Raw genomic sequence first — 115,343 nt, forward strand, 5'->3', positions numbered from 1 at the left:
TTTATCTTTACCAAGTTTCAATGCTTGTTGGGCAAAGTAGATATTATCGGAATAGATGAGGGCCTTTTCCATATCAATTGGCACTCCTGGGTTGGAGACCCGTGTGATGGAATGGTCTTTCCAATTCGATTTGGCCCATTTTGTTCCTTGAATGCTGAGTGCCGCTTTAGGATCGATTCCATTTTTCAATTCAATCGCCGCCGTTAGTGCTTTAATCGTCGATCCCGGTGCAAAGGTTGAACTGAATCGGTTCAGTAGTGGCTTGTCTGGGTCTTCTTCCAATGCCTTTTGTTCCGCATTCGTGATGCCCAGTACATATTTGTTCGGATCAAAAGAAGGACTGGATACGAGTGCCAGCGTCTCGCCAGTATTCGGATCAAGTGCTGCCGCCGATCCCGCTTCGTTATCATATTGCTTGAAGATATCCTTTTGAAGCTCGGCATCGATTGTCAACGTGATCGTTTCGCCTTCTTCAGCCGGTTTCTCGGCGATGATTTTTTCCTCGCCTTCTTCTGTCTTGATGAAGATCTTGCCACCCGGTTTCCCTTTTAGGCGTTCTTCTAGAATTTGCTCGAGGCCACGTTTCCCGATCACGTCATTTGCGGTGTAGCCCTTGCCTTTTAATTTCTCCAGGTCTTCCGCTGACGCCTCCCCCACATAGCCGATTAAATGAGCAGTGGCTTTTTTATAAGGATAGATCCGTTCCTCGGAACTATTGGCAGAGACCCCTGGTATGCTTAACAGCTTATCCAAGGTCGCTGTCTCATCTGAAGAAATTTGCTTGATGGGCACGAAGTAACTAGGTTGCACCCATGATTGGTTCAATTTCTTTTCCACTTCATCCGTTGTCATGTTAAGAATGCCGGCCACCTGTTTGACGGTGGCATTTTTGTCACCCATTTTCTCTGGTACGATTCCGATTTCCGAAACCGTCCCATTCATCGCCAGACCGCGTTCCTTCCGGTCGACAATTTCGCCCCGGATGGCCGGATAGGATTCGACTGATATCTTTTCACCGGCTTTGAGGTCCGGGAAGATATAGCTTTCATCCCATTTAATGTACCAATTATCTTCTTTGTCTCTCTCTTCTTTGACAAGGGTCGCCTTATGGTCTGAACTCACAGCTCCCGCTAGCGTGTTCATATCGACGGTATAAGCCAATTTCACCTTTTCATCATCTTTATGTTCTTTTGCTTCTTCTTCTTTTGGCTGAGTATAGCCCACCTTGACTTGGTCGGCTTCAATTCCTTTATAGATCTTTTTATATCGTTCTGCAAATTCATCTGCACTGACTTGTTTCTTCGTATCAGCCGACAGATAATCATACATCTTCGCAAAATCTTGTTTATTCCATAGTTTCTTATAGGCCGCAAAGCGTTCTTCTGGACTAGGTTCTTCCGAGCACCCCGCCAAAAACAATACACTCATCAACAAACAGCCGAAAACTAATGCTAATCTTTTCATAATCTCCTCCTAGTGAACAGTAAGAATGATATCTATAGTTTATCAAAGGTTGGGAGGAAAAGGGGAAATTTGTAATGACACTTTCCCTCTTTTTACTATTTAAGATCATGAACACAAACAAAAGTCCTGCACATGTGCGCAGGACTTGATTGTTATAGCACTTTCTTTTTCCGGCTCTTTTGTTCTTGAAGCCATTTTTTCAAGAATAAGAAGCCCATGACAAAGGAAATGATCAGGCCGGATGATGTCACCAATACAGCCACCCACTCATACAGTGTGTAATTCATATAATCTTCCAACGTCAATTTCTTTTGCCAATCCTCTATATACAGGTTCATCCCGAATATGCCGGAGATGACTGTATAGATGGTAAGGATTTGCAACAAGTAGTTACTGCTTTTCCCGGATAGCTTATCTTGGTTTTGGTACAAGTAGGAAAGCGTTTCTTTCACTTCTTGATAGAGCGGTTCGATCCTGAATACTTCTTTCGTCATTTTGAAGAGCTCTTTCCCTGTGAAGGTGCTGTTCACTTCAGCGAACAAGTACTTCGCGGAAAACTCAGTGATCATGAAGATTAACAATTCCGTATCCGACTGGTCTTTTTCCACATCGATTTGGGAATGGTCATGAGCCAGTTTCAACAGGACTATTTTATAATAGAAGTAAAGCAGCATGGAATAGAAGTGTTGCCCGTACATTTCACTCGCAAGTTGGTTCTCTAGCTTACCTGTCGCTTTTGTGACACAGGCAAAATGCCCCTCGCTCGTGACATAATACGTTTCCTCCCCCCACCGATCGTACACCCTCTCCTTGTAATACTTATCAATATAGTTCGGGTTCAGGGCGCCGACATAGGGTTCTCCATCATTATCATACCCATTTAACTGACTCGTTCGGTATAAATCCGATTTGGTAATTTCCCGATCCTTCGGTAGGTTCGTATAACTGAGGACAAACATGCGTTCATCCACGAAGAAAGGCAAGCTTCCGAAGTAGGATGTGTGGTCTTCTTCATCATCTATATATTTCTCAGCAGGAGGGATTAACTCCTCGAAGATAAAATCTTTCACGTATCCATACTCATTATTCCTACAGCCGACCTTCATCTCGATTTCGTCTTCCGCAATGGGTTCGAGAATCCGGAACGTATCCGTGAAATAAAGGACATCATCATAAGGAAGGTTCTCAGGCAAGGTAACCCGGATATTAATCATCCCTATATGAAACGGGCAAATGTAGATATCAATGGAGTTGATTATAAAAGCCGTTTTTAAGAATGGCGAACGGAACGTACATCCCAGATCCATTTTCTTCGAGAAACGGCGTATGCCCTCTTTCTGTTTTGAACTGCTCGGAAACAAAATGGGGACAATATTTGGCATAAAGTATTGCTCCAAGTTACGATGGGAAACTTTATGATTGCCATAAAAATCGTCCTGCAGGTCCATATTATCCAGGTCCAAAAAGACAAAGTCATCCTTAAGCAACCGTTTGACAAACCCTTCGATTTTATTTCCTTCTAGCATGAACGGAAAAATAAATTGTTGGAAGGAGCGCTTCGTACGGTCGTTTTTTTCATTACTCATAGCCATATTTTTTTCCTCCGCCTTGACCGGGGTTCTCCGGTTCTCATTCACGTGCTCTTATTCACTTACCCCAGTTCTATCAAATAAAAACGAAGCATAATATGGTAAGAAAACGGACAAGCTTCTATTCCCCTCCACTCCTTATTTAACGGAAGGTAACTTCTGGTTTGAACAACCACAAAACGGGTACAAAACAATAAGAAGAATTTGGTAAGGGGGAGACAACGTGAAATCTGATACGAACAAATACCATTTCGAGTTATTAGAACGGGTAAAACCTACGGAAACAAACGACCGGAAGCGGATGAGCGAATTCATAAAAAAAATGAAAAACAATGCACAGAACTCCCAATTAACAAGCAAAAACTCATGACATATGAGATGTCATGAGTTTCTTTACGTTCTTAATATGCAACTTTTTTCTGATGATCTTGCCCCACGCAATTTTGAATGCCGATTACGTCCAAAAAGTGTTGAATTTTTTTCATAGAGCTCGCCTGGTATTCATCCACGATGGAAAACTCTTTTATATAAGCGATTTTTTCTTGACTACTCGGGTCAAGGAGTTCATCTGTATCTATATCATCCTGGTTGTATTTTTTCTCATTTGATTTCTTGCATGTGTAGACCACAGCTTCCCCAACCTTCTTGGCAGCCCTATCAAAATAGAAAGAAAATACAATGGCACATTCGTCATCATAAAAAGAGGGTTGAACTTTCATATTAATATCAATCATAATCCTTCCACCTCTCTCTGTTTTGTTACTCTTACTATAACAAACTTTCCTCATGCATCCATGTGTTCATATAGCCCCTCACGTTTCTTCCACATCTTCCTATGCCCCCTTATATTGACAAATCATAGCTAAATATAACTAAAGGCATATGCGTGAAAGAATATTTTAGATGAAGGCAAAAAAAAAGACACCCCTACTAAGAGGTGACAGAGAATTATAATCTAACCGTCTATATTATGCTTTCGCATGAACTGATGGTAACTCATGTACGCTTGGTAATTCAGTTACTGATGTTAAGCCACCAACAACTACTACAGCTACTAGAAGAAAGGATACCGCCATCCCTTTAAGACTTTTTTTCATGGGTAATTCCTCCTTATTTTTAAAAAAAATATTGGATTTAATAGAAATAAATTCTATAGTTGTATTTAACCATAGATTTATCAAATACGTTTTCGTTGTGTTGATACACATCATATAAAGAAAATAAATCATTCTTATTTATTCTTCTATTTTTCACTATAAATATAACTCTAGGCATATTTTAAGGAGAGTTAACATGGATTTTTCAGCAGTAGGGAAGAAAATAAAAGAACTCAGAAAACAAATTGGCCTTTCACAAGAGGAACTTGCAGAAGGAATTTGCACGCAAGCCCAGATTAGCAAAATCGAAAAAGGTGTTGTTTATCCGTACGCCACCACTCTATATATGATTTCCAGAAGGTTAGGTGTAGATGTTAATTACTTTTTTGATATAGGAATGACCCCTCGGTTAGACTATGTTCAAGAAGTCGCCCATCAATTGGAATTGACACGAAGGACCTTGAATTACCAAGATATGAGAGACATTGTTAAAACAGAGGAAAATAATCCCTTGTTCACGCAAAACAAGCAAAACCAGCAATTATTATTGTGGCATAAAGGGATATATGAATACATGATGAATAAAAACATGAATAAAGCGATAAAGCACCTAGAGGAGGCCATTGCTTTATCTGATATAACGGATAAGGTGTACTCTGAAAGGGAAATAGAATATCTGCTAAGTATGGGTGTAATATATTTCGAAGAACGACTTTATGAAAAAGCTCTATGTACATATAAATTAGCTCTTACACATATGAATCATCTACCATTTTTAAATGATAAAAAGATAAAGACCAGACTTTTTTATAATTCAGCACGAGTTTCCACCCGTTTAGAGGATTATGAATCTTCCATTATGTATTGTACAAAAGCGATCAAATGGTGTTTGGAAGAGTACCATATGTACCTTTTAGCTGAACTCCATTACCACCTGGGATATAACTACGAATTGCAAAATAACTATAAACAAGCAAAAAAATTTATGGAACGAGCCCGCCTCATATTCGATTTGCAAAAACAAAACCGTTTTGTCACCTTTATCGATGAGAAATTCAAAGTGTGGGAAGCTCTCGTAGAAACAAATTAATACTAAGCCATTCCTAATGCGGGAATGGCTTTTCACATTCCGACTACAAACATATTCCAAAACCTGTATACAACATTTCAAATTCCAAGCCCAAATGAAGTATAATAAAGAGATGACCTCGAAATGGGTGCCGGGAAATGGGGTCTGACCCCTTACCGAATGCTCCATACCCCTTGACTGGCAAAGGTTCTTTGCTTTTTGTTAAGTCTGGGAAATAGGGTCTGACCCCCGCATGACGTAGGTTTCATAGTTCTGTGGGGTTTGGAAGTAATGAAGGATTTGTGTGGGGTTGACGTGTTTGCTTGGTTTTCCTGTTTGGAAGACTTTGTAGCTGCTCCACTTATAATCGGCGGGGTTTTTGACGATATTGGCTTGTACAGGGTTTAAATGGATATAACGGCTCGTGGCAGTGAATTGCTCGATCGATTCGATTAAGACGGAATGGTAACGGCCTTGAAAGAGGTGACCATCATGGTCATGCCGTTTATTAAAGGAGATGGCATAGCGGGAATTCAGCTTATGCATAATATCACTAATCGGGTGTTGTTTCGTTTCGAGGAGAAGATGCACGTGATTCGTCATGAGGCAGTAGCTATGGAGTTCGAAGTAATACCTTTCTTTCGTTTCCTCTAAATAACGCAGGTAACGAAGGCGATCCTTGTCGTCTAAAAAAATATCACTGCGGCGGTTGCCGCGGCTAGTAATATGGTACATCGCACCAGGGTACCATATCCTCGGTCTACGAGGCATGAACATCATCCTTTCCTATGCCGGGAAATAGGGTCTGACCCCCATCCGGTGTTGTTAAAGTACTGATATATCAATGATAATACAAAAATATAATTTTGGGAAATGGGGTCTGACCCCTAAAGGTGACCCCAAAAAGGAGGAGAGTATGGAGCGGGAGTTGTTGTTTGTTGGGGAACGGCTGGCGGAGTTGTTGGAGGCCGGTGACGCGGATGATTTGGCTGTTGTGAATGAGGGTCTTCAGTTATATCGCCAGGGGCTCGTTGATCTGAAAGAGGAAGCGGAAGACTTGATTACCGCGGAGGTGCAGGATGGCACGCGCTTTAAGGCAAGGCTGAATTTGCTTTTCCCTCAGGATGGAAGCTGCACCTGCGATTCCAGGTTTATTTGCCGACACCAAATGGCCGTATTCTTCTCCGGATATTCCGAGCACGCCAGTGTGTCCGATTGGGTTAGCGAATGGAACGCGCCAAAATCCACACCTACCCAGGCTTTGCAGCAGGTAAAGCGGGCAAGTGAAATATTTAAACATACAAAGGAGAAATCCATCATTTTAGAAAAAAGCTATCCATCATGGAAGCAATTCGTGCACGATACCTTCACTGAGCAAGTGGAGCCTTATATAGAGGAACCGCCTTACATGATTGAGAATCATATACAGACTTTCTTTAAACGTCTCAGCTCCAAAACCCCGATGGAACGGGAATGGAAGCTGCTTTATCATTTTGTGACCCATTTTTGTACATTGCAGCTGACTATGAGAATGATCCAGCTACATAAAAGCAACACCCAAGCGGTCCGTGTCTTTTATGCGCTCGCCGCCGATTTGGCCGAAGAGCTTCATGAGACGGTGCAGCCACTGAGCAGACAGGCCCGTCCCTTTGCTTTTGACCCCTTCGTCTTTAGCATTAAGGAAGATGTAGCGAAGCTACTGGACGGCAGCGAAGGGTTGGAGTATGAAAAAATCGACCTCTACCGGGAAATCTGGAGCTACCTGTTCACCACATCTTCGTGGCGTAAAGAGGAGCTGAACCGAGTTCAGGAGGAACTGCCCAAGCAATATGCAGGCACGACGGAGCGCATTTCCTATACCCTGGCTACGATTCACCTATCTCTGATGGAGAATCAGGATCGACAAGCGATCGAGCTTCTCCACGAATTGAAGAAAGAAGCCTGTCCGTATATTTTTTATTGGCTGGAGTTCCTTTCCGATTCAGAGGACCGTACCCGGGCCATTCCTTTCATTGAATTCATCAACGCCCATGTTCAGGAATTCTTGACCGATCTATCCGATTATTATCAGCGGGTCGATTTTGTCCGGACTTTCACGACCCTGATCACCAGCTGTTGCTTTAAGTTGAAGCGGAATGATTTGCTTGAGAAATTCTTCCGGGCTACCCTTCCCCATAGCTATTGGAACTATGCGAACTTTCTTTTTGAACAGGGCCAATATAAAAAATGGGTGGAGATGCATATCTACTCCGAAATCAGCATTGACTTAATAAGCACTGAATCCATCAAGGAAGTGGTCTCGAAAGATCCGGAAGTGATGCTTCCCCTCTATTATCATGCGGTACAGGAAAAAGTGTCCTTGAAAAACAGACCAGCCTATAAACAGGCAGTCCGTTATTTGAAAAAGATGCGTACCATCTATAAAAAGATGAAAAAGGAAGAGGTATTCGAACGGTATATGCACTATGTAGTCGATTCGACGAAACGACTGCGCGCTTTTCAAGAAGAATTAAAAAGGGGAAAGCTAATCGATGTTTAATACAGGAAAATTAAAAATCAAAATAGCGGCTCTCGAAAATGGATCCTACGTCCTTGGTGTCGTCAATGAAGAGAATAGCTTCCTCAATACAAGTTACATTCGAAGACTGCTGTTCAACTGGGATGACGCCAGTTTTTATGGCACAAAAATGACGACAGATACAATAAACGAAAACCCTGTTTTCATTCTTGATGCCTGGGGACTGCTGAACTTTTTCGCGAAGGAAAGCTTTAACTCCTTTATAGAATGGGAATGGTCCGAGCTCTCATCCTTATGCCTATCCGCAGCCCCCGTACTTCATGAATCGATTGAAGCGGGGATTCCTGTGCCTGATTTCACGAATTTACAGTTGGACTCCATCGGCTGGAAACTGCCGGAAGAGGTCGAGGAAGAATTCCTTCCTTCCTTTTGGGAAGAGGAGATTCCTTTGGACCTACCTTCACCTGAAGTGGAAACCAATCGGACCTTTATAGAGAAATGGTATAATGGCGCCGCTAATATGTATTTGAAGACCTACTCGCCGATGCACAATAAATGGAGCGAAGCGGTTGGGGCCTTAAAAGATTCAAGGCTTTCTCCGGAAGAACTGCAGGCCTTTTTCGATCAGGACAGCTGGCAGGAATGGCTCGGTGTTAACCCGGATCCTAAACCCTTCACCATCGGTCTACGCTTAACCGAACCACCTGAAGGAAATGGCCCATGGAAGCTAGACGTCACGCTTCGCTCTAAAAAAGATGAAAGCATCATCGAAACGTATACTGGCAAGAAATTGCCGCGTGGCTGGAATAAGTACGCAAGTGAAGTCGTACGGGCGACGAAACGCTGGCAGCTCGTCGTCCCATGGATTGGGGAAAAGGGCCGGTTAAAAAGCGAGCTATCCGAAATCGATGCCTGGGAGTTTTTGACCGATGCAAGCGAAAAGCTGCTATTTCTCGGTGTCGAAATCCTCCTTCCATCCTGGTGGGTCGCTTTAAAGGAATCCTCCCTCAAAGTGAAGGCAAAAGTGAAAAGCCAATCGAATCGCGGCCCTTCCTACGTTGGGCTGAAAGCATTGATGGACTTCGACTGGAGATTCTCCCTGAACGGTAAGGAGCTCACTGAGTCCGAGTTCGCGGAGCTCGTCGATGAGAAGCGCAGGCTTGTCTATATCCGTGGGCAATGGGTCAAGCTCGACCCCGCTTTCATCAAGCAAATCCAGAACCTGATGGAAACGGCCAATGAAAAAGGCATCCAACTGACCGATTTGCTGCAACAGGAGCTTTTAAATAGTGAAGGGGAAGAAATCGAGGATGACCCGGAAAACGGCGAAATGCTCCGAATTCAATTCGAATTGAATCAGGAGCTTAGAAAAATGGTCGGACGACTGCGGGAAACCAAGAACATTTCGATCATGCCAGTCCCTGGGACATTGCAAGGTGATTTACGTCCCTATCAAAAACTGGGCATGAGCTGGCTTCTGTTCTTAAGGGAATATGGATTTGGCGCGTGTCTCGCCGACGATATGGGACTTGGGAAAACTGTCCAGATGATTGCCTACCTCCTTTATGTCAAGAATGCCGAAGCGACTGACAAGGAGCTACCTACCCATGAAGAAAAGGTGCAAACGAGCGAACCCATCATTGTCGATGAGGAAAGTGAAACGGAAAGCCCCGATGAGGTCGAAGTAATCACAAACCCGCCTGAGCATGTTCCTGTTCAGGCCGCGTTGATTGTCTGCCCTACATCGGTACTCGGCAACTGGCAGAAGGAACTGGAAAAATTCGCTCCATCACTCAAGGTTCACCTTCATTACGGTTCGAGTCGGTCCAAGGGTGATGCGTTCATTAAAAAAGCTTCTACCCACGACATCATCCTGACTTCTTATGGCCTGACCCACCAAGATGTGGAGGAATTGTCCTCCATCCATTGGAGCAGTGTTATCCTTGATGAAGCACAGAACATCAAAAACGCCCAAACGAAGCAATCCAGGGCAGTCCGCAAGCTTGATGGACGTCATCATATCGCCTTAACGGGTACACCGATGGAAAACCGCTTAAGCGAGTTATGGGCCATCTTTGATTTCATTAACAAAGGCTACCTGGGAACGCTTGGTCAATTCCAGGAAAAATACGTGACCACCATCGAACGGGAAGAACAAAAAGATAAAATCAAAGAGCTGCAACGCTTAATTCAGCCCTTCCTGCTCCGTCGGACAAAACGGGATAAAGATGTCGCATTGAACCTGCCTGATAAGCAGGAACAAAAAGAATTCGTGCCGCTCACCACCGAGCAGGCTTCATTATATGAACAGCTAATCAAGGATACCTTTGCAGACATCGAGCAGTTGTCCACCTTTGAACGCAAAGGGATCATTCTGCAGATGCTGAATAAACTGAAACAGCTCTGCAATCACCCTGCCCTTTATCTAAAGGAAACTGAAAAGGAAAACATCATGATGGCAGCTAGCCGATCCGGGAAGCTTGAGAAGCTAACGGAAATCGTGGATGCTGTCCGCGAGCAGGAGGAAAGCTGCCTCATTTTCACCCAATACATCGGTATGGGGAACATGATGAAAAAACTGCTTGAAAAACGCTATGGCTTTGAAGTTCCCTTCCTGAACGGAAGTGCGAACAAGAAACAGCGTGATGATATGATCACCCGCTTCCAAAATGGCGATTTCCCAATCTTCATCCTTTCGTTGAAGGCTGGGGGCACAGGCCTGAATTTAACGGCGGCAAACCATGTCATTCACTATGATCGCTGGTGGAATCCTGCGGTTGAAAATCAAGCCACTGACCGTGCCTACCGCATCGGGCAACAGCGGTTCGTTCACGTTCATAAATTGATATGTACCGGGACGCTTGAAGAAAAAATCGATCAGATGCTCGACAAAAAACAGGCACTGAACGATGAAATCATCAGTAGTGATAACTGGATTACAGAACTTTCCACTGATGAAATCAAGGACCTCGTCTCTCTTCACTAAGTTTTTCTAGTTAGACCACTCAATAGCTTTCCTGATTAATCGGGTTTCAAGCTATGGGTGGTTTTTCTTTTTGTGTTCCAATCTTTCGGATTCACTATAAAAAAAGATTGGTAATTTCCATGACTGATCATGATATGCTCCAATGCCGTTGTAAGCGCTTCACCTTTATTGGGCAAATATCTCTCTGAGCGTTCTTCAATGATGACCTTTTCTCTATGGGGATCATATGTGATCGAAGTCTTAGCCATATCCTTTTCAAAAAGCGAAAGGGTTACATCCGGAATAAGCGGATATTCTTGATAAGATGAATCGTGCCGGGGTTCCTTTTCAAATGGAGAATTAGCAAGTTGAAGTGCATCAAAGAAACTCGTTTTTGCTAGTGACCTATCATACTTTTCATATTTAACTGTAATACCACGACCATATTCCTTCGTAGTCAGACCTTTTTTAAAATCCATTGATTTCCTCCTCTTATTTAGTTCCATATACCTATTTCGGTACCATCTTTTTATTTTCCTTCTCTATTTCAAAAAAAGAATGCTTCTCATGGATTACGTTATAAGCAACGTAATAATCCATAAAACGTGTGAAAGGGTGCATACGCAGCCTCAACATAAAGAAAAGCAGCCCCCTCTGTAAAAAGGGAGCTGCCATTTTATTATCGTTTTGCTTTATAGATGTAGGTCGTTTTCTTCGTCTCATTTCCGGCAATATCCGTGACCTTCCATTCGAATGTATTGTTGCCCACTTCAAGTGGCAGCTCAACATCTTCTATCGTTTCTTTGAAAGAACGCATTTTGTACGGTTCTTTAAATTCATGATAGAATACTTCACTTCCGTTCAAGTAAAGGCGGATTTCATCGAAGTTGTCCTCGACGGTCACATCCACTTTCGGGTTCGGTTTTTTGGCCCCTACCATCAGGGGTGCTCCTTTGACCTTCAAGCTTGGTTTCTTTGTGTCCACCATGAACATCCGTTTGAAGGAAATTGTATTACCGACTATGTCCGTTGCTTTAACCACGAAGCTTTGGACGCCGTCATTGTATTTCTTTTTATACGAGAATTCGTATTGTTTCTTCTCTTCATTATATTTCACTGGGACATTTTTATCGTCTATCTTGAATTCCTTGATGCCAGATGCTTCTTTAATGTACCCCGTAATCGTCACATTCTTCGTATTGGTCACGCCCAACACTTCAGGACTCGTGATATAGACGGATGGGGCCGCTTTATCTTTTTCAACCGGCTCCGTATCCTGAGTCAAGTCCGCTTCCGCCGTCTTTTCATTACCTGCGAAGTCTATGGCAACAACCTGTACTTTTTCACCCTTAACATCCGGCAGAGTATATTCTTTTGTATCCGCAGCAAGCGGTTCTGTTATGATTGATTTCCCGTCTATCTGTACATCGTAATACGCCAAGCCTGATCCGTTGGCATTATCCGATCCTTCAATGGCGACCACCTTGCCACTTTTTGAAATCTTGACCGTAGGTGCCACTGTATCGACTTTGACAGGGATTTCAAACGTCTGCCATTTAGCTCCCGCGTAATCGATCACTGCTTTGACTTCATAGATATATTCACCGTCTGCAACGAGCTTATTATTGATTTTGCCATCCCATTTACGGGCGGGGTCTAACGTATAGGCCGTCCCGCTTCCGCCGTCATAATAGTCCTTCCGCACCTGATTCTCCGTTCGGATTGTCCGGACCGATTTTTTCGCAGCATCCATGATGTTGTATTCTACTTTTTTCGCATTTCTCAAGAATGATAGAATCGGGATAAAATCATCCTGCGCTCCATCACCATTCGGGGAGATCGCGATATATTTCCGGTCAAATATCTTTCCTACCGGCTCATACCCCAGGTAGGTAAAGTCTTCACCTGCAGTTGATACCGCACCAGCCATGCCGTAGTATGATTCTTCATCATATTTTGTTCCGTCCAAGATAGGTGCCTTGTCCCATTCTCCTTTGAACCCTACATATGGAACGTTCAGTTCTGGATTATTGTCTGCCGGGTCTTTCAGTGTCACGAACCCTTCAACAAAGTACCCATTTGGAAAGACCTTATCGATTGCGACTGGCGTCTGGAGGTCGTCCCCAAGCACCTTAGCCTTAGACAGGTCCACCTTCACTTCAATGTTGACCGATTTCTTTGCAGGTATAGTGATTTCTTCTTGTTCACGGTTATTGATTTTTATCGTAGCATCCTGAATTTCCTGTGCTTCTAATTGATTGGCTGCATAACCTAACTGTCCCTGAATCGAATAGTCTGTTTGGATATTCCCCAATACATCATATTTGACCGCTTCGTCACTTATATTTTCAACCTTCAAAGTAAAAGCGAACGTGTTTCCTACCTCTTTCAATGCAACCTTCGCTACATTCGTAAATGCCTCGGTCACGACCACCGGCGTAGCCAACGCGGAATTCAATTGCATGATCCCGGCTCCCTGCCTGCGCGGCGAGTAGGGAATATCCCATCCGAATGCAGCATTGACCATGCCTTGATCGGTTACAGGTCGAGAGGTATTCATCATTAGGTTTTTGGCCAGGTTTGCCCGGTCGAACCCTCTTGCATTCAAGTCTTTATCGACTCTTTCCAATACGAGGGCAGAGCCTCCCGCTACGTGAGGAGCCGCCATCGATGTACCGCTCATCATGCCGTATTCATCATTGTTCAATGTCGAATAGATTTGTCCGCCCGGCGCTGTGATTTCCGGTTTGAAATCAAGGTTCGGTGCGACGCCCCATGAAGTAAAGGCACTCATTTTCCCAGCCTCGGGATTAGCTGATTTCACCTTATCCCCCTTGAAAGTGAGCGTCACTTTTTCACCTTCCGATAAGGCGGCTTGTAGCTTCGCACCATCCGATTTAAGCATGAATAGCTGTGGAATCGTTATGCTAGGCTCTGTTGCCATGGATACGTATCCATCAGCATTGTTATAGATGATGGCACCTGTTGCTCCTGCATTCTGAGCATTTTGCGCTTTTTCGATAAAAGTGATTCCCCCACGCTCGATAAGGGCAAACTTGCCTTTGACATCCACCTTGGCTAGCTCCTCAGGGGTTCCAAGGCCTGCATCGACTAGTTCGTGCGTCTTTTCCTTTAAAGCGTTAGGATGCACACTGGAAGCCGACATGAACGGTGCTTTCCCTTCCTGCCCGTTCAACTGATAGGTAGCAGCATCTAAATCAAGATAGTTATTTTCAATCGATGCCACTTGAAGCGAATCATAGGCAAGTCCCGGAGAACCCGCTATGCCGATGTCTGGATTCGTTGCCCATGGATTCGCGAACCCATTTCCAAAGTGGGCAGAGTTTCCTGCGGAAATCGACATCACGATTCCATTTTCCACGGCCCTTGATACGGCCTGTTGCTCAGGATCTTCCTCTGAGACGAAGCCTGCCGTCGAACCAAGACTCATGTTCAAGACATCTGCCCCAAGAATAATGGCATCATCAATGGCCTTGATGTAAATATCCCCCCAGGTCGTCTTCACAGCAGGGTCATTCCCGAACACCTTCAATGCTAAAAGCTGGGCTTCAGGGGCCACCCCTTTAATGCCGCCATTCTCTTCATCCCCATTAGCCGCTGCGGTCCCGGCAACGTGCATCCCATGCATCGAAGCTCCCTCAGCAAGATCGAGGATTTCTTGATTGTCATCCATATAGTTATATCCGTAAGGGACCTTTTCCGTATAATACTTTCCAAGTAACTGGTTGGCTTGTATCATTTCACTGACTTCCGTTTTCGTCAGTTCCGCCTTTGAAGCATCACTGAGGATCATGTCACGGTGAGATGGGTCAATCCCGGTATCAATGATTCCGACGACCATCCCTTCCCCCGTATAGCCGTACTCCCTCCAAGCTTCCTGGGCTTGGACCAGTTCCTTGCTATATACCATATCCGGTTTTTCAACAGGTCGTTTATATTCATTCGCAATATGTACTTCAGCCACTTCAGGCAAAGCTGCCACTTCTTTGACTTCTCCATATTGTAGCTCTGCACTGAACCCATTCAAAACTGTCGTAAAACTTTCAAATTCCTTTAAAGCTATCTTCTTCTCTTTTACTTTATTTTTCACTTTTTTCTGGCCTGATAGTTTTTTAGACTTTAATTCTTCCCTTTTGCTTTTAGAAAGGTCTTTAAATCGTTTACCTTCCTTAGAGGCATATTCAATGGCCGGGGCTTCCTTCATCTGTACGATAACCCTGACCTTTTCATCGGTTTTGTACTTCTTATCTGTCTCTTCTTTCTTCAACTTCAGGATACTTTCCTGATTTTTCTGTCCCGCATTCTTTCCAATCGAAGGATCAGGAAGATTGGCAGCGGAAACCGTTGCTGTAAATACTAATAGAAAGATTGCTAGAATGGGCAAAATGCGTTTAATCAATGAACGATTCCTCCTATAAAATTAGAATTTTCTATATTTTTCCTTATAGGTATAAAAGTATCACACCCTTTATCATGAATTTAAGAGATAATAGTCACTATTTTCCTAGAAGACTCTAGTATAATATGTTTATTTTTCAATACCTGTCATCATTAAGAGATTATGGAAAATATCAAAGCACAAAAAAGGCGGTGATTATGAAAATCACCGCCTCTTCCTCTTTAGTTTTTCATTCTTGGATCCAATGCATCACGTAGGCCATCGCCCATCAGGTTGAAGCCAAGTACGGTCAACATGATGGCGATCCCTGGGAATAGAACGGTCCAAGGCGCCTGAATGATGAACTGTCTCGAATCAGCAAGCATTTTTCCCCATTCAGGTGAAGGTGGTTGTGCACCCAGCCCAAGGAATCCAAGCGCTGCACACTCAATGATGGCGGTCGCGATCGCTAAAGTCCCTTGAACGATGATGGGCGCAAGGCTATTCGGCAGGACGTGGTGAATCAAAATCCGACCATCCCCCATACCAATCGCCTTAGCGGCCGTTACATACTCCTCTTCTTTTACAGTCAGAACCCGTGATCGCAAAAGTCTACCGAACGTAGGCACATTGACGATTGCAATCGCGATGAGTGCATTGCGCAGGGATGGTCCCAATACGGCAACAACCGCTATGGCTAGCAGGATGCTCGGAAACGCCAGTACAATGTCAAAAAGCCTCGAAATGATCGTATCGATCCACTTGCCATAATACCCGGCTATGATGCCGAGGAAAGATCCGACCACTACAGAACCAGCCACCGATAAAAAGCCGACCCATAGAGATAAGCGAGAGCCATAGATGATTCGGCTCAAGATATCGCGGCCGAATTCATCCGTGCCAAACCAATGCTCTGACGAAGGGGACAAATGTTTATCGCTGAGCTTCTGCCCTTCGTAGGAATAGGGTGCAATAAGCGGGGCGAAAATAGCCAGTATAATGAAAAATAGGACAATGCCGAGGCCAACCAGGGCAACCTTATTTTTCTTGAAGCTTTTCCAACCTTCCTTCCAGGGAGAAATGGCTTTTTCCTCTACCTCTTGAGGGGGAATGATCGGCGGTGTATTCGTAACAATTTCAGCCATGAGATATCCTCCCTATTTATATTTAATCCTAGGATCAATCGCTGCATACAAAAGGTCCACAATCAAGTTAATCATGACGAACAAAAAGGCGATGACGAGAATTCCCGATTGAATGACCGGATAATCCCGGTAAAGGATAGCTTCATAGATATATGTTCCAATACCCGGCCATCCAAAGATGGTTTCCGTTAAAATCGCGCCACCCAATAGTAGACCCGTTTGCAGACCGATAACGGTGACCACTGGAATTAAAGCATTTTTCAGGGAGTGCTTATAAACCACCCAGAACATTTTCATGCCCTTCGCACGAGCCGTCCGGATGAAATCGGACCTCATGATTTCTAGCATGGATGAGCGTGTCATTCTCGCAATGATCGCCATCGGGATGGTTGCAAGTGCAATTCCCGGTAAGATAAGATGTTTCACCACTTCAATAAATTGATCGAATCTACCGGAAACAAGAGTATCTATTAAATAAAAGCCCGTTATCGCTTCCACAGGGTCTCTTATATTGTCCCGTCCAGTTGTTGGAAGCAAGTCCCACTGAATCGCAACAAGATACTGTTCCATAAGGCCAAGCCAGAATATCGGCATCGATACGCCAATTAAGGCAACGATCATGGCCGTATAATCAAACCAGGAATTTTGGAACCATGCCGAGATGATCCCGGCATTTACGCCGATAATGACCGCTATAATCATCGCAATCAGGGCCAATTCCATCGTGGCCGTTAAGTAAGGCCAAATTTCCTCTGAAACAGGGGTATTCGTTTTTAGAGAAACCCCCAGATTGCCTGTTAACAGGCCAATTAAGTAATCCCAGAACTGAATGAACCATGGTTGGTCCAAACCAAGCTCCTTTGTCATGGCAGCGACGGCTTCTTTCGTTGCCTGCTGCCCTAATATTACCTGGGCGGGGTTTCCCGGTATCGCCCGAATCATCATGAATACAATAAACGCCATTCCGAGAAGCACCGGAATGAGAGAACCCAAACGTCTTATGGTATAGGAAAACAAAACACTCACCTGCCTTTTTTACACATGGGCTTTTAATCGCCCTTCATTCTTTAAATCTTTAATTCACATGACAAAACCGGGGAGCATACATTCATACCCCCCGGTCCGTACAATTAATTTTCGATTGACACGTTAATTAGAGACTGAGAACCTGTAGGATGCGGAACGAATCCTTTGATTGTCTTAGTACCAGCTAATTGTGGCAACGAATGTACAAGTGGTACCCAAGGTGCTTCTTCATGTATGATTTCCTGTGCTTTTCCGTATAGCTCATTACGTTTTGCTTCATCTGCAGTAGATTGAGCTTCAATCAATAATTTATGCACTTCTTCGTTTGCATAGCGAGAGTAGTTGTTCGAGCCGATTGTATCTTTATCCAATAATGTATAAAGGAAGTTATCGGCATCTCCATTATCACCAGTCCAGCCAAGCATGAATGAAGGAGCTTCACCGGCTTGTACTTTTTCCAAGTATGCAGCCCACTCATACGTCATGATATTGGCTTCAATATTGACTTGTTTCAGACTTGCTTGAATGGCTTCAGCGACTTTTTGTCCATCAGGCATATATGGACGTGGTACCGGCATGGCCCATAGATCCATTTTGAATCCATCTTCAAGACCAGCCTTTTTCAAAAGTTCTTTTGCCTTTTCTACGTTGTATTCATAGTCTTCAATTTCATCATTGTATCCAGAAACGGATGGTGGCATCGGGTTCTTCGCAGGCTCAGCCGTTCCTTCAAAGAAGTTATCGATGATTTCCTGTTTGTTGATCAAATGGGAAATGGCTTGACGCACTTCCTTTTTATCGAATGGCGCTTTTTCAACGTTAAATCCAAAGTAGCCAACGTTCATGGATGGACGTTCAAAGATTTGAAGGTTTTTGTCCCCTGTCACTTTGCTGATATCACTTGGGTTCAATCCGTCCATTAGGTCGACTTCACCTTTGATTGCTGCATTCAAACGAGCCGAGTTATCTTTGATGACTTTAAACGTGATGCCATCAAGTTTTGGCAATCCTTCTTGCCAATAGTCTTCATTTTTCACGACTTCAATCGTGTCGCCTGGTTTCCATGATTTGAACTTGAAAGGACCCGTTCCAGACGGATTCTTGCCGAAATTGTCTCCATCTTTCTCAACTGCCGTTGGACTTGCAATGGCAAATGGTGACATCGCAACGTTTTTCAAGAATGGTGCTTGTGGGCGTACTAGTGTGAATTCCACTGTGCTATCATCAAGAGCTTTTACTTCTTTAATCACGTGGCCTTCGTCACCTTCAAAGCCACCGAACATGGAAGCATAGTAAGCAAATTTCGCTTCATCCTTACTTGTTGCCCAGCGCTGAAAGTTCTTAACGACCGCTTCCGCGTTGAAATCCGTGCCATCGTGGAACTTAATGCCCGTTTTCAGCTTGAACGTGTAAGTTTTCGCATCTTCGGAAACTTCCCATGACTCTGCAAGGCCCGGTTCGATTTCCGTATTGTCTTCTCCATATTTCACAAGTGTTTCATAGATTTGCTGTGTGACGATATAAGACTCGCCATCCGTTACGATAGCAGGATCAAGTGAAACCGCATCTCCGCCTTTACCGTATATTAAAACCCCGCCGCCCTTTGCCTCGCTTGAGCCGCCTTTTTCATCATCCTTATCTTTCGATGTCGATGATGAACAGCCAGCAAGCGCAAGTGAAATGGCTAAAATACTGGTTAACAATAAAGCTAATGTCTTCTTCATATTCTTCCCCCTTATTTTCTGTAAATTTATGTATACGTCCTATCAATTATATAAATGACAAGAGACGTAGTGACCTGGTTTGTGTTCCTGTAAAATTGGTTTTACAGTCTTGCATTCTGGCATCGCTTTCGGGCACCTTGTATGGAATGTGCATCCGCTAGGCGGGTTGGATGGACTCGGGACATCGCCCTGCAATATGACCCTATCGCCCTTATACTCTACATCCGGAATCGGAACCGCCGATAGTAAGGCTTGTGTATACGGATGTAGCGGATCTTCATAAAGCCCTTCACTTTCCGTCAATTCAACAATATGTCCTAGATACATCACGCCTACCCGATCCGAGATATGCCTAACGACTCCGAGATCATGGGCAATGAAAAGATAAGTGAGGTCAAAATCCCTCTGCAAATCTTGTAGGAGATTTAACACCTGTGCTTGAATGGAAACATCCAAAGCCGAAACAGGCTCATCCGCGATAATCAGCTTTGGATTGACGGCTAGAGCCCTGGCGATGCCAATACGTTGCCTCTGACCACCACTGAACTGATGTGGGTATCGTTTGGCATGGTAACTGCTTAACCCAACAACCTTAAGTAGCTCCTGCACACGCTTTTTCCGTTCTTTCTTATCTTTGACACCATGGACGATGAGTGGTTCTTCCAATATCTTTTCAACCGTGTGCCTAGGATTGAGCGAGGCGAATGGATCTTGAAAGACCATTTGCATTTCGCGGCGCATCTTCCTCATTTCACGGGTGGATAGTGTCGTCAGGTCCTTACCCTCAAAGTAGACATTACCTTCACTTGGCTCGAGTAATCGAAGCAAAAGTCTGCCCGTCGTCGATTTACCGCATCCGCTTTCACCGACAAGGCCAAGCGTCTCCCCTTTGTTTATGGAGAATGACAAGCCATCGACGGCTTTCACCTCGCCGATCGTTTTACCGAGCACTCCCCCTTTGATTGGGAAATGCTTCTTCAGATTTTCTACCTTAACTAATGGTTGAGTCATGCAATGGTGCTCCTTTCGCATCTTCATACAGCCAACAACGCACTTGTTGCCCTTCATCAAAAGCCAGAAGAGACGGGGTTTCATTCAGGCATTGCTCCATCGCATGAGAACAGCGAGGGGCAAACTGGCAGCCAAGTTTGCTCGTTCCCGGTTTTGGCACATTTCCAGGGATTGAATAAAGCCGTTCCTTCTTTACGCGCATATCAGGAATCGATTGCAGGAGGCCAATCGTATACGGATGCTTCGGGTTTTGAAAAACCGTTTGCACTTTTCCTTCCTCGACCACCCTACCGGCATACATGACTATGACACGCTCACACATTTGTGCCACTACACCAAGGTCATGGGTGATCATCATGATTGCTGTATCTGTCTCCTTGTTCAGGTTCTTCATCAATTCTAAAATCTGGGCTTGAATCGTGACATCCAAGGCCGTGGTCGGCTCGTCCGCTATAAGTAGCTTTGGCTCACAAATCATGGCCATGGCAATCATGACACGCTGTCTCATCCCGCCCGAAAGCTGATGAGGGTATTCATCTATCAGTTCTTCGGCTCGTCCAAGCCCAACCAACTTCAACATTTCGACCGCTCTTTGGCGGGCCTGTTTTTTATTCCATTTTCTATGTATCCGAAGTGTCTCCACCAATTGTTCTCCAATTGTAAAGACAGGATTCAAGCTTGTCATTGGTTCCTGGAAGATCATAGCGATTTCATTTCCCCGAATCTTTCGCATTTTAGCTTCAGATGCGTTGGCAATGTTACTTCCCTTAAACAATATTTCCCCTTCTACCTTACCGGTAGGCGAAGGCACAAGCCCCATGATCGACAAAGAGGTTACACTCTTCCCACAGCCCGATTCCCCGACAATTCCTAACACCTCACCAGGATTGATATGAAAATCGATGGAATTCACGACAGGAATCTCTCCATCGTCAGTACGAAAGCTCGTTCGTAACCCGTTGACTTCAATAATTGGAACACTCATTACATCACTTCCCATATATCTCTAGTTTACAATTTTAATATTATTTGGTTTATTATTACATCAAAATTAAAATTTTACAATATATTTTCTCAAAATTCCAACTTAACAGAATTATATTTTTAATTAGTACAATAGTATTAGCCCACAGAAAAGAATGACTGTATGTATACAGTCATTCTAAAAAGAGGAGGAATCATGTCTTTCGATTCCATTTTAGGAGAGGATTCGGAGAAACTTACGGGGGAAAAGCCTGGTCGGCTTTGGGGAAAGAGAAAAATTACAGGACTTGCCCAGTATTATTATGCTTTTTGAAGGGTGCCGCTTTTTATACGTTCACTAATTTGTTCTAAATTTGTAACCCGTTTGTCTAATTTTTCATTATGCTCATATAAATACTTGTTATACGATTCTAATTGGGCTACCTTTAACCTGAGGTGTTTCAACTCATCTTCATTCTCTTTTGTTTGGACATGGGTCTTGGCCACATGCCCAATTAAGTCGCCAATGAGTTGTTCTACTCGTTGCTTATCCTGCATCGAACTGAACAGGAGTCGGTTTCACTGTTGCCCGTTGGAAAGCATTCCATTTTTTTCACTCATGCTTCACCTCCAAGTAAGCTATAGACCAATATGTTCGAATTCCTTTGCCTTGCCATCATTCTGCTGCTTAGTCCCTATGAATTGAACCAGCTCGGCAATCACTTCGGTGACATATACTTTTTTACCCTCTTGGTTGTCATATCTTCTCGTTTGAATTCTGCCAGTTATCCCGACAATCGAACCTTTTTTACAATATTGTGCTGTATTTTTGGCTGTTCTTTTCCAAAGGGTACAGTGTACGAAGTCAGCCTCGTAATCCCCTGCATGATTACGAAAATTACGGTTCACAGCTACTGTAATATTGGAGACCGCCTTGCCATCTGGCGTATACCTTAATTCGGGATCCTTCGTCAATCTTCCGACAAGGGTTACTTGATTGATCATCTTTTTCCTCCTTTCCTTTCATGATCTAATCATAAGATTTTCTTTTAAAAAGGGGAAATCGACAAAATGGACGAATGCCACTCATTTTGGCTTTAAAAAACGTTATATTACACCCATAACTCTTTTTTGCAGAAAACTTGTTTACTAAAAAGCTTAAACCTATCAATTTGGACTTTTTTTTACTTTTAGCGTATTTTTAGGTTTATCATTTTAAAAAATCAAAATATTCTAGTATGATATAATTACCTTTAAAAGGAATTAACAGGGATAAATGGGCATTTGACTGTCTTCTTCATAAAGGCAAGGAATGGAGGTATTTAATGAAATCTTTCAAATTAATCTATCTACAGATTGTTACAGAGGATTCACGATTAATTGATATACCCTTAGCCGATGGACTCATCATTAATAAAGAAAATGATATCAGCTCGTGGCTCCTAGAGGCCTTTGTGGCAGAAAAACATTTTCATGAGTTTGCATCCTCACTTCCTGATATTGATGGAAAAGTGACCATTCAGGCTGTTATAACGAAAAAAGACAATGAACCCGCTTTATTCGATACCGTCCTGCGCACCATTAAAAAAGTCGATGGTCACTATAGCCTTTTATTTGTCGGCCATATCAAAAAAAACCACACAAAATATGCAGAACTTCTTCTTGAGGATTTAGTCTATAAAGGCTTGGAGGGCGAGGATTTAATCAGGGAATTCAAGAAAAAAATTAAATCCAGACCTAAACTGTCCACCTATAAATCGTCCATAAAATAAAAAACTGGCTTAGCTGAAGGGAATAACACCCGCCATTGCTAAGCCAGTCCTCTTTATATGCCTTTTATTTGTTATCTTCGCCTTTTTTCTCAGCATCTTCCATTAAATCGTCAGAATCATTGTTGTTGTTCGTTGTATTGTTATTGTCGTCGCCATTCATCGTATCATCATTTTCGATCATACCGTCGTTATCCGTATCAAGATTGTTATTATCGTTTCCAGTGCCTCCATTATCATCGACACCATCATTTTGATTTTCTTCGATCATGTTGTCATTCTCGGGTGCAGGATTGTTGTCATCATCATTTCCACATCCAGCAAGGAACATGGCAGACATCAAAGATCCCCCGATTAGCGCATAAAGTCTTTTCTTCATCATGAGTAGGTAACCTCCCTTCATTCTTTATCATTTAGTATTTTGCCCGAATGTAAAAATAACTTGCGCCTTATTTTTAATTAGTAAAATATGCTTGAACTTCTGCATATAAAAGATGCCGGACATAAATGTCCGGCATCAAAGGGAGAAAAAATGGTTGTAAACAACTAACTGCAATCATTGTAGCTATCATCTGCATCGTATATGTATTATGTACACCTAATTCGTTCTTCTTAAACATTCTTGCTCAAAATGGCCATGTTTAGCCCTTTTAAGCTTATTTATCTCCAAAAGCGAACATGATTTCCGTTTCACAGGCAACTTCGCCATCTACTGTCGCGACCGCTTTTCCTTTACCAACCGATCCCCTTAACCGAATAATTTCTACTTCGAGGCGGAGTTGATCTCCCGGTTTTACCTGGCGCTTGAAACGACAGTTATCGATTCCTGCAAAAAAGGCCAGCCGCCCTTTAAATTCTTCTTGTTTCAATACAGCTACAGCACCTACTTGCGCTAACGCCTCCACAATCAATACACCCGGCATAACAGGGTAATCCGGAAAGTGGCCATTGAAAAATTCTTCATTGGCTGATACATTTTTTAATCCTACAGCTCTTTTCCCATCTTCCACTTCAATAATCCGGTCAACTAATAAAAAAGGGTAACGATGGGGAATGATGTCCTTTATCTGCGTAATATCTAACATGGCTTTTCCTCCTAATAATGATATTGCCTACTTTTAACGAAAACTCGCCCCTCCCTTACATAGGGAAGAGGCATGTTGTTGCCAATTGAAATTTTCTAAAACGGTGGCAACTGCGTCGACAGACTATTTCTATGCATCTTCATTTACAATATCGATAATATGGGTCCATGTGGATTTCTTGAAAACATCCGTTGCCTGCCCTCCGCCAATCACACTATAGCCTATTAGTGAACCGGCAAGTAAAGCGATGAATATCAATCCGATGATCATAAGTAAACGCAGCCAGATCGGCAACAGCCGGACCTTGATTCTTCGGTTCGGTTGCGTTGTTTTTGCTTCCTTGACCTCTTCACTCACTTCTTGTCTCATTACACTTTTTTGTTCCATACCCATACAAAAGCTCCTTTTTTCAGAAAACTCGCCGAATAAAAGCGTCTTGGCTTATACATAAATAGAAGCATCAAATCACATGCCATGTCAAAATGAATGAGCGTCAACGGTCCTCTTTGCTAAAGTATAATGAAAAACGCTTCAATATGAAACCTAAAGTCATGATTTTATACCCTATCGCGCTTACCGAATCCCATTAATCAGTCCACCCATTTGATCGGCCATCGTTATCGCCCGGGATTGAAATTGATATTGACGTTGGGCATTGATCAAATCCGTCATCTCTTTTGATAGATCGACGTTTGATGATTCAAGTGAACCTTTTTTCACTGCGATCTCTGTACGGTCATCCCCCGTCAATAGCGTCATGATGTCGTCTTCCGTTACACCCATTTCACCGAGGTTGCCCGGGAGCCCCAACAGATTCCCCCCCAATTGTTCCAGGAATTGCGGTTTTTTTACAGAAACGATACCAAGACCGAAGCTTCGCTCTCCATATTCTTCTGTATCCACATTCAATAAACCTTCTTCCGAAACCTTAATATCTTTGATGCTGCCATCAATTAGAATCGGATTCCCATATTCATCAAGGACTTGATGTCCGGCTGAGGTAACGAGCATCATTTGATCTGGGTTCGCCTCGTTAGGAGAAAGATAAAAAGCGCCATCTCTCGTTAAACGAGTGTTGGTCCCTCCGTCATCCTGTACGTTTACCGTGAAAAATAGATCTTCCTTCGTCAATGCCACATCCAGGTTGCGATCGGTATTCTTTAGCGAACCTTGTGTCAGCACGATTTGGGATGGATTTAATTTGGCACCCGTTCCCTGACGAATGCCCGGTGTGGTCAGCCTTCCGATTTCCTTCGTCTCACTCGGCTGATTATTAAAACTTTGGGTTAACATATCACTAAAGCTGGTTTGCGTCTTTTTATAAGCCGTGGTATCCACATTAGCAATATTATTGCTGATCTGATCAATTTGACTTTGAATTTGGTTGAGTGTATTCGTCGCGGATAACATCGTTCGATTCATAGACATTCCCCTTACTGTTCAAATTTCCTAAAGATTCCTTCTACAAATCCATAATTAGAGTTTCCCCACTTCATTAACCGCTTTATCGAGACTCTTATCATAAGCTTGAAGGACTTTTTGATTCGCTTCAAAAGATCGGTACGCCGACATCATTTCCGTCATCGTCCTCGATTGATCGACATTAGATCCCTCAAGGAAACCCTGTTTCGTTGAGAAGGTCAATCCTTCTGCTGCATACGCATTGGGCAATTCATTATCGACAGCCCTATATAACCCTTCGCCATCTTTCACGAGCTGTTTAGTGGGGTCGTCTGCATAACCGATGCCAAGGCGGGCCGCTTGATTATTGCCTTCAAAGATCATTCCCTTTTCGGTCACGGTGAAGCGATCATTCTCAAGCTGTATCCGTTCATTGTTCTCATCCAATACATAATAGCCTTTAGAATTCGTCAAATAGCCTTGACCATCCAGAGTGAAACTGCCGTCCCTTGTATAACGCACTTGCCCGTCTTTATCTTGGACGGTATAAAGGACCGACCCGGCCTTCCCCGTTTCCTCATTGATGGGAAGATTTTCATCTGCTAAGGCAATATCGGTACTAAGCTCCGTTTCTTCAAGGGTCCCTTGCGTGAACAATGGACTCGCTTCTTGTACATAAACGCCTGTACTAAGACTGCCCACTTGCGATAACTTGGGCACGCTTAAATTGTTTTCGGTAGGTATTGCATTACGCTGCATATTGCCAAGTAACATTTCCGGAAAAGACCGTACACTGGTTTGATCGGCTTTAAACCCGGTTGTATTCGCATTGGAGATATTATTCGTTAGCATTTCTGTGCGTCTTTGCTGTGTAAGCATTCCAGAAGCGGCTGTATAAAAACCTCTTAACATTTTATTTCACTCCTCATTCCACAAAAGTATTCCGTTCATTTCCTATATGTATCTTATCGGATATAATCGTCTGTATTTAAGGGGAAAATAAATGCTTGGTCCAGAATCATTCATTTCTTGTTTTAGGATAGGTCAAATTTAAAGGAATAGTGTTAAAGTTCCAAACTAAAAGAATAGGGTCTATTGCTCATCAGTACTAGAACTGCACGGACTTTCACTATGCTTCATGTGTGTCTGAACCTTAGACCCTTATCTTATAATGCAGCTTTTTACGGCCGCTTTTTTTTAATTGAATTTGCGCCTTGGCAATTTATCCATATTATCTAACATGATTCCCGTTCCAATCGCTACGCAATCCATTGGATGCTCTGCAACGAGTACAGGGACTTTAAGTTCTTCTGCTAAAAGCAGGTCGATGCCATGAAGCAAAGCTCCACCACCTGTTAATATCACGCCACGGTCAATAATATCAGCAGAAAGTTCTGGTGGTGTCCGTTCAAGCACAGCTTTGGCAGCTTGTACGATAACGGAGACTTGTTCACGCAGCGCCTCCTCGATTTCTTCCGAGTTAACGGAGATGGTCCTAGGTAAGCCTGAAACCATATCACGTCCGCGTATATCAATTTCTTCGTTGCGTGAACCTGGGAATACCGTCGCAACCTGCATTTTGATATTTTCAGCTGTACGTTCACCGATTAGGAGCTTATACTTACGTTTAACGTAGTGTAAGATTTCATTATCGAATTTATCACCGGCCATTTTGATCGAAGAAGACGTAACGATATCCCCCATTGAAAGAACCGCGATATCCGTTGTACCACCGCCAATATCCACGACCATGTTACCGCTTGGTTGGAAAATATCCATGCCAGCACCGATTGCAGCCACTTTAGGTTCTTCTTCAAGGAATACTTTTTTCCCGCCACTTTTTTCAGCAGCCTCTTTGATTGCCTTTTGTTCAACACTCGTGATGTTTGTTGGACAGCAAATCAAAATCCGTGGCTTAGAAAGAAAGCCTTTCACATTTAACTTATTTATAAAATGCTTAAGCATCATTTCCGTTACATCGAAGTCAGCAATGACACCGTCTTTTAGAGGGCGAATTGCAACAATGTTTCCTGGTGTCCGGCCTACCATTTTACGAGCCTCATCACCAACAGCAAGAACACGGTTCGTATTCTTATCAATGGCTACTACCGAAGGCTCATTTAACACTATTCCTTTACCTTTGACATGTATTAGAACATTGGCTGTTCCAAGATCTATCCCAATATCTCTAGCAAACATTTCTTAAATCCTCCTTGAATATCCTCACATAAAACCTAATTCTGTCCTAATTGTTTATTTTACCATATCGCCTTGTCAAGAAGAAGTATGAAATACAAATAAAAACGAAACCTGTCCCGTATTATCCTATTTAACATAGATATATAAAGGATTTCCATATTGACAAAATTAATCCATAAAAAAATTCCGGGTTGGAGGTTCCTGACTTAGGTGTAGAAAAGGACATGTTTATATGCCATCCTTTGTCTTTACCCTAATCCCTTGGAATCATTTCCAATTTCCGGAATGGATTTGTGATTTACTTAGCGATTTCTTCTTCTTTTTCTGACCGTTTATATTTGAGCTTGGTCGCTTCTCCACCCCGAAGGTGACGAATGGATTTATGGTAATCCAATATATCCTTCACTTCGTTAGCCAATTCAGGATTAATTTCCGGAAGCCTCTCCGTTAAATCTTTATGGACTGTACTTTTAGAGACACCGAATTCTTTTGCAATGACGCGGACCGTCTTTCTAGTTTCCACGATATACTTGCCTATCTTGATAGTTCTTTCTTTGATGTAATCGTGCACACCACTCGACCTCCCCAAATTGGATGTGAGAAGTGTGAAATGAGATTCGTATTTTTCGAATCGAATACCCCTGTCTTATAAACAATGAAAGATAGAATGATCAACTATTAGATTATTTGTAATAAACGACCCCTCACCTCAAACACTCTCTTTGCATGGTTTATAACATCTTATTAGCTTGGTTAAGAATATATGCCTAATGGACAGGGCGTTTCGTTTTATTTATCAACATTCTGCCGTTCCTTTTCCAGTAACTGCATTATTTCCCGAGAAATATGTCAGATAATCAGACCTTTTCTCATATATTCCACTATTTCCCCGAAATTAAAAAAGGGAGCCGTTCAAATTGAACGGCCCCCTTTTTACCAAATTTTCAGTTGTTGTACTTCTTAACGCTCATGGTTTATGTTTTGATTGTATTTGAATTTTTTATTGTGATTAATTTGCTTCCTTTAATGAATCTTCCAAAGAATCGCTTTTCTCGGTAGAATCTTCAGCTGGGGTGGAGTTATCATCTTCAGTGCCACTTTCTAGCTCAGTGCCTGCGTCAGATTCGCCCGTTGCTGGTGATTCCTCTGTCCCTTTTTCAGAACCCTCGGCAGCAGGTGCTTCTTCTTTGCCTGCTGAATCATCCTTGTTACCTTCTGTTTCTTCAGTTGCTGTTTGTATAGCGGATGCTTGCTTTTCAATAAAGTCAACTGGATTCAACGCGATGTCGTCTTTTCTGATTTCGAAGTGAACGTGAACGCCTGCCTCTTCATTGATTTGGCTTTTGCCTGAAGTTGCGATAGCTTGTCCTTGTTTCACTTTGTCCCCAACGGCAACCTTGATATCCTTAACAGATTGATAACGAGTAACGACGCCATCTTCATGCTCAACTTCAATCAAATTGCCAAGTAGAGCGTCTTCCTGTACTTTCGATACATTACCGCTCAATGATGCTTTCACATCGAAAGATTTTCCATCTTCCATTGCAATGTCGATCCCTTTATTCTGCTCATATCTATTGTTGTAGAAGACCAACGCATCTTCTTGTGACTTCTCATCTGCATTCACGTCATAGAATTGTTTTTTGATGACCGTTTTATCGGCATTGGCTACAGGCATCTTAACGGTTTCCAGATCACTATTCACTTCGACTGAAGGCTGATCATAGTTTTTTCCTGTTTCAGCTGAATCCTTTTTCTCGTCCTTAGCTGAATCATCAAAACTATTTTGTAATAAAAAGGCCGCGGCTAAGATTAAGGCTGCACTTGCGATATAGATTGCTGATAATGCCCAACGCTTTTTGAGTATTCGTTGGATTTTGGAAGTTGGTCTTTTTTCTTCCTCTCTCATATTAATCACCTCAGCAACCATTCTGAACATTTTGCCAAGATTATATACATCCGAGTGAAAAAAATTTTAGATTTATTTTATGAAAAAGAATCCGATTTTATTCGTAGAATGGTAAAATGTTTGGTATCTTGCTATTGAAGGATGTTTAATTGATGAAAAAGACCATTAAAATCTTAGTAACGATTCTACCTTTTCTTTACATGATTGCTATTTGGATAATGTCGAGTAAACCTGACGACATCATTCTTGACCTCCCGTCCTCAACAGTGGATCGATTCATTAAAGAGGCGCTCCATTTAGTCGAATTTGCGATTTTGTACATATTATTCGTTTCTGCACTTGCTGTTAATCATAAGTTGAAGCCTGGATTTAGTTTGGTAGCCGCATTCGTTGCCGGTCTATACGGTATCATTGATGAATATCACCAGTCATTCATCCCATACCGCTCTGCATCTTTGATTGATGTGGCGAAGGACATCATTGGCGTGCTTGCTGTCTATTTTCATGTGCAGTATCACTATTTCAAGCATAAACGAGGCTTTCTGACCCTAATAGAAAAATTCGGCGCAAAAAAATGAGAGCTGGGAAAACCCCTTCTCTCATTTTTTTGCTGTCATGGTATTGATCCACTTACTTGAGGACTGCACTTTGACGCCTTTGTAATAGTACTTCACGATGTCTTCATAGTTTTTCCCTTCCCTAGCCATCCCATTGGCACCATACTGACTCATTCCGACTCCATGACCATATCCTTTTGTCGTAATGACGATTTGATTCCCTTGACGCTCCCAGTCAAAGTCGGAGGAATTCAATGCGAGTTTTTCCCGGATTTGCTTACCCGTCAATTTCTTTCCTCCAATTTCAACGACACCCACTCGATTTCCGGATGTCCTTTGAACGACTGTACCGATTGTTGTCCCTGATGATAAACTCACACCTAACTTCCTCTCAAAATCCCCCGCATCGACCACCATTTTATTATAGAATTTCGGCGATTCTTTATCCCATGGGCTAGACACACTTTTCAAGTAGGGAAACTCTGCTTGCCAATATTCCTCGGAATTCTCCGTATACCCATTGCTTGTCGAAAAGAAGGTAGCGGTAATCGGTTTTCCATCATAGGTCAATATCTTGCCTTCCGTTGCCTTAATGGCTTTATCTATCTTTTTCATTTTCCATTTATAATCAGAGCCCCATTGTTTCTTCAGCTCGTTATTATTCTTATACACTTGGTGCATTACCGTATCCCCTACATCAGCTCCTTTTGGCAACCCCCGGCGATTATTGCTCATCAACTGATTCACGATGTAGGTCCTTGCCGTCAATGCTTGCGCCTTCAACGCTTCTTCCTCAAAATCCGCGGGCATCTCTGCTGCCACAACACCAGATAGATATGTTTCAAGTGGAAGCTTTTGAATCTTTTGGGTAGCCGTCCGGTACACGGCCACATCAATGGAACTCATTTTATTTGCAGCCACTTCTTTTCCTTCTTCCTTCTCTTTTTTCTCTAATTGTTCGGCTAACTTCCCACTTGTTACATCATTGGAAAACGGAAGCACAAGCACTGCTGGAATCATGATAATGACGAATGCTACAGCTATGGATAGTACAATCACAGGTTTCATTGCTTTCAAATTCCTGGGCCTCCCTACACTTGTTCTCTGCTTTTTTACAAATTAAATCCAGCAGGTTTCTCTACATGATAAATGTATGTCGAAGGACAAGCTTTTATGAATAGAAAAGTGTCAGGTGCCCAGGTTAGCTTTCCTTATCCCAGCACACAACAAAAAACCCATTCGGGCTTCAATGAATGAAGCCCGAATGGGTTCTAATAAGTAATCTTAAGCGTTTAAATCCGCTATCGTTTTTGTTTCTGCTGGAACCTCTTCATTAACACGTTCCACATCAGCACCCAATGATGCTAATTTGCCATGGAAATTCACGTATCCTCTGTCAAGATGCTTTAATTCTGTAACACGGGTAATGCCCTCTGCAACCAATCCAGTCAGGATAAGCGCAGCAGCAGCACGCAAGTCAGTGGCAGAAACTTCTGCACCTTGAAGGTTGGTTGGCCCGTTAACAATAACAGAACGACCTTCTATTTTAACATTGGCATTCATGCGACGGAATTCTTCAACATGCATGAAACGGTTCTCGAAGACGGTCTCCGTGATCATACTTGTTCCTTCAGCACGCAATAATAATGCCATCATCTGTGATTGCATATCAGTCGGGAAACCAGGATGGGGCATTGTTTTAATATCAATGGCCTTCAAGGTTTTAGGACCGATTACACGCAATCCATCTTGTTCTTCGATGATCGTAACACCCATCTCTTCCATTTTGGCAATGAGGGACGTAAGATGTTCAGGAACGGCACCTTGAACAAGAACGTTACCACCAGTAAGTGCAGCAGCAGTCATAAATGTTCCAGCCTCGATGCGGTCAGGTATAATTGAATGTTCAGCACCATATAATTTATGGACACCTTCGATTTTCAATGTACCTGTACCAGCGCCTTTAACTTTGGCACCCATTTTATTAAGGAAATTAGCTAGATCCACGATTTCAGGCTCTTTTGCCACGTTTTCCAGAATAGTCGTACCTTCAGCAAGTGTCGCTGCCATCATGATATTTTCAGTGGCACCTACGCTTGGGAAATCAAGATACACTCTTGCTCCCTTAAGTCTGCCATCTACCTCAGCGTCAATGAAACCATTGCCGACCTTCACTTTTGCTCCCATCGCTTCAAAGCCTTTTAAATGCTGATCGATAGGACGGGAACCGATGGCACAACCACCCGGTAAAGCAACGCGGGCCCGGCCATTCCTTGCTAATAATGATCCCATTACTAAAACGGAAGCTCTCATTTTACGTACATATTCAAATGGTGCTTCGTCTAATAACTCTCTTGATGCATCTACAGTTACTTGATTATCTTGAAAGGCAACATCTGTGTTTAAGTTGCGCAATACTTCGTTGATTGTATATACATCGGAGAGCGTAGGAACGTCTTTAATGATACTTTTCCCATCACTTGCTAATAATGTTGCAGCGATAACTGGCAAAACGGCGTTTTTAGCACCTTCTACTTTAACTGTCCCGCTAAGCCTGTTGCCGCCGCGGACGATGATTTTTTCCAAAAGTATTCCCCTCCGCGTCCATTTTCTCTATATTAATATTCAAACGTTATGATTGGTGTGCCAATTACAAAGTTCGTCCGGTCACCCAATCCTTCTGTCCGTAGCCCAAACTGCAAATTTAATTTTTCTTTAGTCAAAGGTTGTTTAAACAAAGTTGAATGTGCAGATATAGATGTAAAGTTTGTTTCATGCACACTCTCAATTTCCCTCGCTTGGAACTTATCTAACAGGCTTTCGGTTTTAGAGTTTAAAATCGAATCCATATTATCATTGATAGACCCCGTAATACAAGAAAAAATTGAAGGAGTTCCCTTAAATATGTCATTCACTCTATTTTGGTACGTACTGGTAAAGTAAGCAGGGTAGCCTTCCTTCCATTCTTGTCCCTTGACTTCGTAAATGACATAGGTAACTTTATCAGATTCATCCTCGGTTGTCATCAATTTAATAGACTCCGTCAAGCCCGAATCGGCATGGTAAAGTAACGCCTCAGCCTTCTGTGCGGAAGCGCCGTCTTCCCGGTTCCAATCAAATTGAGGATATTTTCGTTTTAATGCGATCACTTCTCTTTCAAACTCTTGTTTAGTTGTGATCTCTTTATTTATCTCGCGCGCGTACACAGACCAATCTCCTATGTTTACCGCTTTATCTTGTTGCAGTAGCTCCACCAATTTAACTATATCGGCTTTACCTTTTGCCACAATTGTACTATTCCCAATTAAAAACACCGTCAAACCAAGAATTACTATGTATAATAACATTTTTTTACTCTCTGCAAACATGTTAAATCCCTCCCCTTTAAAGCATTATTTCCAAAAAAGGAGAGTTCATACTTTTTATTTCCTGACATTTGATGATGCTTTCTGCTAATGCTATAAAAATCAGTAGAATAATGGCGAATACAAGAAGAATCATATTTTGCTATACATGAAATCTTATAGCTTATTTAATCATCGCTAAACATATATGGAAGTTGGTTAGCAAGTCCTAGGTAGTCAAGGAAGAAATCACTCACAACAGAACCAATGGCCACCGTCAATAAAATATAAAGTACCCTAGCCTTAATGACCGAATTGGATCTTAATATCTTATCAAAATGTAGAGCCTGCAGAGCCCACCATGTAACTGCGATGAAGAACAAGTGGGAAATGATACCTAGCAAGGCCTGCTGTCCCATTGTTGAAAACATGTACATACCTCCTAAAAGACACCCGTCTTTCATTCTATCACAAATCCCCTTTAAATTTGGAATTTAAAAGGAAAAATCGTGAAAAATCTTTCAGAATTGAAAGACAGAGACTGTATCCATTGGAACCAGCCTCTGATAAAGGCATTATATCACTCACTTGAAATAAAGTCTTTAAAATCCCCAAAATGGTTATGCAGGAAATCAAAGGCAAGATTAGGAGCTAATCCAAATAGGATCGTGCCGCCTATACAAACCATTATAACGATGGACAAACCCGAACGCACCTTTATTAACTTACCGGAATGGTCCGGCCGGAAAAAGACTTGGACCAATAATCCAAAGTAATAGACATAGGACACGATTGTTGCCGCAATCATGATCCCTGCAAGGACATAATGTCCCGGTTCCGTAATGAAGGCGCCGAGAAAGATATTCAGTTTGCCAATAAAGCCTGCCGTTCCCGGGATGCCTGCCAATGAGAGGATAAACACGGTAAAGGCTATGGACAGATATGGTGACTTCTTCCCTAGCCCCGCAAGGATACTGATGTCCTCTGAACCGCTACGGATCGAGAGCACTTGAATAATTGCAAAAGCACCAATGTTCATCAGTGTATAAGCAAGTAAGTAAAACCAGACTGTATCCATCAAGAAGTACCCACCGCCCAATGTGGTTACGGCTACAAGAAGGTATCCTGCATGGGCGATACTCGAATAAGCGAATAACCGTTTTAAATTTTGCTGTCTTAATGCAATCACATTCCCTACGATCATCGTCACCGCTGACACTAAAGCGATATATCCACTGTTTTTCTCGAAAAAGTCGAATGCCCCGAGAGTATCCCCAGGTGCAGCCAAGAATAAGGAGAGAAAAATACGCAGAAGGATTACAAATCCAGCTGTTTTCGAGATGACGCTTAAAAAGGCGGTGACGGGCGTAGGTGCCCCTTCGTAAACATCCGGAGCCCACATGTGAAAGGGGGTAGCGGCAATTTTAAAAGATAAACCGATGAAAACCATGAAGAACGCGAGCCCCGTAATGTAGAGCAGTTGACCATCTGTCATGCCTGCCATCGTTCTGCTCATTTCCCCCAGATTCACCGATCCCGTCACACCATACAAATAACTCATGCCAAACAGAGTGATGGCTGTAGAGATCCCTCCATTAATTACATATTTCATGGCCGCTTCATTGGACTTCGTATTTTGTTTACGTATGCCCGATAATATATAGGAAGAAAGTGATAGCAACTCCAGGCCAACAAATAACGTGATCAAGTCCCCACTTGATGTCATGATCATTGCTCCAAGCAACGCCGCCAGGAACAGATAATAAAATTCCCCGCGATGCTCCTTCAACCCTTCCTTGGGCTCATAGCTCTCTGCAAGCAGGATGATTAACCCCGCTCCTAACAGTAAGATTAGCTTAAACGCTTTTGCAAAAGAATCTAACCGAAAAGTATCGGATAAGATACTTACCGTTTCAAAAGAAAACAAACTTATCAAGGAGAAAAAGGCCAGTATGATACCGGTAAGGGCCAACCAGGCCAGCTTTCTCCGATTAAAATGCTTCGGCCAGAATAAGTCCAATATGGAAAGGGCCATCGCCGTTCCAAGGATGACGAATTCCGGCATCATCGCTCCCCAATGATATGAAAGCATCGTATTCCAATCCATCTTCATCGCCCCCCTACGGCTAGCATGATTGCGTCAATCGTTCCTTGAAGAGGCCTGCCGAGTAGATTCGGATATATACCGATCGCTATAATTAAGCCGAGAAGCACTGCCGTCGGTACCATTTCCTTACCCTTAAGATCATATATCTCTTTCTCTATTAAGCTATTATCCTTGCCGAATGTCATCGTCAGGACAGCCCTCAAGACGTAGATAGCTGTTAAGATGAGACCGATGGCGCCAATTGCAGCAAGCACCGGCTGGCTCTTAAATAAGCCAAGGAAGACCATGAATTCACTGATGAACCCTGACATGCCCGGCAAACCAAGAGAAGCCATCCCCCCGGCCAGCAGAAATCCGGAAAAGAGCGGCATCGACTTGGCTAGGCCTCCAAGCCGGTTAAGCACCGTCGTACCTGTCCGTTCATACAACACAGCAACCAAAAAGAATAGGAAAGCGGCAATCAACCCGTGTGATACCACTTGAAAAATAGCCCCCTGCAAACCCGCTTCATTCAAGGCACCAAGCCCCATCATCACGATTCCCATATGTGAAACGGACGAATAGGCTAAAACAAGCTTGAAATCTGTCTGCACTAACGCTAAGAAGGCACCATACAACAAGCTGATGACCCCAAAGAGAACAATGATGGAGGCAAGCGTTTGATATTGGTCTGGAAAGATTCCCATTCCAAACCGGATGATTCCGTAAGCGCCTATCTTCAAGAGAATCCCTGCATGGATCATGACAATCGACGGTGGCGCCTCGGCATGAACCCGCACCATCCAAGTATGGAAGGGAAACATGGGCAGTTTAATGGCAAAAGCAATCAGAAGGGCCAAGCATAGTCCATATTTCATCGAGCCGGAAACCGGTGCAAATAGAGATACACCACCCATTGTCATCATCTGTGTCAAAGCCGCGATATTCGTCGTACCTGTCCGGGCGAACAATATCAGAATCACCACCAATAAAATGGCCGATCCTATTCCGTTATAGATCAAAAACTGATAAGAAGCTTTTTCTTTCTCAAGATATCCCCACTTGCCAATCAAGAAGAACGTCGGGACCAAGGTCATTTCAAAGAAGATGAAAAACAAGATGAGGTTTTCCGCCGTAAAGACGCCAAGCATCCCAATCTCTAAAAGCAAAAATAATAGGTAATACCCTTTCCACTCCCTCTTTATGTAAAAGGATGCCAGGGCCGCCAAAGAGGAAATAATTGTCGTCAATAATAGAAAGACGAGGTTTAAACCATCCAGACCCAATTCAAAATTCACCGCGAATAAATTTGGGTCATACATCGAAAGATTCCCAAATCGAATCCAGTTCACCTTGATGTCAAAAGAAGAGAGTGCTATCCCCGAATAGTACTGTACAAGTAAAAATAACGTCAGTATAAGGGGTGGCAGTGTCCCAAAGAAACCAAATTGCTTAATGGTCCTTTCCTCGGTTCTAGGCATGAGGGCCACCATCACCATACCAAGCAGCGGGGAAGCCACCAACAATGTGAGTAAGTATACGTTCATCTTAAATACCCCCCAGTGAACGCAAAGATGACCATCAGAACCGCAAGTCCGAGAAAGGCTATAACGCCATATTGCTGTACCTGTCCCGTTTGAAGTTTAGCCCCCATTTTCCCTAAACCTTCTATGGAGTTACTCACTGTGGACACCAATCCTCCGATAATGAACTTTTCCATATAAGATAGAAACAAGCTAAAGCCTCTGGTAAGATAGCCTACGGTGAAGTAGTACATCACATCTATGAAGTACTTATTATCTAAAACTCTATATATCATGGAGTCCTCTCCCACCAGCCAACTCCGTGATAGCGCCCTTTTTACGTAGATGAGATACGCCAGGAATATACCAGCAAGTGAAACGAGAATGGCCAACAACATGATCCAAACCGGTCCCTCATGATGACTGACGCCTAACAGCGATTCATTTCCATCGATGAGCCAGTCTCCAAGAAAGGCCCCAAACCATGGCGTTTGTATATATCCGCTGAGCACGGCAAGCACCGCAAGGACCATCATTGGAACCAACATGAAAGAAGAAGGATCTTCGACTTGATTGGCAGGACCACTTGATTCTCCGGCGAAAATCATGAAAAACAAACGGAACATATAAAAGGCCGTCAAAAAGGAGGTAATCAAAGCGAGCGTGAATAGAAAGTAGCTCCCATTCCCCCAGGCCGACATCAAGATTTCATCCTTACTGAAAAATCCTGATAAAAGGGGAAATCCCGATATCGAGAGCGTACCAATTAGGAACAACGGACCCGTTACCTTCAACTTCTTCCAAATTCCACCCATTTTTTCTGCATCCTGTGTATGTAAAGCATGAATAACACTACCTGCTGCCAAGAACAGCAAAGCTTTAAAGAAAGCATGGGTCATCAAATGAAACACCCCTGCGACATACCCCGCCGTGCCCAACGCCAGCATCATGAATCCAAGCTGGCTGATGGTTGAGTAGGCCAGCACTCGCTTCACGTCTTTTTGGACGAGAGCAATGCTAGCGGCGAAGATCGCGGTAAAGCCACCCGTCACGGCTACGACCTGCATAGCTGCCGAACTTGCAAGAAACAGAGGAAACATCGTGGCTACCAAGTAAACGCCTGCCGCCACCATAGTTGCCGCATGGATCAAAGCGGAGACCGGTGTGGGCCCTTCCATCGCGTCAGGAAGCCATGTGTGAAGTGGAAACTGTCCGGATTTCCCGACAGCCCCGATAAAAATCAGAATGGCGATTAGCGTCAACCTTCCCATCGAGATTTCCCCCGTTTGAACAGCTGAGAAAATATCCCCATATTCGAAGCTTCCAGTTTCCCAGAATAATAGAATAATTCCAATAAGAAGCCCCACATCGCCAATCCTGGTCATGATAAATGCTTTTTTTGCAGCGAGCTTTGCTTCCTGTTTATGAAAATAAAATCCGATTAATAGGAATGAGCCAACTCCAACAAGCTCCCAGAAGATATATAGCTGCAGTAAATTAGGTGCTATGACAAGCCCAAGCATGGAAAAGGTAAAGAAACCAAGGTAAGCATAGAAAGTGGAAAACCGCTCTTCCCCTTTCATGTATTCCACCGAATAAATTTGAACAAGCAGACTCACCAGAGATACGACCACAAGCATCAAGGCATTCAGCTGATTGATTTCAAATCCTGCCGTGAGTTGCGTCCCACTGATAGAAAGCCAATCCATCGCCATCTTATAAGTAGGTCCCTGCAGCCGTTCCACCAAAACGATTACAGATAAAATGAACGATGTGAGTGTGAACAGTATTCCAATATAGGCGCCTTTTTCCCGCCACCGTCTACCGTATAAAAGCAGTAACACGAAAGAGACGAGTGGAAGGATCGGTATGACCCAAGCATTCTCCATCATCGTATCAAATCCCCTTCTTCATACCTTCATTTGTATGAACCGTCAATGCTTCATCGTATCCATTTCATCCACATTGACTGTTTTTCGATTTCGGTACAGAGCCATTAAAATGGCTAGCCCCACAGCCGCCTCGGCTGCAGCGATTGTAATCGTAAATAATGAAAACACCTGACCCGTAATAGACGGAGTTACCCCAAATTTACTGAAGGCAACCAGATTGACATTCGCGGCATTCAGCATCAGTTCAATCGATATCAAAACAATAACTGCATTTCTTTTCGTCAAGGCACCGTATAGCCCGATGCAAAATAAAACGAGTGCCAAGACGAGGTAAGCAGACAAGGGAACACCTGTCATAACTTGCCTCCCTCCTCTTCCTCATCATCTTTTTTTGCCAAGACTATGGCACCGACCAAAGCGACGAGCAGGAGCACGGAAAGCACTTCAAATGGAATCACATACTTTGAGAACAGCTCGATTCCGATTTGTTTCGTATTTTCCTCATGCAGAGTCGATGGCTGAACCGGTATATCCAGGTTGTAAATGCCTAGATAAACCACTAAGGCAAAGCCGGCAATCCCTAAGATCAAAAAGAACTTTCGCCAACCGTCCTTTGCCGGTTCCTCCTTTTCATGATGGCGCGTCAGCATGATTCCAAACAGCATCACGATCGTAATCGCCCCGGAATAGATGAGGATTTGTACGACAGCGACAAATTCCGCCGATAAAAGCAAGTAAATGCCTGCAATGCTTAGGAATGTAAAGACCAGTGCAACCACCATGTGCACCACTTTCGTTAACGTAATCAGCAGTACCCCGCCCACTATCGCGACGGTTGCCAAGCCGATAAAAGCAAGTAATTCACCAGACACACTCATACCTTATTCACCTTCCGAATATTCTCATCATTCTCATCCAACCACTCCAGATTTTTAAATAACTGATCCCGGCTATACTCAGCCAGTTCAAATTCGTTCGTCATCACGATTGCTTCGGTGGGACAAACCTCCGTGCATAAATCGCATAAAATGCATATTTCAAAATTGATGTCATAGGTATCGATGATTTTTCCTTTTTTCGTAGGATCTGGATGTCTTTTTCCCGTTAACTGAATGCAATCCGTCGGACAAATCGTCACGCACTGATTACAAACAATACACTTTTCAGGATAGAATTTTTGAATTCCCCGGAACCGATCAGGGAGTGGCAGTGGCTCATTCGGATAGTCATACGTCACCTTTTTCCGGGTCAGGTTCTTCAGCGTGTACGTTAGACCTTTTGCTAACCCCAGCATATGGATCCCCCACTTTCTGAAAATCTTTAACGTCTAAAATAGTTTGAATAGTTCTTTGAAAAGCGCAGTCAAAAATATATTGGCTAACGCTACGGGCAACAAGACCTTCCAACCAAACTCCATCAATTGGTCCACTCTTATACGTGGAAACGTAACGCGAATCCAAACCAATACGTAAAAGACTAAACTAAACTTCAAGCCAAACCAGATGGCTCCCGGAATAAAATCCAGAAACGGTATAGAATTCCATCCACCTAAAAATAATACAGTGGTTAACGTAGCCATTGCAAACATATAGACATATTCCGATAACATAAAGAAGGCCCAACGAAAGCCGGAATACTCGACATGGTAGCCTGAAACGAGCTCTGATTCCGCTTCTGGAAGATCAAAAGGCACCCGATTCAACTCGGCCACCGAAGCTATAAAGAATACGAAGAATGCAATGGGCTGAAGGAAAATGAACCAAACTTTATCCTGAGCGGCAACTATTTCGTTCAGGTTCAGGCTCCCCGTCAAAAGGACGATTCCCACTACTGACATGACAAGCGGGATTTCATATGAAATCATTTGTGCCGCCGCGCGCATCCCGCCAATCAAAGAATACTTATTGTTGGATGCCCAACCAGCGGTCACGATGCCAATCGTCGTTATGCCCGATACCGCCACATAATAAAGGAGGCCGACACCTATATCCGCAAATTGAAAAGCTTCTGTGAAAGGCAAGGTGGCCAGGACCATGAAAGCCGGAGCAAAGGCGATCACGGGAGCTAATATATACAGCGGTTTATCCGCTTTTTTCGGTATGGTGTCTTCCTTGATCAAAAGCTTTAAAACATCGGCAACGGTCTGTAAAAGCCCCCATTTACCCCCAAGTTGATTCGGACCAACCCGCATCTGCATGAACCCCATGATTTTCCGTTCCGAGAGGATGCCATAGGTGACAAACCCTAACACTACGAATAGGAGCAGGACCGCCAAGCCAAAGAAGATGCCAAAGTTGAGAAGGCTAGGAGCTGATTGTAGTAGATTGTGGATCATCTAGCCATCCACCTCCCCTAAAACGATGTCAATCGCCCCAAGTATCGTTATCAGATTCGCCATATTTTCCCCTTCGAGCAATTTGGGCAGGATTTGCAGATTATAAAAGGATGGTCGCCGGAATTTCAAACGGTACGGCTCCTTTTTCCCTTCACTCGCAATATAGCAACCTATTTCCCCTCTTGGCGATTCGATTCGGACGAACGCCTCCCCTTTCGGGACCTTGATGATTTTCGGGACCTTGGCAAGGATCGGTCCCTCAGCAGGAAATTGCTTCACGGCCTGTTCCAGGATTTTCAAGGACTCTTCTATTTCTTCCATTCTGCAATGATAACGGGAAAAGGCATCACCTTCTTCACGGGTGGGTACATCGAATTGGAACCGGTCATAAATGGAATAAGGCTCATCTTTTCTTAAATCAAATTTCACACCCGTACACCTTAAATTAGCGCCGCTCAATGAATAGGAAAGTGCATCTTCCTTTGAATAAACGCCCACACCCCTGACCCGGTTCATAAAAATCTCATTGCCTGTAACCAGTTGGTGGTACCCAGCCAGTTGCTCCCTCATGTAGGGGACAAACTCTGCCACCTTTTCTATCCAATCCTCCGGAGCGTCCCACTTCACGCCGCCAACCCTCATGTAATTAAACGTCAGCCGTGCCCCCGACAATTCGGTCAATAAATTGATGATCATTTCCCGTTCACGAAAGGCGTATAAAAAGGGACTTGTCGCTCCAATATCAAGTAAGTATGTTCCCCACCACACAAGGTGGCTGGCCACACGGCCCAACTCCATCGCGATAACACGCAAATATTCCGCGCGGTCAGGTACCTCCACCCCCATCATGGTTTCAACTGCATGGCAAAGTACATAATTATTAGTCATTGCCGCTAAGTAATCCAACCGATCGGTATAGGGAATGATCTGTGTATATTGCAGATTTTCTGCCAGCTTTTCCGTTCCCCGATGAAGGTACCCAATGACTGGGGTGGCCTCTTTAATGATTTCACCGTCGATTTTGATGATAAGCCGGAACACGCCATGCGTACTGGGATGCTGTGGTCCGACATTAAGCAACATCTCTTCCGTCCGTAACATTGAGCTACACCTCCACGTCATAGGGCTGATAATCTTTACGAAGCGGATATCCAATCCAATCTTCTCCAAGCAAGATCCGCTTTAAATCCGGATGCCCTTGGAATACGATGCCGAGTAAGTCGTATGCCTCACACTCCGGCCAATTTGCTCCCGGCCATAAGGGCACCAACGACGGGACAGAAGGAGTATTCCTATCAAGTTTCACCTTCAGTGCAACTGAATGATTTATTAGAAAGGAGTACAGCTGTACATACATTTCCATATGGGTCTCAAAGTCGGTGCCATGCAACTCTGATAAGTACTGAAAACTTAACGTTTTATCATGGCGTAGAAAGTCTGCAATTTGGAAATATGTATCAGGTTTAGCTACCAAGGTGGGAATATCTTTTGAAAGGGTATTAATATAGTAATCTACTAGGACATCTTCTCCCAAATGCCGTTCAATGGCCTGAATAAGTGAATCGAGGATAGGTTGGTTGGGTGAAGGTGCTTCTGGGGTCGCTTCGGGACTTTCTTTTACAGTATTCTTTGCCTTTGCGGCCGCCGCTGCCTTTGCTTTTGCAGCAGCGATGGCGTTAGCCTTCGCCTTTTCGGGATCTTCTTCTTTATTGGTCGCTCCTTTCTTTTTGGCTAGTGCAGCAGCCTTGGCCTTCGCTACGGCGGCTGCCTTCTGCTTCGCTATATCTAAGTTGTCTCCTCCCCCTTCGGTTCCGCTCTCTTTTGCCTGTTTTCGTGCCAGGGCTGCTGCTTTCGCTTTTGCTGCTGCGGCTGCCTTCTGCTTCGCTATATCTAGGTTGTCCTCTTCTCCTCCTTCTGTTCCGCTCTCTTTTGCCTGTTTTCGTGCCAGGGCTGCTGCTTTCGCTTTTGCCGCGGCGGCTGCCTTCTGCTTCGCTATATCTAGGTTGTCTTCTTCTCTTCCTTCTGTTCCGCTCTCTTTTGCCTGTTTTCGTGCCAGGGCTGCTGCTCTCGCTTTTGCCGCGGCGGCTGCCTTCTGCTTCGCTATATCTAGGTTGTCTTCTTCTCCTCCTTCTGTTCCGCTCTCTTTTGCCTGTTTTCGGGCCAGGGCTGCTGCTTTCGCTTTTGCTGCTGCGGCTGCCTTCTGCTTCGCTATATCTAGGTTGTCCCCTTCTGCTTCTGATTTACTCTCTTTTGCCTGCTTTCGGGCCAGGGCGGCTGCTTTTGCTTTTGCAGCGGCCTCCTTTTTCTGCTGAGCTAAGTCTTGCTCATCACTCATTTAAATCACCCGCTTTCCGGTTTTGGCTTCATATCTGATTTTTTCTTTCAATTTATTGATTCCGTAAATAAGTGCTGCCGGATTAGGAGGGCACCCAGGAATATAAACATCAACGGGCACAATCTGGTCTACCCCTTTAACAACTGAATAGGAATGGACATACGGGCCTCCAGCCGTTGCACAGGATCCCATTGCAATCACCCATTTCGGCTCTGGCATTTGGTCATATAGGCGCCTTAAAATAGGGGCCATTTTTTTCGTCACTGTGCCAGAAACGATCATGACATCCGATTGTCTCGGTGAAGTACGAAAAAAGGAACCAAATCGATCCAAATCATAATGGGAGGATCCCACCCCCATCATTTCAATGGCACAACATGCGAGCCCGAAAGTCATTGGCCATAATGAATTGCTTCTAGCCCACGCCTTTACTTGCTCAAGCGTGGATAAAAAGACACTTTGACGCATTTCTTCCATTTCTTCACGGGTAAGGTTATCTAATTTCAATTCCACTTTAACACCTTCTTTTTCCAAGCATAAATTAGGCCTAACAATAGGATAAGGACAAAAAATAGCATCTCAATCAGAGCAAACAATCCCAATTCATCATATGCAACCGCCCAAGGATAAAGAAAAACGGTTTCTACATCAAAGATGACGAACATCAATCCAAATAAATAATACCTGACATTGAACTGAACCCTGGAGTCCTGAAAAGGTTCCACTCCACTTTCGTAGGTCGTATATTTCATCTCATTCGGTTTATTTGGTCTAAGAAGCTTTCCAAGAAATAGTGCCACTAGTGGAAGTAAGATTCCTAAGCTGAGAAAAACGAATACAATTAAATAATTATTTTGGTAAATATGCAGCTGTCCCATGTCCATCACCCTTTATAGAAGAATCATGTTTAAATGGTACACTTGTCTTCATTTTAGGTAAGTAACCCCGTTTTAAAAAAGTATGCGGGTACACCTTTTTTTAGAAGCAATCTGATATTCCGAGACTACATCCAATAAATGTAAGCGTATACATTATAACATTCCGTAAAACGCAGTGTCATGGCTCAGCGAATCAAATAGGGAAATACTTTTCCTCCAAATCCGATAATTTTTTATACTTGTCAACATCATACTACATGATGTGACAACCGATTAATTCAATGTGGCCTTTTGCTAAAACATAAAAAAGCACCCCACTTTCCAAGTGGAAAGTGGGGTGCTTTTTCTTTGAAATTTATCGCATTTCTGCAATTTGAATCCGGTTTACAGCCCGTTTAAGTGCTAAATTAGCTCTTTTCGAGTCATTAGATCCATCATTGTTCTGCAATCTTTGTTCTGCACGTGTTTTTGCTGCTTGAGCACGTGCAAGATCGATAGTTTCAGCTCTTTCAGCAGATTGAGCTAAAATGGTTACCACATCAGGGCGAACTTCTAGGAAGCCACCATTTACAGCTACATAGTCTGTGTTGTTTCCATTTTTAAGACGAACAGCACCGATAGTAAGGGGAGCTACGGTTGGAACGTGTCCAGCCATAATTCCCAGCTCACCACTTTTAGCTTTCGTGCTTACCATTTCAACTTCTGCTTCATATACTGGGCCATCGGGAGTAACAACATTGACTTTAATGGTCTTCATTTCATTACCTCCTAGTTCCCTTAATTAAGCCATTTCTTTTGCTTTAGCAATAACTTCTTCGATACGGCCAACTAAACGGAATGCATCTTCAGGAAGCTCGTCATATTTTCCAGCTAGGATATCTTTGAATCCTTGAACTGTTTCTTTTACTGGTACGTAAGAACCTTTTTGACCAGTAAATTGTTCAGCCACGTGGAAGTTTTGTGACAAGAAGTTTTGGATTCTACGAGCACGAGCAACGATTACTTTCTCGTCTTCGCTTAATTCATCCATACCCAAGATTGCGATGATATCTTGAAGTTCTTTATATTTCTGTAATGTTGATTGTACTTGACGAGCAACATTATAGTGCTCTGCTCCAACAACCTCTGGGCTAAGCGCACGAGAAGAAGAAGCCAATGGATCAACCGCAGGGTAGATACCCATTTCAGAAAGTTTACGTTCAAGGTTAGTCGTTGCATCTAAGTGAGCGAAAGTTGTAGCTGGAGCCGGATCCGTATAGTCATCGGCAGGTACATAAATTGCTTGGATAGATGTAACAGAACCTTTATTAGTTGAAGTGATACGCTCTTGTAATTGACCCATTTCTGTAGCAAGGGTAGGTTGGTAACCAACCGCTGAAGGCATACGTCCTAGTAGGGCAGAAACCTCAGAACCTGCTTGAGTGAAACGGAAGATGTTATCGATGAAGAAAAGAACGTCTTGTCCTTGTTCGTCACGGAAATATTCAGCCATTGTCAAACCACTAAGAGCTACACGCATACGTGCACCTGGTGGCTCGTTCATTTGTCCGAATACCATCGCTGTTTTCTTAATAACACCAGAGTCAGTCATCTCGTAGAAAAGGTCATTCCCTTCACGAGTACGCTCACCTACACCAGCGAATACGGAAATACCACCGTGTTCTTGGGCGATGTTGTTAATAAGTTCTTGGATAAGTACAGTTTTACCAACACCGGCTCCACCGAAGAGACCGATTTTACCACCTTTGATGTAAGGTGCAAGTAAATCTACTACTTTGATACCAGTTTCAAGGATTTCAACTTGTGTTGAAAGTTCCTCAAAAGTTGGTGCTTGTCTGTGAATTGGATCACGACGTACATCTGCTGTAAGTGGATCAAATAGATCGATATTTTCCCCTAATACGTTGAAAACGCGACCTAGAGTTACATCACCTACAGGAACGGAAATCGGTGCTCCTGTATCAAGTGCTTCTGCACCACGAGTTAAACCGTCCGTGGAAGACATTGCAACAGTACGAACTGTATTATCACCTAGTTGAAGGGCTACTTCGAGAGTTAGTCCTGTACCAGACGCTTTATTTTCGATTCTTAACGCGTTATAGATCTTAGGAAGTTGTCCGTCTTCGAATTTCACGTCAACAACCGGACCCATAACTTGAGTAACGCGTCCTATATTCATCGTTTTCCCTCCTTACGTTGCTTATAACGACTATCATATTTATGGAACGGCCAAGCATCGTCCGCCGGACCGCCCCCATCATTACATCTATTCTAAAGCAGCTGCGCCACCGACAATTTCGGTAATTTCTTGAGTGATTGCGGCTTGACGTGCACGGTTATATTGCAATGAAAGTGAATCGATCAATTCTTTCGCATTGTCGGTTGCATTTTTCATTGCTGTCATACGTGCAGAGTGCTCACTTGCTTTACCATCTAACAATGCACCATAAATTAAACTTTCAGCGTACTGAGGAAGTAAAACCTCAAGAATTTCTTCCGCATTCGGTTCAAATTCATAGGATGTCAATTGAGCATTGGAAGTATCAAAGTCCGATAACGGAAGGACTTGCTTTTCCGTTACGTCCTGTTGGATTGGGCTGACATAATGGTTATAGTACATATAAAGCTCATCACACAGTTCATTTAGATACAAATTCACTGTCGATTTAGCAAGTGTGTTGATGTCAGCGAAAGACGGCTGATCAGGAACACCGATTACTTCAAGCTCTACATGCATGCCACGGCTGACAAAGAAATCACGGCCAACCCTTCCGATTGCGATAATGACAAACTCATCATTGGATTTATGGCGTTCAAGAATTGTTTTATGAACTTGACGAAGGACGCTACTGTTGTATGCCCCTGCCAAACCACGGTCCGATGTGATCACCAGGTAACCGGTTTTCTTCACTGGACGCTTGGCAAGCATTGGATGAGATGCATCCGCGCTTCCGTTCGCAATACTAGATACTACTTCTTGAATTTTTTCCATATATGGAACATATGCTTTAGCATTAGCTTCCGCACGGTTCATTTTTGAAGCGGATACCATTTGCATCGCTTTTGTAATTTGACTCGTCTTTTTCGTTGAAGTTATCCGAGACTTAATATCGCGTAAAGAGGCCATTCATTCTCACCACCCTTTAAAAATTATTTAGACCTTATTATTCAGAAATAACGAAGTTCTTTTTGAATTCGTTAATAGCAGCAACCATAGCAGCGTCTTCAGGAAGACCTTTTGTTGTGCGAATGTGATCTAATAATTCTGGATGAGAACGATCTAGGAACACATAGTATTCTTCTTCGAAACGAAGGATATCCGAAACCGGAATATCATCTAGGAAGCCTTTTGTTAATGCGTAGAAAATCATAACTTGTTTTTCTACTTTAATTGGTTTATTCAAATCTTGTTTAAGAACTTCAACTGTACGAGCACCACGGTTAAGTTTAGCTTGAGTAGCAGCATCAAGGTCAGATCCGAATTGAGAGAATGCTTCTAATTCGCGATAAGAAGCCAAGTCAAGACGTAATGTACCGGCAACTTTTTTCATCGCTTTAATTTGCGCAGATCCACCAACACGTGATACGGAAAGACCAGCGTTAATCGCAGGACGTACACCTGAGAAGAACAAATCAGATTGTAAGAAGATTTGTCCATCAGTGATGGAAATAACGTTTGTTGGAATGTATGCAGAAATGTCGCCTGCTTGTGTTTCAACAAATGGTAGTGCAGTGATTGAACCAGCACCTAAAGTGTCGTTCAATTTAGCAGCACGCTCAAGTAAACGTGAATGCAAGTAGAATACATCCCCTGGGAATGCTTCACGACCTGGAGGACGGCGAAGCAGCAAGGAAAGTTCGCGGTATGCAGATGCTTGTTTAGAAAGATCATCGTAAACCACTAGAACGTGCTTGCCTGAGAACATGAATTCTTCAGCCATAGTTACACCAGCATAAGGAGCTAGGTATAATAGTGGAGCTGGTTGAGAAGCTGATGCAGATACAACGATTGTGTAATCTAGAGCACCATTCTTACGTAGTGTTTCAACTGTTCCACGAACTGTTGATTCTTTTTGACCGATAGCTACGTAGATACAGATCATATCTTGGTCAGCTTGGTTCAAGATTGTATCGATTGCAACTGATGTTTTACCAGTTTGACGGTCACCGATGATTAACTCACGTTGTCCACGTCCGATTGGAACAAGAGCATCGATTGCTTTAATACCTGTTTGTAGTGGTTCATGAACGGATTTACGGTCCATAACACCTGTAGCAGGACTTTCGATTGGGCGAGTTTTTGTAGTAGCGATTGGACCAAGACCATCAATAGGTTGTCCAAGCGGGTTTACAACACGTCCGATTAATTCTTCTCCAACTGGTACTTCCATGATTCTGCCCGTACGGCGTACTTCACTGCCTTCTTGAATATCTCTGAAAGGTCCAAGAATAACAACACCTACGTTATTTTGCTCAAGGTTTTGTGCTAATCCCATTGAACCATTAGAAAATTCTAAGAGCTCCCCAGCCATTGCATTATCTAAACCATGAACGCGAGCGATACCATCACCAACAGTGATAACTGTACCTACATCGCTTACTTTAATTTCCGACTGATAGTTTTCAATCTGCTTTTTAATCAGCGCACTGATTTCTTCAGCTTTGATGCTCATGAATTTCACCCCTATCTGTGAATATTAACCTAATAGTTGTTTGCTTAGGCGATCAAGCTTACCGCTAATCGTTCCGTCGTAAATACGGTTACCGATTTGAAGTTTGATGCCGCCAAGAATATTGCTATCCGTAACATTAGTGATGCGTAAATGTTTTTTGCCGATTTTTGCAGCAAAAGATGAAGACACAGCTTCCATTTCGTTTTCAGTTAATGGACGTACTGTATAGACTGTAGCGTCTGCCACTGAATTTTCTTCATTCGCAAGTTCTATAAACTCTTGTGCCATGGCAGGTACTTCATCTGTACGATGACGTTCTACCATTAACAGTACAGTGTTTAGAATGGAAGGAGAAATGCTTGTAAAAGCATTGATAAGTACAGTACGCTTAGCATCTTTAGTCATTTTAGGATGAGCTAAAAAGCTTAATAGCTCATTATCGTTTGTAAAAACTTCATTCACTACGCGAAGTTCAGCTTCAAGTTGGTTAATGAGATTTTGCTCTTTCGCAATTTGGAAAAGGGCAACGGCATAACGTTTTGCTACTGTTATATCGCTCATTTACCTTCTCCTGCCTCTTGAATGTATTCATTAATCAATTGCTCTTGATCAGCTTCAGATAGTTCTTTTTCAATTACTTTAGAAGCAATAAGAACGGATAAAGATGCCACTTGCTCGCGTAATGCATTGATGGCTTTTTCTTTTTCCTGTACGATTTCACGCTTCGCTGATTCTTTCACACGATCAGCCTCAAGACGTGCTTGTTTCACGATATCTTCACGCTGCGCTTCACCTTGAAGTTTTGCATTTTCGATAAGTTGTCCAGCTTCAGTGCGAGATTGCTTAACGATCTCACGTTGTTCTTCTAAATATTTAAGTGCTTCTTGTCTGCTAGCTTCAGCTGCTTGAATTTCATTTGCAACGTGTTCTTCACGTTGAGTCATGATGCCCATTAGAGGACCCCATGCAAATTTCTTCAGCAACGCTAACAAAATAATAAACATAACTAATTGGAAAATCATATCTCCGCCATTGAAGCCGGCAGTTGATGACCCAAGTACAAAGCTGCTTGTTAACACGCTTGGTTCACTCCCTTCACGAGTTTCACTTCTTAAGCGTTCATTTATAAATGAACTTTTAGAAAACTGTGCTCTTAAAATGTATTAAAACAGGATTGTGGACATAAAGGAAAGGCGAAGGTTCACATGGAACGAACTTCGCCATTTTTGAACTTTTTAAAGGTTCTATTAACTACCGTATACCATGAATGCGATAACTACTGCGATGATAGGCATCGCCTCAACTAAACCTACCCCGATGAACATTGTAGTTTGAAGCATACCGCGAGCTTCTGGTTGACGAGCGATACCTTCTACTGTTCTTGAAACGATAAGACCATTACCAATACCAGCACCTAGTGCTGCTAAACCAATTGCGATTGCTGCTGCAAGAAGACCTACTGAACCTGTCATTATAAATATCCTCCTTAAAATTGTATCAAAATTTTATTATTTCAGTTCAAAATGAACTTATAATTAATGGTCGTCACTGACTTTATGAGACAGATAAACCATTGTTAACGTAACAAAGATAAATGCTTGGATACTGCCGACGAAAATACTATAGCCTTGCCATACTAAAGTAGGAACGATCGCTCCGACAAAACCTAGAGCTCCACTCATAGCTAAAGAACCAGCTAATAGACTTAATAAAACCTCACCAGCATAAATATTACCATACAGACGCAGACCAAGTGTCAAGGAATTGGTAAATTCCTCTACGAAAGTCATTGGGTTTTTATAAGCTTTGAAATAACCCTTCGCGCCTTTCATTTTTATAGCATAATAATGCGTTAAACCTAGGACCATGACTGCAAGAGTCAATGTGATAACTGGGTCGGCTGTTGGTGATTTCCACCAAAGGACACCATCGTAACTAATTGCAAATGGAAGACCGAGCATATTGGACACAAAAATGTACATCAGCAAAGTCATACCAAGCAGTTGAAACTGACCACCTGTTCTCCAGTCCATGTTACTATTGATAATACCCTTAACGAAATCCATAATCCATTCCATGAAATTCTGCATGCCAGTTGGCTTCATCGCAAGTTTGCGTGTGCTAATTACTGCAAGGATAAATACAACCAGGCTTGCTATCGTTATCATTAGGACATTACTTAAGTTAAAGGTTAGACCCATAAATTCATGTAAGGGTGCTTCATGATTCAACTATATTCACCTCTCTTCCCCGCTATCGACGTATTAATTGGATGAAAAAATCTATAAAAATGACAATATAAGCTGTCATTAATCCCCATACAACACTAATCAGATGAAAATGCTCCGGATATTCCAATGCAACGAGTACCGCAAAACCTGCGGATGCCATTCGTGTCAATGTACCAAGAGATTTGACTTTTTTGCCCTCATCAAGCGCTCGACTGAATTTCTTGATTTTTTGATTGATCAGCCATAAATTATATAAACTCAAAATCGTACCCAGTATAAGCCCCGCAAACACGGCTTGGTAACTCGTAAGTCCCCATCCAACAACATAAACCGCCAGAAGATAAACTATATATTTACTCTGCCTGTTGAACATGATTTTTATTTCTGGCATTTTACATTTAATCTCCTGAGAAATATTTTCGTACTGAATGGAGCATTGCTTGTAAACTAACTGACGCAAGTTCACAAAGAAGGCCAATTATTATAATTGCAGCGGTTCGAATCATAGTTCGTCCATTCATTTCCCTTAGAAGGTGAAATGGATTGACAAAAGATCCGACTAGTTGAGAAAGAATCGCTGACATCAAAACAACAGCCCCTGCCATAAAGGAAGGCAATTCTTTTGATGCAAAGTTGCATCCTCGCGGTTGAATTTGGTGGAGGATAGAAAAAAAATTCATGCTGTAAAATTCTGCATGTCGGGCATTTGAAAACCCTCTCATTTTACATCCTTAGTTAGCATACAATAGGCTAGAATCAATGTCAATGTGTCGTTAGTGAAATTTGTCACAGGTTTGTAAATATTACTGAATTGTTCACAGAATATCTTTTTTTGACTATTGACATCAGTTTTATTTTACACATCTGTCATGTTCACTCAATAAGTAACGTCTTTTCTATCCGATCTTCCCTTCCTCCCCTCCTCGCAAAGATAATCGCTTTATACACTCCATTGGGTGGTAAATCCTTTTTGAAAATGGTTTTTTTCGTCATACCGGATGAAGCTGGTCTGGACCAATCCATGAACCCCGCAAATCTCAGACTATCTGCCTCATAGAGTGCAATCCCGAATTCCTCTGCTCCACGAGGGAGATACATTTCATAACGGTACGTGCTGGCTTGATCTCCTTTTCCGAATTCAAATCCCATCACCCTTGGGTAATCGGGCTCTTCTTTTACATATAAATAAGGGAGCGATATTTTCTTATTACCTTCCATTATGAAGAGATAGCCATCATACACACCCTTACTAAGTTTCTCTGGACTTACTTGAAGCCCCAATTGCACTTCCTTCTTTTCCCCAGGGTTTAAAGTAAGGGATTGTGGCAAATCCCAATTCAGCCCTTTTTCTTGTAAAGGAACGATCATCGTGTACCGTTTTTTATTCTTTCCTGTATTTTCAAGAATCAATGCTTGTTGGTGCTCCTCGATACCATCCCTTTTAGTGTACATTCCAAATGATAAGGAACTCGGGTATAAGAGTGTATCCGCTTTTATCGCTTCATCAATTTGGATTCGCCCTGCCCCTTGCTCATAGGTATGATACAAATGCTGAACGGATTTACTTAATGGCTTGGACGTGCTCATCAATGCAGACTTCACTTGTTCGGGTGTCCAGTTCGGGTGCTTTTGCAAGATAAGTGCACATGCTCCGGCTACATGCGGAGCGGACATGCTCGTTCCCGCTAGAGCCATGTACCCTTTTGGAATTGTGCTCGTGATTTCCACTCCTGGGGCAAGCACATCTGGCTTAATATCCCATGACACCGTCACAGGACCTCTTGAGCTAAAATCAGCCAGCCTATCTTGTTCCTTCTTGTTTACAAAGTGAACTTTTCCATGTGCTTGACCTTCCAATTCCTTTTTAAGGCGTAACCCATCTTTTCTTTTAATAGAAGCAACTGGTATTCTCATCTCTTTCTCTAGGCTACCGGTGAACATACCATTTGTATTATTAAAGATGATGACGCCCTTGGCCCCAGCCTTCTCAGCATTGGTCGCTTTTTCTTGAAAAGTGAGTACTCCGCGCTCCATTAAAACAATCTTATCCTTCACCCTCTTTAGGTCACTTTCCTCCCCAATACCTCCATACATGATATCTTCCGAAAAGGTCAGATTCCATTTTTTTGACCCTTGCAACAAGGTTAAATCTGATTGATAGTGGTTTGAACCAAGCCCGTATTCCATAACAGGCACTTTCAAAGGAGGAGTCGAGGCCCCGACGGATATCGCTTTCTCCGCCGTTCCGGGTGATCCGACCGTCCATACGGCCGGACCTGAATTACCATTGGATGTGACAGCAACAATTCCTGATTCCACCGCCTTATTTAGTGCAAGTGAAATCGGTAAATCAGGTCCGTTGATGTCATTCCCAAGAGAAAGATTCAAAACATCGACTTTATCCTTGATGGCCGACTCGACGGCCGCCAAAACTTGCTCAGTATCTCCTGCCCCGCCAGGTCCTAATGCACGGTAAGCATAGATTTCAGCTTCCGGGGCCACTCCCCTCATCTTGCCATTTGCGGCAATGATGCCAGCCACATGAGTTCCATGAATCGTGTTCATTTCCCCCTGATTCATTGTCTCCATCGGGTCAGAATCGTCATCCACTAAGTCCTTTCCGCCTCTGTACGCATGCTGTAAATCCGGATGGGTATAATCCATTCCCGTATCGATAATACCGACCTTCACTCCTTTTCCAGTTATGCGACGATGTTTCTGATCGAAGAAGCTCCTTACCCGATCGCCGCCAATATATGGGACACTTTCATCAAGCGCCGGATGATATTTCGACACTTCCGAAACAGCTTGAATATGATCTTCCTTCCAAAGCCGCTTAACCTCCTCCCTGTTCCCTTGTACGGAAAATCCGTCAAGGGCGACCGTAAAAACATTGCGCAGATTCAATGATGGATATTTAGAAAGTACCTTTATAATCTCCCTATTGCTTAGCGGTCGATCCGTCGTGACAACAGCCCTAACTTTTTGGGATTCAGCCGTTTTGGGTAGTGGGGGCAGTATGACAGACGCCACTCCCCTTTCAATCGGAAGGGGGAATGTGGATAAAAAAATAAATATAAATATACCTATAATGATTGCTCTCATTTTAATGCACCCTCCTTCCCCATTATCTTCTTCTCAACGATTGAGGAGTATACAATAAAAAAAGGAAAAGCCCTTGGATATTGGCTTTTCCTTTTTTATTATTCAAATCTTGTTGGTGGTTCACTTATTTGCTTGAAATAGTATCGGACCGCTTCAGCAATCCGGGCTGATGCGTTTCCGTCACCATATGGATTTGAGGCCTTTGACATTCTTTCGTGCTCTTCGGGATCGTTCAGCAATTCATGCGCCATTTGTACAATTGTCCGCTCGTCCGTTCCTGCCAGCTTCAAGGTACCCGCGTTGATTCCTTCAGGACGTTCAGTCGTATCCCGCAATACAAGGACAGGGACCCCTAGTGAAGGGGCCTCTTCTTGAATCCCCCCGGAATCCGTCAAAATCAAATACGCTCTGGAAGCAAAGTTATGAAAATCCAAAACATCCAGCGGTTCAATTAAATGGACACGGGGATGATCGCCGAGAATCTCATTGGCAAGTTCTTGTACAGCAGGATTCAAGTGTACTGGATAAACCACTTGAACATCTTCATGGTCCGCCACGATTCTTTTAACGGCCCTGAAGATATTGCGCATCGGTTCTCCTAGATTTTCCCTACGATGAGCCGTCAGTAAAACAAGCCTGTCTTTGCCCAACCCAGTTAAAACCGGATGGGAATACGTGGAGCGAACCGTCGTTTTCAAAGCATCCGTTGCCGTATTACCGGTCACGAAGATATTGCCTCTCTTGTTTTCATTCAACAAGTTCTCTTCCGCTTTGGCAGTCGGTGCGAAATGAAGGTCAGCCATCGTGCCCGTTAATTGGCGGTTCATCTCTTCAGGGTAAGGGGAATATTTATTCCACGTACGCAACCCCGCTTCCACATGTCCAATGACGATTTGATTATAAAAGGCGGCTAAGCTCGCAACAAAAGTTGTGGTGGTATCACCGTGTACCAGAACAATATCGGGTTTGGCTTCTTTCATTACGGAATCAAGCCCACTTAAAGCCCTGGTTGTAATATCCGCTAACGTTTGCCTTTCCTTCATTATATTCAAGTCATAATCGGGAACGATGGAAAACAAGTCCAAAACTTGATCTAGCATTTGTCGATGCTGTGCCGTTACAGCAACTATAGGTTCGAAAAATTCTGGGTGCTTTTGAAATTCGAGTACTAAGGGAGCCATTTTGACAGCTTCCGGCCTCGTTCCGAAAATCGTCATGACCTTGATCGGTTGTTTCATTCGTGACACCTCAGTTTCTTTCTATTTTGTGCCGAATAAACGATCTCCTGCGTCACCTAGACCTGGAACGATATATCCGTGTTCATCCAACTTCTCATCAAGTCCTGCAATGTAAATATCAACATCCGGATGTGCTTCTTTTAATGCTTCCACTCCCTCTGGAGCCGCAATGAGACACATGAACTTGATATTGATTGCCCCACGGTTCTTAATCGAATTGATCGCTTCAATAGCAGAACCGCCCGTAGCTAACATTGGGTCAACAACAATACATTCTCTTTCAGCCAAATCGCTTGGCATTTTCACATAGTATTCAACAGGCTTTAATGTTTCAGGGTCACGGTACAGACCCACATGTCCTACTTTTGCAGCTGGGATCAACTTAATGATTCCGTCAACCATCCCTATTCCCGCACGTAGGATCGGAACGATGCCCACTTTCTTACCAGCAAGCATTTTCACCTTCGCCTTGCTTACAGGTGTTTGGATTTCAACTTCTTCAAGTTGCATGTCTCTAGTGATTTCAAATGCCATCAATGATGCCACTTCATCCACTAGTTCACGGAATTCCTTTGTTCCTGTATTTATATCGCGTATATAAGCTAATTTGTGTTGAATTAACGGGTGGTCAAAAACAAAAACTTTTCCCATTTTTCATCTCTCCCATTCCAGTGCCTGATTTTGTTTATATTTCATACTTGCCATAGTCATCTAAAGTCTTTTTATGCCCTTTAAATTTCACTTCTACTCATTTTACAGAAAAAAGATTCAATCTTCAATAAGCCTTTAGATGTCAGACCTATTTTTAGTATTTAGATTTTTCGGAACACGATGACTTATATATCTTTTTTCCATCACGTGCACTACGTAAAAAAACCACTTCCCCAGAAAGGAAGCGGCTCTACATATTAGAATGAAGGATACAAATCGAATTTACTTGTCAAAGCTTCAACGCGTTGTTTCGCTTCTTCAAGTTTCGCTTCATCTTCATTATTTTTCAAAACAAGACCAATGAGTGACGCAATTTCATCCATGTCTTCTAACCCGAAGCCACGAGAAGTCACGGCCGCCGTTCCGATACGGATACCACTTGTAACGAATGGTTTTTCCGGATCATAAGGAATTGCGTTTTTATTGACGGTGATTCCGATTTCATCCAATGCTTTTTCTGCAATCTTTCCTGTAAGTCCTGTTGAACGAACATCAAGTAAGATTAAATGATTATCCGTACCGTCAGATACAAGCGTGAATCCTTCTTTCTTAAGACCTTCACCCAAGCGTTTAGCATTATCGATGATTTGTTGAGCATATCCTTTAAAATCATCTTGAAGCGCTTCACCGAATGCCACTGCCTTAGCCGCAATAACATGCATTAACGGGCCGCCTTGAATACCAGGGAAGATAGATTTATCGATTTTCTTGCCGAACTCTTCTTTACAAATAATCATTCCGCCACGTGGTCCGCGAAGTGTTTTATGGGTTGTTGTCGTTACGAAATCAGCATATGGAACTGGGCTTGGATGCAAACCTGCAGCCACTAAACCGGCGATATGTGCCATGTCCACCATTAAATATGCTCCAACTTCATCGGCAATTTCACGGAAGCGTTTAAAGTCAATTTCACGTGGATATGCGCTAGCACCCGCTACGATCAATTTCGGTTTATGCTGACGGGCTTTTTCCAATACATCATTATAATCGATACGGTGATCTTTTTCGTCCACACCATATTCAACGAAGTTATAGTTCACTCCACTGAAGTTAACAGGACTGCCGTGCGTTAAGTGGCCACCATGGGAAAGGTTCATCCCAAGCACTGTGTCACCTGTTTGAAGAACAGTAAAGTAAACGGCCATATTCGCTTGGGCACCAGAGTGAGGTTGTACATTTACATACTCGCCACCAAATATTTCCTTTGCGCGATCGCGTGCCAAGTCTTCTACGATGTCGACATATTCACATCCACCATAGTAACGTTTTCCAGGATACCCTTCAGCATATTTATTCGTTAGAACAGATCCTTGAGCCTCCATGACAGCTTCACTAACGAAGTTCTCAGATGCAATAAGCTCAATCTTGCTTCTTTGTCGCCCTAATTCCAGTTGGATTGCGTTAAATACTTGTTCATCTTGTTTTGCCAAACGATTCATTCCGTAACTCCTCCTCAAATTGTGCGGGATTATTCGCTTTTTCCATTATGTACAACATGCCCTCAAAAGGACATGAAAAAGCCTCAGCTATAATTGTTTGAAAATTCTACTCTATTTTAACATGTCTATTTTAGAAGTGGTAGTTTATTTTTATCGAATATTCCTTCTATAATATTAAAATATTGTTCGTATTTTATAGAGTTTTCCCGAAAAAACCCTTAGTATCCTTAGATTTAATCAGCAAAAAAACATTTTCCATACAATCAATTTGCGATTATTTAAGATTGTTCCTCTGTTATTTGAAAACAGCATCCCCTCATTAAAGGAATGCTGTTCGCCTTTTTAATTATCATGTACAACTCTTATTTACAGAAGCAGCTTGATAAACGGCCCGTTCCCCACCAATTAGTTTAGGACGGGTTCTAGCCATTGTCACATGGGCATGGCCTATTTCCTTAATGGATGTTCTAACTGGAACAGCTACATGTTTCAAATGCATGCCGATAAACGTATCGCCAATATCAATCCCTGCATCCGCCTTGATGTGCTCGACAACTACAGCATCATCCCATTGCTGATAAGCGTGGGTGGCCATTGACCCTCCAGCTGTGCGTACGGGTACAACCGCAACTTCTTCATAGCCTCGTGAATCCGCCGACTCCCTTGGGAGGACGAGCGCCCTATTCAAGTGTTCACAACACTGATAGGCAACCTGCACTCCGGTTTCTTCTTGAAATTCCTTCACTACAGAAAAAAGCATGCCCGCCACATCAACCGATCCTTCGGTACCAATCCGTTTCCCAGCCACTTCACTTGTAGAGCAACCAATTACAAGTAGCTGGCGCTTCCCTAAAGCGGCGGTTTCCTGGAACTCCTGTAACAGTTTTTGAAACTGGTTTTTCCATATCTCAAGCTCTTCTGATAATAAAGCATCACTTGTCATGAAAAACGCATCCTTTCATTGTGGATACCTCGCATTAGCATTACGGATGATGAATGACTTAGTTACTTTTGTCCTCATACTCTGCAATCTTGCCAATCCGATTTTGGTGACGACCGCCCTCAAATTCATAAGTCAACCATGTTTGGGCTATCTCCCTTGCAAGACCAGGCCCAATGACACGTTCCCCCATCGCTAACACATTGCTGTCATTATGCTGACGGGTTAATTTTGCACTATACACATCATGAACCAGCGCACAACGTATCCCTTTGACTTTATTGGCAGCAATGCTCATTCCGATGCCTGTACCACAGATTAGGATGCCTCGATCAAATTCGCCTTTCGCCACTTTTTCAGCAACCGGCAGGGCAAAGTCGGGATAATCCACGGATGTACTGCATTCACAGCCGAAATCCTCATATGGAATATTCAACTCATTCATCAAGTTCTTTATTTCTTCACGGATTTGAATTCCTCCATGGTCTGAAGCAATTGCAACTTTCATAATAAAGTCCTCCTAGATGTTCTCATTTATTTTTATTGTGTCACAAAGTTATGAAAAGATAAAGGGAAGCAGGTCCCCTCTATACAAAAGCAGGAAATCAGCGACTGATTTCCTGCAAGGAAGCGGTTTACGTATGAAAACGGGTGATGGTCTGCTTAAGTTTGTCGGCTTGATCCTTAAGTTCCATGGCCAACTTATCTACATTTTCCATAACGGAAGCCTGTTCATGGGTTGCAGCCGTGACTTCTTCTGCACCAGCGGATGTCTCTTCAGCAATGGCAGCGACTTCCTGTGACTGCCTGGATGTTTCCTCCACACTTTCCATCTGACGATCAACAAGCTCGGTAATATCCTTGACCGCTACGACAACGTTATGTACCGTTTTTGTCATGCCTTCGATCGCTATGTCTGTATCGGTCCCTTTTTGCGCTTCTTTATTCGCCGATACCACCTGCTCACTGATTTGTTTGACGACCGCCTGAACTTCAACTTGAATGTTTTGGATAAGACTTGAAATGCCCTGAACAGCTTTCGCGCTCTCATCCGCCAAGAGACGGACTTCCTCCGCTACAACGGCAAATCCTTTACCGTGTTCTCCGGCTCGGGCTGCTTCAATCGAGGCATTCAAGGCCAAAAGGTTGGTCTGAGCTGCGATATCACCGACGAGTTCAATGATTTGTTCTACCTTTTTCGCATTTTCCTCCAAGCGCTTCACCGTTTTGAGTGACTCTTGGTTTTCTTGAGCCAATTGTTTAATACCGGAAACCAAAGAATTGACGACTTCCTTACTCTGAAACAGTTCTTCCGCCATTTCACTTGACAGTCCAACCGATGCCTTCGCCTTGCTTTGAACCTGCTGCGCAATCATGATGACATCATCGATGGATTCAGCCGTATTCATGATGGAGACTGCCGAGTTGTCGGCACCTTTGGATATTTCTTCAATGGTCCTTGCGATGTTCTCAGCCTGGTCCGAAGCTCTCGAAGACTCTTGGGAGATATGAATGACTTTATTATTGGTCTCTTGAAAGTTCTCTTCAATGCTCTGTACCATTTCCCGGAGGTTAAACAGCATCAAGTTAAAAGCCATGCCGAGTGAACGTATCTCATCATCCGCCTTCGATAGGACCACTTCTTCGTTAATGCTTCCTTGTGCTGCACTTAGAGCAACTTTTTCTAACCTTTGTAGTGGTTTAGTAATGACACCGGCTGCAAAAAAGGCGAGAAGGCCCGACCACATTATGCCTAGTAACAACGTAGCAATGCTAAAACTTATCGAACTGATATTTTCAAAAAACATTGGGTGTACAACGAAAATGAAAAATGCCGAGGTTGAATACGTGATTAAAGCAAGGACTGTAATGAAGACAACCAATTTCTTTCGTAAACCAAACTTATAATGTGCTCTTTCTGCCATTCTCTTTCCCCCTGTAGACTTACTCTTTGAGCCTTTTAACCAATTCTACAATTAAACCATGAAGCTCCTTGAACGTTTCCCGATACAGGTTTTCCGAACCGCCAAACGGATCTAGTATGTCTTTATCATATTTATCGTCCTGAATGAATTCTTTTAAAGTGAAAGTTTTGTGATCTATGGTTGGGAATGTATTCAGAATGACCGATTTATGTCCTTCCGTCATCGTAAAAATATGTGTGGCCCAGTCTAAATCCTGCTGGGATAATAGTGTGGAGCGATGGTGATTCCACATATCATTTTCGTCCAATACTCTTTTGGCATATTCTGATGCGTCCTGACCAGGTGTAGCATATACGCCTGCGGACCTCACTTCGATGCCCGATATGTTCTTACTTTTTAAAATTGCTTCTGCCATGGGGCTCCTGCACGTGTTACCGGTGCATACAAACAATACTCGGATCATATGTAACGCCTCCTTTTTTATTCATTATAAGGCATAGATCCAATTTGAATAGTCCGTCTAAAAGCCTACTCTTAATTAAAATAACATAAAAAACATCGATAATTTTAATAAAATAAGGCGATTTTATAAACCTTTTTACCTAGTCCTGATAAAAATAAAAACCGCTCCGGCATTCGGAACAGTTTGATGATGAAAAGATAGGATATGAATATGTCTAAAAAGAGAATAATAGCTTTAAGCCGAATGCACATAGAATACTTCCACCAAGGATCTCACTGTATACTCCCAAGAGTCCCTGCATCTTTCTCCCAAGCAGAAGTCCCGCCCACGTTAAAAGAGTGGCGGCAAGGCCAAAGCATAAAATGGTCACGAGCGTTTTCGCCCCATAGATTCCGAGAGTCAAACCCACTGAAAAACTATCCAGGCTCACCCCAAGCGCAAATATGAGCAACCCTTTTCCCACCGGGGCAAGTAGTTTTTGATCTCTGCTCCCTGATTCATTCACCTTCCCGGGTAGGAACATCTGGATGCCAAGAAAAATCAACAAGAGGCCGCCCGCATATGTAGCAAAAGTTCCGAATTTATCAGAGATAAAACGCCCCGCCCCCATTCCAAGCAACGGCATCCATACATGAAAAAAACCGACTGTCAGCCCGATGAAGAAAATCTGCCTCAGCCTTAGCTTGAACATGCCCATTCCCAATCCCACAGAAAAGGCGTCCATGCCTAACGCAAAAGCCATGATCAATAAGGTGATGATTTCCCCAGAAACCGTATTCATTCCAACCCCCCTCGGACGTGCCTACTACATGTTATGCATGTCCGAAAAGAAATAGAAGGAAAAATCCTGTGTTTTAGCTTTGATTATCTATCCCTCGATAGTTTGGTGACCGGCAGCTTTAACGAGCCTGTTCATGATGGCAACGCCAATCCCGGACTCCGGAAACATTTCGCTAAAGATGATATCCGTATCAAGGGCATCAAATTGTCTTAACGTATCGTACAACCCGGCTGCAACCGTATGCAAGTCTGCCAATGATCCAGGCGCTATGACATAATCCGCTTTATATTCAGGTTGATGCTCAGTAGAACATATGACGCCAACTTTCAGCCCATCTTTTCTTTTTTCATCCACAAGTCTTTGAAGAAAAGCTTGATTGCCCTTCACTAAAAAAAGTGGCGCTTTCGGTGCATAATGTGTATATTTCATTCCCGGTGCTTTTGGGGCCGCATCTTTACTTTTCAAAGCGACATCATGCCTTACCGTACCGATGACCGCTTCGATTTGTTCGAGTGTAATCCCACCGGGTCTTAATATAACCGGGGTTTCTACGGTACAATCAAGCACCGTGGACTCAACGCCTACCCCTGTTGCCCCGCCGTCGACGATACCTGCAATTCGACCTACCAAATCATCTTCGACATGCTTAGCGGTAGTCGGGCTCGGTTTCCCCGAAGTATTTGCACTCGGTGCCGCTATCGGCAAGCCACTCTCCTTAATAAGGGCCAAGGCAATCGGATGATTCGGCATCCTGATTGCAACGGACTCCAAGCCAGCTGTCACTATGTCCGACAACTTTCCAGGTTTTCGTTTCATAATGAGAGTCAATGGCCCCGGCCAAAACTCATCCATCAGTTTCCTTGCTTGTTCTGGGACCTCTTCAACTATCTCGTTTAATTGCTTCTCAGAAGCGATGTGGACAATCAATGGATTGTCACTTGGTCGCCCCTTTGCTTCGAACACCTTTTTTACCGCTTCATCACTTTTTGCATTAGCTCCCAAGCCGTAAACGGTTTCAGTAGGAAAGGCTACCACCTGATTGGCCTCTAATAATTCGGCCGATTGTATGATCTGGGGATAACTTTGTAAATTATCCACATCTTTATCCACTAACCAGACTTTCGTTTCCATTATTAACACCTTCACTTTTTTACTTATCTTATTTTTGATAATTGCTTATATATGAACGGTTTTTCAGCCGTTTTAGATGGTTTTTGCTTAAAAGATACTTTGAAAGTATAAAAGAAGTATACACAATATTCAAGTGTTATCCACAAATTGTGGGTAACTACAAGTAAACTGTGGATAATATTGTGGATATTGGCCATTAAAGACTGACTTTTTCGATATTTTGTTAATATGCCTGTGGATATGTACGGTTTTCCCTTTCTAAACCTGAAAATTGGGGACAGTTGCCCCCATTTCAAAAAATCTCATGGAAAATTTCCGCAAAAAGTGACTTCACTTCAACTTCGGATTCATCTTCTCCGTCGTACACTTGTTGTCCCTTATCGGCAGAGGCCGTATATTCGGCATTCTCTACTTCTTCATCCTCTTCTCTCCCCTCCTCCTTCGCCCCTTCTACTATCTTATCCTTCGTTTTTGCTTTCGTGTCCTTTACAGCCGCGGACACTTTTGCCTTTTCCACCGTCACCGTTTCCTTTTCTTCATCCTCTACAATAGGACTTTGGCTTACTGCCGTACCGTTTGAAAAATCAAGGAAGCATAATGGAGGAAACAACACACACCACCAGTTAGCCCCTTCCCCTTCACCAAGCGTAATGATCACCGCTTCGTACTCACCTGCAGGGTATAAATACTGGCCATAAAGCTTTGTGGGAAACTCCGCTTGTCCAAAATCCACGGAAACGGACTGCTCCAAACCATTCTCCTTTACCACTTCTCTGGCCGTGGCCTCAATATCACCCAAATGGGATTGAATTACTTTTCTCGCTTCATCTAATGAGGTAAGATCTTTTACCCACTCGGTAATATCGGCATTCACTTCGTCACGGATCAGGCGTTTAACGGATTGGTCCGCTTCCTTATCGCTGTTAGCCAAAATCCTAAGACGAATCGCCTCATCCGGTATGACCATGGTCGCCTCGGTTCCGACCGCTTCCGCTTTCGGCATGTATATACTTATAATCGTTCCTATTGTTAAGATTAATAGATAAATAATGGCTAAATGTTTAGTTTTCATTACTCTCGCCCCCCTCATACAAACTAGTCTCGCCAATACCCGGCTATCTTAAACTAGTAAATATGATTTAAGGTTCACGATTTTCCAAAAGGAAAAAATCCGTCCCCAACGGAGACGAATCAACTCAATATAGCAAAGACCATCCGATCTTTCCCATTAATATCATGTTCAACGGAAACATCCGCGTGCACAAACGTTTCTTTCAGTAATCCAGCCACAGCTTTCCCTTGTCCTGCCCCCACTTCAAAACCGATGAAACCAGGCACTTGCATGACTTGCGGCAATTGTTCCATAAACCGGCGGTAAAAATCGAGTCCATCGACACCTGCAAATAAAGCACGATGGGGCTCATGATCCGTTACGACCGTAGACATCGTCTTTTCATCTTCATCCGGGATATATGGAGGATTCGATAAAAGGATGTCCACCTTCTTATTTTGCTGGATGAAGGGCTGAAGTAAATCACCTTGGATAAATTGCACATCCGCATCCAGTAATCCAGCATTCCTTCGCGCCACCTCAAGTGAAGGTGCTGCGATATCCGTGGCCGTCACGTGCAGTCTTGGTTCCTCCAGTTTCATCGTTATGGCAATTGCTCCACTACCCGTCCCGATATCTGCCATATTCAGCTTCTGGGCCCCTTTAAAAATGCCGGGAAGTTTTCGAAGCGTATAGTATATCAATTCTTCCGTTTCCGGTCTGGGAATCAATACTTCTTCATTCACAAGGAAGGTACGGCCATAAAACTCCTCGCTTCCGATTATATACTGGACCGGTTCTCCTTTTACGTGTTGCGCCACTCCCGACTTGAATTGTTCAAGCTGTTCTGGACTGAGTTCTGTGTGCAGATTGGCCAAAAGTTGCGATCTCGTCTGTTTTAAATAATGTTGCAGCAAAATCTCTCCCGCATTGGCATCGCGACCATTCTCCATTAAAAAAGAAGAAGCCCACTTCAGGGCTTCATATACTTTCACAACCGGATTATTCATCTGCATTTTCCAGCCTTGATGATTGATCTTCCATGATCAAGGCATCCACGACATCATCCAGCTTTCCTTCCATGATTTGATCCAGCTTTTGAATCGTTAAGCCAATCCGATGGTCGGTAACACGGTTTTGCGGGAAATTATACGTGCGGATTCGTTCTGAACGGTCCCCTGTACCAACCGCAAGCTTCCGGTTCTGGTCATATTCTGCCTGTACTTCGCGATTGATTTTGTCATATACCCGAGCCCGTAATACTTTCATCGCTTTGTCTTTATTTTTGATTTGTGATTTTTCGTCCTGACAAGACACTACCGTATTCGTTGGTATATGTGTTAAACGTACGGCAGACATGGTCGTGTTAACACTTTGCCCTCCAGGTCCGCTGGATGCAAAAGTATCTACACGTACATCCTTATCATGGATTTGTATTTCCACTTCTTCCGCTTCTGGTAAAACGGCGACCGTTGCCGTTGATGTATGAATTCGTCCACCCGACTCCGTTTCAGGGACACGTTGAACACGATGGGCTCCATTTTCAAACTTCAACTTGGAATAAGCACCATTCCCATTGATCATGAAAATGATTTCCTTATAACCGCCAAGCCCGGTAGGACTCGCTTCAATGACCTCAGTCTTCCAACCTTGCACCTCAGCAAAACGGCTGTACATGCGGTAAAGACTTCCTGCAAATAGAGCCGCTTCATCTCCGCCTGCCGCTCCACGTATTTCCATGATAACGTTTTTGTCATCATTAGGATCTTTCGGAATCAGCAAGATCTTCAGCTTTTCCTCGAGTCGTTGTATCGTGGATTCGAGTTCACTGATTTCTTCCTTAACCATATCGCGCATATCCGCATCCAATTTATCCTCAAGCATTGCTTTAGCTTCCTTGTGTTGATCCCGGACCTCTTTGTATTCCTTATAAGTGGAAGCCGTTTCCTGAATACTAGCTTGTTCCTTCGAATATTCCCTTAGCTTATTCGTATCATTGATGATTTCAGGGTCACTCAATAGTTCATTCAATCTCTCATATCTATCTTCTACTGCTTGCAGTCGATCAAACAAGTTATTCACCTCTTAAGTTATCCAACACCTACTTGGCATGATGTTGAAAGGATCTTTTTATTTCTACATATAATTAATTCAGTGCCCCATTCGAGTTCACTTCTAAGGTTAATTATAGTATAGGTGAATAATCAACGTCAAAGCTGATTCAAATATGTGGTTATTTCTTTACTTTCACATCTATATTATATTGGGGAACGGCCCGTAAGATAAGATCCTCGATCCGTCTCTTTTCCTTTTCTCTTTCCTGATCCGTCTTTATTTTGCCTTTGGCAAGGACGGTCACATGAATCGTATTGCCATTATGCCACACCATCCCAGTATCATAATCGGTTTCCGATTTAATGACCGCCCGGATTTTATCTACTTCTTGTCCCATTGAGGGTGAATTATTACTTGTATGATGAGGTGTATTCAGCAGCTGATCAGACGGGCGTTCCGTTTCATTGTCCCAATCAGGAGTGACATTTTTCATATGATTACCAACAAATTCTTGACCATTTCTAGTTTGATCTCCGTATTCTGAATCATTATCAATTGCATTGTCATTTTGACCGCAAGCTGTCAATATACTAAGAAAAACAGCCGCCAAAAAAGGCAAAGTGATTTTCATGTTTTTACCTCCATTAGGTTATGTCTTATTAGAGTGCTTCCTCTTCAGCATTCCCAAAATGAAGGTAAAAGTTTCTTTAATTCTCTTCCATGTATTGGGATGACCTTTCTTCTATATGTTCCCTTTACCTAATAAAAAATGCCCTAGGATCGGAATCCTAGGACATCGTTTTACATTCATATTTGTTCTTTTACTTCCACCGCTTGTTTACCTGGAACTTCGTGATGATGACGGCAACGGGGCTCATATGACTCCGATGCACCAACAAGAATGATGGGTTCATCATAGGAAGCAGGCGAACCATCAATCAAACGCTGAGTCCTACTGGCAGGTGACCCACATACTTCACATACAGCTTGCAGCTTCGTAACGGATTCAGCAAGTGATAATAAAGTAGGCATGGGGCCGAATGGTTCACCTCTGAAATCTTGGTCCAGTCCAGCCATAATCACTCGATAACCGCTGTCCGCAAGATGCTGGGCAACCCCGATAATTTCAGGATCAAAGAATTGAACTTCATCTATCGCAATAATATCCAAGGGCTGATCCAGATACTTAAATATATCTGTTGAATGGGCAATCGGCTTTGCCATCACGGAGGAACCGTTGTGTGATACGACAGCCTCTTCCGCATAGCGGTTATCTATAGCTGGTTTAAAAACCGCTATACTCTCTTTTGCAAATTGAGCACGGCTGACCCGTTTTATCAATTCCTCAGATTTACCTGAAAACATGCTTCCGCAAATAACCTCGATCCAGCCTGTTTGTTTCATTACATACATGGAAACAGCTACTCCTTCCACCTGTCGATCCCTTGGCCATAATTTTTTTGGACCCGGTTTTATATAAAATCTCATTAATTTTCAGAAAAGAAAAAAACAGGCAAGAAGAATACTTGCCTGTTTTTTGAAAGTCCGGCTTATTTAATACCGTATTTTTTGTTGAAGCGATCAACACGTCCGCCAGCTTCAGCGAATTTTTGACGACCAGTGTAGAATGGATGGCATTCTGAACAAGTCTCAACTTTGATTTCTTCTTTAACTGAACCAGTTTCAAAAGTATTCCCGCAAGAGCAAATTACTTTTGATAGTTTATAATTTGGATGAATTCCAGTTTTCATTCTTTTCAGCTCCTTCTGCCCTGAATCATTCGAAACAGAGTTATATACTTCAAGATGAGGAAAATGCATCCTCACATTTATTGTAAAAACACATGACCTCATTATAGCAATTTAAAACTCGTTGTGCAACATTTTGTTTTCAACCTGTTTAAGAGCGCTTTAAACTCGATGATCCTTTTTTCATTTCAAGCATCTCTTCGTCCAACTTACTGAAAAATTCCTCATTGCTTTTTGTCTGTTTTAGACGGCGAAGGAATTTCTCTGCAAAATCTGGGGAATCGGACATCGTTTTACGAATGGCCCAAAGCTTATCCAAACGGTCTTTCGGAATTAATAATTCTTCTTTACGGGTACCTGAACGGCGAATGTCAATCGCAGGGAAAATGCGTCTTTCAGCAAGGGAGCGGTCTAAGTGAAGCTCCATATTCCCCGTACCTTTAAATTCTTCATAAATAACATCATCCATACGTGATCCAGTATCTACCAAAGCTGTAGCAAGAATCGTTAAGCTACCGCCTTCTTCGATGTTCCTGGCTGCTCCAAAGAAGCGTTTCGGCCGATGGAATGCAGCTGGATCAATCCCACCCGATAACGTTCTACCGCTTGGGGGAATCACTAGGTTATAAGCACGTGCCAAACGAGTAATACTATCCATTAGAATGATGACATCGCGTTTATGCTCAACTAGGCGCATTGCCCGTTCCAATACCAGCTCAGCCACTTTGATATGGTTCTCCGGCACTTCATCGAATGTCGAACTAACGACGTCACCAGCCACTGAACGTTCAATATCCGTTACTTCTTCGGGGCGTTCGTCAATGAGTAAGACAATTAACTCCGCCTCGGGATGATTCGTTGTAATGGCATTGGCCATTTCTTTAATCAACATCGTTTTACCCGCCTTAGGGGGAGCCACGATTAACCCACGTTGGCCAAACCCGACAGGAGCAAGGACATCCATAATTCTTGTTGATAAATTCTTCGTCGTTGTTTCTAATGTAATCTGTCTATTTGGATACAACGGAGTCAACCCAGGGAAATGGACACGTTCCTTAGCAGACTCAGGATTGTCGCCATTAACGGCTTCTACATGTAATAATCCATAATAGCGTTCGTTTTCTTTCGGCGGCCTAACCTTTCCGGATACCTTATCACCATTACGCAAATCAAACCTGCGGATTTGGGAAGCTGAAATATAGATATCCTCCGAGCTTGGAGAGTAATTAATCGGACGCAGGAAACCAAATCCCTCTGAAGGGATAATCTCTAAAACACCTTCCATGAATAGAAGGCCATCTTGTTCGGCTTGAGCTTTTAGGATCGCAAATATAAGTTCTTTTTTCGACAGCTTGCTGTAATAAGAAACTTTATATTCCCGTGCATGCTCATAGAGATCTTTTAATTTCATGTTTTCTAAATTGGAAATCGTTAAATTCATCATGACACCACACTTTTATTAATTAAACGTTTTCACCCATACTGAAAAAGGATTGGTTTGTTAAATGGAAGAGAATCCACAATCCATGTACCTGACCAGAGTTTTCGTAGAAAGGATGATACATTTTACATGTAAAGAAGAAAATTATTTGAAGGCTTCTTGAAGTTTGGAGTGAAAGGGCAGAATTAAATCAATTAGTAGAACAAGCTTTATTTTACTTTTTTTAATTAAATTATTCAACTTAATTTTTTAAAAGAGAAAGCGTGCATGAAACACGCGCGCTTTCCCTCATAACTATTCAAGAGTAAATGGTCTTATCTAATCAAGCCGTTTGGCTTCATTTTCAGAATATGGCGTCCATCGATGAAACGGACCGTTCCTGATTTGGCACGCATGACCACGGATTGTGTCTCGCCATGATGAGCCTTAAATTGTACGCCACGAAGAAGTTCACCATCCGTAACGCCAGTCGCAGCAAAAATCGCGTCATCACCACGGACAAGGTCTTCCATTCTCAAGACTTTACCAAGATCAAGTCCCATTTTCCCACAGCGTTTCACTTCTTCTTCATTTTGAGGAAGAAGCTTACCTTGGATTTCTCCTCCAAGACATTTTAATGCTACAGCTGAAATGACTCCCTCAGGAGCTCCACCAGATCCGAATAGAATATCAACACCTGTATGATCGAAAGCCGTATTAATGGCACCGGCTACATCTCCATCGTTGATCAACTTGATACGGGCACCCGCATCGCGAAGTTCTTCGATGATTTTAGAATGGCGTTTACGGTTCAAGACCGTAGCTACCACGTCTTGAATATCCTTATTTTTCGCTTTGGCAACTGCCTTAAGGTTATCTAATACGGATGCATTGATATCGATCAGGCCTACCGCTTCAGGACCGACGGCAATTTTATCCATATACATATCAGGAGCATGCAGCAAGTTCCCTTGATCGGCAACAGCCAAAACTGCTAGTGCATTCCATCCGCCTGATGCAACGATATTCGTTCCTTCTAAAGGATCGACTGCAACATCCACTAGTGGTCCAAGGCCTGTACCAAGTTTCTCACCGATATAAAGCATGGGTGCTTCGTCCATTTCCCCTTCACCGATAACGACCGTACCTTGCATGGGTATGCTATTAAAAACATCCCTCATCGCCGTTGTTGCCGCATCATCTGCTTCTTCTTTCTTTCCTCTACCCATCCAACGCGCAGATGCAAGAGCAGCCGCTTCCGTTACACGGACAAGCTCCATCGACAAACTTCTTTCCATTTTTCGTTCCCCCTCAATGTGCAAACATGTTTTATTTATATAATAGTATAGCACATTAAAGCATATAACGTAACACAATAAGGCAATAAGAAAGGGATCAGCTTTTCAGCTGCTCCACTTCTTCTTCTGTCATTTTTTCACGCCAGATCGTTGCACCTAAGCCAGAAAGTTTCTCTACAAGATGACTATATCCACGGTCTATATGTTCAAGACCCGTCACTTCCGTTATTCCTTCTGCCATTAAACCTGCAATTACCAAAGCTGCTCCTGCACGCAAATCGCTCGCTTTTACCTTTGCCCCATGAAGTTGGACCGGGCCGCTAATGATACCCGTCCTGCCTTCTGCTTTAATCTTTGCATTCATGCGGCGTAATTCGTCTATATGCTTAAAGCGTGCTCCGTAAATCGTGTCAGTCACCATGCTTGAACCGCTCGCTTTTGTTAATAACGACGTAAAAGGCTGCTGTAAGTCAGTCGGGAACCCTGGATAAACCAAGGTCTTTATATCAACAGATTTCAGGACCTGACCAGGAGCCACAAATACTTGATCGTCCCCAGCTTCGATACCGACGCCCATTTCCCGCATTTTGGACGTGAGTGACTCTAAATGTTGGGGAATGACATTATCGATCAATATGCCCTCACCAACAGCAGCAGCTAGAATCATGAAAGTTCCCGCTTCTATCCGATCGGGGATAATCGTATGTTTGCACCCATGAAGGCTATCCACACCATCAATCCGAATGATATCCGTTCCGGCTCCCTTGATTTTCGCTCCCATATTGGTCAACAAGGTAGCAACATCAATAATTTCTGGCTCTTTTGCTGCATTTTCAATTACGGTCCGCCCTTTAGCCAAGACAGCAGCCAACATGATATTGATCGTTGCCCCGACACTGACTACATCCAAATAGATACGGGCACCACGTAACTCTTCCGCCCTTAAATAAATGGCGCCTTGTTCATTCGTCACTTGTGCTCCTAGTGCTTCGAACCCTTTAATATGCTGATCGATTGGACGAGGTCCTAAATGACATCCTCCAGGCAGTCCAATTACAGCTTTTTTAAATTTCCCTAGCATCGCACCCATCAAATAATAAGAGGCACGCAATTTTTTCACCTTTCCGTTAGGTAGAGGCATAGAAATCATTTTGCTGGGATCGACAGTCATTTCACCATCGTTAAAAACAACAGTACCGCCAATTTCCTCCATTAATTCTTTTAGCATCTGTACATCAGAGATATCCGGCAGGCCTTCTATCGTGACTGGGGAATCTGCCAAAATCGTTGCAGGAATTAAAGCGACAGCACTGTTTTTCGCACCACTGACCCGAATGGTCCCCTTAAGAGGATAACCACCGGCAATTTTAAGTTTTTCCATAATGAACTCCCTTCCACGCTAAGCACTCAAGAAGCTGTATTTTAAATAAAAGTAATATTTTACCACAAGAAAATTGCGTAATCCGACATCATTCACTATCTAGTTTCTTAGTTTACACAAAAATAGAAAAGTCATGTAGAAAAATGAGAAAAATTTCTAATTTTTTTCTTTTTCATCCAATACTCAGCATTCTTTTGCAACTTAGCGGTAGGATTCATTATGCTTCTGTACGAGAGTTCCAGTCTTTCAAGAATGCTTCGATCCCTTTATCCGTTAAAGGATGGTGGAATAATTGCATTAACACTTTATAAGGAATTGTTGCGATATGAGCTCCGTTTAACGCAGCTTGTGTGATATGCATCGGATGGCGAATTGAAGCCGCGATGATTTCTGATTGGATGCCATGGATTGTAAAGATGTCTGCGATATCGGAGATTAAGTCCAATCCATTTTGACCGATATCATCTAAACGTCCTAAGAATGGAGACACATATGTCGCTCCTGCCCTAGCAGCAAGTAACGCTTGGTTGGCACTGAAAATAAGGGTAACATTCGTTTTAACCCCTTGTTTTGTTAAAGCTGCAACAGCCTTCAAGCCATCCGGTGTCATTGGTACTTTGATTGTGATATTTGGTGCAATGGCAACTAGTTCTTTTGCCTCTGCCATCATTCCTTCAAAATCAAGGGAGATAACTTCTGCAGAGACAGATTCCTTTACAAGGCTTGTAATCTCTTTTAGACGATCATGAAAAGAAACGCCTTTTTCTCTTGCTACAAGAGATGGGTTAGTCGTAACCCCTCCTAAGACACCAAGTTCGTAAGCTTGTTTAATTTCTTCCATATTAGCTGTATCAATAAAGAATTTCATGAAAAGTTCCTCCATATGTAAATGAATTTTACGTGCTTGTACACTGCATTTTAATGGTTTGATGAACGAAGGGCAATACCGCCTTGTTCCTATGTCGCCATCAGAGAACAAAAAAATCTCTGATGGACAAACTTCCTTTTAAAAAAAATTAAGCTTTGTTATTGGAACCGAATTCGCGAATTTTGCCAATGACCGTTTGTTTGATTGCTTCCCGACCAGGTCCTAAGAATTTGCGTGGATCATATACATCCGCATTACTATTTAAGACTTCTCGAACAGCTTTAGTGAAAACGATTTGGTTTTCCGTATTCACATTTATTTTTGATGTTCCCAGTGAAATGGCTTTTTGGATATCTTTTGTCGGAATACCAGTGCCACCATGAAGCACAAGCGGTTTTTTAGTTAGATCACGAACCTCTTCCATTTCCTTATACCCAAGGTTCGGTTCTCCTTTATATGGACCATGGACAGAACCCAATGCCGGAGCAAAGCAGTCTACATCCGTTTCCTTAACAAGAAGTTCACATTCCTTAGGATCTGCATAAACGACACCATCTGCGATGACGTCATCTTCTTGTCCACCTACTGTTCCTACTTCAGCCTCAACGGACACATTGCGGGCGTGAGCGAATTCCACAACCTTCTTAGTCGTTTCAATGTTCTCTTCAATCGGGTGATGGGAAGCATCGATCATTACTGAAGTGAAACCAGCCTCGATAGCTTCTTTACACTTATCAAAGCTAGAACCATGGTCAAGATGAATGGCCACAGGTACGGTGATTTTCATATCTTCCATTAAACCTTGAACCATCATCACAGTTGTTTTGAATCCACCCATGTGACGGGCAGCCCCTTCAGAAACACCAAGAATGACCGGCGATTTTTCTTCTTCTGAAGCAGCCAGAATAGCTTGCGTCCACTCCAGGTTATTAATGTTAAATTGACCTACTGCATACTTTTCATCAAGAGCTTTATTCAGCATATCTTTCATGGAAACTAAAGGCATTTGATTTCCTCCTAATAATGAATGTATTGTTGAAAGTTGTTTCTATCTAGATATTCCCGAAAACTAAAGCATCATACACATAATAACCAGAATATCTCTACTCGTTTAGCATATCAATACATGAAAAAAACAGCAACAAATTGACCATATCACTTAAGCTTCACACTAAAAAAACACGGCTATCTTAAAGAAGATGCCGTGACGCTTCTTTATTGAGAAAAGATCCATAAACCTAGTTAACTAGATTGGATGGGTAAATATTCACGGACAGCATTTCTAATATCATCGATGTCAAAAGGCTTTGCAAAATGAGTCATCGCCCCTAAGTCCTTTGCTTCTTGTATCATGTCAAGTTCTCCATACGCCGTCATGATGATGACCCGAATATCGGGATCGACCGCTTTCATCCGCTTCAAGATTTCTATCCCATCCATACCGGGTATCTTCATATCCAACAATACAAGATCAGGTGAATCATTGTTAAGAACTTCTAAAGCCTGAATGCCATTCGCAGCTTGAAACGTTTCATACCCTGCTTTATGTAAGACCTCGTTCAATAAAATTCGAATCCCAAACTGGTCATCGACAATTAATATTTTCCCTGACATTTAGCCACCTCTGTTCTCTATTTGTAATGTGAAAATGAATCAGATAATAGATCCCCCTTATGGGTAATTAATTTGGCTTGCTGCAAAACTTCTTTGGAGTTCTATGTCTCTATGTTCATATTCAATAATTGTAACAAAATTCCTGCTATAAGAGTAAATTGATTTTAATTTTTCGGATGACCTTTCTGACAGATAATGACTCGAATGACTGGAAATCTGTTAAAGAAACAAAAAGTCCTTTATAATAGGGGTACTATTTTTTAAAGGAGTTCCTAAATATGTTGAAGATATTTTCTACACAGTTAAGTGGTGTATTTAAGAAGATCATGGAAAAGGATTCTTTCGAAATGGAGGATGCCGGACGCCTATTAGCTCAGGCCGTGGTCGGAGATGGGTCCGTTTTCATTCATGGATTCGGGGAAATGCAAGGAGTTGTTGCGGAAAGCCTTGAGGGGGAGGAACCTTTTCCAAAAGCTAAAAGATACACAGATGATAGTAGGATTTCCCACGAGGATCGGCTTCTGTTATTCAGTCGTCACTCAGATGATCCAGAAGCCATCAAATTTGCTGAACGACTTCATCAGGAAGGCATACCTTTCGTTGCCGTTTCAACCGTGGTTCCATCCGAAGGAACCACACTGGTGGAGCTTGCGGATGTCCACATTGATTTACGCATCCAACGTGGATTAATCCCGGATGAAACGGGAAATCGTTACGGTTACCCGACTCTCATCGCTGCCCTTTTTGCTTATCATGGGATTAAGTTTACGGTCGAGGAAATCATACAAGAATATGAAGATGAATCCGAAGGTTGACCCGACTTCTAGACCAAAACAAAAAAAACAGCCAAACGGCTGTTTTTTGTTTTTATTATTTTTCGTTATGTTTCAAAGACATACCCACAAAGTCACGGAATAGTGGTTGTGGACGGTTTGGACGTGATATGAATTCCGGATGGAATTGTGATGCCACGAACCAAGGGTGATCTTGCAATTCTACGATTTCCACTAAACGGCCATCTGGGCTTGTACCAGAGAAGACGAATCCTGCCTCTTCCATGGCTTGGCGATAATGGTTGTTGAATTCATAGCGATGGCGGTGACGTTCATATACGACTTCATCGTTATATGCCTCATATGCTTTTGTACCTTCGATAAGCTTACATGGATATAGACCAAGACGTAACGTACCACCCAAGTCTTCCACATCTTTCTGTTCTGGTAGAAGGTCAATGATTGGGTCTGGTGTATCTGCATTGATTTCTGCTGAATGCGCTTCAGACAAACCTAGAACATTGCGTGCAAATTCGATGGATGCCAATTGCATACCCAAGCAAATACCGAAGAACGGCGTTTTCGTTGTACGTGCATATTCGATTGCTGCGATTTTTCCTTCGATTCCACGATCTCCAAATCCACCAGGGACAAGGATTCCATCTGCATCTTTAAGCAATTCAGCAACATTTTCTTTCGATACATCTTCGGAATTGATCCAATCCACTTCAACGTCCGCATCAAATGCGTATCCTGCATGTTTAAGTGCTTCGACAACAGAAAGGTATGCATCTTGCAATTCAACATATTTACCAACAAGGGCAATTTTCGTTTTCTTCGTCAAAGAAGTAACTTTTTTAACAAGTTCTTTCCAATCTTCCATTTCTGCCACTCCACAATCTAGTTGTAGGTGGTCGCACACAATCTGATCCATATTTTGCGCTTGAAGGGCAAGCGGGATTGAATAAAGTGTATCCGCATCAAGACACTCGATTACTGAATCTTTATCGATATCGCAGAATAAAGCGATCTTATCCTTCATATCTTGTGATATCGGTCTTTCAGTACGTGCTACGATGATATTCGGTTGAATACCAAGACTGCGTAATTCCTTAACACTATGCTGTGTTGGTTTTGTTTTCATTTCACCGGCAGCTTTAATGTAAGGAACAAGAGTACAGTGAATATACATGACGTTATTGATTCCAATGTCACTTTTGATTTGACGAATGGCTTCAAGGAATGGAAGAGATTCGATATCGCCGACTGTTCCACCGATTTCAGTGATTACGATATCCGCATTCGTTTCGTTTCCTGAACGGAAAACCCGTTCTTTGATTTCATTGGTAATATGAGGGATAACTTGAACAGTTCCGCCTAAGTAGTCTCCGCGACGTTCTTTTCGTAAAACGGTTGAATAAATTTTACCTGTTGTCACATTGCTGTGTTTACCAAGATTGATATCGATAAAACGCTCATAGTGACCTAAGTCCAAATCCGTTTCGGCGCCATCATCCGTTACGAACACTTCACCATGTTGGTATGGGCTCATTGTTCCTGGATCCAAGTTGATATATGGGTCGAATTTTTGAATTGTTACATTTAACCCTCTATTTTTTAAAAGCCTTCCTAGAGAAGCTGCTGTTATCCCTTTTCCCAAAGAGGAAACTACTCCACCCGTTACAAAAATATATTTAGTCATCTCATATCCTCCTATGAATGTTTTCATCAACTGCCGTTCTCTTGATTCCATTGAACCTTCTGCCTTTGTTTATTCCGGCAGATATAGACGAACAAACCAGGTCTTACAATCTTATCTCTTAGAAGTAACCAAGAATTCGGACGGTAAGATGGGGTATGCCTGGCATGCCAATTAGATAAGTTCCCTGTGTTTAACATGAACTTTTTACTGATATCTATAGTTTTTACCACTTTACGCGTATTCATTGTAAAAATAAAAAAATGATGTCATTTTAACATTCCATCATCAAAAACAAAAACGCTCCTCTTACAAAAAAGTAAGGGAGCGATATAATTTTAAGATTGTGTCCTTTTTTAAGGAGCCCAAAAATGATTCTACAAATTTCGCCTTAAAAAGTCAAGGGGCGATTATTTATTTCTCTTTTTCGTCGTCTTCTTCATCTTCGTCTTCATCTTCGTCGATTTCGAAAACTTCATCTTCAATAATTTCCTCTTCTAAATCGTCGTCATCATCCACGTCGTCTTCTAAAAGTACTTCGTCGATAACTGCGCCGCCTAAGATTTCATCATCGTCGTCATCGTCATCATCTTCATCCAAGTCATCAATATCTTCCTCGAAATCAAGATCTTCGTCTTCAATATCATCGAAGTCTTCAACGACCACTGCAGCTTTCTTCGCTTTCTTTTTCTTCTTCACTTTTACAACGTGCACAACTTCTTCTTCAATTTGGTCAACCGGGTACCAAGTTTTCAATCCCCAACGGTTTTCCCCAAGTGAAGTAAATCGGCCATCTACATTCAAATCCGTATAGAACTGGGCAATTCTCTTTGCCACTTCCGCTTTTGATAAATGCTGAAGTGAAGCTATTTCACTCATTAAGTCTTTAAATAGAATGGGTTCGTTTTTTTCAACCAACACTTCATATGCGATTTCTATCAAGGACATTTCCATAATTTGCTCTTTCGAGTATTTTTTCAAACTCAAGTTCCGCACTTCCCTTCTCTATTCGAACACGACTAGTCATGTTTTTTCACATAAAAAAATAATCTAAAACAGTATTTCGGTAAAATAACGACAATTCCTGCTAGACATATTATCCATTATAAACAATCTAAATGGGTTTATGCTAGTTCTATCTGATACTTTCACAGATTTTCCCTACTGGCTTATAAAAACTAAATCTATTTCAAGGAAGGTATAAGGGAAAAAGCACCCACAAATAACGTTAAAAAAGATTTGAGATTGATGTGCGAATTAATCCTTATTTTTTAACATCAGTATCTTCGAGTTGATTCTACCAATCACAGATAGGGGTGAATCATCATCTTTGCCCCTTTTCAAGGAATTTATAAGGTAAATGTTTCATTTTCCGAAAAATGATGAAAATTGGTTCTGAAAAAGGAGCATCCCTTAAGGATACCCCTTCCCTTTTACATATTTCTTCTGTATTGTCCGCCAACCTCATATAATGCACTTGTTATCTGACCCAAGCTCGCGACTTGCACGCACGCCATCAGTTCGGCAAAAATATTTCCCCCGTTCATTGCCGTGTCCTTTAATCGGTTCAAGGCTTCCTCAACACTTTCCTTGTTTTCTTCCTGGAATGCACGAAGATTCGCGATTTGCCCTTCTTTTTCCTCTTTTGTAGCTCGGGCAACTTCCATGCTGTTCACAGCTTCTTCTGTTGGGGGATTCGGATTCAAATACGTATTCACCCCAATGATTGGGAGTTCCCCTGTATGTTTTTTCATTTCATAATGCATGGATTCATCCTGAATCTTCCCTCGTTGATACTGGGTTTCCATGGCGCCCAACACACCGCCTCTATCATTAATGCTATCGAACTCCCTCAAGACGGCTTCCTCGACTAGTTCAGTCAACTCTTCAATAATGAAGGCACCTTGCATCGGATTTTCATTCTTGGATAGTCCATGTTCTTTCGTGATGATCATCTGAATGGCCATGGCACGGCGTACAGACTCTTCTGTAGGCGTAGTGATGGCTTCGTCGTATGCATTGGTATGAAGCGAGTTGCAATTATCTTGCAGGGCCATTAAGGCCTGTAGAGTTGTCCGTATATCATTGAAGTCGATTTCCTGTGCATGCAGGGAACGTCCCGATGTCTGGATGTGGTATTTTAGCTTCTGGCTGCGTTCATTGGCACCATATTTATCACGCATGACTGTCGCCCATATTCGTCTCGCGACCCTTCCGATAACAGTGTATTCCGGGTCAAGGCCGTTGGAAAAGAAAAATGACAGATTTGGAGCAAAGTCATTGATATCCATGCCGCGGCTTAAGTAATATTCGACATACGTAAAGCCATTCGCCAAAGTGAAGGCCAATTGGGAAATAGGATTGGCTCCCGCTTCTGCGATATGATAGCCGGAAATCGAAACCGAGTAATAATTCCGGACCTTTTTATCTATGAAATATGCTTGGATGTCCCCCATCAGCCTTAAGGCAAATTCAGTAGAGAAGATGCAGGTATTTTGCCCTTGATCTTCTTTGAGAATATCAGCCTGAACTGTCCCACGGACCGTTTGAAGCGTATAATCCTGAACTTGTTCATATTCTTCCTTTGTGAGCGAACGGCCTAATTCCCCTTCTTTCAGGCGAACTTGCTGTTCGATTGCCGTGTTCATGTACATGGCCAAGATAATGGGCGCAGGGCCATTGATCGTCATGGACACCGAGGTGGATGGGGCGCATAAATCAAAGCCGGCATACAATTTCCTCATATCATCCAACGTGCAGATGTTGACGCCACTTTCTCCTACCTTCCCGTAAATATCCGGCCGGTAATCAGGGTCTTCCCCATATAACGTAACCGAATCAAAGGCGGTGCTAAGGCGTTTTGCATCATCATCTTTAGATAGGTAATGAAAACGGCGGTTCGTTCTATCCGGTGACCCTTCGCCGGCAAACTGGCGCTTGGGATCCTCCCCCTCGCGTTTGAATGGGAAAACTCCGGCCGTATACGGGAAATGGCCAGGTACATTTTCTCGATAGACCCACCCTAGTATCTCCCCATAGTCTTCGTATTTAGGAAGGGAAACCCTTGGGATCATTAACCCGGACAAACTTTTCGTCTTTAGATTTGTGACGATTTCCTTATCCCTGATTTTCGTGACAAGCTGTGTGGCCGAATATTTCTCTTTTAACTCGTTCCAGCCAGTCAGGATGGCTTTCGATTCGGCCGATAACTTGGAAACGGTTTCTTTTTTCGATGCCTCAAGTGACTCCATGACAGCTTCCTCACACCCATTTTCCTTGACCGCCACTATCGCCCCTTCCAGCTGGAACAATCTTCTTGCCAGTTTGACTTGTTCACGGGCCTTCTTATGATAATTCCGGACCGTCTCACTGATTTCACGTAAGTAGTACCGCCGGTCAGTTGGAATGATGACATTCTGCTTGTAGACATCCGCTTCTTTTGAAAAAGTCGTGCTCCAATTCGTCCCGGCCTTTTCATTTAACTTTTCGATAAGAACGGCGAATAAAGCATTCGTGCCTGGGTCATTGAATTGCGAAGCGATGGTGCCATATACAGGCATTTCAGAAGTGTCTCGATCAAATAAAGTGTGGCTTCTTTGATACTGTTTCTGAACCTGATTTTTAGCATCTTCAGACCCTTTACGCTCATATTTATTGATGACGATCAAATCGGCATAATCGATCATGTCAATTTTCTCAAGCTGTGAAGGGGCTCCGAATTCACTTGTCATGACATACATGGACACATCGCAAATCTCGGTAATGCCCGCATCTCCCTGGCCGATTCCACTCGTTTCTACGACGATTAAATCAAAGCCTGCCGCCTTGACCACTGAAATGGCATCTTGAATGGCGAGTGAGAGCTCACTTTTTGAATGGCGAGTCGCCAAGCTTCGCATATAGACTCGATTGGAAAAAATGGCGTTCATTCGGATCCGGTCACCAAGCAACGCCCCGCCAGTTTTTTGTTTTGTCGGATCGACAGAAAGGATCGCCACATTCTTCTCCGGAATTTCATTGAGGAAACGTCGGATCAACTCATCAGTCAGTGAGCTTTTCCCAGCTCCTCCCGTTCCTGTAATGCCGAGCACCGGCACCTGTTTTTCTGATGTCTTGACCTGTTCAAGGAGACTTTCTACTGTTGCGGCTGATTCCTGGGCGGCGTCGAGCCTATTTTCTGCACAGGTGATATATTGGGCAACCGCACTCGTTTCTCCTGCAATCAGTTCATCAAAACGGTCCTGCAAGGATGGCTTTACTGTCGAGAAGTCACACTCTGCCATCAAAACGTTGATCATTCCCTGTAGCCCATACTCGCGGCCCTCATCAGGAGAGAAGATACGGGCAATCCCATATTCATGGAGTTCCTGAATCTCCCTTGGTAAGATGACACCGCCGCCACCAGCGAATATTCGAATGTGTTCGGCTCCCTTTTCTTTCAATAAGTCATACATATATTTAAAGTATTCCACGTGCCCACCTTGGTAGGATGACATCGCGATACCCTGGACATCCTCTTGAATCGCTGCATTCACGATTTCCTCGACCGAGCGGTTATGGCCTAGATGAATGACTTCCGCCCCGCTTGCCTGAAGAATCCTTCTCATAATGTTAATGGATGCATCATGGCCATCGAATAAACTCGAAGCCGTCACGAACCGAATATGGTTTTTAGGTTGATACACTTCAATTGTACTCATTTGACTCCTCCTTATTGAAATGAATTGATATCAGCATGTTTCTGAATCGATACACTATGGGTCAATAATTCTGTTTGGATTTCAACATACTCTTGAAGCGTGAATTTTTTGTGTAAAGCCCATCTTCTAAAACTCCACATCTGTCCCTGAACGAAAATGTTATGGGAGACGAGGCTGATCTGTTGCTTCGTCAAGTGAAGCTCCCCGTTCTTGACACAATTGGTGATGACCTTTTCGAACATGCCCACCATTTCGATTTCCTTGTTTAAAACGTATGGTAAGGCATCCTTGGTCAAGGCTTTCACCTCTTGATACATGACCAATACTTCATCCTGCATCTCATCCATTACCTGATAAAAATAGGCGATCGTCAGTTTCAGGCTATCTAGCGTCCCATCACTCTGTTCGATTTCCCTCTGAAGTTTCTCCCGGACCTCATCATAAATAAAGTCACAGACGAGATATAAAATGTCTTCCTTCGTCCGGATATACTCGTATAACGTACCTATACTAAAACCGGATGCTTTAGCAATCTCCCTTGTTGTCGTCCGGTGAAACCCCTTCTCTTTAAATAGGTTAACGGCACCTTTAATCATCTGCTTACGCCTTTTCTCGATCAGCCTCTCATCCTTGACAGATGCTTGAACTTCTCTTTTTTCCATTTCTTAAACCCCTTTTAGAAAGCTCACCCTTCACCTTCAGGGAGCCTTTCAGAAAAATGAAAAGGGTATTCCGGGAGGCGGAAGGGCCTCTCCGGAAAACCTGGTTTCGACTCTATTTAGTTATCATCCTTGAGATGACCAGTTTTTGAATTTCCTGTGTTCCCTCATAAATTTGGGTGATCTTTGCATCACGCATAAAGCGTTCAACCGGGTAATCTTTTGTATATCCATACCCGCCAAACACTTGAACAGCCTCCGTTGTTACTTTCATGGCTGTGTCCCCGGCAAAAAGTTTCGACATGGCGGATTCCTTTCCATAAGGGAGGCCCACTGACTCCAGCCAAGCCGCTTGATACGTTAAGAGTCGCGAAGCCTCGACACCTGTCGCCATATCCGCCAATTTAAAACCGATTCCCTGCTGTGCGGAAATAGGTTTTCCAAACTGGACGCGTTCTTTTGCATAACCAACCGCCGCATCCAAGGCTCCTTGGGCAATACCGACTGCCTGAGCGGCAATTCCGTTACGTCCGCCATCAAGAGTCATCATCGCGATTTTGAACCCTTCGCCTTCTTTTCCCAAAAGATTTTCTTTTGGTACACGGCATTCATCAAAAATGATTTCAGTTGTCGGTGAAGAACGAATTCCGAGTTTTTTCTCTTTTTTACCTACACTGAAGCCTGGGAAATCCTTCTCGACAATAAAGGCACTTGTTCCTTTTTGTTTAGACTCCGGATCTGTCAATGCAAATACTACATACGTATCGGCGATACCACCGTTCGTGATGAATATCTTCGAACCATTGATGACGTATTCATCTCCTACAAGCTTGGCAGTTGTTCTCATGCCACCGGCATCAGACCCTGAGCTTGGTTCCGTCAAACCATATGCACCGATTTTTTCACCTTGAGCCATCGGGCGAAGGTATTTTTGTTTCTGTTCTTCCGAACCAAATTTATAGATCGGCCAACCAGCAAGGGATGTATGGGCCGAAAGTGTAACCCCTGTAGAGGCACATACACGGGATAGTTCTTCGATTGCGATACAATACGCAAGATAATCGCTTCCGATGCCACCGTATTCTTCTGGCCATGGAATTCCGGTCAGTCCAAGTTCAGCCATTTTATCAAAAATCTCACGGTCAAACCGTTCTTCTTCATCTCTTTCGGCTGCTGTTGGAGCCACTTCATTTTCAGCGAAATCACGCACCATTTTCCTGATCATTTCATGTTCTTCCGTTAATTTAAATTGCATATCCATGTCCCCCATCTTCTTGGTTTTAGAGATGTTTATTAATGACGATCCTTTGTATCTCACTGGTTCCTTCATAAATTTCCGTCACCTTGGCATCCCGGAAGTAACGTTCGACCGGGTATTCCGTTGTATACCCGTACCCTCCGTATACCTGAATGGCCTCAGTTGTCACTTCTACAGCCGTCTTCGATGAAAACAACTTTGCCATCGATGCCTCCTTGCCACAAGGTAACCCAAGCGACTGAAGATAGGTCGCTTGATAGACTAATAACCTGGAAGCCTCGATGTTCGTGGCCATTTCGGCCAATTTGAAACCGATGCCTTGCTGCATGGCAATCGGTCTGCCGAATTGCACCCTGCTCTTTGCATACTCGACAGCATGTTTCATGGCGCCTTCTGCAATACCGAGGGCTTGAGAAGCAATGCCTATTCTTCCAACGTTCAGGTTGGCCATTGCAATTTTGAACCCTTCACCCTCGTTACCAAGGAGATTCTCAGCTGGTATTCTCATATCTTCAAAGGTTACCTGTACCGTACTGGAACCATGAAGTCCCATTTTCCGCTCATTTTTCCCGAAAATAAGGCCAGGTGTTCCTCTTTCTACGATAAAGGCAGAAATGCCCTTGCTTTTCTTACTCGGATCACTGGAAGCGAATACAATGTAAACATCTGCCTCCGCTCCATTTGTGATGAATACCTTTGAACCGTTCAGCCGGTAGGTGTCGCCTTCCTTTACGGCTTTTGTTTTCAAACTCGCAGCATCGGATCCTGAACTTTGTTCCGTCAAACAGAAGGCACCTAAGTATTCACCTGCAGCAAGCTTCGGGACAAACCTCTCTTTCTGTTCTTCCGTTCCGAAGTAAACGATTGGATTCGTGCCAACGGAAGTATGGACCGAAAGTATGACACCCAGAGTCGGGCTCACTTTAGAAATTTCATTGATGGCAATGATATAAGACATGAAATCCATCCCTGCTCCACCATATTGCTCTGGGATCGGGATACCCATCAGTCCAAGTTCACCCATTTTACGGAGGATCTTTTTGGGAAACTCCCCTCTTTCCATCGATTCTATATGGGGCTCTATCTCCTTTTCGGCAAAATCACGGACCATCTTGCGCATCATTTCCTGCTCTTCTGTGAATTGGAAATCCATCCCTACATTCCTCCCCTGATGCCCTTGCTCTACCTGAAGACTAACTGTATTCATAAAAACCACGTCCTGACTTCTTACCAAGCCAACCTGCTTTTACATATTTCCTCAATAACGGACATGGACGGTATTTGTCGTCCCCTAACCCATCATGGAGGGTTTCCATTATGTATAAACATGTATCCAGGCCAATGAAGTCCGCGAGTGTAAGTGGTCCCATGGGATGATTCATGCCTAACTTCATGACGTCATCGATCGCCTCTTTGGTTGCTACACCCTCGTATAGGGTATAAACCGCCTCATTGATCATTGGCATCAGTATCCGGTTCGCAACGAATCCAGGAAAATCATTCACTTCGACCGGGACCTTACTTAAGGACTTTGCCATTTCCTCAATTTCTTCATATACGTCGTCTGCTGTAGCAAGACCACGGATGATCTCGACCAGCTTCATGACCGGAACCGGATTCATGAAATGCATGCCGATCACCTTCTCCGGCCTTTTTGTCGCAGCAGCTATTTCCGTAATGGGAAGCGATGACGTATTGGTCGCCAGTATGACATGCTTCGGGGCGATTTCATCCAATTGGGCAAAAAGCTTCGTTTTGATTTCCATATTTTCAATGGCTGCTTCAATGACCAAATCCACATCTTTCGCTTGATTCAAATCCGTTGATGCTGTCAACCGGGATAACGTTGCCTCTTTATCTTCAGCAGGCAGTTTTCCTTTTTCTACTTGTCGGGAAAGGTTCTTGGTAATCGTACCTAATCCCTTTTCTACATATTCTTCTTTCAAGTCATGCAATAGAACATCATAGCCGCTCATTGCGCATACCTGGGCAATACCAGAACCCATTTGCCCTGCACCAATGACCATAACCTTTTGAATGCCCATCCAAAATCCCTCCTTAGTTATCTAGCAATCTATTTTCCCTGCGTTGGCACTTCTATTAAAATGGCATCTCCCTGACCGCCGCCACTGCAAATGGCTGCAATGCCCAATCCGCCGCCGCGACGTTTCAATTCATGCATAAGCGTGATGATGATGCGGGCTCCACTAGCCCCAATCGGATGTCCCAATGCTACGGCACCACCGTTTACATTTACTTTTTCAGGATTGACATTCGCAATCTTCCCACTGGCTAGGGCGACAGCGGCAAAGGCTTCATTGATTTCAAATAAATCTATGTCCTCGATGGATTTACCGGACTTTTTCAAGAGTTCATTGATGACCAAACCAGGTGTTTTGGGAAAGTCTTTGGCTTCCACAGCCACTTCTGCATGGCTCAAAATATAGGCAAAAGGCGTTACCCCTTCTTTTTCTGCACGTTCTTCACTCATTAAGACAAGGGCTCCCGCTCCGTCATTGACCCCTGGGGCATTTCCAGCCGTGATGGTCCCTTCGTTATTAAAGGCCGGACCTAATTTGGCCAGCTTCTCGGCTGATGTATCTTTTCTTGGGCCTTCATCATGCTCAATCGTCATAGGCGTTCCTTTTCTTACCGGAACCTCTACGGCAATGATCTCTTCAGCCAAAATTCCGGCATCGATTGCCTTAATGGCCTTTTGGTGACTTTCATAAGCCCAGCTATCCTGCTGCTCACGCGTAAGCTCCAGTTCTGCAGCTGTACTGTTTCCATACGTCCCCATATGTACGCCTGTAAAGCTACAGCTAAGGCCATCCGAGATCATCGTATCCTTCAGCTGACCATCGCCCATCCGTAGTCCCCATCTCGCTTTCGGGAGAATGTATGGTGCGTTGCTCATCGATTCCATTCCACCAGCAACGATGATTTCTTCCTCCCCTAAGCGAATAATCTGATCTGCCAATGTCACGCTTCGAAGACCTGAGGCGCAAACTTTGTTTATCGTTTCCGTTTTCACTTCCCAAGGTAACCCTGCATTACGTGCTGCTTGCCGAGAAGGGATCTGCCCTTGCCCCGCTTGGAGCACATTCCCCATAATGACCTCGCCTACCTTGCTTCCATCAATCCCTGCCCGTTCAACCGCTTCTTTGATTGCTATTCCACCAAGCTGTGAGGCTGTCAAACTGCTGAGGCCCCCGCCGAACTTACCAAAAGGTGTTCTCACACCGCTAATGATCACTGTTTTCGTCATTATTCATTTCCTCCTCAGGTAAATTGATTGAACGCTCGCTCGATGTCCGTATAAAAAAAATTTGAAAGCGCTTAATTCCATTTTACATATTTTTTACAAAAATTAAAATATTTAGTTTATATAAAAGAGAAATTGCCTGCTTCTAGTGAATGTATTCATTTAAAAGAAGCAGGCAATTCTATTTAACTTAAGACGCTACTGGCTTACTATCTCCCAGGATTGCCTTTTCGAGTAATTCGGCAACATCATACGTTTTCACATTCTCTTCAACTTCTTTTGCCTTCGTCCCGTCCGACAACATCGTCAAACAGTATGGGCAACCTGAGCTAATAACAGTTGGGTTTACTGCAAGAGCTTGTTCGGTACGGGAAACGTTAATTCGGTTACCCGTTTCCTCTTCCATCCACATCAAGCCGCCCCCAGCTCCACAGCACATTCCTTTCTCACGGTTACGTTCCATCTCGACAAGTTTGACGCCTTCAATGGATTGCAAGATTTCACGTGGTGGGCTGTATACATCGTTATATCTTCCCAAGTAACAGGAGTCATGGAAGGTAATCGTTTCATTGACCGGGAATTGCGGTACCAGTCTTCCTTCCTTAACAAGCTGAGCAAGTAATTCCGTGTGATGGTACACTTCCGCTTCCAGTCCAAAGTCCGGATATTCATTCTTGAAGATATTATATGCATGCGGATCGATGGTCACGATTTTTTGGATATCGTTTTTCTGGAATTCTTCGATATTTTTCATGGCCAGTTCTTGGAAAACAAACTCATTTCCTAGACGGCGAGGAGTATCGCCCGAATTTTTCTCCTTATTTCCTAAGATGGCAAATTTGACGCCAGCTTCATTCATTAATTTAGCAAAAGAAAGGGCGATTTTTTGGCTTCGGTTATCATACGACCCCATCGAGCCTACCCAGAATAAATATTCAAATTCCTCATCCGCTTTTTTCATTTCCTTGACGGTTGGGATGACAACGTCGTCACGTAAACCTATCCAGTCTTCTCTTTCTTTACGGTTCAATCCCCAAGGATTCCCTTGGCGTTCGATGTTTGTCATCGCACGTTGGGCATCGGGATCCAAACGACCTTCCGTCAGCACCAAGTAACGGCGCATATCAATGATTTTATCAACATGTTCATTCATGACCGGACATTGATCTTCACAGTTCCGGCACGTTGTACATGCCCATAGTTCCTCTTCCGTGATGACTTCCCCAATAAGGCTAGCGCTATAGGCCTCGGTTGCTGCTGCAGACTCCTGCGCCCCCTGCCCCGCACTCGCTAAAGCGATTTGGTTGCCCTTTGTATTTCCAAATACGAAAGACGGAACCCAAGGTTGCTTAGTCGTAACGGCTGCCCCTGTATTCGTTAAGTGATCACGCATTTTGATAATGATATCCATCGGCGATAGCATTTTTCCCGTACCTGTGGCCGGACACATATTCGTACAGCGACCACACTCTACGCAGGCATATAGGTCAATCATTTGATATTGCGTTAAGTCTTCGATATATTTGGCACCATAATATTGATTTCCTTCTTTATCCAAAATCTCTTCCTCTAAATCCACCGGCTTCAGCTTACCCGGGTTATCCAAACGATTCAGGAATACATTAACGGGTCCAGCAATTAAATGAGCGTGCTTGGACTGCGGGATATAGACAAGGAACGATAATATGATGATCAAATGCAACCACCAAGCTACGTAAAACACGACAGTCGCTGCGGTCGGTCCCATCCAGTTGAATAAAAACGCAATGCTGGATGCTACGGGTTCTGACCACGTTGCATCATGACCGTGCCAGATCATTCCCATTCCATTACCTGTTAATACGGTAACCATGATTCCGGTAATGAAAATGACGACCAACCCTGCTTTAAAATCTCTTTTCAATCGAACAAGCTTCTCTACATAACGGCGGTATGCTGCCCATAAGATTGCAACAAGAACCGTGAGCGTCACGACTTCCTGAAAGAAAGTGAACGCCGGGTATACCGGACCAAATGGTAAATGCCATCCTGGCTTTAATCCTTTAATAAAAAAGTCAATGGCTCCAAATTGTACTAAGATGAAACCATAAAATAACATGGAGTGTATGATTCCACTCTTCTTGTCTTTAAAGAGCTTCTTTTGTCCGAATACATAAACCCCAATTTTAACCAGCCGTTCTTTGACGCGATTATCGAATTCCACCTTTTTGCCAAGCTTTATATAGGCCATTCGAGTCCTGATTAAATAGACAAATAATCCAGCAGCGTAAGCGGTTACAAGTAAAAATGCAATTAAGTTAATCCACAGCAGGCCATTCATTTCCATTGCATGCGTTCCCCCTTTTATATATTCGTGAATCGTGTAAAAATGCCAGATCACCACTTTAAAATTATAGAAAAAATGGCATTTTCCTGAAATTTGATTATCTCCATTATATAATGAATGAGCATTCAGTCAACTTTTTTCTTTGTAAATATTGTTATTTTTCTACACCCACTAGTAAAGTTCGACAATTCCGTCAATTACCCTTCTTATTTTTTAAAAAAATCCACTTTCTCTTGTACTTAATTAATGGTTACAAATAGGTTGTTTGAGTCAAACTAACTTAAACCATTAAGGGGGGATCGTGTTGAAGGTGTTCGTTACGTTTTTTTCTATATTAATGTTGATCCTCACTTGGTGCTGGGTTGATTTCAAATTAGGCTATAAGCAGCAGGTAAAGCGGGCAACGAACATCACTTTCCCGCCCCGTAAAAGTGAAATGACCGTCTTTACATCAGGGAAAATCCTATTCGAAGATTTCCTGAAAGAAATTGAACGGGCCCAGGAGTCCATACATATTCTTTTTTATATCGTGAAAGAGGATCAATTTAGCAATGACTTTTTGAAGTTGCTTCAAAAAAAGGCAGAATCGGGTGTGGAGGTGAGGCTGTTGGTAGATAGGGTCGGAGGTAAAAAAATGTCCCGGCAGTCCATTCAAGAATTAAAGAAAAGCAATGTTCACTTTTCATATAGCTTTAAACCGAAGACCCCTTTCCTTTTCTATTCCACGCAAAGAAGAAATCACCGGAAAATCACCGTAATTGACGGAAGGATTGGGTATCTGGGCGGTTTTAATATTGGGAAGGAATATATTAATCAAGGAGAAAAGCTAAACCCTTGGCGTGATTACCACCTGAAAATCACGGGGGAAGGAGTGAAGGATTTACAGGAAGTTTTCCTTTCTGATTGGTTTTATGATACAAAAGAAGATTTCAGGGGGACTCCCGCCTATTTTCCTGAATTAGTTCCTGGCTCACAAGCTCAACAGTTCATCGTGACTAATGGAAGCGACCTTGAACAAACTCTGATAAACCTGATTCAAAAAGCTGATACGGAAATTATTATTGGGACACCCTACTTCATCCCAAGCCATAAATTGTTTGAAGCATTAAGGGAAGCCCTTTCCAGAAAGGTAGCGGTCACCGTCATCGTTCCGGACGTTTCGGACCATGCCCTAGTTAAAGAGGCATCATTCCGCTACTTTAGAATTTTATTAAGAGAAGGCGCCTCCATCATGCAATTTCAGAGAGGGTTCTACCATTCTAAAGTGATCTTGATCGATGATATTATGTGTGATATCGGTACGGCAAACTTTGATAAACGGAGTTTATTCCTGAATAGCGAAATCAATTGTTTAATATATGACCGCCGCTGCATAGAAGATGTGAAGGATGAATTGGCGATCGACATTGCTGAATCTAACCCAATAGCGGAAAAGACACTCTCCTCCCCTAATATCTTACGTTCAGCAAAAGAATCACTAGCTGCCATCCTTTCCCCTTTTCTTTAAAAATCGGGTAATGGGAGAGAAGAAAATGAAAATACGATTCGGATTTGTTTCCAATGCAACCTGTCTTTGGGAGGCCTCCCCTGCAAAGACCCTGACCTTCAAACGATATAACGAGCTTGGTCAGGAAGAAGGAAGGCAAAAGCTATTGGAGGTGACCAAACAAAATATCGAGAACACATTGCGGGTCCTTCAGTATAATACGGCCCATCAGGTCGAGCTTTACCGACTTTCCAGTTCCATCGTGCCCTTGGCGACTCACCCGGACGTAAAATGGGATTTTGTCACCCCTTTTGCAAAAGAATGGGAAAAACTTGGGGATTGGGTATTGGCGAACAACATGCGGGTCAGCTTTCATCCGAACCAATTTACGCTTTTCACTAGCCCGAAACCAAGCATTACTGAAAATGCCGTGAAGGATATGGAATTTCACTATAAAATGCTTCAAGCGATGGGCATTGCAGACCAATCCTTCATCAATATCCATATTGGCGGCGCCTACGGTGATAAAGATTCAGCAATCATTCGCTTTCATGACAACCTCAGGTCGCTCCCTGAACATGTAAAAGCAAGGATGACCCTGGAGAATGATGATAAAACCTATACAGCTTCCGAAACGTTACGTGTATGTAAGCGGGAAGGCATTCCTTTCGTCTTTGATTATCATCACCATCTTGCCAATCTATCCGTGGAGCCGCTTAACGAGCTACTCACCGATGTCTACACTACATGGGAAGACAGCAATTCGGTCCCTACAATCCATATTTCTTCCCCAAAGTCAGCCAGTGCGTTTCGTTCACATGCCGATTATATTGATATAGCCTTCATTATGCCCCTCCTAAAAGCACTCACGGAGTTGGGGAAGGATGTTGATTTCATGATTGAAGCAAAAATGAAGGATCAGGCGATGCTGAAATTGATTGAAGAGATGTCTAGAATCCGTGGAGTGAAAAGAGTAAGCGGGGGATCTGTTTTCATTAAATAAAAAAGCGGCCGTTTCACGGGAAACGACCGCTTTTTCTTATTACATTTTTTCCGGTGCAGAAACGCCGATTAGTGCCAGTGCGTTTCTCAACGTAATTTGAACCGATTTCACTAGAGCAAGACGAGCTTTACTTCTATCCATTTTCTCACTATCCAATACTTTATCCGCATTGTAGAAGCTGTGGAATGTAGAAGCCAGGTCGAAAATATAATTCGTCATGCGGTGCGGCATCCGTTTTTCGGCTGCTTCCGCGATTGCCTGTGGGAATTCCCCTAATTTCTTCAATAGCTCGAATTCCTTCTCCGTAGAAAGAGCAGTAAAATCAGTGATGCCTTCATAGCTAATCCCTTGTTCCACACCTTGACGCAAGATGCTTGAAATACGGGCATGAGCATATTGTGAATAATAGACCGGGTTATCATTGGATTGTGATACAGCTAGATCAAGGTCAAAGTCCATATGTGTGTCCGCACTTCTCATGGCAAAGAAATACCGTGTGGCATCCAGACCGACCATTTCAATCAAGTCGCGCATCGTTACCGCTTTACCGGTACGCTTGCTCATTTTCATTTTCTCGCCATCTTTGAATAGATGAACAAGCTGAATGATCTCCACTTCAAGCTGCTCACGATTATAGCCTAACGCTTCGATTGCCGCTTTCATACGTGGAATATAACCATGGTGATCCGCTCCCCAAATATTGATGAGGGTGTCGAATCCACGCTCCAATTTATTGCGGTGGTACGCAATATCCGGTGTCAGGTATGTGTAGGAGCCATCCTTTTTGATAAGAACGCGGTCCTTATCATCGCCAAGTTCTGTTGAACGGAACCAAGTTGCCCCGTCTTCTTCATAAACATGGCCTCTCTCCTTCAGAACGCTTAGTGCTTCGTCGATTTTCCCATTTTGATAAAGGGACGTTTCCGAGAACCACACATCAAAACCGACACGGAAATTTTCCAAGTCCGTTTTCAACTTAGCCATTTCACATTTCAATCCGTACTCACGGAAAAAGTCATAACGTTCTTTTTCATCGACGTTAACATACTTATCTCCATATTCCTTCGCAAGCGTTTTACCAATCCCGATAATATCTTCGCCGCGGTAACCGTCTTCAGGCATTTCTTTATCAAGGCCAAGTGCTTGGAAGTACCGTGCTTCGATTGAAATTGCCAAGTTATTGATTTGGTTACCTGCATCATTTATATAGTATTCGCGCGAAACGTCGTATCCCGCTTTTGATAGAACATTACATAACGTGTCACCAACAGCAGCACCACGCGCATGACCAAGGTGCAGGTCACCAGTCGGGTTTGCAGAAACGAACTCAACCTGGATTTTTTCGCCTTTACCATAATCGCTTTCCCCATAGGCTTCATCTGCTTTCAGAATCACTGGAACCAACTCTGTCAGATAAGAGTTATCCATGTAAAAGTTTATGAATCCCGGGCCTGCGATTTCAATTTTTTCAATGGATGCCTTGGACTGATCAAAGTTCTCGATGATTGCTTCTGCAATCATTTTCGGTGCTTTTTTTGCGATTTTCGTTAATTGCATCGCCATATTCGTGGAGTAGTCTCCGTGTGTCTTATCTTTTGGAAGTTCTAACACTACTTGGGGGACCTGTTCTTCCGTTGCCAAACCAGCTTTAATAACCGCATCTTTAATTTCCTGTTTCAGTTTTTCCTGTACCTCATTTACTATATTCATGTTCTAAGCTTCCTCCTTGTAGGAAATCGTCATTTCATATTGCCCGGGTTCGCTTCCCTGCATATGTAGTGCATAGCGAAGGATCAGTTTCCCTTCCTTTTTCTTTTCATCCCATTGATGCTGAATTTTCTTTGTGGTCGTCGATAGCCCCAACCTGCCATATATACTTTCATAATGTCCATTTGTCGCTTCCTGCAAGCGGAAAAGCTGTCTCATTTTAACGGCACCGTTCCTAAGCAGAATCGTTTCGTTCGTTTTATGCTTAATGGTTGTCTGCGTTTTGCCGGCTTCATTTTCCTCTGCATATTGCAAATACAAATCGGACCCTTTATACATCCTTGTACCAAAAGTGACGAGCTCATACGTTTCCGTTTCAGAGCCATGCCTGATTTTTGTCTGCAATGTCACTTTAACATTCTGCTTATCTATATCATGAAGAGTCAAAGCTACACTTCCTTCATCATCTCGTTCTTAACTTTATAAGTATAAATATTCTTCAATGAAGTTTCAACTTGGAGCGGAAAATAAAGTTTCATATCTTGTCTTAGTATGCAATTCATTTGAATGTAACGCAAGACAAGCTCTTAATTACGAAGGGAAAGCGATGATATTTCCCGAATACATACAAAAAAAGGCCATTCCCGCTAAAATGCAGGAACAGCCTCCCCTATCATATTTAACCCTTTTGAACCCAACCAAGAATCATTTCACGAATCAGCTTGCTTGCCGTATTCGCCGTTTGTTCAGATGGATCATAAATCGGGGCCACTTCTACTAAATCACAGCCAACCACATTCACTTCTGAACGGGCTATCTCGTGGATCGAAGCTAAAAGCTCTTTGGACGTAATGCCACCGCAGTCGACGGTCCCTGTACCCGGCGCATGCGCAGGGTCAAGCACGTCGATGTCTATCGTCACATAAACCGGACGACCCGCTAATTGCGGCAATACTTCCTTCAGGGGCTCAAGCACTTCAAACTTAGAGATGTGCATGCCATTTTCCCTTGCCCATTGAAATTCTTCCTTTAGCCCGGAACGGATTCCAAATGAATAAACATTACTTGGCCCGATAAGCTCTGCTGATTTTCGGATGATGGAAGCATGGGAAAGTGGCTCTCCTTCATAATCCTCCCGCAAATCTGTATGGGCGTCCATATGGATAATGGCCATATCGGGGTACTTTTTAAACATGGCTTTTATGACAGGCCATGTAACAAGGTGTTCTCCCCCCATGCCCAATGGGAATTTACCGGCATCAAGCACACCGTCTACAAATTCTTCAATCATATCGATACTGCGTTGAGGATTACCGAAAGGCAATGGGATATCCCCAGCATCATAGAATTTCACTTCTTCCAATTCACGGTCTAAGTATGGGCTGTATTCTTCCAAGCCGATTGAAACTTCTCGAATCCTTGTTGGGCCAAAACGGGAACCCGGACGGAAGCTGACTGTCCAGTCCATCGGCATACCATAAAGCACCGCTTCGGATTCCTCGAAGTCCGGATGGCTTTTAATGAATACATTGCCTGAGTACGCTTCATCGAATCGCATGTTCATGCCCCCTTATTTCACTAAATCTTGAACGAATTTAGGCAGGACGAAAGCTGCTTTATGAAGTTCTTTTGTATAGTATTTTGTTTCTATATCGTGGAAACGCTCGTCTGAAACGTCAAGCGGATTATATTTTTTAGAACCGATCGTGAATGCCCACAGCCCACTTGGATACGTCGGGATATTGGCTAAATAAAGGCTTGTGATCGGGAATATTTCTTTCACGTCGCGCTGTACATCACGGATTAAGTCTGATTTAAACCAAGGGTTGTCCGATTGGGCAACGAAGATTCCGTCTTCTTTCAAAGCCTTGGAGATGCCGGCATAAAAGCCTTTGGTAAATAGATTTACGGCAGGACCCACTGGTTCGGTGGAGTCCACAAGAATCACATCGAATTCATTTTCACTCTTCGCGATGTGCATAAAGCCATCCCCTACTTGCACATCGACACGTGGATCTTCTAGCATGCCTGCAATTTCAGGTAAATACTTCTTGGAGTATTCGATGACCTTTCCATCAATATCAACCAGTGTAGCTTTTTTTACGCTTGGATGCTTAAGGACTTCACGGATAACTCCGCCGTCTCCTCCTCCTACGACCAAAACATTTTCTGGATTAGGATGTGTAAATAAAGGAACATGGGCTACCATCTCGTGGTAAACGAACTCATCGCGTTGGGATGTCATCACCATGTCATCCAACAAAAGCATATTTCCCCATTCTTCAGTTTCAATCATATCCAACTTTTGAAACTCCGTTTGTTCCGTATGTAAAGTACGATTCACTTTCATCGTAATACCAAAATTCTCTGTTTGTTTCTCAGTAAACCAAATGCTCATTTATTAACGCTTCCTTTCCAAAATCTTATAGTCTTTCAACTAATTGGCCGATATTCGGTATACCCATTAGCTAGAAAAAGTATAGACGAATCTACCAGAAATGCAAGATAAATATTACAATTCCACTTCTTATGTTTAAAAATATCTTTTTTTTCCATAATAGTAATAGATTCTTTTTTTAAAAATAAGAGAGGTGAAAGCAATGGAGCTCATTCCAAGCGAACGTTTTAAAAGGACAACTAAATATGTGCGGGCTTTCATCATTTTTGCCACAATAGGTCTCATCATTCTCTTTGTCTTGCTTCTCTCTTTACTGATGTATGCAAAAATACTAGGTCCGCCGCCTTTGGCTGTACCTCAATCTACCCTATATTATAGCCATGACGGAAATGTGATTGGAGAATCCGATAATGGTCAAAAACGCTACTGGGTCGGGCTGGAATCGATTTCACCCGAACTAGTCAAGGCAACAGTCGCAGTAGAAGATCGACAATTTTACACCCATAAGGGCTTTGATATAAAACGGATCGGTGGCGCCATTCTTGCTGATGTCCGTGCCATGTCCAAGGTTCAAGGGGCAAGTACGATCACCCAGCAATATGCCCGGAATCTCTTTCTTGACCATGATAAGACGTGGTCGCGTAAGCTCAATGAAGCGTTCTATACAATACGCCTGGAAATGAATTACTCAAAAAAAGACATTCTAGAAGGCTATTTAAATACGATTTACTATGGCCATGGCGCCTATGGGGCACAAGCTGCAAGCCAATATTACTTCGGTAAGGATGCCAAGGATTTGACGCTTCCGGAGGCAAGCATGCTAGCCGGAATCCCAAAGGGGCCATCCAACTATTCGCCTTTGGACAACCTGGATAAGGCCAAATCAAGGCAAAAGGTCGTCCTGCATGCCATGCAAACCAAAGACTATATTTCAAAAGCTGATACGGATGAAGCCCTCCAGGCATCCCTTTCTTTAAATGGCGAACATGGTACTGTAACCAAGAAAATGGCTCCTTACTTCCAGGATGCCGTCAAACAGGCCCTAAAAACGCAACTTCATTTAGATGACCGGACAATCGAGCTCGGGGGCTTAAAGGTTTATACCACATTGGATGAAAATCAACAGCGCATCGCAGAGGAGTCCCTCTCCACTGTCATACCCGAACAGGCTAGCATCCAAGCATCACTGGTGGCCATGGATCCCAGGACCGGGGAAGTCCGCGCACTCGTCGGGGGCACTGACTACACAGCTTCACCATTCAACCGTGTCACACAGGCCCTACGCCAGCCAGGATCGACAATAAAGCCGCTTCTATACTATTCAGCACTAGAAAACGGGTTTACACCGTCAACCACTTTAAAAAGTGAGGCCACAACCTTTACCTTTGATGATGGCCATACTTCATATAAGCCGCATAACTATAACTATCAGTATGCGAATGATGAGATAACGATGGCACAGGCCATTGCTTTATCCGATAACATTTATGCCGTGAAGACCCATCTATTTCTCGGCGAACAGGCATTGGTTGATGCGGCTCGTCGTTTTGGCATCACTTCCAAAATGGATGCGGTCCCTTCCCTTGCACTTGGCACATCCAATGTGAGGCCCATTGAAATGGTCAATGCGTACGGAATCCTGGCTAATGGCGGCAAAAAAGTAGAGCCTACATTCATCACCAAGGTGGAAGACCGAAAAGGTGAAGTCATCTTCGAACGATCCCAGAAAGGTGAACAGATTCTGGATAAGGATAAGGCATTTGTCATGACTGAAATGCTTACCGGGGTTTTTGACGAAACGCTAAACGGCTACACGAAGGTGACAGGGAGCACGATCAGTTCCCAATTGACGCACCGCGTCGCAGGGAAGTCGGGTTCCACTTCCACCGACAGCTGGATGGTCGGTTATACGCCTCAACTGGTTGCAGGTGTATGGACTGGCTACGATCAAGGGAAAAAGATAGAAATCCCCGCCGAAAAAAGTTATGCGAAAAAAATATGGGCATCCTATATGGAGAAGGGTTTGAAAGGGCAACCTTCCAAACCCTTTAAGGAAACGGGTAATGTAATCGGTGTACATGTCAATCCAGCAAGCGGCAAACTTGCAACAGATGCCTGCCCCGTCTCCAGATTAACTTACTATGTAAAAGGAACCGAACCCGTGGAATACTGTGAAGAGCACTTCAAGCAAAAGAACACCAAAAGTGCTCCGAAGGACGGGAAACATAAAAACCCCTGGTATAAAAAAATCTTAAAACCTTGGGGATAACGAAAAACCCCGAAGCCGGTAGCGGCTTCGGGGTTTTTCTGTCCTAGTTCCACAGTGTCTAAACTGCTGTCTCTAAGTTTACTGATTTTATTCGCTTCGTACAAGTGATTTTTTTACTAAACTTCACATTTCATACAATAATACACATTTAAACCATCAAAGACCGTTTAAGCTCATCGGATGAACGCTCCCACATTCCTGCATCGTGGTTTTTCAGGAACTCGGCAAGGATGCTTTTTGATTTATCGTCCATATCCTCGACGATGATATGACGTTTCAAGGATTTATCCATCCGGTTAACATGTTCCGGCAAGGATTTGTACCCACGTCTGATTGAGCGGTCCACCGTCATCTCACAAGCGGTCACCCCGGCATAGTACGGACCAGTTTGCAGGGCTTCAATCGTTACCCAAACAAGCCAGTAGGGTTTCCCATTTGGCACTTCCTCTTTTGTCTTTAGAAACTTGATTCCTTTTTCCACAGCACTTCTTGCATGCATCGCGCCGATGTCGACTTCCGCTTCACCAGCATCCACATCAATGATGACCGGTGAAATATTGTCGAGAGTTAAAACACCAGCGCCATATCCGCCATGGCCTTTCATCGGATCATTTTTAATAATATTGAAGCCTATCTTTTTCTTTGGTTGTTCTTCCATGTTAATAACCCCCTTCAGTTTCGTCATTTACTATATTAAAAAAACAAAAGACTTAAAGTGTGTCCGAGATTGTCACGAACGAATGGTACAAGTTCATTCATAATCGGACTGATTGTATATTTACCCAACGGTGTGATGACTAAAATCAGGAAAATCAAGGATCCGTATTGCTCATACTGAGTCATTTTCGCACGCATTTCCACCGAAACCAGATCTTCTACGATCCGATACCCATCAAGAGGTGGTAGTGGTATCAAATTGAATACGAATAGTACGATATTTAAGTGAATCAACATCGTAAAGAAAGGTTCCACGAAGAATGGCATGTCGTAAGGTCCCAACCCTGAAGCGAGTAACCCGTACCAGATTAAATAGCCTATCGTCGCCACAAGAAGATTGCTGAGCGGACCTGCAAAGGAAACCAGTATGCCAGCCAGTCTTGGATTCTTAAAATGAAACCGATTGACAGGGACAGGCCTTGCCCAACCAAATCCTACAATCAAAATCAGGAGCGTACCGATTGGATCCAAATGCTGTATGGGATTCAAGGTGACCCTTCCTTGATTCTTAGCTGTCGGATCCCCAAATTTATAGGCCACATAGGCATGGGAAAATTCATGAACCGTAAACGCGATCAAAAGAACGACAATCACGTAAGGAAGCCTATCCAAACTATAAGCCAAAAACTGTCCTAATTGATCCAATAGCTTCTCCCCCAATGTTTATTACCGTTAGTATACATGAAAATTTCAAGATGTGAAAAAACTCTGATTTCAGTATCTTGCAAATATTTCCCTAATGTGAAACACTACATCTATTAAAAAGAATGGGGGAATATGAAAATGCCATATGTAACAGTCAAGATGCTTGAAGGCCGTACCGAGGAGCAAAAAAAAGCATTGGTTGAAAAAGTAACAGCAGCTGTTTCAGAAACAACCGGTGCACCAGCCGAAGCTGTAACGATTTTCATCGAAGAAATGGCTAAAAACCACTTAGCCGTTGCCGGCGTTCGTAAAAGCGACCAATAAAAGGGTTCATAATCGTAAAAGCTAAGCCATCAATTCGGCTTAGCTTTTCCTTGTAGCTTCTCTATATATTCATATGCATCATCTATTTCTTCAAGCGTATATTTTTGCTTGCTTTTAAGCGTGAAGATTTTTTCAATGACCTCTTCCTTTTCCAACGTATCAAAGTAAAGGACCGTTGAAACAAGTTCCAAAAACCGGGCATTTTGTTCATTCATATCCAATAAGCATGTATCAAGAGAAGGCATATCAACTTCCTGTATCGACAAGAAGTCTTTTCCCGCCTCCGTAATGGAATAGCAGTATTGATAATAGCCCGCCTTTTTCTCCTTCACTTCATTCAGGTACCCCATTGCGCAAAGTTCCTCTATTCGTAAAGTCAATTCCTCCGAGTACGGTCCGTAAAAGTGAAATTGAAATTTTTCATGAAAAGGAAAGGATAACTTCTTCGCTATATAAACAATTTTTTGCAGCTTTTTTCGACCTGAAATTTCACCTGCAGTTGAAATGGCATTGATAATGTTTGCATGATCCTTAAACAAGGCTCGTCACTCCTCACCCAAAATGTACCGCTTTAAATCGACAGCTCCAATAGCTGACGGATTTGTTTTTTTATATCTTTATTCGTTGATTCATCGCGTAGTAAATCTGCCGGGAAGTACAACTTATGATCCGTTCGTCTTTTTCCTGAAATGGCATCCACTATTTCGGATTCACGCGACAATTCCCGAAGTTCGCCATTCGTTTGCAGCAAATGGATTGGCAACCGCTCTTCCTCTTCGCCTGGACGATAAAAATCATAGGGCAGGTCCGAGGAGGAATCGACGACTAAATAATAATCAGGATTGATTCCCGCCTCAATGAATAGCGCCCTTAATTCCATTAGTTTATTCATTTGACTATTCGAAGGATGAAACTCAACATATTTAAAGAGTTTTCGATTCACGAAACGGATACATAAATCCCTTAAGATTGGATCCTCTTCTTCTTCCCAAGCCTCGAAATAGTAGAGCATCACGGATTCATCCATTTTCAAGTAATCTTCTAACGTGACATTGCCCTTGAACATTGAATAAAAGTGACGGGGTTCTTGGGCAAATTGGTAGTTGGTTTCGAATAAATACTTTGCCCTATGCAAAATTTTCGTTAGGATGACCTCGGCACTCCGTGTAACCGGGTGGAAGTAGACCTGCCAATACATTTGGTATCGACTCATAATATAGTCTTCCACCGCGTGCATCCCACTTTGCTTAATGACAGCATGCTCCTCACGCGGCCGCATCACCCGTAATAGCCGCTCCATATCAAAATGGCCGTAGCTTACTCCAGTGAAATAAGCGTCCCGTTGCAGATAATCCATCCTATCGGCATCAATTTGACTAGAAATCAAGCTGACTACTAATTTGCCTTTATACGTTTTGGCAATGACCTCCGCTACTTTTTTAGGAAAATCGGGTCCTACTTTGAGAAGGATCTCATTCACTTCTGTATGACCGATAATGATCTGTTGAGTGAACTGTTCATGGTCCAAATCAAAAACCTTTTCAAAAGAGTGAGAGAATGGGCCATGTCCTAAATCATGTAGCAAGGCCGCACACAACGAAAGCAACCTTTCCTCCGGTTTCCATTCCGGTCTCCCTTCGAAGACATCATCGACAATTCTTCGGACAATCTCATATACCCCAAGCGAATGGCTAAACCTACTATGTTCTGCACCATGAAAGGTAAGATAGGTCGTTCCTAGTTGCTTGATTCTGCGAAGACGCTGGAATTCTTTCGTGCCGATCAAATCCCAAATAACCCGGTCCCGAACGTGTATATACCGGTGTACTGGGTCTTTAAATACTTTTTCTTCTTGTAATTTTTCGCCAGAATATTCCATGGACTACCCTCATTTTCATAATCTCATTGCTTTTATTATAGCTTGTCTTTATAGAATATCCTAACTCGACCCATGATAGAAAGCCTGTTGATTTTATATGAAATCAGGAGTTTTTATGGATTTTGATAGAGAAAATAACGGAATTAAAAAATCACCACAGTTTATTGAATCTGGGTGACGAGTCGCATGTTTCACATTTCAAAACTGCTGAATTATTTATACATAAAGCTACTTTAGCTTCTTATCTATTTTCTCTAGTAACTCGTCTTCTGTCGGGGCCGCAACTGGGCGGTTATTGACAAAAGCGAAGGATTTTTTCCTGCCCGGACCACAATAGGATTGGCAGCCAATTTCAATTTTTGCGTCAGGATCAAGCTTTTCCAGCCGTGGAATTAATGTTTTGACGTTTACTGCCAGGCAGTCATCACACACTCTGAATTCATTGGACATCCTCGGTAAGCATCCTTTCTATAACAAATGATTTTCGTTCTATTTACGTGACTAAAAGGTATTTTACCGTTTCTATCTATGAATATCAAGAGACGGAATGGAAGGAGAAAAGATGCTTTGTCATAAGTGGATGCCCCAAATAGGGGAAGTACCAAGTCAATTCAACTTATTCTTCCTTCCCTCACAAAAAACTAGTATCCTTTTAACCTTTTTGTATAAAAAATCCATATCTTGTCCAAAATACTAGTAGAACACCTAATCAATCATTGTTACAAGATATTCATATAATGATCATTTTAAAAAGTTACCAGAAAGGGAGTATGTAGAAATGAAGGTTCGTCAAGATGCCTGGACAGAAGAGGATGATTTACTGTTAGCAGAAACGGTATTACGGCATGTACGTGAAGGCAGCACGCAACTGAACGCATTCGAAGAGGTCGGTGACAAATTGAACCGCACATCCGCAGCTTGTGGATTTCGCTGGAATGCAGTTGTCCGCCATAATTATGATAAGGCGCTGTCTCTAGCAAAAAAACAAAGAAAACAGAGACAACGGATTCTCGGAAAAGATCAGGGAGGAAAAAAACGTCTGCTCTATACACCGCCATCCCCAATGATTTCTGATATCATGGCTCCTCTCCTGCAAGAAGAGGACGTGGAATCAGAGACTGATACGGCAGTAATAGAATCTACTAATTATGAAACCGCAGAGGAATTTTCTGATGAAGCGTTCGTTCCGACACAACAAAGGAACACAAACATGCCTACCAGCACGCCGGCAATGGGCCTGGATATGGTTATCGCTTATTTGGAGTCCATGAATGGGCGATTGCTACAATCCGAAACATTACAAACTGAAAATGAACGCTTGAAGTTAGAAATAAAAGAGTTAAAAGGACGGAATGAAGAACTTCAAAATAAAGTATCCCACCTTGAACAAAATAGCGGCTTGATGCAGGAAGATTACGAAACATTGATGAATATCATGAATCGTGCCAGGAAGCTAGTCCTATTAGAGGAGGAAGAGCGCCCGGCCACAAAATTCAAGATGGACCGAAATGGAAATCTGGAGAAAATGGCTGAATAAAGATAATGCGGGGGCCTTTTATCAGGTCAACCACATGACAAATAGCCATTCCCTATACATTTTCCGAAAAATGAGTCTGGAAAGGGCTCTTTTTTCATGTATTAGCCTGGTATCTTCTTACTAAAAGTTTCTTTTTCAGTTTCAGTGAATACTATACTCGGAAGCAACACCGAAAAAGCTGTCCCTTCCTTCAGGAACAGCTTTTTACCATTTATTCCTCTTCCAATGCATCGAAGACTTTGTTATTACGTTCTACCACTCTTGTTAAGTACCCTTCATATAAAGGCCACTCTTGTGCCGAAAGGGAATCGGAAAATATCTTCCCACTATGCTCCTTCAATACGTTCAGGAATCTGAGCATAACATCTTGGACAGTTAACTTAACCCCCAATAACTCAGTAAGCGAGGCCATTACGGAAGGAGTGATATCCGGATAAGTGAATTTCGTTTCGACCTGCTTTTTGGCGGTCTGATAGAAACCTTTCACAAGTTCGGCCCTTTGTGCACCACTTCCATTGACGCATATGTATATTTGTACAGCCACACCATTGCGGATCCGGCGTTGCGATATACCGGCAAATTTCCTGCCATCGATACTTAAGTCATAGCTCCCTGGACAATAGGAGCCCACGATTTCTTTTGCTTCGATGCTAACCGGGAAATCGCTGAACATACGTCTAATCAGTTCCCACATGGCATCATATCCACGGTTTATTTCGATTTTCCGTTCGCTTTCAGGGAAAACGAGTGATACATTCAGGACTCCTTCATCTAACACGACGGCCAACCCTCCTGAGTTCCGTACAATCGCCTTGAAATCGTGCTTATCCAAATAATTAATTCCCTCTTTAAGAAAAGGAAGTTTCGTATCCTGAATACCAAGTACGATGGTTTGATGATGCACCCAAGCCCTGGCTACGGCCGTCGAGCGGCCGGAACCTACGGAGGCACATAATGTATCATCCATCGCGAAGGATTCTAGGGCTGGAAACTGGGGACCAACCGATGACTGGTCAATTATCCGCCATTCTTGCTGCCTTAATAATGAATCTGTTTCACTCATAGAAATCTCCCTCTATCAATATCATTCACGTCATTACTGGTATTGCGCAACGAATCCTTGTGCGGCTGTGATGAGTGCCAATTTATATACATCCTCTTCGCTGCAGCCACGGGAAAGATCATTCACTGGACGGTTAAGTCCTTGTAGGATTGGACCCACCGCTTCGAAACCACCCAGACGCTGAACCATCTTATAACTAATATTACCGGCTTCAAGACTCGGAAATATAAAGACATTGGCATCTCCTTGAATGAGAGAATCCGGTGCCTTTTGCCTAGCAACCGAAGGAACGAACGCCGCATCGAATTGAAATTCTCCATCCAGGAGAAGGTGTGGATCCATTTCTTTTGCCAAGGCGACGGCTTGAACGACCTTTTCCGTTTCTGGTGAATGGGCCGATCCCTTCGTAGAAAAACTCAGCATCGCGACTCTTGGTTCGATATCGAATGTCAGGGCCGTCTTGGCACTTTCCAATGCGATTTCAGCCAAATCACGGGAATCCGGGTTAATATTGATGGCACAATCCGCGAATACGTACTTTTCCTCTTCACGGACCATGATAAAGACTCCCGAGGTTTTTTGAACACCTGGCTTTGTTTTAATGATTTGTAATGCCGGTCGGACTGTATCAGCCGTTGAATGGGCTGCCCCACTCACCATGCCATGTGCCTGTTTCATATGAACGAGCATCGTTCCAAAGTAATTCTCATCCAAGAGGATTTCACGGGCTTGCTCAACGGAGGCTTTTCCGTTCCTAACCTCAACAAAAGCTTCAACCATCTCATCCATCATGATGTAGTTTTTCGGATCGTAAATTTCAATGGCATCCAGAGAAATTTTGAGGTCTTTGGCTTTCTCTTGAATTTTGCCGATATCGCCAATTAATACAGGTGTTAATAATTTCGCTTTAGCAAGCCTTCCCGCTGCTCCCAAAACGCGTCCATCCAGCCCTTCTGGAAAAACGATTTTTAGATTATTCCCTGTTATCTTCGATTCTAAAATTTCAAATAAATCGCTCACAAGCTCATCCTCCTTGAATGTATGTACCTTCTATTCATTCCTATATTACCCACTTCGTAAACTTCATGCTCTTCTTCTAAGAATACTCTAGCCGCTATTTAAATTCCAGAATCATTGGTCTTCTTCGTAAAATCGTACATATGAACATTCCTTGAACAAAGAAGAATGACTGCAGACATTTGCGGCCTGATATAAATTTCCTTATACTGAAACTATGTTATATTAAAGTTATATTAAGACATAGGAGTGATCGTAATGAGTGAAGCAGCACAAACTCTTGATGGATGGTATTGTCTACATGATTTCCGCCTGATTGATTGGGCCTCTTGGAAAACGTTGTCAAGTGACGAACGTCAATTAGCCATCTCGGAATTCCAAGGTTTATTGGATAAATGGAATACGACCCAAAGTAACAATGAAGGCAGTCATGCCCTTTATTCCATCGTAGGACAAAAAGCCGACTTCATGCTTATGTTTGCCCGTCCGACAATGGAAGAATTGAATGCCATTGAAAATGAATTCAATAAAACGAAACTTGCCGAATATACGATTCCAGCTTATTCTTACGTTTCTGTAGTGGAATTAAGCAATTATCTAGCAGGTGGAGACGGTGAGGACCCATATCAAAATCCTCATGTACGTTCAAGACTTTATCCAATCCTTCCTCAGGCGAAGCATGTATGTTTCTATCCGATGGACAAGCGCCGTGAAGGAGAAGACAACTGGTATATGCTTTCCATGGAAGAACGTAAAAACTTGATGCGTTCGCATGGCTTGATCGGCCGCAGCTATGCCGGTAAAGTGAAACAAATCATTTCCGGTTCTGTCGGTTTTGACGATTACGAATGGGGCGTTACCCTATTTGCGGACGATGTTCTTCAATTCAAAAAGTTGATTTATGAAATGCGTTTCGATGAAGTCAGCGCCCGTTATGCTGCATTTGGTTCATTCTTCGTCGGCAACATACTTCCAGAAGATAACATACCAACTTTCTTATATGTATAAGACAAAGGCTTCCGGCATCCCGGGAGCTTTTCTTTTTCATCCCCTTTTTATTTCCACTACCATGACATAAAATCCAGAATCGTCCCATACATTTTCTTTAGTGATGCTAATTTTTTTCACAGTCTCATTCAGCTTCAGACTGCCATACATGCAGTAGTTCAATGGCATGTGTAACATTCATTGTGGTTTTTTGGGCCGTGTCCGGGTCTGCCCTAGATTATCCATGTAAACCGTCCCACTCCGGCTGCTATAAATCGCACTGTTTCTTCCAGCCAAGACACTCGGATGTTCAGCTGTTCAAGAACCGAAATAACCTAGAATTTCAGGAGGGAATGCAATGTCACAAAATAATCCTTATGGCAATTATCCTTATGGAGGAAACTCTTATAACCCATATGAAAGTGACCCATCCCAAAGACAGCAGCAGGGTCAATACCAGCAGCAACAAGGCTACCAGCAGCCTGCTTATCAACCACAGATGCCCACTACAGGCGGTACCCAGCAGCAAATCCCTACGCCGATGAACGCTCCCACCACCGGTCCACAAGTACCGGGCATGCTTCCAGTCGAACAATCTTATATAGAGAACATATTACGCTTGAATAAAGGGAAACTGGCCACCGTTTATACCACATTTGAAAACAATAAAGAATGGAATGCAAAAATCTTCAAGGGAATCATCGAAGCGGCAGGACGAGATCATCTGATCATCAGTGACCCACAGACTGGAAAACGTTATTTGATACCAATGGTATATTTAGATTACATTACCTTTGATGAAGAAATTGAGTATGACTATCCATTCGGGGGAGCTGGACTTACCACATACTCTCCTAGATAGAAAGTGACTATGTGAAAACGAACAGCCTCAGAAGTCTTGAGGCTGTTCGTTTTACCCATGCAAAAAACAAAAGCTGACCCTAAATGCGGCCAGCTGAATTTTTCATAAATACTTATAGGCAGCAATGATCATCAGAATCCAAGCTGCTAAAAACGAAACGCCACCGATTGGTGTGATGGCACCTAACACCTTGATTTGAGTGACACTCAGAACGAAAAGGCTACCAGAAAATATGATAATGCCGATGAACATCATCCAACCCGACCAATTGATGAGTGGGCTCGTAATTTTCCCCGCCAACAAACCGATAACCAACAAGCCTGCCGCATGGAACATTTGATAATCTACAGCCGTATTCCAGGTTGCTAAATACTTATCAGGTATTTTCCCTTCTAGTCCATGTGCGCCAAATGCTCCTAGTGCCACGGCTATGAATGCATTCAACGCTCCTAAGATGATAAATAATTTCATGATTGCTCCGCCTCTCTTACTTTTTATTTAAAAATCAAATAAGGAATCCCCATTGGCTTCATCCATTTTAACCGGTTCTGCATTCGGTATGTTCGACATAACAGGTTGTGTGAATGTAACGGGCTTCATGATTTTGTTATTTTCCGATTTTTCATCCACCATCACTTCACAAAGTGCCTGAATGGCAACTACATACCCTTGCAACTTAGTCTCTGAATTCGCCAGTTTAGCTTTCGTCACAAGCTCTTCCATTTTATCCAGCATCTGTTTGGATGAGATATCCACATTTACCACCTCGTCTGCATACATTTCTTAACTTCCCTACCTAGCATAGCAAACATTAAGGGGGAAGAAAACTTACTTTTCAATTGGCTTTGGATTCGAACTTCAAACAAGGCTCACCCGAGGAGCGATACACATCAAGGGAAGGCAGATTGGATGTTTTAAATTGAAAGGCGCGGCAACCTTTGGGGAATTTAGGATCCCACGTCACATAAAAATGCTTGCAGGCCATGCAATTTACTCGTTTCAATTTATCATGCCCCCTTTGCGGTTCGATATTTGCCAGTTGATAGGAGCCAATCCCATTTCCATAAGAAGTTCATTGGTTTTGGAGAATGGCTTACTGCCAAAGAAACCACGGCTAGCAGACAGCGGACTCGGGTGGACGGAAGTAATGATTGGGTGGCGCTTTTCATCTATCCAACGCAGTTTTGTTTGAGCTGGCTTTCCCCAAAGGATGAAAATCACCGGTGTCTCCCTCTCATTCAACAGCTGGATGATTTGATTCGTGAAGGTCTCCCACCCTTTGCCCCTGTGGGAATGTGCCTCCCCTTCACGTACAGTTAGAACGGTATTGAGGAGAAGCACACCTTGTTCCGCCCATTCGCCTAGGTAACCATTGTCAGGGACCTCACAGCCCAGATCACTTTTCAGTTCTTTAAAGATATTTCGTAAAGAAGGCGGGATGCGGACGTCAGGCTTTACCGAGAAGCTAAGACCATGGGCCTGACCCTGTCCATGATAAGGGTCCTGGCCAAGAATGACGACCTTTACCTTTTCATACGGTGTACAGTGAAGCGCATTAAAAATATCTTCCGGACTCGGATGTATGGCATGCTGATTGTATTCTCGTGTGATGAATTCTTTTAAATCCTTATAATATGGCTTTTTAAATTCCTCTTTCAATAGAGGCCACCAGTCATTCGTTAAAATCGGCTTTGTCATCTTTACTAGCCCCTTTCTCGCTTTTCCAATTATTATATCAAACTCATTTTCTGATTCATGTTTCTATATACCCCTAAAAAGGGGAAATAGATAGTTAGCAAGCAATTTAAGTAAGATGGAGGATTTTCTATGAAAAAATGGTATAAACGCAAACGATTTTATTTGCTTGTTAGTATGCTCCTTGTTGTCATCGCCGTCATTGTCTATAACAGCTATAAACCCCTGCCCAAAGGAATATCCTACGAGGGGGAGATACATCATGTCGAGGATATCGATTTCATTTATGACCTCTCTTATCATGATGAACAAGGAAAGGTACAGCATGAACAGCGAATCTTCCAGACCATCTATGATGCAATTGAAGAGGCCGATTCTTTTATCGTAATTGATATGTTCTTGTTTAATAGTTTCTATGATGAGAAAGTAGACTTCCCTAAATTAAGCAAGACTTTAACAGATAAACTGATAGCCCAAAAGAAGAAGAAACCTGAACTTGAGGTTATGTTCATTACCGATGAAGTGAACACCTCCTATAATGCATACGAATTAGACGAGTTAGAAAAGCTGAAACAAAATGACATCGAAGTGATCGTAACCAACTTGGACCGACTCCGGGATCCCAATCCACTCTATTCCGGACTATATCGAACATTTTTCCAATGGTTTGGGGAAAGCGGGAAAGGCTGGATTGTCAATCCCATGGCTAATAATGCCCCAAAGGTCACGGCACGGTCTTATCTTCGATTAATGAATATCAAAGCCAATCACAGAAAAGTGGTAGCTACTGAAAAGACAGCCATCATCTCATCCGCAAATCCTCATGATGCAAGTGGGTTCCATTCCAATATTGCTTTCCAGATGGATGGCAACATCATCAGTGATTTCGTCAAAGCGGAAGAAGCCGCATCGAGGTTCTCTGACGGTCCGAAGGCATTTCCTGAAGTTAAAGGAACAGAGGAAGAAAATGGCCCCATTTCCGTTCAATTATTGACGGAAGGAAAAATCAACAAACATGTCCTAAAAGCCATTAGGGAAACAAAGAAAGGCGATCGAATCCAGCTCGCCATGTTCTATATCGCTGACCGACACGTCGTCGAGGCATTGACCGATGCGGCCAGGAGAGGTGTCCGGATCCACATGATATTGGACCCGAATCAAAATGCATTTGGCAGTCAAAAAATGGGGCTTCCCAATCTGCCGGTTGCAGCCGAATTCGAAAAGCTAGATGAAGGGAATATCAACATACGTTGGTACAAAACCGATAAAGAACAGTTCCATACGAAACTGATGACGATTCAAAAAGAAGAGGAAACCGTCATAATTGGAGGATCAGCCAATTACACAGCCCGAAACCTAGACGATTATAATCTAGAAGCCAATGTTGAAATCCATGCCCCTAAAGACACCGAAGTCGCACAGGAAGTGGATGACTATTTCCAGCGGCTTTGGAAAAATGAAAAGGGCGAATATACTTCAGACTATAGCGAATACCAGGATAAATTACCGTTCTTAAAATATGTTACCTATCGATTGCAAAAGCTGTTCCGTTTCACCACCTATTAATAATTAATAAGGTAAATGTTTAGCAATGGCTAAATAAGGTTATATACTACTATAGCTAATAACAAGCTGAGATATGCAAGATTCCATTTACCCAATTTAAGAAAGTCTTACACTAAAATTGAAGGAGGAGTTTATATGTATCAAGTACATGTTGTAGAAAACGGTTTACAAGCTAAGGAAAAAATCGATGAGTTAGTTACAACCGGCTATACGAAGGATGATGTATATTTATTTGCTCACGATAAGGATCGCTCTAAGCACCTTACCGAAAATACAAATACTGAAGATGTCGGCATGAAGGAACAAGGTTTCCTCGATACAGTTGGAAACCTCTTCAAATCACGTGGGGACGAACTACGTAACCGAATGAGCAATCTTGGACTTACCAAAACAGAAGCGGAACGTTATGAAGAAGTGTTAGATGAAGGAAAAGTCGTCATCATTGCATCCAAACAAGACAACAAAGACGGAGTTACTCATTAATTCCCGTTAACCCATTACCCATTTACCCTATATCACATCCTATATAAAATGAGGCCCCATTCGGGAGCCTCATTTTTTGTGTTATCCAAGAATTCTTTGATACAACGCCTTTGCATGGACCATATCCTTCGTGCCATGAATTAACGCTCGGCCATCCTGAAAAATGACCATACGCTCCCCGTCTTTTTCACAAGAAAGAAGGAAAGGATTAACCTTGACTAAATAGTCACTTCCCTTTAAATCTTTGGCCAGCTTCTCTAGTTGGAGTTTCAATGGCTTTGATGGCCTGACCTGTACCGTATCCCTTCCACAAAGGACAGCGGTTTTGGTCATATTATCCGCATTTAAAAACGGATACGTCCGTTGCTCCCCACATGAAAGACAGTCCGTTCTCTTTGCTTTCGTTAATTTAATCGTTTGATATTGGTTTCGCCATAAATCGAATGTAACAAGCGTTGGTCGAACTGCTTCCCAATCTTCGACTAAAATCTTCAAGGCTTCAGCCGTTTGATGAGCCACTACCATGGTTACGGCTGGAGAGATGATTCCACCGGTATCACAGGTCATCCCTTGTACCGGAATGGTTTTCATCAGGCAGTTCATACACGGTGTTTTATCTGGAAGAATCGTCATGGTCATGCCAACACTGCCTACGCATGCCCCATATATCCAAGGTATTTGAAGCTTTTGTGATAAATCATTGATTATCATCCGAGTCTCGAAGTTATCTGTAGCATCTATTATCAAATCCACATGACCCAATAATGGTTCAAGCGTGCGTGCAGTGGCATCCATGATGACCGCCGCTACATCTACTTCGTGATTAATAGCATGCAAGTGCCGCTTTGCCGCTTCGGCCTTTGGCAGTTTATCCTCGACATCCTGTTCCGTATATAACTGTTGACGTTGTAAATTACTGGACTCGACGTAATCCCGGTCCACAATGGTCAACTTTCCCACACCTGCACGAGTCAAGGCTTCTGCATTAGCGGAACCAAGCGCTCCAGCTCCCAGAAGCAAGACATGCTTTTGACGAATGTGGGCCTGTCCTCCTTCACCGATCGGAGAAAACAAGGTTTGTCTTGAATATCGCTCATTCACTATGATTCCCCCCTATCTAATTAGCCTCCGCTGACAGGTGGTATGAAGGCGATGGTATCTCCATCAGCCACTATCACTTCGTCTCCGGCAAACTCTTCATTGACCGCTGTCATTACCGTATCCAGACCTTCCAAATGGAACTCGGCCCTAATCTTTTCCTTTAGCTGAGCCACGCTCAACCCATTTCCTTCTATAGAAATAGTCTCTTTTCCCATTTCATCTTTTAGTTGAGCAAACAAAAGTACTTTAATCATCGAGATCCCCCTCTTCTGGCTTTCCATTAGGATAAGGTACGGTTTCTAGTTGATTGCCAACCCATGTCTCCCCATCTTCCCAATGTTCCTTTTTCCAAATCGGAACGATTTCCTTTATTCTTTCTATGGCATATCGATTAGCTTCATACGCGTCGTTACGATGTGGTGTACTTACAGCGATGACCACTGCAATATCTGTAATTTCCAATTGACCGACCCGGTGAGTGATCGCCGTTTCTGCGTCAGGCCAGCGCTCCTTAATCTCCATCCCGATTTGTTCTAACTTCTTGACCGCCATCGGTTCATAAGCCTCATAGATTAAGAATAGAGTCTTCTTCCCCTTCGTCATTTCCCTAACTGTACCAATGAAGGTCGTGACTGCACCTGCATCCCGCTTAACTACTTTATCTACCACTTCTTGAATGACGATCGGTTCCTTCGAAATTTCAAAATTCATGGGGTACCTTCCTTTCTGACAATTTCAGTTTGGTATATATGTTTTGCTTCTTCATAATCTTCCATTGTATTCATATTAAAAAAGAGAAGACGGAAACGCTCAGGGTCTTCATGATATAACGAAAAGTCGGTTTCCTTGATGACTTTCACCCTGATCTTTTCTAGAAAAAGCTTCATTTTCAATTCCTTCTTCTCCAGACATTCCGTTAACAAGGGTAGGCACCTTTTGTGATAGACCGCAAAGAGCGGCTGAAGTCTTCCATTGATTTCCGGAATGATGGCATCAAAATCCGATTCATAACATGAAAGCATTTCATTGACCGCCTGATCATTTACAAAAGGCATATCACAGGCACTAAGGACCTGCAGCTCTGTTTCGGAAGAGGACATTCCAGCATGGAGTCCTCCAAGCGGACCTTGACCTATATATATATCAGGAATGAAAGGTAATTCAAGAAAGTGATATTCTTCAGGTGAATTCGTAACAACCAGGATGTTTTCCGTAACCTTTTTAAAGACGTTCGCCACTCTTTGGATGTTCACCGCCTCGCCTATTTTCAGCAAGGCTTTATTCATACCCATTCGGCTTGATTGGCCACCGGCTAAAAGCAAGATCGTACAATTCAACTGAAACACCTCCTATTATTTGATTGAACCCTTTACCATTTGGAAACGTTATAATGAATAAGTCCTTTTTAAACGAATTCGGTCGTACCTCAATAGTTTAAATCAACTTTTAAAATATTAACACTTTCACACCCTTATCAAAAGATTGAATATAGCATATTTCTCCGGTGTTTTACATTTTCAAATGGATTTTACGCATTATATCCCTTTTTCATTGAATAATTCACCATTTCAATACAAAATTTGGCTGTACTCCCATAAAAATCACCAGATGAGATTTGTTCATTCTATGTCATGTCCCGCCCCATTTTAAAGCCTGTATTTCCAGATATCTTCTTAGTTTTACATAATATAAATTTTGGTATATTCTAAAAATAAGATATTACGGTACACTGATAATATCCATATCATTCAATACTCCTGAGGAGGTCACATAATGACCATGAATAGAGCTATGACTGTTGCTGGTTCAGATTCCAGCGGCGGTGCAGGTCTTCAAGCTGATTTAAAGACATTTCAAGAATTCGGGATTTACGGAATGTCCGCTTTAACGACAATTGTCACCATGGATCCTAAAAACGGTTGGTCTCACAATGTTTTCCCTACACCGGTCGAAATTTTAGAAGCCCAATTAGAAACGATTCTTTCTATCGGGATAGATGCCATGAAAACAGGCATGCTTGGTTCTGTTGAAATCATTGAGCTTGTTGCTCGTAAAATAGACGAATTGAAACTGGATAAGGTCGTAATCGACCCGGTTATGGTATGTAAAGGGGAAGATGAAGTTTTACATCCGGAAACTGCTGTCGCACTTCGTGAGTTGCTTGTTCCACGTGCAACAGTCGTTACTCCAAACCTTTTCGAGGCTGCACAATTGGCTGGGACTGCCCCGATCAAAACGATTGATGATATGAAAAAGGCTGCCGAGAAAATCCATGCCCTTGGTGCCAAATATGTTCTGATCAAAGGTGGTAATAAGCTGGATCATGACAAAGCCATCGACCTTTTATACGATGGAAAAGAGTTTGAAATCCTGGAATCCGAAAAAATCGAAACGACCAATACACACGGGGCCGGCTGCTCATCTTCAGCTGCAATTACGGCACAGTTAGCTGAAGGAAAGAGCCCTCGTGAAGCCATTTATGTCGCAAAAGACTTCATTACCGAAGCCGTCCGTCATTCTTGGAAAATGAATGATTATGTAGGTCCGGTCAATCATGGTGCATACCATAAATATGGGACGCCTAAAAAATAAAAAATACTATTAATTAAGAGGGTTGCTCAAATACTCGAGCGGCCCTCTTCGCTTTTTCCGCTTAACTTTAGTAAAATAGAAAGATGGAAAATGCTTATAGTTACCCAGTAAAGGAGGAATTGTCGAATGAAACCTATAGACCGTTCAGAGGTGCAGAAAGCCATCGATTCATTTGCAGGAAAAGATGTATACCTTCACCTTGAAACGACTAACGGTGCCTATGCCACCCATGTGGATGAAGCTTTTTTTTCTGCAGGCGCTTATATTCGTAATGCACAAATTCAATATGAACACGGTAAGATTATTGGGGACGGACCTTTTCGCGTCGGCTTAAAACTCATGATTGGCTGGGTATATGCTGAAGGCGTAAACCACTTCGAGATCGATGATCAAGGAAGATTATTGTTGGCAGGACTTGATTTCACGGGAAAACTTGCCGTTTCCCTTCAGATCAGTTCTACTCCCTTTGAATAACCAAAAGATATTTACACCATTTCTATTCATCCCGCACGTACGTTTCTCTTCGGCGGAACTCTTTTATAATTATTGTAAGTAGAACGAAAGGAGACGAGTATTATGGAAAAAGAACAGCATATTTTAGTGATTTTCCCGCACCCCGATGATGAAGCCTTTTCTGTTTCAGGGATGCTTGCCTTACATAGTGAAGCCGGCACACCGATTACCTACCTCTGCTTGACTCTAGGGGAAATGGGTAGAAATTTAGGAAATCCTCCTTTCGCAACTAGAGAGTCCCTTCCTAAAATTCGCAAAAGAGAATTAATCGATGCAGCGAATGCCATTGGTATCCAAGACTTGCGCATGCTTGGTTTACGAGATAAAACGATTGAGTTTGAAGATGATGAAAAATTGACCTCCCTGTTCACAGAGGCCATCAATGAACTTAATCCTTCATTGGTCATAACGTTTTATCCAGGATACAGTGTCCACCCCGACCATGAAGCGACAGCACGTGCCGT

The 115,343-nt window shown here is 42.9% G+C and carries 114 protein-coding genes (2 of these 114 running past the window's edge); 19 read left to right on the forward strand and 95 right to left on the reverse strand.

Translation table 11 applies throughout. The features are described from left to right. Together ACIQXR_RS05410 and ACIQXR_RS05415 are read right to left on the reverse strand one after the other, a co-directional pair. A protein-coding gene (locus ACIQXR_RS05410) for a penicillin-binding transpeptidase domain-containing protein (protein WP_403079681.1) crosses the window boundary here: on the reverse strand, nucleotides 1-1,464 show its 5' portion. It extends 549 nt beyond the left edge of the window; 1,464 of the gene's 2,013 nt are visible here — the first part of the coding sequence; the start codon lies at nucleotides 1,462-1,464; the stop codon falls past the left edge of the window. A 152-nt stretch (nucleotides 1,465-1,616) separates the two neighbouring features. Beyond that, on the reverse strand, nucleotides 1,617-3,056 hold the full coding sequence (locus ACIQXR_RS05415; protein ID WP_403079682.1) for a magnesium transporter CorA family protein: 1,440 nt from the start codon (nucleotides 3,054-3,056) through the stop codon (nucleotides 1,617-1,619). A gap of 220 nt (nucleotides 3,057-3,276) precedes the next feature. Here ACIQXR_RS05415 and ACIQXR_RS05420 point away from each other — a divergent pair, with 220 nt between their 5' ends. Then, entirely contained in the window at nucleotides 3,277-3,423 is a 147-nt protein-coding gene (locus tag ACIQXR_RS05420) for a hypothetical protein (protein WP_402870450.1), read from the forward strand. A 31-nt stretch (nucleotides 3,424-3,454) separates the two neighbouring features. Here the strand turns inward: ACIQXR_RS05420 and ACIQXR_RS05425 are convergent, their stop codons facing one another. Continuing rightward, the gene (locus tag ACIQXR_RS05425; RefSeq protein WP_402870447.1) at nucleotides 3,455-3,787 is read right to left on the reverse strand and encodes a hypothetical protein; all 333 of its coding nucleotides are present in this window, start codon (nucleotides 3,785-3,787) and stop codon (nucleotides 3,455-3,457) included. A gap of 234 nt (nucleotides 3,788-4,021) precedes the next feature. Next, nucleotides 4,022-4,150 carry a hypothetical protein gene (locus ACIQXR_RS05430; RefSeq protein ID WP_402990422.1) on the reverse strand — a complete coding sequence of 43 codons (129 nt, stop codon included), beginning with the start codon at nucleotides 4,148-4,150 and terminating at the stop codon, nucleotides 4,022-4,024. Between the two features lie 196 nt (nucleotides 4,151-4,346). On the opposite strand from ACIQXR_RS05430, the gene ACIQXR_RS05435 reads away from it, so the two are divergent. Next, on the forward strand, nucleotides 4,347-5,240 hold the full coding sequence (locus ACIQXR_RS05435) for a helix-turn-helix domain-containing protein (RefSeq protein ID WP_403079684.1): 894 nt from the start codon (nucleotides 4,347-4,349) through the stop codon (nucleotides 5,238-5,240). 201 nt (nucleotides 5,241-5,441) lie between these two features. Here the strand turns inward: ACIQXR_RS05435 and ACIQXR_RS05440 are convergent, their stop codons facing one another. Further along, complete coding sequence (locus ACIQXR_RS05440) at nucleotides 5,442-5,990, reverse strand: REP-associated tyrosine transposase (protein ID WP_402954803.1); 549 nt, start codon at nucleotides 5,988-5,990, stop codon at nucleotides 5,442-5,444. Nucleotides 5,991-6,135: 145 nt separating this feature from the next. Here ACIQXR_RS05440 and ACIQXR_RS05445 point away from each other — a divergent pair, with 145 nt between their 5' ends. Then, nucleotides 6,136-7,758 (forward strand): hypothetical protein, encoded by a 1,623-nt coding sequence (locus tag ACIQXR_RS05445; protein WP_403079686.1) that lies wholly within the window; start codon nucleotides 6,136-6,138, stop codon nucleotides 7,756-7,758. After that, complete coding sequence (locus tag ACIQXR_RS05450; protein WP_403079688.1) at nucleotides 7,751-10,723, forward strand: DEAD/DEAH box helicase; 2,973 nt, start codon at nucleotides 7,751-7,753, stop codon at nucleotides 10,721-10,723. The genes ACIQXR_RS05445 and ACIQXR_RS05450 overlap by 8 nt, the downstream gene beginning before the upstream one ends. A 35-nt stretch (nucleotides 10,724-10,758) precedes the next feature. Here ACIQXR_RS05450 and ACIQXR_RS05455 read toward each other — a convergent pair whose 3' ends face one another. The 9 genes from ACIQXR_RS05455 to ssb form a co-directional block, all read right to left on the reverse strand. After that, on the reverse strand, nucleotides 10,759-11,181 hold the full coding sequence (locus ACIQXR_RS05455) for a hypothetical protein (RefSeq protein ID WP_403079690.1): 423 nt from the start codon (nucleotides 11,179-11,181) through the stop codon (nucleotides 10,759-10,761). Between the two features lie 200 nt (nucleotides 11,182-11,381). Continuing rightward, nucleotides 11,382-15,122: a S8 family serine peptidase gene (locus tag ACIQXR_RS05460; protein ID WP_403079691.1), complete on the reverse strand. Its 3,741-nt coding sequence runs from the start codon at nucleotides 15,120-15,122 to the stop codon at nucleotides 11,382-11,384. Nucleotides 15,123-15,343: 221 nt separating this feature from the next. After that, complete coding sequence (locus ACIQXR_RS05465) at nucleotides 15,344-16,246, reverse strand: ABC transporter permease (RefSeq protein WP_402870427.1); 903 nt, start codon at nucleotides 16,244-16,246, stop codon at nucleotides 15,344-15,346. A 12-nt stretch (nucleotides 16,247-16,258) separates the two neighbouring features. Then, nucleotides 16,259-17,263, reverse strand: a complete 1,005-nt coding sequence (locus tag ACIQXR_RS05470) for an ABC transporter permease (RefSeq protein WP_402871314.1) — start codon at nucleotides 17,261-17,263, stop codon at nucleotides 16,259-16,261. 113 nt (nucleotides 17,264-17,376) lie between these two features. Continuing rightward, nucleotides 17,377-18,996 (reverse strand): ABC transporter substrate-binding protein, encoded by a 1,620-nt coding sequence (locus tag ACIQXR_RS05475; RefSeq protein WP_403079692.1) that lies wholly within the window; start codon nucleotides 18,994-18,996, stop codon nucleotides 17,377-17,379. 42 nt (nucleotides 18,997-19,038) lie between these two features. Then, entirely contained in the window at nucleotides 19,039-20,007 is a 969-nt protein-coding gene (locus tag ACIQXR_RS05480; protein ID WP_402954822.1) for an ABC transporter ATP-binding protein, read from the reverse strand. Then, a complete protein-coding gene (locus tag ACIQXR_RS05485; RefSeq protein ID WP_402870419.1) occupies nucleotides 19,988-20,992 on the reverse strand; it encodes an ABC transporter ATP-binding protein in 1,005 nt (334 codons plus the stop codon). Before ACIQXR_RS05485 ends, ACIQXR_RS05480 begins: the two co-directional genes overlap by 20 nt. A gap of 299 nt (nucleotides 20,993-21,291) precedes the next feature. Then, nucleotides 21,292-21,528, reverse strand: a complete 237-nt coding sequence (locus ACIQXR_RS05490; RefSeq protein ID WP_403079693.1) for a hypothetical protein — start codon at nucleotides 21,526-21,528, stop codon at nucleotides 21,292-21,294. 81 nt (nucleotides 21,529-21,609) lie between these two features. Next, on the reverse strand, nucleotides 21,610-21,975 hold the full coding sequence (gene ssb / locus ACIQXR_RS05495) for a single-stranded DNA-binding protein (protein ID WP_403079695.1): 366 nt from the start codon (nucleotides 21,973-21,975) through the stop codon (nucleotides 21,610-21,612). A gap of 320 nt (nucleotides 21,976-22,295) precedes the next feature. Here ssb and ACIQXR_RS05500 point away from each other — a divergent pair, with 320 nt between their 5' ends. Continuing rightward, nucleotides 22,296-22,742: a YwpF family protein gene (locus ACIQXR_RS05500; RefSeq protein WP_403079696.1), complete on the forward strand. Its 447-nt coding sequence runs from the start codon at nucleotides 22,296-22,298 to the stop codon at nucleotides 22,740-22,742. 64 nt (nucleotides 22,743-22,806) lie between these two features. Here the strand turns inward: ACIQXR_RS05500 and ACIQXR_RS05505 are convergent, their stop codons facing one another. The 8 genes from ACIQXR_RS05505 to spoIIQ form a co-directional block, all read right to left on the reverse strand. Beyond that, a complete protein-coding gene (locus ACIQXR_RS05505) occupies nucleotides 22,807-23,121 on the reverse strand; it encodes a hypothetical protein (RefSeq protein WP_403079697.1) in 315 nt (104 codons plus the stop codon). Between the two features lie 274 nt (nucleotides 23,122-23,395). Further along, a complete protein-coding gene (fabZ, locus tag ACIQXR_RS05510; protein WP_402870407.1) occupies nucleotides 23,396-23,824 on the reverse strand; it encodes a 3-hydroxyacyl-ACP dehydratase FabZ in 429 nt (142 codons plus the stop codon). 129 nt (nucleotides 23,825-23,953) lie between these two features. After that, nucleotides 23,954-24,217: a DNA-directed RNA polymerase subunit beta gene (locus tag ACIQXR_RS05515; RefSeq protein WP_402870404.1), complete on the reverse strand. Its 264-nt coding sequence runs from the start codon at nucleotides 24,215-24,217 to the stop codon at nucleotides 23,954-23,956. Between the two features lie 180 nt (nucleotides 24,218-24,397). Then, nucleotides 24,398-25,246: a flagellar hook-basal body protein gene (locus ACIQXR_RS05520; protein WP_403079699.1), complete on the reverse strand. Its 849-nt coding sequence runs from the start codon at nucleotides 25,244-25,246 to the stop codon at nucleotides 24,398-24,400. 54 nt (nucleotides 25,247-25,300) lie between these two features. Further along, nucleotides 25,301-26,137 carry a flagellar hook-basal body protein gene (locus tag ACIQXR_RS05525; RefSeq protein WP_402870400.1) on the reverse strand — a complete coding sequence of 279 codons (837 nt, stop codon included), beginning with the start codon at nucleotides 26,135-26,137 and terminating at the stop codon, nucleotides 25,301-25,303. A gap of 285 nt (nucleotides 26,138-26,422) precedes the next feature. Next, a complete protein-coding gene (gene mreB, locus ACIQXR_RS05530) occupies nucleotides 26,423-27,424 on the reverse strand; it encodes a rod shape-determining protein (protein WP_402870397.1) in 1,002 nt (333 codons plus the stop codon). A 298-nt stretch (nucleotides 27,425-27,722) separates the two neighbouring features. Continuing rightward, on the reverse strand, nucleotides 27,723-27,995 hold the full coding sequence (gene spoIIID, locus ACIQXR_RS05535) for a sporulation transcriptional regulator SpoIIID (protein ID WP_402870395.1): 273 nt from the start codon (nucleotides 27,993-27,995) through the stop codon (nucleotides 27,723-27,725). A gap of 438 nt (nucleotides 27,996-28,433) precedes the next feature. After that, nucleotides 28,434-29,333, reverse strand: coding sequence for a stage II sporulation protein SpoIIQ (gene spoIIQ / locus ACIQXR_RS05540; RefSeq protein ID WP_403079701.1), 900 nt, complete (start codon nucleotides 29,331-29,333; stop codon nucleotides 28,434-28,436). Nucleotides 29,334-29,485: 152 nt separating this feature from the next. On the opposite strand from spoIIQ, the gene ACIQXR_RS05545 reads away from it, so the two are divergent. Continuing rightward, nucleotides 29,486-29,911, forward strand: coding sequence for a VanZ family protein (locus ACIQXR_RS05545; RefSeq protein ID WP_403079703.1), 426 nt, complete (start codon nucleotides 29,486-29,488; stop codon nucleotides 29,909-29,911). A 21-nt stretch (nucleotides 29,912-29,932) separates the two neighbouring features. Here the strand turns inward: ACIQXR_RS05545 and spoIID are convergent, their stop codons facing one another. The 46 genes from spoIID to ACIQXR_RS05775 all read right to left on the reverse strand — a co-directional run bounded on the left by spoIID (nucleotide 29,933) and on the right by ACIQXR_RS05775 (nucleotide 74,355). Continuing rightward, nucleotides 29,933-30,967 (reverse strand): stage II sporulation protein D, encoded by a 1,035-nt coding sequence (spoIID, locus tag ACIQXR_RS05550; protein WP_403079704.1) that lies wholly within the window; start codon nucleotides 30,965-30,967, stop codon nucleotides 29,933-29,935. 207 nt (nucleotides 30,968-31,174) lie between these two features. Next, a complete protein-coding gene (gene murA / locus ACIQXR_RS05555) occupies nucleotides 31,175-32,476 on the reverse strand; it encodes a UDP-N-acetylglucosamine 1-carboxyvinyltransferase (RefSeq protein ID WP_402870384.1) in 1,302 nt (433 codons plus the stop codon). Nucleotides 32,477-32,508: 32 nt separating this feature from the next. Beyond that, on the reverse strand, nucleotides 32,509-33,258 hold the full coding sequence (locus ACIQXR_RS05560; RefSeq protein ID WP_402870381.1) for a YwmB family TATA-box binding protein: 750 nt from the start codon (nucleotides 33,256-33,258) through the stop codon (nucleotides 32,509-32,511). Nucleotides 33,259-33,422: 164 nt separating this feature from the next. Continuing rightward, complete coding sequence (locus ACIQXR_RS05565; RefSeq protein ID WP_403079706.1) at nucleotides 33,423-33,665, reverse strand: DUF1146 family protein; 243 nt, start codon at nucleotides 33,663-33,665, stop codon at nucleotides 33,423-33,425. A 149-nt stretch (nucleotides 33,666-33,814) separates the two neighbouring features. Continuing rightward, nucleotides 33,815-35,341, reverse strand: coding sequence for an NADH-quinone oxidoreductase subunit NuoN (gene nuoN / locus ACIQXR_RS05570; protein WP_403079708.1), 1,527 nt, complete (start codon nucleotides 35,339-35,341; stop codon nucleotides 33,815-33,817). Between the two features lie 2 nt (nucleotides 35,342-35,343). Next, complete coding sequence (locus tag ACIQXR_RS05575; protein WP_403079709.1) at nucleotides 35,344-36,867, reverse strand: NADH-quinone oxidoreductase subunit M; 1,524 nt, start codon at nucleotides 36,865-36,867, stop codon at nucleotides 35,344-35,346. Then, a complete protein-coding gene (gene nuoL / locus ACIQXR_RS05580; protein WP_403079711.1) occupies nucleotides 36,864-38,735 on the reverse strand; it encodes an NADH-quinone oxidoreductase subunit L in 1,872 nt (623 codons plus the stop codon). The genes ACIQXR_RS05575 and nuoL overlap by 4 nt, the downstream gene beginning before the upstream one ends. Nucleotides 38,736-38,777: 42 nt before the next feature. Beyond that, nucleotides 38,778-39,092, reverse strand: a complete 315-nt coding sequence (gene nuoK / locus ACIQXR_RS05585) for an NADH-quinone oxidoreductase subunit NuoK (RefSeq protein ID WP_402870369.1) — start codon at nucleotides 39,090-39,092, stop codon at nucleotides 38,778-38,780. Then, on the reverse strand, nucleotides 39,089-39,613 hold the full coding sequence (locus ACIQXR_RS05590; protein ID WP_402870366.1) for an NADH-quinone oxidoreductase subunit J: 525 nt from the start codon (nucleotides 39,611-39,613) through the stop codon (nucleotides 39,089-39,091). Before ACIQXR_RS05590 ends, nuoK begins: the two co-directional genes overlap by 4 nt. Further along, entirely contained in the window at nucleotides 39,610-40,029 is a 420-nt protein-coding gene (nuoI, locus tag ACIQXR_RS05595; protein WP_402870364.1) for an NADH-quinone oxidoreductase subunit NuoI, read from the reverse strand. The genes ACIQXR_RS05590 and nuoI overlap by 4 nt, the downstream gene beginning before the upstream one ends. Nucleotides 40,030-40,062: 33 nt before the next feature. Next, a complete protein-coding gene (gene nuoH / locus ACIQXR_RS05600) occupies nucleotides 40,063-41,070 on the reverse strand; it encodes an NADH-quinone oxidoreductase subunit NuoH (RefSeq protein ID WP_402870360.1) in 1,008 nt (335 codons plus the stop codon). Beyond that, nucleotides 41,071-42,171 carry an NADH-quinone oxidoreductase subunit D gene (locus ACIQXR_RS05605; RefSeq protein WP_402870357.1) on the reverse strand — a complete coding sequence of 367 codons (1,101 nt, stop codon included), beginning with the start codon at nucleotides 42,169-42,171 and terminating at the stop codon, nucleotides 41,071-41,073. Nucleotides 42,172-42,175: 4 nt separating this feature from the next. Continuing rightward, nucleotides 42,176-43,405, reverse strand: coding sequence for an NADH-quinone oxidoreductase subunit C (locus tag ACIQXR_RS05610; RefSeq protein WP_403079713.1), 1,230 nt, complete (start codon nucleotides 43,403-43,405; stop codon nucleotides 42,176-42,178). After that, nucleotides 43,406-43,882, reverse strand: coding sequence for a NuoB/complex I 20 kDa subunit family protein (locus ACIQXR_RS05615; RefSeq protein WP_402871312.1), 477 nt, complete (start codon nucleotides 43,880-43,882; stop codon nucleotides 43,406-43,408). It abuts the gene before it with no gap. A 26-nt stretch (nucleotides 43,883-43,908) separates the two neighbouring features. Further along, a complete protein-coding gene (locus ACIQXR_RS05620; protein ID WP_402870349.1) occupies nucleotides 43,909-44,283 on the reverse strand; it encodes an NADH-quinone oxidoreductase subunit A in 375 nt (124 codons plus the stop codon). Between the two features lie 355 nt (nucleotides 44,284-44,638). Beyond that, nucleotides 44,639-45,040, reverse strand: coding sequence for a F0F1 ATP synthase subunit epsilon (locus ACIQXR_RS05625; protein WP_402870346.1), 402 nt, complete (start codon nucleotides 45,038-45,040; stop codon nucleotides 44,639-44,641). A 24-nt stretch (nucleotides 45,041-45,064) separates the two neighbouring features. Then, nucleotides 45,065-46,462, reverse strand: a complete 1,398-nt coding sequence (gene atpD, locus ACIQXR_RS05630) for a F0F1 ATP synthase subunit beta (protein WP_402870343.1) — start codon at nucleotides 46,460-46,462, stop codon at nucleotides 45,065-45,067. 87 nt (nucleotides 46,463-46,549) lie between these two features. Next, on the reverse strand, nucleotides 46,550-47,410 hold the full coding sequence (locus ACIQXR_RS05635; protein ID WP_402870340.1) for a F0F1 ATP synthase subunit gamma: 861 nt from the start codon (nucleotides 47,408-47,410) through the stop codon (nucleotides 46,550-46,552). A 37-nt stretch (nucleotides 47,411-47,447) separates the two neighbouring features. Beyond that, the gene (atpA, locus tag ACIQXR_RS05640) at nucleotides 47,448-48,956 is read right to left on the reverse strand and encodes a F0F1 ATP synthase subunit alpha (RefSeq protein ID WP_402870337.1); all 1,509 of its coding nucleotides are present in this window, start codon (nucleotides 48,954-48,956) and stop codon (nucleotides 47,448-47,450) included. Nucleotides 48,957-48,980: 24 nt separating this feature from the next. Next, nucleotides 48,981-49,517, reverse strand: a complete 537-nt coding sequence (locus ACIQXR_RS05645; RefSeq protein WP_402954879.1) for a F0F1 ATP synthase subunit delta — start codon at nucleotides 49,515-49,517, stop codon at nucleotides 48,981-48,983. Beyond that, nucleotides 49,514-50,035 (reverse strand): F0F1 ATP synthase subunit B, encoded by a 522-nt coding sequence (gene atpF / locus ACIQXR_RS05650; protein ID WP_402870335.1) that lies wholly within the window; start codon nucleotides 50,033-50,035, stop codon nucleotides 49,514-49,516. The genes ACIQXR_RS05645 and atpF overlap by 4 nt, the downstream gene beginning before the upstream one ends. 168 nt (nucleotides 50,036-50,203) lie before the next feature. Further along, the gene (gene atpE, locus ACIQXR_RS05655) at nucleotides 50,204-50,428 is read right to left on the reverse strand and encodes a F0F1 ATP synthase subunit C (protein ID WP_402870332.1); all 225 of its coding nucleotides are present in this window, start codon (nucleotides 50,426-50,428) and stop codon (nucleotides 50,204-50,206) included. A 63-nt stretch (nucleotides 50,429-50,491) separates the two neighbouring features. Then, complete coding sequence (gene atpB, locus ACIQXR_RS05660) at nucleotides 50,492-51,187, reverse strand: F0F1 ATP synthase subunit A (RefSeq protein ID WP_402870331.1); 696 nt, start codon at nucleotides 51,185-51,187, stop codon at nucleotides 50,492-50,494. Nucleotides 51,188-51,209: 22 nt separating this feature from the next. Then, entirely contained in the window at nucleotides 51,210-51,578 is a 369-nt protein-coding gene (locus ACIQXR_RS05665; protein WP_402870330.1) for an ATP synthase subunit I, read from the reverse strand. Nucleotides 51,579-52,060: 482 nt separating this feature from the next. Continuing rightward, nucleotides 52,061-54,292 (reverse strand): S8 family serine peptidase, encoded by a 2,232-nt coding sequence (locus ACIQXR_RS05670; RefSeq protein WP_402870328.1) that lies wholly within the window; start codon nucleotides 54,290-54,292, stop codon nucleotides 52,061-52,063. A 98-nt stretch (nucleotides 54,293-54,390) separates the two neighbouring features. Continuing rightward, entirely contained in the window at nucleotides 54,391-55,530 is a 1,140-nt protein-coding gene (gene wecB, locus ACIQXR_RS05675; RefSeq protein WP_402870325.1) for a non-hydrolyzing UDP-N-acetylglucosamine 2-epimerase, read from the reverse strand. 21 nt (nucleotides 55,531-55,551) lie between these two features. After that, nucleotides 55,552-56,181: a uracil phosphoribosyltransferase gene (upp, locus tag ACIQXR_RS05680; RefSeq protein ID WP_402870323.1), complete on the reverse strand. Its 630-nt coding sequence runs from the start codon at nucleotides 56,179-56,181 to the stop codon at nucleotides 55,552-55,554. Between the two features lie 257 nt (nucleotides 56,182-56,438). Continuing rightward, the gene (locus ACIQXR_RS05685) at nucleotides 56,439-57,680 is read right to left on the reverse strand and encodes a serine hydroxymethyltransferase (protein WP_402870321.1); all 1,242 of its coding nucleotides are present in this window, start codon (nucleotides 57,678-57,680) and stop codon (nucleotides 56,439-56,441) included. Between the two features lie 349 nt (nucleotides 57,681-58,029). Beyond that, nucleotides 58,030-58,623 carry a TIGR01440 family protein gene (locus ACIQXR_RS05690; protein WP_402870318.1) on the reverse strand — a complete coding sequence of 198 codons (594 nt, stop codon included), beginning with the start codon at nucleotides 58,621-58,623 and terminating at the stop codon, nucleotides 58,030-58,032. Between the two features lie 58 nt (nucleotides 58,624-58,681). Next, nucleotides 58,682-59,128 (reverse strand): ribose 5-phosphate isomerase B, encoded by a 447-nt coding sequence (rpiB, locus tag ACIQXR_RS05695; protein WP_402870315.1) that lies wholly within the window; start codon nucleotides 59,126-59,128, stop codon nucleotides 58,682-58,684. A gap of 127 nt (nucleotides 59,129-59,255) precedes the next feature. Next, on the reverse strand, nucleotides 59,256-60,545 hold the full coding sequence (locus ACIQXR_RS05700) for a methyl-accepting chemotaxis protein (RefSeq protein WP_402870312.1): 1,290 nt from the start codon (nucleotides 60,543-60,545) through the stop codon (nucleotides 59,256-59,258). A gap of 19 nt (nucleotides 60,546-60,564) precedes the next feature. After that, nucleotides 60,565-61,008, reverse strand: a complete 444-nt coding sequence (locus tag ACIQXR_RS05705; protein WP_402870310.1) for a low molecular weight protein arginine phosphatase — start codon at nucleotides 61,006-61,008, stop codon at nucleotides 60,565-60,567. A gap of 214 nt (nucleotides 61,009-61,222) precedes the next feature. After that, nucleotides 61,223-61,789, reverse strand: a complete 567-nt coding sequence (locus tag ACIQXR_RS05710; protein ID WP_402870307.1) for a manganese efflux pump MntP — start codon at nucleotides 61,787-61,789, stop codon at nucleotides 61,223-61,225. An 87-nt stretch (nucleotides 61,790-61,876) separates the two neighbouring features. Then, the gene (locus ACIQXR_RS05715; RefSeq protein ID WP_402954893.1) at nucleotides 61,877-62,920 is read right to left on the reverse strand and encodes an L-threonylcarbamoyladenylate synthase; all 1,044 of its coding nucleotides are present in this window, start codon (nucleotides 62,918-62,920) and stop codon (nucleotides 61,877-61,879) included. Between the two features lie 292 nt (nucleotides 62,921-63,212). Then, complete coding sequence (spoIIR, locus tag ACIQXR_RS05720) at nucleotides 63,213-63,992, reverse strand: stage II sporulation protein R (protein WP_402954896.1); 780 nt, start codon at nucleotides 63,990-63,992, stop codon at nucleotides 63,213-63,215. A gap of 119 nt (nucleotides 63,993-64,111) precedes the next feature. After that, a complete protein-coding gene (gene prmC, locus ACIQXR_RS05725) occupies nucleotides 64,112-64,981 on the reverse strand; it encodes a peptide chain release factor N(5)-glutamine methyltransferase (protein ID WP_402870297.1) in 870 nt (289 codons plus the stop codon). Continuing rightward, nucleotides 64,974-66,044, reverse strand: coding sequence for a peptide chain release factor 1 (prfA, locus tag ACIQXR_RS05730; protein WP_402870294.1), 1,071 nt, complete (start codon nucleotides 66,042-66,044; stop codon nucleotides 64,974-64,976). The genes prmC and prfA overlap by 8 nt, the downstream gene beginning before the upstream one ends. Before the next feature lie 160 nt (nucleotides 66,045-66,204). Continuing rightward, complete coding sequence (locus ACIQXR_RS05735) at nucleotides 66,205-66,657, reverse strand: hypothetical protein (protein ID WP_402954899.1); 453 nt, start codon at nucleotides 66,655-66,657, stop codon at nucleotides 66,205-66,207. A gap of 176 nt (nucleotides 66,658-66,833) precedes the next feature. Then, nucleotides 66,834-67,439, reverse strand: coding sequence for a thymidine kinase (locus ACIQXR_RS05740; protein ID WP_402870289.1), 606 nt, complete (start codon nucleotides 67,437-67,439; stop codon nucleotides 66,834-66,836). A gap of 137 nt (nucleotides 67,440-67,576) precedes the next feature. Then, nucleotides 67,577-67,777 carry a 50S ribosomal protein L31 gene (gene rpmE / locus ACIQXR_RS05745; RefSeq protein WP_034315847.1) on the reverse strand — a complete coding sequence of 67 codons (201 nt, stop codon included), beginning with the start codon at nucleotides 67,775-67,777 and terminating at the stop codon, nucleotides 67,577-67,579. Nucleotides 67,778-67,925: 148 nt separating this feature from the next. Further along, nucleotides 67,926-69,215 (reverse strand): transcription termination factor Rho, encoded by a 1,290-nt coding sequence (gene rho, locus ACIQXR_RS05750; protein WP_402870287.1) that lies wholly within the window; start codon nucleotides 69,213-69,215, stop codon nucleotides 67,926-67,928. A gap of 314 nt (nucleotides 69,216-69,529) precedes the next feature. Beyond that, nucleotides 69,530-70,492 (reverse strand): class II fructose-bisphosphatase, encoded by a 963-nt coding sequence (gene glpX / locus ACIQXR_RS05755; RefSeq protein ID WP_402870284.1) that lies wholly within the window; start codon nucleotides 70,490-70,492, stop codon nucleotides 69,530-69,532. A gap of 97 nt (nucleotides 70,493-70,589) precedes the next feature. Then, nucleotides 70,590-71,873 carry a UDP-N-acetylglucosamine 1-carboxyvinyltransferase gene (locus tag ACIQXR_RS05760; RefSeq protein ID WP_402870281.1) on the reverse strand — a complete coding sequence of 428 codons (1,284 nt, stop codon included), beginning with the start codon at nucleotides 71,871-71,873 and terminating at the stop codon, nucleotides 70,590-70,592. Nucleotides 71,874-72,090: 217 nt separating this feature from the next. Further along, entirely contained in the window at nucleotides 72,091-72,741 is a 651-nt protein-coding gene (fsa, locus tag ACIQXR_RS05765) for a fructose-6-phosphate aldolase (protein WP_402870279.1), read from the reverse strand. 148 nt (nucleotides 72,742-72,889) lie between these two features. Continuing rightward, a complete protein-coding gene (locus ACIQXR_RS05770; protein ID WP_402870278.1) occupies nucleotides 72,890-73,747 on the reverse strand; it encodes a class II fructose-bisphosphate aldolase in 858 nt (285 codons plus the stop codon). Between the two features lie 236 nt (nucleotides 73,748-73,983). Beyond that, nucleotides 73,984-74,355 carry a response regulator gene (locus ACIQXR_RS05775; protein ID WP_402870275.1) on the reverse strand — a complete coding sequence of 124 codons (372 nt, stop codon included), beginning with the start codon at nucleotides 74,353-74,355 and terminating at the stop codon, nucleotides 73,984-73,986. 278 nt (nucleotides 74,356-74,633) lie between these two features. Here ACIQXR_RS05775 and ACIQXR_RS05780 point away from each other — a divergent pair, with 278 nt between their 5' ends. Then, a complete protein-coding gene (locus ACIQXR_RS05780; RefSeq protein ID WP_402870272.1) occupies nucleotides 74,634-75,170 on the forward strand; it encodes a DUF2529 domain-containing protein in 537 nt (178 codons plus the stop codon). Between the two features lie 55 nt (nucleotides 75,171-75,225). On the opposite strand, the gene ACIQXR_RS05785 is transcribed toward ACIQXR_RS05780, so the two are convergent. The 9 genes from ACIQXR_RS05785 to ACIQXR_RS05825 form a co-directional block, all read right to left on the reverse strand. After that, nucleotides 75,226-76,830, reverse strand: a complete 1,605-nt coding sequence (locus tag ACIQXR_RS05785) for a CTP synthase (protein ID WP_402870269.1) — start codon at nucleotides 76,828-76,830, stop codon at nucleotides 75,226-75,228. A gap of 411 nt (nucleotides 76,831-77,241) precedes the next feature. Then, on the reverse strand, nucleotides 77,242-77,814 hold the full coding sequence (gene rpoE, locus ACIQXR_RS05790) for a DNA-directed RNA polymerase subunit delta (RefSeq protein ID WP_402870265.1): 573 nt from the start codon (nucleotides 77,812-77,814) through the stop codon (nucleotides 77,242-77,244). 446 nt (nucleotides 77,815-78,260) lie between these two features. Then, complete coding sequence (gene icmF / locus ACIQXR_RS05795) at nucleotides 78,261-81,527, reverse strand: fused isobutyryl-CoA mutase/GTPase IcmF (protein WP_402870262.1); 3,267 nt, start codon at nucleotides 81,525-81,527, stop codon at nucleotides 78,261-78,263. Between the two features lie 11 nt (nucleotides 81,528-81,538). Beyond that, the gene (locus ACIQXR_RS05800; RefSeq protein WP_402870260.1) at nucleotides 81,539-82,189 is read right to left on the reverse strand and encodes a TetR/AcrR family transcriptional regulator; all 651 of its coding nucleotides are present in this window, start codon (nucleotides 82,187-82,189) and stop codon (nucleotides 81,539-81,541) included. A 112-nt stretch (nucleotides 82,190-82,301) separates the two neighbouring features. Then, nucleotides 82,302-83,441 carry an acyl-CoA dehydrogenase gene (locus ACIQXR_RS05805; protein ID WP_402870258.1) on the reverse strand — a complete coding sequence of 380 codons (1,140 nt, stop codon included), beginning with the start codon at nucleotides 83,439-83,441 and terminating at the stop codon, nucleotides 82,302-82,304. Nucleotides 83,442-83,466: 25 nt separating this feature from the next. Then, nucleotides 83,467-84,597, reverse strand: a complete 1,131-nt coding sequence (locus tag ACIQXR_RS05810) for an acyl-CoA dehydrogenase (protein ID WP_402871309.1) — start codon at nucleotides 84,595-84,597, stop codon at nucleotides 83,467-83,469. 40 nt (nucleotides 84,598-84,637) lie between these two features. Beyond that, complete coding sequence (locus ACIQXR_RS05815; RefSeq protein ID WP_402870256.1) at nucleotides 84,638-85,489, reverse strand: 3-hydroxybutyryl-CoA dehydrogenase; 852 nt, start codon at nucleotides 85,487-85,489, stop codon at nucleotides 84,638-84,640. 29 nt (nucleotides 85,490-85,518) lie between these two features. Next, nucleotides 85,519-86,712: an acetyl-CoA C-acetyltransferase gene (locus ACIQXR_RS05820; protein WP_402870253.1), complete on the reverse strand. Its 1,194-nt coding sequence runs from the start codon at nucleotides 86,710-86,712 to the stop codon at nucleotides 85,519-85,521. A gap of 187 nt (nucleotides 86,713-86,899) precedes the next feature. Then, nucleotides 86,900-89,029, reverse strand: a complete 2,130-nt coding sequence (locus tag ACIQXR_RS05825; RefSeq protein WP_402871306.1) for a heterodisulfide reductase-related iron-sulfur binding cluster — start codon at nucleotides 89,027-89,029, stop codon at nucleotides 86,900-86,902. A 307-nt stretch (nucleotides 89,030-89,336) separates the two neighbouring features. Between ACIQXR_RS05825 and cls the strand changes: the two genes are divergently transcribed. Then, the gene (cls, locus tag ACIQXR_RS05830; RefSeq protein ID WP_403079716.1) at nucleotides 89,337-90,542 is read left to right on the forward strand and encodes a cardiolipin synthase; all 1,206 of its coding nucleotides are present in this window, start codon (nucleotides 89,337-89,339) and stop codon (nucleotides 90,540-90,542) included. Nucleotides 90,543-90,567: 25 nt separating this feature from the next. Beyond that, nucleotides 90,568-91,524: a UV DNA damage repair endonuclease UvsE gene (uvsE, locus tag ACIQXR_RS05835; RefSeq protein ID WP_403079718.1), complete on the forward strand. Its 957-nt coding sequence runs from the start codon at nucleotides 90,568-90,570 to the stop codon at nucleotides 91,522-91,524. A gap of 39 nt (nucleotides 91,525-91,563) precedes the next feature. On the opposite strand, the gene argS is transcribed toward uvsE, so the two are convergent. The 4 genes from argS to speE all read right to left on the reverse strand — a co-directional run bounded on the left by argS (nucleotide 91,564) and on the right by speE (nucleotide 95,629). Continuing rightward, nucleotides 91,564-93,234 carry an arginine--tRNA ligase gene (gene argS, locus ACIQXR_RS05840; RefSeq protein WP_403079720.1) on the reverse strand — a complete coding sequence of 557 codons (1,671 nt, stop codon included), beginning with the start codon at nucleotides 93,232-93,234 and terminating at the stop codon, nucleotides 91,564-91,566. A gap of 3 nt (nucleotides 93,235-93,237) precedes the next feature. Further along, complete coding sequence (locus ACIQXR_RS05845) at nucleotides 93,238-93,678, reverse strand: YwiB family protein (protein ID WP_402954930.1); 441 nt, start codon at nucleotides 93,676-93,678, stop codon at nucleotides 93,238-93,240. A gap of 232 nt (nucleotides 93,679-93,910) precedes the next feature. After that, on the reverse strand, nucleotides 93,911-94,789 hold the full coding sequence (speB, locus tag ACIQXR_RS05850; RefSeq protein ID WP_402870244.1) for an agmatinase: 879 nt from the start codon (nucleotides 94,787-94,789) through the stop codon (nucleotides 93,911-93,913). 12 nt (nucleotides 94,790-94,801) lie between these two features. Further along, entirely contained in the window at nucleotides 94,802-95,629 is an 828-nt protein-coding gene (speE, locus tag ACIQXR_RS05855) for a spermidine synthase (protein WP_403079722.1), read from the reverse strand. Nucleotides 95,630-95,831: 202 nt separating this feature from the next. Here speE and ACIQXR_RS05860 point away from each other — a divergent pair, with 202 nt between their 5' ends. Continuing rightward, nucleotides 95,832-97,898 (forward strand): transglycosylase domain-containing protein, encoded by a 2,067-nt coding sequence (locus ACIQXR_RS05860; RefSeq protein WP_403079724.1) that lies wholly within the window; start codon nucleotides 95,832-95,834, stop codon nucleotides 97,896-97,898. A gap of 148 nt (nucleotides 97,899-98,046) precedes the next feature. Here ACIQXR_RS05860 and ACIQXR_RS05865 read toward each other — a convergent pair whose 3' ends face one another. Together ACIQXR_RS05865 and ACIQXR_RS05870 are read right to left on the reverse strand one after the other, a co-directional pair. Beyond that, the gene (locus tag ACIQXR_RS05865; RefSeq protein WP_403079726.1) at nucleotides 98,047-98,556 is read right to left on the reverse strand and encodes a YwhD family protein; all 510 of its coding nucleotides are present in this window, start codon (nucleotides 98,554-98,556) and stop codon (nucleotides 98,047-98,049) included. A 35-nt stretch (nucleotides 98,557-98,591) separates the two neighbouring features. After that, nucleotides 98,592-99,260: a site-2 protease family protein gene (locus tag ACIQXR_RS05870; RefSeq protein ID WP_402870235.1), complete on the reverse strand. Its 669-nt coding sequence runs from the start codon at nucleotides 99,258-99,260 to the stop codon at nucleotides 98,592-98,594. 138 nt (nucleotides 99,261-99,398) lie between these two features. Here ACIQXR_RS05870 and ACIQXR_RS05875 point away from each other — a divergent pair, with 138 nt between their 5' ends. Next, a complete protein-coding gene (locus ACIQXR_RS05875; protein WP_402870233.1) occupies nucleotides 99,399-99,584 on the forward strand; it encodes a 2-hydroxymuconate tautomerase in 186 nt (61 codons plus the stop codon). Between the two features lie 29 nt (nucleotides 99,585-99,613). Here ACIQXR_RS05875 and ACIQXR_RS05880 read toward each other — a convergent pair whose 3' ends face one another. The 3 genes from ACIQXR_RS05880 to ACIQXR_RS05890 all read right to left on the reverse strand — a co-directional run bounded on the left by ACIQXR_RS05880 (nucleotide 99,614) and on the right by ACIQXR_RS05890 (nucleotide 101,913). Then, complete coding sequence (locus ACIQXR_RS05880) at nucleotides 99,614-100,123, reverse strand: YwgA family protein (RefSeq protein WP_402870231.1); 510 nt, start codon at nucleotides 100,121-100,123, stop codon at nucleotides 99,614-99,616. A gap of 32 nt (nucleotides 100,124-100,155) precedes the next feature. Then, complete coding sequence (locus tag ACIQXR_RS05885; protein WP_403079728.1) at nucleotides 100,156-101,463, reverse strand: HD domain-containing protein; 1,308 nt, start codon at nucleotides 101,461-101,463, stop codon at nucleotides 100,156-100,158. 228 nt (nucleotides 101,464-101,691) lie between these two features. Beyond that, the gene (locus ACIQXR_RS05890) at nucleotides 101,692-101,913 is read right to left on the reverse strand and encodes a YuzB family protein (protein ID WP_402870227.1); all 222 of its coding nucleotides are present in this window, start codon (nucleotides 101,911-101,913) and stop codon (nucleotides 101,692-101,694) included. Nucleotides 101,914-102,241: 328 nt separating this feature from the next. Here ACIQXR_RS05890 and ACIQXR_RS05895 point away from each other — a divergent pair, with 328 nt between their 5' ends. After that, on the forward strand, nucleotides 102,242-103,000 hold the full coding sequence (locus tag ACIQXR_RS05895; protein ID WP_403079730.1) for an RsfA family transcriptional regulator: 759 nt from the start codon (nucleotides 102,242-102,244) through the stop codon (nucleotides 102,998-103,000). Between the two features lie 211 nt (nucleotides 103,001-103,211). On the opposite strand, the gene lipL is transcribed toward ACIQXR_RS05895, so the two are convergent. Further along, a complete protein-coding gene (lipL, locus tag ACIQXR_RS05900) occupies nucleotides 103,212-104,063 on the reverse strand; it encodes an octanoyl-[GcvH]:protein N-octanoyltransferase (RefSeq protein ID WP_402954946.1) in 852 nt (283 codons plus the stop codon). 33 nt (nucleotides 104,064-104,096) lie between these two features. Continuing rightward, on the reverse strand, nucleotides 104,097-105,083 hold the full coding sequence (gene pta / locus ACIQXR_RS05905; RefSeq protein ID WP_402870221.1) for a phosphate acetyltransferase: 987 nt from the start codon (nucleotides 105,081-105,083) through the stop codon (nucleotides 104,097-104,099). Nucleotides 105,084-105,338: 255 nt separating this feature from the next. On the opposite strand from pta, the gene hemQ reads away from it, so the two are divergent. Together hemQ and gerQ are read left to right on the forward strand one after the other, a co-directional pair. Then, nucleotides 105,339-106,088, forward strand: coding sequence for a hydrogen peroxide-dependent heme synthase (hemQ, locus tag ACIQXR_RS05910; protein WP_402990530.1), 750 nt, complete (start codon nucleotides 105,339-105,341; stop codon nucleotides 106,086-106,088). Between the two features lie 337 nt (nucleotides 106,089-106,425). Beyond that, the gene (gene gerQ, locus ACIQXR_RS05915) at nucleotides 106,426-106,929 is read left to right on the forward strand and encodes a spore coat protein GerQ (protein ID WP_403079731.1); all 504 of its coding nucleotides are present in this window, start codon (nucleotides 106,426-106,428) and stop codon (nucleotides 106,927-106,929) included. Nucleotides 106,930-107,031: 102 nt separating this feature from the next. Here the strand turns inward: gerQ and ACIQXR_RS05920 are convergent, their stop codons facing one another. The 3 genes from ACIQXR_RS05920 to ACIQXR_RS05930 all read right to left on the reverse strand — a co-directional run bounded on the left by ACIQXR_RS05920 (nucleotide 107,032) and on the right by ACIQXR_RS05930 (nucleotide 108,627). Next, nucleotides 107,032-107,400 carry a DUF423 domain-containing protein gene (locus ACIQXR_RS05920; RefSeq protein WP_402870213.1) on the reverse strand — a complete coding sequence of 123 codons (369 nt, stop codon included), beginning with the start codon at nucleotides 107,398-107,400 and terminating at the stop codon, nucleotides 107,032-107,034. 27 nt (nucleotides 107,401-107,427) lie between these two features. Then, on the reverse strand, nucleotides 107,428-107,709 hold the full coding sequence (locus ACIQXR_RS05925) for a YwdI family protein (RefSeq protein WP_403079732.1): 282 nt from the start codon (nucleotides 107,707-107,709) through the stop codon (nucleotides 107,428-107,430). A 219-nt stretch (nucleotides 107,710-107,928) separates the two neighbouring features. Then, a complete protein-coding gene (locus ACIQXR_RS05930) occupies nucleotides 107,929-108,627 on the reverse strand; it encodes a uracil-DNA glycosylase (RefSeq protein WP_403079733.1) in 699 nt (232 codons plus the stop codon). 129 nt (nucleotides 108,628-108,756) lie between these two features. Between ACIQXR_RS05930 and ACIQXR_RS05935 the strand changes: the two genes are divergently transcribed. Together ACIQXR_RS05935 and ACIQXR_RS05940 are read left to right on the forward strand one after the other, a co-directional pair. Further along, complete coding sequence (locus tag ACIQXR_RS05935; RefSeq protein ID WP_403079735.1) at nucleotides 108,757-110,190, forward strand: phospholipase D family protein; 1,434 nt, start codon at nucleotides 108,757-108,759, stop codon at nucleotides 110,188-110,190. Between the two features lie 135 nt (nucleotides 110,191-110,325). Beyond that, nucleotides 110,326-110,673, forward strand: a complete 348-nt coding sequence (locus tag ACIQXR_RS05940) for a YflT domain-containing protein (RefSeq protein ID WP_402870203.1) — start codon at nucleotides 110,326-110,328, stop codon at nucleotides 110,671-110,673. An 81-nt stretch (nucleotides 110,674-110,754) separates the two neighbouring features. Here ACIQXR_RS05940 and ACIQXR_RS05945 read toward each other — a convergent pair whose 3' ends face one another. From ACIQXR_RS05945 to mobA, 4 genes are read right to left on the reverse strand one after another with little or no spacing between them, the layout of a single operon-like run. Continuing rightward, entirely contained in the window at nucleotides 110,755-111,774 is a 1,020-nt protein-coding gene (locus tag ACIQXR_RS05945; RefSeq protein WP_402870201.1) for a MoeB/ThiF family adenylyltransferase, read from the reverse strand. A 20-nt stretch (nucleotides 111,775-111,794) separates the two neighbouring features. Continuing rightward, nucleotides 111,795-112,028, reverse strand: coding sequence for a molybdopterin converting factor subunit 1 (gene moaD / locus ACIQXR_RS05950; RefSeq protein ID WP_402870199.1), 234 nt, complete (start codon nucleotides 112,026-112,028; stop codon nucleotides 111,795-111,797). Continuing rightward, nucleotides 112,021-112,485 (reverse strand): molybdenum cofactor biosynthesis protein MoaE, encoded by a 465-nt coding sequence (locus ACIQXR_RS05955; protein WP_402870194.1) that lies wholly within the window; start codon nucleotides 112,483-112,485, stop codon nucleotides 112,021-112,023. The genes moaD and ACIQXR_RS05955 overlap by 8 nt, the downstream gene beginning before the upstream one ends. Then, a complete protein-coding gene (gene mobA, locus ACIQXR_RS05960; RefSeq protein WP_402870191.1) occupies nucleotides 112,482-113,111 on the reverse strand; it encodes a molybdenum cofactor guanylyltransferase in 630 nt (209 codons plus the stop codon). Before mobA ends, ACIQXR_RS05955 begins: the two co-directional genes overlap by 4 nt. 436 nt (nucleotides 113,112-113,547) lie before the next feature. Between mobA and pdxK the strand changes: the two genes are divergently transcribed. The 3 genes from pdxK to bshB2 all read left to right on the forward strand — a co-directional run. Further along, nucleotides 113,548-114,366 carry a pyridoxine/pyridoxal/pyridoxamine kinase gene (pdxK, locus tag ACIQXR_RS05965; protein ID WP_402870188.1) on the forward strand — a complete coding sequence of 273 codons (819 nt, stop codon included), beginning with the start codon at nucleotides 113,548-113,550 and terminating at the stop codon, nucleotides 114,364-114,366. Between the two features lie 126 nt (nucleotides 114,367-114,492). After that, nucleotides 114,493-114,840: a YojF family protein gene (locus ACIQXR_RS05970; protein ID WP_402870186.1), complete on the forward strand. Its 348-nt coding sequence runs from the start codon at nucleotides 114,493-114,495 to the stop codon at nucleotides 114,838-114,840. A 102-nt stretch (nucleotides 114,841-114,942) separates the two neighbouring features. Beyond that, nucleotides 114,943-115,343 carry the 5' portion of a bacillithiol biosynthesis deacetylase BshB2 gene (gene bshB2, locus ACIQXR_RS05975; protein WP_402870183.1) on the forward strand. The gene runs 265 nt beyond the window's last position, so 401 of the gene's 666 nt are visible here — the first part of the coding sequence; the start codon lies at nucleotides 114,943-114,945; the stop codon falls past the right edge of the window.

It is taken from the genome of Peribacillus sp. NPDC097224 (assembly GCF_044761985.1).
Lineage (GTDB): Bacteria > Bacillota > Bacilli > Bacillales > DSM-1321 > Peribacillus.

Excerpts from the sequence above, each read along its gene's own strand:
- moaD (WP_402870199.1), bottom strand. The coding sequence starts at position 112,028 with ATGATTAAAGTACTTTTGTTTGCTCAACTAAAAGATGAAATGGGAAAA.
- ACIQXR_RS05525 (WP_402870400.1), bottom strand. The coding sequence starts at position 26,137 with ATGTTAAGAGGTTTTTATACAGCCGCTTCTGGAATGCTTACACAGCAA.
- ACIQXR_RS05450 (WP_403079688.1), top strand. The coding sequence starts at position 7,751 with ATGTTTAATACAGGAAAATTAAAAATCAAAATAGCGGCTCTCGAAAAT.
- ACIQXR_RS05770 (WP_402870278.1), bottom strand. The coding sequence starts at position 73,747 with ATGCCTTTAGTTTCCATGAAAGATATGCTGAATAAAGCTCTTGATGAA.
- ACIQXR_RS05515 (WP_402870404.1), bottom strand. The coding sequence starts at position 24,217 with ATGGGTATGGAACAAAAAAGTGTAATGAGACAAGAAGTGAGTGAAGAG.
- atpA (WP_402870337.1), bottom strand. The coding sequence starts at position 48,956 with ATGAGCATCAAAGCTGAAGAAATCAGTGCGCTGATTAAAAAGCAGATT.
- ACIQXR_RS05490 (WP_403079693.1), bottom strand. The coding sequence starts at position 21,528 with ATGCAGGATAAGCAACGAGTAGAACAACTCATTGGCGACTTAATTGGG.
- lipL (WP_402954946.1), bottom strand. The coding sequence starts at position 104,063 with ATGAGTGAAACAGATTCATTATTAAGGCAGCAAGAATGGCGGATAATT.
- ACIQXR_RS05810 (WP_402871309.1), bottom strand. The coding sequence starts at position 84,597 with ATGGATTTCCAATTCACAGAAGAGCAGGAAATGATGCGCAAGATGGTC.
- ACIQXR_RS05455 (WP_403079690.1), bottom strand. The coding sequence starts at position 11,181 with ATGGATTTTAAAAAAGGTCTGACTACGAAGGAATATGGTCGTGGTATT.
- ACIQXR_RS05480 (WP_402954822.1), bottom strand. The coding sequence starts at position 20,007 with ATGACTCAACCATTAGTTAAGGTAGAAAATCTGAAGAAGCATTTCCCA.
- mreB (WP_402870397.1), bottom strand. The coding sequence starts at position 27,424 with ATGTTTGCTAGAGATATTGGGATAGATCTTGGAACAGCCAATGTTCTA.
- ACIQXR_RS05520 (WP_403079699.1), bottom strand. The coding sequence starts at position 25,246 with ATGAATCGAACGATGTTATCCGCGACGAATACACTCAACCAAATTCAA.
- ACIQXR_RS05740 (WP_402870289.1), bottom strand. The coding sequence starts at position 67,439 with ATGTATGTAATGAAACAAACAGGCTGGATCGAGGTTATTTGCGGAAGC.
- ACIQXR_RS05970 (WP_402870186.1), top strand. The coding sequence starts at position 114,493 with ATGAAACCTATAGACCGTTCAGAGGTGCAGAAAGCCATCGATTCATTT.
- ACIQXR_RS05685 (WP_402870321.1), bottom strand. The coding sequence starts at position 57,680 with ATGAATCGTTTGGCAAAACAAGATGAACAAGTATTTAACGCAATCCAA.
- ACIQXR_RS05955 (WP_402870194.1), bottom strand. The coding sequence starts at position 112,485 with ATGAATTTTGAAATTTCGAAGGAACCGATCGTCATTCAAGAAGTGGTA.
- ACIQXR_RS05930 (WP_403079733.1), bottom strand. The coding sequence starts at position 108,627 with ATGACAAAGCCGATTTTAACGAATGACTGGTGGCCTCTATTGAAAGAG.
- ACIQXR_RS05885 (WP_403079728.1), bottom strand. The coding sequence starts at position 101,463 with ATGGAATATTCTGGCGAAAAATTACAAGAAGAAAAAGTATTTAAAGAC.
- fsa (WP_402870279.1), bottom strand. The coding sequence starts at position 72,741 with ATGAAATTCTTTATTGATACAGCTAATATGGAAGAAATTAAACAAGCT.
- ACIQXR_RS05620 (WP_402870349.1), bottom strand. The coding sequence starts at position 44,283 with ATGGGACAGCTGCATATTTACCAAAATAATTATTTAATTGTATTCGTT.
- ACIQXR_RS05425 (WP_402870447.1), bottom strand. The coding sequence starts at position 3,787 with ATGATTGATATTAATATGAAAGTTCAACCCTCTTTTTATGATGACGAA.
- rpmE (WP_034315847.1), bottom strand. The coding sequence starts at position 67,777 with ATGAAAACTGGAATTCATCCAAATTATAAACTATCAAAAGTAATTTGC.
- ACIQXR_RS05935 (WP_403079735.1), top strand. The coding sequence starts at position 108,757 with ATGAAAAAATGGTATAAACGCAAACGATTTTATTTGCTTGTTAGTATG.
- nuoH (WP_402870360.1), bottom strand. The coding sequence starts at position 41,070 with ATGATCCACAATCTACTACAATCAGCTCCTAGCCTTCTCAACTTTGGC.
- ACIQXR_RS05615 (WP_402871312.1), bottom strand. The coding sequence starts at position 43,882 with ATGGAAGAAATGCGTCAAAGTGTCTTTTTATCCACGCTTGAGCAAGTA.
- ACIQXR_RS05665 (WP_402870330.1), bottom strand. The coding sequence starts at position 51,578 with ATGCCAGAAATAAAAATCATGTTCAACAGGCAGAGTAAATATATAGTT.
- ACIQXR_RS05635 (WP_402870340.1), bottom strand. The coding sequence starts at position 47,410 with ATGGCCTCTTTACGCGATATTAAGTCTCGGATAACTTCAACGAAAAAG.
- ACIQXR_RS05710 (WP_402870307.1), bottom strand. The coding sequence starts at position 61,789 with ATGAATACGGTTTCTGGGGAAATCATCACCTTATTGATCATGGCTTTT.
- nuoL (WP_403079711.1), bottom strand. The coding sequence starts at position 38,735 with ATGATGGAGAATGCTTGGGTCATACCGATCCTTCCACTCGTCTCTTTC.
- prmC (WP_402870297.1), bottom strand. The coding sequence starts at position 64,981 with ATGAATAATCCGGTTGTGAAAGTATATGAAGCCCTGAAGTGGGCTTCT.
- ACIQXR_RS05920 (WP_402870213.1), bottom strand. The coding sequence starts at position 107,400 with ATGAAATTATTTATCATCTTAGGAGCGTTGAATGCATTCATAGCCGTG.
- ACIQXR_RS05590 (WP_402870366.1), bottom strand. The coding sequence starts at position 39,613 with ATGAGTGTGTCTGGTGAATTACTTGCTTTTATCGGCTTGGCAACCGTC.
- ACIQXR_RS05430 (WP_402990422.1), bottom strand. The coding sequence starts at position 4,150 with ATGAAAAAAAGTCTTAAAGGGATGGCGGTATCCTTTCTTCTAGTAGCT.
- ACIQXR_RS05800 (WP_402870260.1), bottom strand. The coding sequence starts at position 82,189 with ATGGAAAAAAGAGAAGTTCAAGCATCTGTCAAGGATGAGAGGCTGATC.
- ACIQXR_RS05605 (WP_402870357.1), bottom strand. The coding sequence starts at position 42,171 with ATGTTACGGACGGAAGAGATGTTGCTTAATGTCGGACCACAGCATCCC.
- ACIQXR_RS05775 (WP_402870275.1), bottom strand. The coding sequence starts at position 74,355 with ATGTCAGGGAAAATATTAATTGTCGATGACCAGTTTGGGATTCGAATT.
- gerQ (WP_403079731.1), top strand. The coding sequence starts at position 106,426 with ATGTCACAAAATAATCCTTATGGCAATTATCCTTATGGAGGAAACTCT.
- ACIQXR_RS05485 (WP_402870419.1), bottom strand. The coding sequence starts at position 20,992 with ATGAGTGTTCCAATTATTGAAGTCAACGGGTTACGAACGAGCTTTCGT.
- ACIQXR_RS05785 (WP_402870269.1), bottom strand. The coding sequence starts at position 76,830 with ATGACTAAATATATTTTTGTAACGGGTGGAGTAGTTTCCTCTTTGGGA.
- ACIQXR_RS05645 (WP_402954879.1), bottom strand. The coding sequence starts at position 49,517 with ATGAGCGATATAACAGTAGCAAAACGTTATGCCGTTGCCCTTTTCCAA.
- ACIQXR_RS05575 (WP_403079709.1), bottom strand. The coding sequence starts at position 36,867 with ATGAACGTATACTTACTCACATTGTTGGTGGCTTCCCCGCTGCTTGGT.
- argS (WP_403079720.1), bottom strand. The coding sequence starts at position 93,234 with ATGAATATAGTAAATGAGGTACAGGAAAAACTGAAACAGGAAATTAAA.
- ACIQXR_RS05440 (WP_402954803.1), bottom strand. The coding sequence starts at position 5,990 with ATGCCTCGTAGACCGAGGATATGGTACCCTGGTGCGATGTACCATATT.
- ACIQXR_RS05625 (WP_402870346.1), bottom strand. The coding sequence starts at position 45,040 with ATGAAGACCATTAAAGTCAATGTTGTTACTCCCGATGGCCCAGTATAT.
- icmF (WP_402870262.1), bottom strand. The coding sequence starts at position 81,527 with ATGAGTACAATTGAAGTGTATCAACCTAAAAACCATATTCGGTTCGTG.
- ACIQXR_RS05825 (WP_402871306.1), bottom strand. The coding sequence starts at position 89,029 with ATGAATGGCCTGCTGTGGATTAACTTAATTGCATTTTTACTTGTAACC.
- ACIQXR_RS05780 (WP_402870272.1), top strand. The coding sequence starts at position 74,634 with ATGTTGAAGATATTTTCTACACAGTTAAGTGGTGTATTTAAGAAGATC.
- ACIQXR_RS05690 (WP_402870318.1), bottom strand. The coding sequence starts at position 58,623 with ATGACAAGTGATGCTTTATTATCAGAAGAGCTTGAGATATGGAAAAAC.
- ACIQXR_RS05560 (WP_402870381.1), bottom strand. The coding sequence starts at position 33,258 with ATGTTTGCAGAGAGTAAAAAAATGTTATTATACATAGTAATTCTTGGT.
- ACIQXR_RS05670 (WP_402870328.1), bottom strand. The coding sequence starts at position 54,292 with ATGAGAGCAATCATTATAGGTATATTTATATTTATTTTTTTATCCACA.
- ACIQXR_RS05705 (WP_402870310.1), bottom strand. The coding sequence starts at position 61,008 with ATGATCCGAGTATTGTTTGTATGCACCGGTAACACGTGCAGGAGCCCC.
- nuoN (WP_403079708.1), bottom strand. The coding sequence starts at position 35,341 with ATGGATTGGAATACGATGCTTTCATATCATTGGGGAGCGATGATGCCG.
- ACIQXR_RS05940 (WP_402870203.1), top strand. The coding sequence starts at position 110,326 with ATGTATCAAGTACATGTTGTAGAAAACGGTTTACAAGCTAAGGAAAAA.
- ACIQXR_RS05805 (WP_402870258.1), bottom strand. The coding sequence starts at position 83,441 with ATGCAATTTAAATTAACGGAAGAACATGAAATGATCAGGAAAATGGTG.
- atpD (WP_402870343.1), bottom strand. The coding sequence starts at position 46,462 with ATGAATATAGGACGCGTTACTCAAGTTATGGGTCCGGTTGTTGACGTG.
- ACIQXR_RS05475 (WP_403079692.1), bottom strand. The coding sequence starts at position 18,996 with ATGAAGAAGACATTAGCTTTATTGTTAACCAGTATTTTAGCCATTTCA.
- ACIQXR_RS05500 (WP_403079696.1), top strand. The coding sequence starts at position 22,296 with ATGAAATCTTTCAAATTAATCTATCTACAGATTGTTACAGAGGATTCA.
- ACIQXR_RS05860 (WP_403079724.1), top strand. The coding sequence starts at position 95,832 with ATGGAGCTCATTCCAAGCGAACGTTTTAAAAGGACAACTAAATATGTG.
- glpX (WP_402870284.1), bottom strand. The coding sequence starts at position 70,492 with ATGGAAAGAAGTTTGTCGATGGAGCTTGTCCGTGTAACGGAAGCGGCT.
- speB (WP_402870244.1), bottom strand. The coding sequence starts at position 94,789 with ATGCGATTCGATGAAGCGTACTCAGGCAATGTATTCATTAAAAGCCAT.
- atpE (WP_402870332.1), bottom strand. The coding sequence starts at position 50,428 with ATGACAGGTTCAGTAGGTCTTCTTGCAGCAGCAATCGCAATTGGTTTA.
- ACIQXR_RS05435 (WP_403079684.1), top strand. The coding sequence starts at position 4,347 with ATGGATTTTTCAGCAGTAGGGAAGAAAATAAAAGAACTCAGAAAACAA.
- ACIQXR_RS05415 (WP_403079682.1), bottom strand. The coding sequence starts at position 3,056 with ATGGCTATGAGTAATGAAAAAAACGACCGTACGAAGCGCTCCTTCCAA.
- ACIQXR_RS05610 (WP_403079713.1), bottom strand. The coding sequence starts at position 43,405 with ATGAGTGATGAGCAAGACTTAGCTCAGCAGAAAAAGGAGGCCGCTGCA.
- speE (WP_403079722.1), bottom strand. The coding sequence starts at position 95,629 with ATGAGCATTTGGTTTACTGAGAAACAAACAGAGAATTTTGGTATTACG.
- rho (WP_402870287.1), bottom strand. The coding sequence starts at position 69,215 with ATGAATTTAACGATTTCCAATTTAGAAAACATGAAATTAAAAGATCTC.
- upp (WP_402870323.1), bottom strand. The coding sequence starts at position 56,181 with ATGGGAAAAGTTTTTGTTTTTGACCACCCGTTAATTCAACACAAATTA.
- wecB (WP_402870325.1), bottom strand. The coding sequence starts at position 55,530 with ATGAAACAACCGATCAAGGTCATGACGATTTTCGGAACGAGGCCGGAA.
- ACIQXR_RS05890 (WP_402870227.1), bottom strand. The coding sequence starts at position 101,913 with ATGTCCAATGAATTCAGAGTGTGTGATGACTGCCTGGCAGTAAACGTC.
- ACIQXR_RS05565 (WP_403079706.1), bottom strand. The coding sequence starts at position 33,665 with ATGTTTTCAACAATGGGACAGCAGGCCTTGCTAGGTATCATTTCCCAC.
- ACIQXR_RS05715 (WP_402954893.1), bottom strand. The coding sequence starts at position 62,920 with ATGGAAACGAAAGTCTGGTTAGTGGATAAAGATGTGGATAATTTACAA.
- ACIQXR_RS05700 (WP_402870312.1), bottom strand. The coding sequence starts at position 60,545 with ATGGCAGAAAGAGCACATTATAAGTTTGGTTTACGAAAGAAATTGGTT.
- uvsE (WP_403079718.1), top strand. The coding sequence starts at position 90,568 with ATGAAAATACGATTCGGATTTGTTTCCAATGCAACCTGTCTTTGGGAG.
- ACIQXR_RS05445 (WP_403079686.1), top strand. The coding sequence starts at position 6,136 with ATGGAGCGGGAGTTGTTGTTTGTTGGGGAACGGCTGGCGGAGTTGTTG.
- pdxK (WP_402870188.1), top strand. The coding sequence starts at position 113,548 with ATGACCATGAATAGAGCTATGACTGTTGCTGGTTCAGATTCCAGCGGC.
- ACIQXR_RS05865 (WP_403079726.1), bottom strand. The coding sequence starts at position 98,556 with ATGGAAGAACAACCAAAGAAAAAGATAGGCTTCAATATTATTAAAAAT.
- ACIQXR_RS05875 (WP_402870233.1), top strand. The coding sequence starts at position 99,399 with ATGCCATATGTAACAGTCAAGATGCTTGAAGGCCGTACCGAGGAGCAA.
- ACIQXR_RS05465 (WP_402870427.1), bottom strand. The coding sequence starts at position 16,246 with ATGGCTGAAATTGTTACGAATACACCGCCGATCATTCCCCCTCAAGAG.
- fabZ (WP_402870407.1), bottom strand. The coding sequence starts at position 23,824 with ATGTTAGATATTACGCAGATAAAGGACATCATTCCCCATCGTTACCCT.
- spoIIR (WP_402954896.1), bottom strand. The coding sequence starts at position 63,992 with ATGAAAACTAAACATTTAGCCATTATTTATCTATTAATCTTAACAATA.
- hemQ (WP_402990530.1), top strand. The coding sequence starts at position 105,339 with ATGAGTGAAGCAGCACAAACTCTTGATGGATGGTATTGTCTACATGAT.
- ACIQXR_RS05815 (WP_402870256.1), bottom strand. The coding sequence starts at position 85,489 with ATGGGCATTCAAAAGGTTATGGTCATTGGTGCAGGGCAAATGGGTTCT.
- ACIQXR_RS05895 (WP_403079730.1), top strand. The coding sequence starts at position 102,242 with ATGAAGGTTCGTCAAGATGCCTGGACAGAAGAGGATGATTTACTGTTA.
- ssb (WP_403079695.1), bottom strand. The coding sequence starts at position 21,975 with ATGATCAATCAAGTAACCCTTGTCGGAAGATTGACGAAGGATCCCGAA.
- ACIQXR_RS05545 (WP_403079703.1), top strand. The coding sequence starts at position 29,486 with ATGAAAAAGACCATTAAAATCTTAGTAACGATTCTACCTTTTCTTTAC.
- ACIQXR_RS05820 (WP_402870253.1), bottom strand. The coding sequence starts at position 86,712 with ATGACGAAAACAGTGATCATTAGCGGTGTGAGAACACCTTTTGGTAAG.
- spoIIQ (WP_403079701.1), bottom strand. The coding sequence starts at position 29,333 with ATGAGAGAGGAAGAAAAAAGACCAACTTCCAAAATCCAACGAATACTC.
- rpiB (WP_402870315.1), bottom strand. The coding sequence starts at position 59,128 with ATGAAAGTTGCAATTGCTTCAGACCATGGAGGAATTCAAATCCGTGAA.
- ACIQXR_RS05925 (WP_403079732.1), bottom strand. The coding sequence starts at position 107,709 with ATGTATGCAGACGAGGTGGTAAATGTGGATATCTCATCCAAACAGATG.
- nuoI (WP_402870364.1), bottom strand. The coding sequence starts at position 40,029 with ATGCTGGGGTTAGCAAAAGGTCTAACGTACACGCTGAAGAACCTGACC.
- ACIQXR_RS05505 (WP_403079697.1), bottom strand. The coding sequence starts at position 23,121 with ATGATGAAGAAAAGACTTTATGCGCTAATCGGGGGATCTTTGATGTCT.
- ACIQXR_RS05760 (WP_402870281.1), bottom strand. The coding sequence starts at position 71,873 with ATGGAAAAACTTAAAATTGCCGGTGGTTATCCTCTTAAGGGGACCATT.
- nuoK (WP_402870369.1), bottom strand. The coding sequence starts at position 39,092 with ATGACAGGTGTTCCCTTGTCTGCTTACCTCGTCTTGGCACTCGTTTTA.
- ACIQXR_RS05735 (WP_402954899.1), bottom strand. The coding sequence starts at position 66,657 with ATGAAAATCACTTTGCCTTTTTTGGCGGCTGTTTTTCTTAGTATATTG.